At 34.6% G+C, this 115,343-nt stretch carries 100 protein-coding genes and 1 tRNA gene (1 of these 101 running past the window's edge); 71 read left to right on the top strand and 30 right to left on the bottom strand.

Features of this window, described 5'->3' with window-relative positions:
* The 7 genes from VFM92_RS07125 to VFM92_RS07095 form a co-directional block, all read left to right on the top strand.
* Positions 1 to 50, top strand: the end of a protein-coding gene (locus VFM92_RS07125; RefSeq protein ID WP_325121507.1) for a DNA topoisomerase IV subunit B. The gene continues 1,810 nt to the left of window position 1, outside the view; only the last 50 of its 1,860 coding nucleotides appear in the window; its start codon lies off the left edge, out of view; its stop codon occupies positions 48 to 50.
* Between the two features lie 106 nt (positions 51 to 156).
* A complete protein-coding gene (locus tag VFM92_RS07120) occupies positions 157 to 2,760 on the top strand; it encodes a DNA gyrase/topoisomerase IV subunit A (RefSeq protein ID WP_325121506.1) in 2,604 nt (867 codons plus the stop codon).
* Positions 2,761 to 2,763: 3 nt separating this feature from the next.
* Positions 2,764 to 3,456: an RNA methyltransferase gene (locus tag VFM92_RS07115; protein ID WP_325121505.1), complete on the top strand. Its 693-nt coding sequence runs from the start codon at positions 2,764 to 2,766 to the stop codon at positions 3,454 to 3,456.
* Positions 3,456 to 4,082, top strand: coding sequence for a SanA/YdcF family protein (locus tag VFM92_RS07110; RefSeq protein WP_325121504.1), 627 nt, complete (start codon positions 3,456 to 3,458; stop codon positions 4,080 to 4,082). The genes VFM92_RS07115 and VFM92_RS07110 overlap by 1 nt, the downstream gene beginning before the upstream one ends.
* A 78-nt stretch (positions 4,083 to 4,160) precedes the next feature.
* On the top strand, positions 4,161 to 5,327 hold the full coding sequence (locus VFM92_RS07105) for a pyridoxal phosphate-dependent aminotransferase (RefSeq protein WP_325121503.1): 1,167 nt from the start codon (positions 4,161 to 4,163) through the stop codon (positions 5,325 to 5,327).
* On the top strand, positions 5,309 to 6,202 hold the full coding sequence (locus VFM92_RS07100) for a prephenate dehydrogenase (RefSeq protein WP_325121502.1): 894 nt from the start codon (positions 5,309 to 5,311) through the stop codon (positions 6,200 to 6,202). Before VFM92_RS07105 ends, VFM92_RS07100 begins: the two co-directional genes overlap by 19 nt.
* An 84-nt stretch (positions 6,203 to 6,286) precedes the next feature.
* Positions 6,287 to 7,009, top strand: coding sequence for a class I SAM-dependent methyltransferase (locus VFM92_RS07095; RefSeq protein WP_325121501.1), 723 nt, complete (start codon positions 6,287 to 6,289; stop codon positions 7,007 to 7,009).
* A 101-nt stretch (positions 7,010 to 7,110) separates the two neighbouring features.
* Here VFM92_RS07095 and VFM92_RS07090 read toward each other — a convergent pair whose 3' ends face one another.
* Positions 7,111 to 9,567: a zinc-dependent metalloprotease gene (locus tag VFM92_RS07090; RefSeq protein ID WP_325121500.1), complete on the bottom strand. Its 2,457-nt coding sequence runs from the start codon at positions 9,565 to 9,567 to the stop codon at positions 7,111 to 7,113.
* Between the two features lie 177 nt (positions 9,568 to 9,744).
* Between VFM92_RS07090 and VFM92_RS07085 the strand changes: the two genes are divergently transcribed.
* The 3 genes from VFM92_RS07085 (at position 9,745) to VFM92_RS07075 (ending at position 12,305) form a co-directional block, all read left to right on the top strand.
* Complete coding sequence (locus VFM92_RS07085) at positions 9,745 to 11,058, top strand: HAMP domain-containing sensor histidine kinase (RefSeq protein ID WP_325121499.1); 1,314 nt, start codon at positions 9,745 to 9,747, stop codon at positions 11,056 to 11,058.
* A gap of 327 nt (positions 11,059 to 11,385) precedes the next feature.
* Positions 11,386 to 11,853 carry a hypothetical protein gene (locus VFM92_RS07080; protein ID WP_325121498.1) on the top strand — a complete coding sequence of 156 codons (468 nt, stop codon included), beginning with the start codon at positions 11,386 to 11,388 and terminating at the stop codon, positions 11,851 to 11,853.
* The gene (locus VFM92_RS07075; protein ID WP_325121497.1) at positions 11,826 to 12,305 is read left to right on the top strand and encodes a hypothetical protein; all 480 of its coding nucleotides are present in this window, start codon (positions 11,826 to 11,828) and stop codon (positions 12,303 to 12,305) included. The genes VFM92_RS07080 and VFM92_RS07075 overlap by 28 nt, the downstream gene beginning before the upstream one ends.
* Before the next feature lie 85 nt (positions 12,306 to 12,390).
* Here VFM92_RS07075 and VFM92_RS07070 read toward each other — a convergent pair whose 3' ends face one another.
* From VFM92_RS07070 to VFM92_RS07060, 3 genes are all read right to left on the bottom strand, one after another.
* A complete protein-coding gene (locus VFM92_RS07070; RefSeq protein ID WP_325121496.1) occupies positions 12,391 to 13,068 on the bottom strand; it encodes a hypothetical protein in 678 nt (225 codons plus the stop codon).
* A 246-nt stretch (positions 13,069 to 13,314) separates the two neighbouring features.
* Positions 13,315 to 16,440 carry a DNA polymerase III subunit alpha gene (locus VFM92_RS07065; protein ID WP_325121495.1) on the bottom strand — a complete coding sequence of 1,042 codons (3,126 nt, stop codon included), beginning with the start codon at positions 16,438 to 16,440 and terminating at the stop codon, positions 13,315 to 13,317.
* 118 nt (positions 16,441 to 16,558) lie between these two features.
* Positions 16,559 to 17,698, bottom strand: coding sequence for a DNA polymerase IV (locus tag VFM92_RS07060; protein ID WP_325121494.1), 1,140 nt, complete (start codon positions 17,696 to 17,698; stop codon positions 16,559 to 16,561).
* A 237-nt stretch (positions 17,699 to 17,935) separates the two neighbouring features.
* Between VFM92_RS07060 and VFM92_RS07055 the strand changes: the two genes are divergently transcribed.
* Positions 17,936 to 18,406 (top strand): hypothetical protein, encoded by a 471-nt coding sequence (locus VFM92_RS07055; protein ID WP_325121493.1) that lies wholly within the window; start codon positions 17,936 to 17,938, stop codon positions 18,404 to 18,406.
* 236 nt (positions 18,407 to 18,642) lie between these two features.
* Here VFM92_RS07055 and VFM92_RS07050 read toward each other — a convergent pair.
* A tRNA-Asp gene (locus tag VFM92_RS07050) sits at positions 18,643 to 18,716 on the bottom strand.
* A 335-nt stretch (positions 18,717 to 19,051) separates the two neighbouring features.
* Complete coding sequence (locus tag VFM92_RS07045; RefSeq protein WP_325121492.1) at positions 19,052 to 19,852, bottom strand: dienelactone hydrolase family protein; 801 nt, start codon at positions 19,850 to 19,852, stop codon at positions 19,052 to 19,054.
* 103 nt (positions 19,853 to 19,955) lie between these two features.
* Here VFM92_RS07045 and VFM92_RS07040 point away from each other — a divergent pair, with 103 nt between their 5' ends.
* The 11 genes from VFM92_RS07040 to msrA all read left to right on the top strand — a co-directional run bounded on the left by VFM92_RS07040 (position 19,956) and on the right by msrA (position 36,112).
* Positions 19,956 to 23,378 carry a PAS domain S-box protein gene (locus VFM92_RS07040; protein WP_325121491.1) on the top strand — a complete coding sequence of 1,141 codons (3,423 nt, stop codon included), beginning with the start codon at positions 19,956 to 19,958 and terminating at the stop codon, positions 23,376 to 23,378.
* A complete protein-coding gene (locus VFM92_RS07035) occupies positions 23,365 to 23,757 on the top strand; it encodes a response regulator (RefSeq protein ID WP_325121490.1) in 393 nt (130 codons plus the stop codon). Before VFM92_RS07040 ends, VFM92_RS07035 begins: the two co-directional genes overlap by 14 nt.
* A 157-nt stretch (positions 23,758 to 23,914) precedes the next feature.
* Complete coding sequence (locus VFM92_RS07030) at positions 23,915 to 24,859, top strand: acetyl-CoA carboxylase carboxyltransferase subunit alpha (protein WP_325121489.1); 945 nt, start codon at positions 23,915 to 23,917, stop codon at positions 24,857 to 24,859.
* Positions 24,860 to 24,958: 99 nt separating this feature from the next.
* Entirely contained in the window at positions 24,959 to 25,807 is an 849-nt protein-coding gene (locus tag VFM92_RS07025; protein WP_325121488.1) for an MBL fold metallo-hydrolase, read from the top strand.
* A gap of 70 nt (positions 25,808 to 25,877) precedes the next feature.
* Entirely contained in the window at positions 25,878 to 26,660 is a 783-nt protein-coding gene (locus VFM92_RS07020; RefSeq protein ID WP_325121487.1) for a patatin-like phospholipase family protein, read from the top strand.
* 188 nt (positions 26,661 to 26,848) lie between these two features.
* Positions 26,849 to 29,704, top strand: a complete 2,856-nt coding sequence (locus tag VFM92_RS07015; RefSeq protein ID WP_325121486.1) for a pitrilysin family protein — start codon at positions 26,849 to 26,851, stop codon at positions 29,702 to 29,704.
* Positions 29,705 to 29,923: 219 nt separating this feature from the next.
* Positions 29,924 to 30,520, top strand: coding sequence for a hypothetical protein (locus VFM92_RS07010; protein WP_325121485.1), 597 nt, complete (start codon positions 29,924 to 29,926; stop codon positions 30,518 to 30,520).
* Positions 30,521 to 30,579: 59 nt separating this feature from the next.
* Positions 30,580 to 31,650: a hypothetical protein gene (locus VFM92_RS07005; protein WP_325121484.1), complete on the top strand. Its 1,071-nt coding sequence runs from the start codon at positions 30,580 to 30,582 to the stop codon at positions 31,648 to 31,650.
* A 75-nt stretch (positions 31,651 to 31,725) separates the two neighbouring features.
* Positions 31,726 to 34,269: a DNA gyrase subunit A gene (gene gyrA / locus VFM92_RS07000; protein WP_325121483.1), complete on the top strand. Its 2,544-nt coding sequence runs from the start codon at positions 31,726 to 31,728 to the stop codon at positions 34,267 to 34,269.
* A 56-nt stretch (positions 34,270 to 34,325) separates the two neighbouring features.
* Positions 34,326 to 35,462: a tetratricopeptide repeat protein gene (locus VFM92_RS06995; RefSeq protein WP_325121482.1), complete on the top strand. Its 1,137-nt coding sequence runs from the start codon at positions 34,326 to 34,328 to the stop codon at positions 35,460 to 35,462.
* A 98-nt stretch (positions 35,463 to 35,560) separates the two neighbouring features.
* Positions 35,561 to 36,112 (top strand): peptide-methionine (S)-S-oxide reductase MsrA, encoded by a 552-nt coding sequence (msrA, locus tag VFM92_RS06990; RefSeq protein WP_325121481.1) that lies wholly within the window; start codon positions 35,561 to 35,563, stop codon positions 36,110 to 36,112.
* Between the two features lie 6 nt (positions 36,113 to 36,118).
* On the opposite strand, the gene dinB is transcribed toward msrA, so the two are convergent.
* Positions 36,119 to 37,198: a DNA polymerase IV gene (dinB, locus tag VFM92_RS06985; RefSeq protein ID WP_325121480.1), complete on the bottom strand. Its 1,080-nt coding sequence runs from the start codon at positions 37,196 to 37,198 to the stop codon at positions 36,119 to 36,121.
* Positions 37,199 to 37,313: 115 nt separating this feature from the next.
* Between dinB and VFM92_RS06980 the strand changes: the two genes are divergently transcribed.
* The 22 genes from VFM92_RS06980 to VFM92_RS06875 all read left to right on the top strand — a co-directional run bounded on the left by VFM92_RS06980 (position 37,314) and on the right by VFM92_RS06875 (position 63,643).
* Complete coding sequence (locus VFM92_RS06980) at positions 37,314 to 38,954, top strand: TldD/PmbA family protein (protein ID WP_325121479.1); 1,641 nt, start codon at positions 37,314 to 37,316, stop codon at positions 38,952 to 38,954.
* 23 nt (positions 38,955 to 38,977) lie between these two features.
* Positions 38,978 to 40,294 (top strand): TldD/PmbA family protein, encoded by a 1,317-nt coding sequence (locus tag VFM92_RS06975; RefSeq protein ID WP_325121478.1) that lies wholly within the window; start codon positions 38,978 to 38,980, stop codon positions 40,292 to 40,294.
* A 150-nt stretch (positions 40,295 to 40,444) separates the two neighbouring features.
* Entirely contained in the window at positions 40,445 to 42,271 is a 1,827-nt protein-coding gene (locus VFM92_RS06970) for a PAS domain S-box protein (RefSeq protein ID WP_325121477.1), read from the top strand.
* Positions 42,272 to 42,362: 91 nt separating this feature from the next.
* Positions 42,363 to 43,580 carry a DEAD/DEAH box helicase gene (locus tag VFM92_RS06965; RefSeq protein WP_325121476.1) on the top strand — a complete coding sequence of 406 codons (1,218 nt, stop codon included), beginning with the start codon at positions 42,363 to 42,365 and terminating at the stop codon, positions 43,578 to 43,580.
* A 17-nt stretch (positions 43,581 to 43,597) separates the two neighbouring features.
* On the top strand, positions 43,598 to 44,713 hold the full coding sequence (locus VFM92_RS06960) for a DEAD/DEAH box helicase (RefSeq protein WP_325121475.1): 1,116 nt from the start codon (positions 43,598 to 43,600) through the stop codon (positions 44,711 to 44,713).
* Positions 44,714 to 44,817: 104 nt separating this feature from the next.
* A complete protein-coding gene (locus tag VFM92_RS06955) occupies positions 44,818 to 45,837 on the top strand; it encodes a tetratricopeptide repeat protein (protein ID WP_325121474.1) in 1,020 nt (339 codons plus the stop codon).
* 73 nt (positions 45,838 to 45,910) lie between these two features.
* Positions 45,911 to 47,242, top strand: coding sequence for a signal recognition particle protein (ffh, locus tag VFM92_RS06950; RefSeq protein WP_325121473.1), 1,332 nt, complete (start codon positions 45,911 to 45,913; stop codon positions 47,240 to 47,242).
* A 333-nt stretch (positions 47,243 to 47,575) separates the two neighbouring features.
* Positions 47,576 to 48,877: a sensor histidine kinase gene (locus tag VFM92_RS06945; RefSeq protein WP_325121472.1), complete on the top strand. Its 1,302-nt coding sequence runs from the start codon at positions 47,576 to 47,578 to the stop codon at positions 48,875 to 48,877.
* 140 nt (positions 48,878 to 49,017) lie between these two features.
* Positions 49,018 to 50,040 carry a DNA polymerase III subunit delta gene (gene holA / locus VFM92_RS06940; RefSeq protein WP_325121471.1) on the top strand — a complete coding sequence of 341 codons (1,023 nt, stop codon included), beginning with the start codon at positions 49,018 to 49,020 and terminating at the stop codon, positions 50,038 to 50,040.
* A gap of 110 nt (positions 50,041 to 50,150) precedes the next feature.
* The gene (locus tag VFM92_RS06935) at positions 50,151 to 53,216 is read left to right on the top strand and encodes a tetratricopeptide repeat protein (RefSeq protein ID WP_325121470.1); all 3,066 of its coding nucleotides are present in this window, start codon (positions 50,151 to 50,153) and stop codon (positions 53,214 to 53,216) included.
* 1 nt (position 53,217) lies between these two features.
* Entirely contained in the window at positions 53,218 to 54,906 is a 1,689-nt protein-coding gene (locus tag VFM92_RS06930) for a hypothetical protein (RefSeq protein ID WP_325121469.1), read from the top strand.
* Positions 54,907 to 55,061: 155 nt separating this feature from the next.
* Positions 55,062 to 55,814, top strand: coding sequence for an SPOR domain-containing protein (locus VFM92_RS06925; protein WP_325121468.1), 753 nt, complete (start codon positions 55,062 to 55,064; stop codon positions 55,812 to 55,814).
* Between the two features lie 11 nt (positions 55,815 to 55,825).
* Entirely contained in the window at positions 55,826 to 56,503 is a 678-nt protein-coding gene (locus tag VFM92_RS06920) for a MotA/TolQ/ExbB proton channel family protein (RefSeq protein ID WP_325121467.1), read from the top strand.
* A gap of 6 nt (positions 56,504 to 56,509) precedes the next feature.
* Positions 56,510 to 56,905, top strand: coding sequence for a biopolymer transporter ExbD (locus VFM92_RS06915; protein WP_325121466.1), 396 nt, complete (start codon positions 56,510 to 56,512; stop codon positions 56,903 to 56,905).
* Positions 56,898 to 57,746 carry a hypothetical protein gene (locus VFM92_RS06910; protein ID WP_325121465.1) on the top strand — a complete coding sequence of 283 codons (849 nt, stop codon included), beginning with the start codon at positions 56,898 to 56,900 and terminating at the stop codon, positions 57,744 to 57,746. Before VFM92_RS06915 ends, VFM92_RS06910 begins: the two co-directional genes overlap by 8 nt.
* Before the next feature lie 74 nt (positions 57,747 to 57,820).
* The gene (locus VFM92_RS06905) at positions 57,821 to 59,125 is read left to right on the top strand and encodes a folylpolyglutamate synthase/dihydrofolate synthase family protein (protein ID WP_325121464.1); all 1,305 of its coding nucleotides are present in this window, start codon (positions 57,821 to 57,823) and stop codon (positions 59,123 to 59,125) included.
* 2 nt (positions 59,126 to 59,127) lie between these two features.
* Entirely contained in the window at positions 59,128 to 59,793 is a 666-nt protein-coding gene (gene trmB, locus VFM92_RS06900; protein WP_325121463.1) for a tRNA (guanosine(46)-N7)-methyltransferase TrmB, read from the top strand.
* The gene (locus VFM92_RS06895; RefSeq protein WP_325121462.1) at positions 59,781 to 60,443 is read left to right on the top strand and encodes a phosphatase PAP2 family protein; all 663 of its coding nucleotides are present in this window, start codon (positions 59,781 to 59,783) and stop codon (positions 60,441 to 60,443) included. The genes trmB and VFM92_RS06895 overlap by 13 nt, the downstream gene beginning before the upstream one ends.
* Complete coding sequence (locus VFM92_RS06890; protein ID WP_325121461.1) at positions 60,440 to 61,375, top strand: succinylglutamate desuccinylase/aspartoacylase family protein; 936 nt, start codon at positions 60,440 to 60,442, stop codon at positions 61,373 to 61,375. Before VFM92_RS06895 ends, VFM92_RS06890 begins: the two co-directional genes overlap by 4 nt.
* Before the next feature lies 1 nt (position 61,376).
* On the top strand, positions 61,377 to 61,985 hold the full coding sequence (locus VFM92_RS06885) for a sugar transferase (RefSeq protein ID WP_325121460.1): 609 nt from the start codon (positions 61,377 to 61,379) through the stop codon (positions 61,983 to 61,985).
* A 164-nt stretch (positions 61,986 to 62,149) separates the two neighbouring features.
* Complete coding sequence (locus tag VFM92_RS06880; RefSeq protein WP_325121459.1) at positions 62,150 to 62,854, top strand: response regulator transcription factor; 705 nt, start codon at positions 62,150 to 62,152, stop codon at positions 62,852 to 62,854.
* 69 nt (positions 62,855 to 62,923) lie between these two features.
* The gene (locus VFM92_RS06875) at positions 62,924 to 63,643 is read left to right on the top strand and encodes an SDR family oxidoreductase (protein ID WP_325121458.1); all 720 of its coding nucleotides are present in this window, start codon (positions 62,924 to 62,926) and stop codon (positions 63,641 to 63,643) included.
* Positions 63,644 to 63,716: 73 nt separating this feature from the next.
* Here the strand turns inward: VFM92_RS06875 and VFM92_RS06870 are convergent, their stop codons facing one another.
* Positions 63,717 to 64,571: a M57 family metalloprotease gene (locus VFM92_RS06870; protein ID WP_325121457.1), complete on the bottom strand. Its 855-nt coding sequence runs from the start codon at positions 64,569 to 64,571 to the stop codon at positions 63,717 to 63,719.
* 187 nt (positions 64,572 to 64,758) lie between these two features.
* Here VFM92_RS06870 and VFM92_RS06865 point away from each other — a divergent pair, with 187 nt between their 5' ends.
* The 10 genes from VFM92_RS06865 to VFM92_RS06820 all read left to right on the top strand — a co-directional run bounded on the left by VFM92_RS06865 (position 64,759) and on the right by VFM92_RS06820 (position 77,647).
* Positions 64,759 to 67,611, top strand: a complete 2,853-nt coding sequence (locus VFM92_RS06865; protein ID WP_325121456.1) for a S8 family peptidase — start codon at positions 64,759 to 64,761, stop codon at positions 67,609 to 67,611.
* A gap of 120 nt (positions 67,612 to 67,731) precedes the next feature.
* Positions 67,732 to 68,349 carry a DUF4159 domain-containing protein gene (locus tag VFM92_RS06860; protein WP_325121455.1) on the top strand — a complete coding sequence of 206 codons (618 nt, stop codon included), beginning with the start codon at positions 67,732 to 67,734 and terminating at the stop codon, positions 68,347 to 68,349.
* Positions 68,350 to 68,709: 360 nt separating this feature from the next.
* The gene (locus VFM92_RS06855) at positions 68,710 to 69,672 is read left to right on the top strand and encodes a MoxR family ATPase (protein WP_325121454.1); all 963 of its coding nucleotides are present in this window, start codon (positions 68,710 to 68,712) and stop codon (positions 69,670 to 69,672) included.
* Positions 69,673 to 69,678: 6 nt separating this feature from the next.
* The gene (locus tag VFM92_RS06850) at positions 69,679 to 70,542 is read left to right on the top strand and encodes a DUF58 domain-containing protein (protein ID WP_325121453.1); all 864 of its coding nucleotides are present in this window, start codon (positions 69,679 to 69,681) and stop codon (positions 70,540 to 70,542) included.
* Positions 70,539 to 71,552, top strand: a complete 1,014-nt coding sequence (locus tag VFM92_RS06845) for a BatA domain-containing protein (protein ID WP_325121452.1) — start codon at positions 70,539 to 70,541, stop codon at positions 71,550 to 71,552. The genes VFM92_RS06850 and VFM92_RS06845 overlap by 4 nt, the downstream gene beginning before the upstream one ends.
* On the top strand, positions 71,545 to 73,698 hold the full coding sequence (locus tag VFM92_RS06840) for a hypothetical protein (protein WP_325121451.1): 2,154 nt from the start codon (positions 71,545 to 71,547) through the stop codon (positions 73,696 to 73,698). The genes VFM92_RS06845 and VFM92_RS06840 overlap by 8 nt, the downstream gene beginning before the upstream one ends.
* Positions 73,691 to 75,400 carry a hypothetical protein gene (locus tag VFM92_RS06835; RefSeq protein WP_325121450.1) on the top strand — a complete coding sequence of 570 codons (1,710 nt, stop codon included), beginning with the start codon at positions 73,691 to 73,693 and terminating at the stop codon, positions 75,398 to 75,400. The genes VFM92_RS06840 and VFM92_RS06835 overlap by 8 nt, the downstream gene beginning before the upstream one ends.
* A gap of 2 nt (positions 75,401 to 75,402) precedes the next feature.
* On the top strand, positions 75,403 to 76,881 hold the full coding sequence (locus tag VFM92_RS06830) for a M20 family metallopeptidase (protein ID WP_325121449.1): 1,479 nt from the start codon (positions 75,403 to 75,405) through the stop codon (positions 76,879 to 76,881).
* On the top strand, positions 76,881 to 77,063 hold the full coding sequence (locus tag VFM92_RS06825) for a hypothetical protein (protein ID WP_325121448.1): 183 nt from the start codon (positions 76,881 to 76,883) through the stop codon (positions 77,061 to 77,063). Before VFM92_RS06830 ends, VFM92_RS06825 begins: the two co-directional genes overlap by 1 nt.
* A 116-nt stretch (positions 77,064 to 77,179) precedes the next feature.
* Positions 77,180 to 77,647 (top strand): DUF2452 domain-containing protein, encoded by a 468-nt coding sequence (locus VFM92_RS06820; RefSeq protein WP_325121447.1) that lies wholly within the window; start codon positions 77,180 to 77,182, stop codon positions 77,645 to 77,647.
* A 261-nt stretch (positions 77,648 to 77,908) separates the two neighbouring features.
* Here the strand turns inward: VFM92_RS06820 and VFM92_RS06815 are convergent, their stop codons facing one another.
* The 4 genes from VFM92_RS06815 to VFM92_RS06800 all read right to left on the bottom strand — a co-directional run bounded on the left by VFM92_RS06815 (position 77,909) and on the right by VFM92_RS06800 (position 80,510).
* The gene (locus VFM92_RS06815; RefSeq protein ID WP_325121446.1) at positions 77,909 to 78,526 is read right to left on the bottom strand and encodes a response regulator transcription factor; all 618 of its coding nucleotides are present in this window, start codon (positions 78,524 to 78,526) and stop codon (positions 77,909 to 77,911) included.
* Entirely contained in the window at positions 78,519 to 79,319 is an 801-nt protein-coding gene (locus tag VFM92_RS06810) for a sensor histidine kinase (protein ID WP_325121445.1), read from the bottom strand. Before VFM92_RS06810 ends, VFM92_RS06815 begins: the two co-directional genes overlap by 8 nt.
* Complete coding sequence (locus VFM92_RS06805) at positions 79,298 to 79,651, bottom strand: hypothetical protein (RefSeq protein ID WP_325121444.1); 354 nt, start codon at positions 79,649 to 79,651, stop codon at positions 79,298 to 79,300. The genes VFM92_RS06810 and VFM92_RS06805 overlap by 22 nt, the downstream gene beginning before the upstream one ends.
* A gap of 274 nt (positions 79,652 to 79,925) precedes the next feature.
* Positions 79,926 to 80,510 carry a hypothetical protein gene (locus tag VFM92_RS06800; protein ID WP_325121443.1) on the bottom strand — a complete coding sequence of 195 codons (585 nt, stop codon included), beginning with the start codon at positions 80,508 to 80,510 and terminating at the stop codon, positions 79,926 to 79,928.
* A 1,038-nt stretch (positions 80,511 to 81,548) separates the two neighbouring features.
* Here VFM92_RS06800 and VFM92_RS06795 point away from each other — a divergent pair.
* The 3 genes from VFM92_RS06795 (at position 81,549) to VFM92_RS06785 (ending at position 83,375) form a co-directional block, all read left to right on the top strand.
* Positions 81,549 to 82,046 (top strand): hypothetical protein, encoded by a 498-nt coding sequence (locus VFM92_RS06795; RefSeq protein ID WP_325121442.1) that lies wholly within the window; start codon positions 81,549 to 81,551, stop codon positions 82,044 to 82,046.
* Complete coding sequence (locus tag VFM92_RS06790; RefSeq protein ID WP_325121441.1) at positions 82,043 to 82,612, top strand: pyridoxamine 5'-phosphate oxidase family protein; 570 nt, start codon at positions 82,043 to 82,045, stop codon at positions 82,610 to 82,612. The genes VFM92_RS06795 and VFM92_RS06790 overlap by 4 nt, the downstream gene beginning before the upstream one ends.
* Before the next feature lie 274 nt (positions 82,613 to 82,886).
* Complete coding sequence (locus VFM92_RS06785) at positions 82,887 to 83,375, top strand: DUF427 domain-containing protein (protein ID WP_325121440.1); 489 nt, start codon at positions 82,887 to 82,889, stop codon at positions 83,373 to 83,375.
* 327 nt (positions 83,376 to 83,702) lie between these two features.
* On the opposite strand, the gene arfB is transcribed toward VFM92_RS06785, so the two are convergent.
* Positions 83,703 to 84,119: an alternative ribosome rescue aminoacyl-tRNA hydrolase ArfB gene (arfB, locus tag VFM92_RS06780; RefSeq protein WP_325121439.1), complete on the bottom strand. Its 417-nt coding sequence runs from the start codon at positions 84,117 to 84,119 to the stop codon at positions 83,703 to 83,705.
* A 236-nt stretch (positions 84,120 to 84,355) separates the two neighbouring features.
* Here arfB and VFM92_RS06775 point away from each other — a divergent pair, with 236 nt between their 5' ends.
* Positions 84,356 to 85,684 carry a HAMP domain-containing sensor histidine kinase gene (locus VFM92_RS06775; protein WP_325121438.1) on the top strand — a complete coding sequence of 443 codons (1,329 nt, stop codon included), beginning with the start codon at positions 84,356 to 84,358 and terminating at the stop codon, positions 85,682 to 85,684.
* Positions 85,685 to 85,698: 14 nt separating this feature from the next.
* Here the strand turns inward: VFM92_RS06775 and VFM92_RS06770 are convergent, their stop codons facing one another.
* Both VFM92_RS06770 and VFM92_RS06765 read right to left on the bottom strand, forming a co-directional pair.
* A complete protein-coding gene (locus tag VFM92_RS06770) occupies positions 85,699 to 86,199 on the bottom strand; it encodes a GreA/GreB family elongation factor (RefSeq protein WP_325121437.1) in 501 nt (166 codons plus the stop codon).
* Positions 86,200 to 86,292: 93 nt separating this feature from the next.
* A complete protein-coding gene (locus VFM92_RS06765) occupies positions 86,293 to 86,772 on the bottom strand; it encodes a peptide-methionine (S)-S-oxide reductase (RefSeq protein ID WP_325121436.1) in 480 nt (159 codons plus the stop codon).
* Positions 86,773 to 86,916: 144 nt separating this feature from the next.
* Between VFM92_RS06765 and VFM92_RS06760 the strand changes: the two genes are divergently transcribed.
* From VFM92_RS06760 to VFM92_RS06735, 6 genes are all read left to right on the top strand, one after another.
* On the top strand, positions 86,917 to 87,723 hold the full coding sequence (locus tag VFM92_RS06760) for a YaiO family outer membrane beta-barrel protein (RefSeq protein WP_325121435.1): 807 nt from the start codon (positions 86,917 to 86,919) through the stop codon (positions 87,721 to 87,723).
* On the top strand, positions 87,713 to 88,096 hold the full coding sequence (locus tag VFM92_RS06755; RefSeq protein ID WP_325121434.1) for a response regulator transcription factor: 384 nt from the start codon (positions 87,713 to 87,715) through the stop codon (positions 88,094 to 88,096). Before VFM92_RS06760 ends, VFM92_RS06755 begins: the two co-directional genes overlap by 11 nt.
* A gap of 152 nt (positions 88,097 to 88,248) precedes the next feature.
* On the top strand, positions 88,249 to 88,791 hold the full coding sequence (locus VFM92_RS06750) for a HEAT repeat domain-containing protein (protein WP_325121433.1): 543 nt from the start codon (positions 88,249 to 88,251) through the stop codon (positions 88,789 to 88,791).
* A gap of 3 nt (positions 88,792 to 88,794) precedes the next feature.
* A complete protein-coding gene (locus VFM92_RS06745; protein WP_325121432.1) occupies positions 88,795 to 90,207 on the top strand; it encodes a glycosyltransferase family 2 protein in 1,413 nt (470 codons plus the stop codon).
* A 23-nt stretch (positions 90,208 to 90,230) separates the two neighbouring features.
* Positions 90,231 to 90,698, top strand: coding sequence for a nucleoside triphosphate pyrophosphohydrolase family protein (locus tag VFM92_RS06740; protein WP_325121431.1), 468 nt, complete (start codon positions 90,231 to 90,233; stop codon positions 90,696 to 90,698).
* A gap of 100 nt (positions 90,699 to 90,798) precedes the next feature.
* Positions 90,799 to 91,053 (top strand): hypothetical protein, encoded by a 255-nt coding sequence (locus tag VFM92_RS06735; RefSeq protein ID WP_325121430.1) that lies wholly within the window; start codon positions 90,799 to 90,801, stop codon positions 91,051 to 91,053.
* Between the two features lie 284 nt (positions 91,054 to 91,337).
* Here VFM92_RS06735 and VFM92_RS06730 read toward each other — a convergent pair whose 3' ends face one another.
* Positions 91,338 to 93,368 carry a glutamine--tRNA ligase/YqeY domain fusion protein gene (locus tag VFM92_RS06730; RefSeq protein ID WP_325121429.1) on the bottom strand — a complete coding sequence of 677 codons (2,031 nt, stop codon included), beginning with the start codon at positions 93,366 to 93,368 and terminating at the stop codon, positions 91,338 to 91,340.
* A gap of 142 nt (positions 93,369 to 93,510) precedes the next feature.
* Positions 93,511 to 94,656, bottom strand: a complete 1,146-nt coding sequence (locus tag VFM92_RS06725; protein WP_325121428.1) for a lycopene cyclase family protein — start codon at positions 94,654 to 94,656, stop codon at positions 93,511 to 93,513.
* A 203-nt stretch (positions 94,657 to 94,859) separates the two neighbouring features.
* On the opposite strand from VFM92_RS06725, the gene VFM92_RS06720 reads away from it, so the two are divergent.
* The 3 genes from VFM92_RS06720 to VFM92_RS06710 all read left to right on the top strand — a co-directional run bounded on the left by VFM92_RS06720 (position 94,860) and on the right by VFM92_RS06710 (position 101,044).
* A complete protein-coding gene (locus tag VFM92_RS06720) occupies positions 94,860 to 96,179 on the top strand; it encodes a serine hydrolase domain-containing protein (RefSeq protein WP_325121427.1) in 1,320 nt (439 codons plus the stop codon).
* Between the two features lie 71 nt (positions 96,180 to 96,250).
* Positions 96,251 to 98,287 (top strand): carboxy terminal-processing peptidase, encoded by a 2,037-nt coding sequence (locus VFM92_RS06715; protein WP_325121426.1) that lies wholly within the window; start codon positions 96,251 to 96,253, stop codon positions 98,285 to 98,287.
* 165 nt (positions 98,288 to 98,452) lie between these two features.
* Positions 98,453 to 101,044, top strand: coding sequence for a M1 family aminopeptidase (locus VFM92_RS06710; RefSeq protein WP_325121425.1), 2,592 nt, complete (start codon positions 98,453 to 98,455; stop codon positions 101,042 to 101,044).
* Between the two features lie 58 nt (positions 101,045 to 101,102).
* Here the strand turns inward: VFM92_RS06710 and VFM92_RS06705 are convergent, their stop codons facing one another.
* The gene (locus VFM92_RS06705) at positions 101,103 to 101,444 is read right to left on the bottom strand and encodes a phage holin family protein (RefSeq protein WP_325121424.1); all 342 of its coding nucleotides are present in this window, start codon (positions 101,442 to 101,444) and stop codon (positions 101,103 to 101,105) included.
* Positions 101,445 to 101,669: 225 nt separating this feature from the next.
* Here VFM92_RS06705 and VFM92_RS06700 point away from each other — a divergent pair, with 225 nt between their 5' ends.
* Together VFM92_RS06700 and VFM92_RS06695 are read left to right on the top strand one after the other, a co-directional pair.
* Entirely contained in the window at positions 101,670 to 102,140 is a 471-nt protein-coding gene (locus VFM92_RS06700; protein WP_325121423.1) for a hypothetical protein, read from the top strand.
* A 767-nt stretch (positions 102,141 to 102,907) separates the two neighbouring features.
* Positions 102,908 to 103,468: a fasciclin domain-containing protein gene (locus VFM92_RS06695; protein ID WP_414675568.1), complete on the top strand. Its 561-nt coding sequence runs from the start codon at positions 102,908 to 102,910 to the stop codon at positions 103,466 to 103,468.
* 81 nt (positions 103,469 to 103,549) lie between these two features.
* On the opposite strand, the gene VFM92_RS06690 is transcribed toward VFM92_RS06695, so the two are convergent.
* Both VFM92_RS06690 and VFM92_RS06685 read right to left on the bottom strand, forming a co-directional pair.
* Entirely contained in the window at positions 103,550 to 104,029 is a 480-nt protein-coding gene (locus VFM92_RS06690) for a ribonuclease HI (RefSeq protein ID WP_325121422.1), read from the bottom strand.
* A 184-nt stretch (positions 104,030 to 104,213) separates the two neighbouring features.
* Positions 104,214 to 105,770: an SDR family oxidoreductase gene (locus tag VFM92_RS06685; RefSeq protein ID WP_325121421.1), complete on the bottom strand. Its 1,557-nt coding sequence runs from the start codon at positions 105,768 to 105,770 to the stop codon at positions 104,214 to 104,216.
* Positions 105,771 to 106,006: 236 nt separating this feature from the next.
* On the opposite strand from VFM92_RS06685, the gene VFM92_RS06680 reads away from it, so the two are divergent.
* Complete coding sequence (locus tag VFM92_RS06680; RefSeq protein ID WP_325121420.1) at positions 106,007 to 106,369, top strand: response regulator; 363 nt, start codon at positions 106,007 to 106,009, stop codon at positions 106,367 to 106,369.
* Positions 106,370 to 106,415: 46 nt separating this feature from the next.
* Here the strand turns inward: VFM92_RS06680 and VFM92_RS06675 are convergent, their stop codons facing one another.
* The 8 genes from VFM92_RS06675 to mnmA form a co-directional block, all read right to left on the bottom strand.
* Complete coding sequence (locus VFM92_RS06675) at positions 106,416 to 107,645, bottom strand: geranylgeranyl reductase family protein (protein ID WP_325121419.1); 1,230 nt, start codon at positions 107,643 to 107,645, stop codon at positions 106,416 to 106,418.
* Position 107,646: 1 nt separating this feature from the next.
* Positions 107,647 to 107,898 (bottom strand): hypothetical protein, encoded by a 252-nt coding sequence (locus VFM92_RS06670; RefSeq protein ID WP_325121418.1) that lies wholly within the window; start codon positions 107,896 to 107,898, stop codon positions 107,647 to 107,649.
* A 186-nt stretch (positions 107,899 to 108,084) separates the two neighbouring features.
* Positions 108,085 to 108,567 carry a YkgJ family cysteine cluster protein gene (locus VFM92_RS06665; RefSeq protein WP_325121417.1) on the bottom strand — a complete coding sequence of 161 codons (483 nt, stop codon included), beginning with the start codon at positions 108,565 to 108,567 and terminating at the stop codon, positions 108,085 to 108,087.
* A 27-nt stretch (positions 108,568 to 108,594) separates the two neighbouring features.
* Entirely contained in the window at positions 108,595 to 109,164 is a 570-nt protein-coding gene (locus VFM92_RS06660; RefSeq protein WP_325121416.1) for a hypothetical protein, read from the bottom strand.
* A gap of 44 nt (positions 109,165 to 109,208) precedes the next feature.
* Positions 109,209 to 110,024 (bottom strand): CvfB family protein, encoded by an 816-nt coding sequence (locus VFM92_RS06655; protein ID WP_325121415.1) that lies wholly within the window; start codon positions 110,022 to 110,024, stop codon positions 109,209 to 109,211.
* 119 nt (positions 110,025 to 110,143) lie between these two features.
* Positions 110,144 to 110,923 carry a LuxR C-terminal-related transcriptional regulator gene (locus VFM92_RS06650; RefSeq protein WP_325121414.1) on the bottom strand — a complete coding sequence of 260 codons (780 nt, stop codon included), beginning with the start codon at positions 110,921 to 110,923 and terminating at the stop codon, positions 110,144 to 110,146.
* 142 nt (positions 110,924 to 111,065) lie between these two features.
* On the bottom strand, positions 111,066 to 111,740 hold the full coding sequence (locus VFM92_RS06645; protein ID WP_325121413.1) for a hypothetical protein: 675 nt from the start codon (positions 111,738 to 111,740) through the stop codon (positions 111,066 to 111,068).
* The gene (mnmA, locus tag VFM92_RS06640; RefSeq protein WP_325121412.1) at positions 111,715 to 112,851 is read right to left on the bottom strand and encodes a tRNA 2-thiouridine(34) synthase MnmA; all 1,137 of its coding nucleotides are present in this window, start codon (positions 112,849 to 112,851) and stop codon (positions 111,715 to 111,717) included. Before mnmA ends, VFM92_RS06645 begins: the two co-directional genes overlap by 26 nt.
* A 304-nt stretch (positions 112,852 to 113,155) precedes the next feature.
* Between mnmA and VFM92_RS06635 the strand changes: the two genes are divergently transcribed.
* Positions 113,156 to 114,133 carry a hypothetical protein gene (locus tag VFM92_RS06635; protein WP_325121411.1) on the top strand — a complete coding sequence of 326 codons (978 nt, stop codon included), beginning with the start codon at positions 113,156 to 113,158 and terminating at the stop codon, positions 114,131 to 114,133.
* A gap of 164 nt (positions 114,134 to 114,297) precedes the next feature.
* On the opposite strand, the gene VFM92_RS06630 is transcribed toward VFM92_RS06635, so the two are convergent.
* Complete coding sequence (locus VFM92_RS06630; protein ID WP_325121410.1) at positions 114,298 to 114,864, bottom strand: DUF4136 domain-containing protein; 567 nt, start codon at positions 114,862 to 114,864, stop codon at positions 114,298 to 114,300.
* 175 nt (positions 114,865 to 115,039) lie between these two features.
* Complete coding sequence (locus VFM92_RS06625; RefSeq protein WP_325121409.1) at positions 115,040 to 115,171, bottom strand: hypothetical protein; 132 nt, start codon at positions 115,169 to 115,171, stop codon at positions 115,040 to 115,042.
* Positions 115,172 to 115,343: the final 172 nt, after the last annotated feature.

Below are 115,343 nucleotides of genomic sequence, written 5' to 3'. Positions count from 1 at the left end.
ATAAATTGAGAGTTGAGAAGGACTTAGAAGAAGAGTTGGCTGAAGCTTGATTTATTGTAAAAACATTGCAAAATCGGATTGATTATAAAATGAATGCAAAAGTTGATTTTGCATTCTAAAGAAATAATATCAGAATATCGTCTTTGATTAATTCAAATGGAAGAAAATAACGAAAATAACGAACCACAAAACAACCAAAACGGAGAGGGTAAGGATAAATTACATAATGTGATTGCCGTATCGGGCATGTACGAAAACTGGTTTCTAGATTATGCTTCTTATGTAATCTTGGAACGGGCAGTACCTGCCAATGAAGATGGTTTTAAGCCTGTTCAAAGACGAATCATGCATGCCATGAAGGAAATGGATGATGGGCGTTTCAATAAGGTAGCCAACATCATTGGGCAAACGATGCAATATCACCCGCATGGTGATGCTTCCATAGGAGATGCCATGGTGAACATGGGGCAAAAGGATATTCTGATTGAAACTCAAGGAAACTGGGGAGATATCAGAACTGGGGATAGCTCTGCTGCTCCTCGTTATATTGAAGCCCGACTTTCCAAATTTGCTTTAGATGTAGTTTTCAATCCGCAAACCACCGAATGGCAATTGTCTTATGATGGTCGTAAAAAAGAGCCTGTTACTTTACCCGTAAAATTTCCATTATTATTGGCGCAAGGAGTTGAGGGGATTGCAGTAGGTCTGTCTACCAAAATTCTTCCGCATAATTTCTGTGAGTTAATCAAGGCTTGTATTGATGTATTAAAGAATAAAAAGATTGAAATCTATCCTGATTTCCCAACAGGAGGAATGGCTGATTTCTCAGAATATAATCAAGGCTTAAGAGGCGGGAAAATCCGAGTAAGAGCCAAAATTGAAGAAGGTGAGAAGAGAACTCTGTTAATTAAGAATATTCCTTTTGGTACAACTACAACAGGCTTGATTGAATCCATTATTAGAGCAAATGATAAAGGTAAAATCAAAGTGAAAAAAGTGGTAGACAATACAGCCAAAGATGTTGAAATTGAGGTGCAATTGGCATCCGGTCAATCACCTGATATCACCATTGATGCTTTATATGCCTTTACAGATTGTGAAGTTTCCATATCACCAAATGCTTGTGTAATTATAGATGATAAACCAATATTCTTACCTGTAAATGAAATTTTAAATAAGAATGTTGAGGATACGCTTGAACTATTAGAGCGTGAATTGGAAATCCGAAAAGGGGAGTTGATGGAGAAAATTCTTTTCTCTTCTTTGGAAAAAATATTTATAGAAAATAGAATTTACCGAAATATTGAGGAATGTGAAACTTGGGAAGCGGTTTTAGAAACAATAGATAAAGGTTTAGATCCTTTTAAACCTCAATTCTACAGAGATATTACGCAAGATGACATCATCCGCTTAACGGAAATCAAAATTAAGAGGATTTCTAAATTTGATAAGTTCAAAGCGGACGAATTGATGCGGAAGTTGGAGGAAGAGTTGGCAGAAGTTGAGCATCATTTGAAAAATTTGACCGAATATGCAATTGATTATTATAAGCGTTTATTAGAGAAATACGGTAAGGGAAGGGAACGTAAAACAGAAATCAAGAGCTTTGATAATATTCAAGCACACACCGTAGCCGCCAATAACCAAAAACTATATGTTAATAGAGCAGAAGGCTTTATTGGATATGGAATGAAGAAGGATGAGTTTATAACTGATTGTTCTGATTTGGATGATGTAATTGCGTTCAAGCGTGATGGGACTTACAAGGTCGTGAAAATTGATGAGAAGGTTTTCGTAGGCAAAGACATTATTCATGTAGATATTTTCCGTAAAAATGATGATCGCAGGGTTTATAATGCAGCTTATTTGGATGGAAAAACGGGCCGAAGCATGGTGAAAAGATTCCAGGTCTTGTCCGTAACTCGTGATAGGGATTATGACTTGTCTAAAGGTGCAAAGGGTTCTAAAGTATTGTATTTGGAAGCTCGACCTAATGGAGAATCTGAAGTAATCAATGTGAAATTATCCAATTCTTGTCGAGCGAGAGTGAAAGTTTTTGATTTTGATTTTGCTGAATTGGAAATCAAAGGCAGGGGAGCTGGTGGAAATATTTTGACCAAATATCCGGTAAAGAAGATCGAGTTCAAATTGCTTGGTGAAAGTAGTTTCGGTGGATTGAAAATCTACTATGACCAATCGGTAGGTAAGCTAAATACAGATGAAAGAGGGCAATTAATTGGCTCTTTCCATGGTGATGATAATATTTTGGTGATTTATAAAGATGGTTCATATGAACTGAGCAATTATGAACTCACCAATCGATTTGATGGAGAGAAGGTAGAACGAATTGAGAAATTTGACCCTAATAAAATAATCTCATGTGTTTACTTTGATGGGGCCTCTAAAAATTATTTTGTAAAGCGTTTCCAGATTGAGACTCGAACACTTAATAAGCCATTTGTATTTATTTCCGAACATAAAAAATCTGCCTTAACAGTTGTGAGCACTGATAAAGACCCGCAATTGGAAATCGAATTCCGTAAAGGTAAAGACAGAGAAAAGGAGTCAGCTACTTATGATTTCGATATGTTGATTGACGTAAAAGGTTGGAAAGCGATCGGAAATAAACTTTCACAATATGATGTTACTAAAGTGAAATTATTGGAAAGTAAGAAAGAGGAAACAGCCAAAGAATTCAAAACTGGTGATTCAGTTGATTTGGATGTAGATGATGATAAGGAGCAGTTGGGTTTATTTTAATAAATGGAAGCTGAATTAAATCATTTTCTTACCCAAAAATTCGGGACATTTCTATCTGATGAAAGAAAAGAATTCATAGAATCAGTTTTAGAAAATAGAACGGATTTTATTAGGGTAGTTTTAGAAGATATACGCGATCCTCATAATGCTAATGCGATTATCCGATCTGGAGAATGTTTGGGAATTCAGCATTACCACATTATAGAAAATGAAAATGCATTTAAATTAGGTAGAGGAGTGAGTCGTGGTGCTGTAAAATGGGTTGATGTTCATCAATATCCTGAAAGTGAAACTCCTACGGCTGATGCACTTCATGATTTGAAATCAAAAGGATTTAAAATAGTGGTCACCAGTCCGAATAAAGAAGCTTGTGCCCCTGAAGAATTGTCATTAAACCAACCCCTAGCCATTGTAATGGGAAATGAGCGAGATGGTATAAGCGAGGAAGCAAAAGCCCTGGCTGATGAATTTGTCCGGTTACCAATGCATGGCTTTACAGAAAGTTATAATGTATCCGTTGCATCGGGCATTACGTTCTATAGTTTAGTCAGTAAAATGAGGTCATTCGTAGAAAATTGGCAATTTGATGAGTCAACAAAAGATAATTACCGTTTGCAATGGTATAAAAAATGTATGGCAAGACCTGACGATTATGAAAAGTTCTACGTTAAGGCATTTGAAGCACAAAAATCGTAATGTTTAAATTCTCAATTCGGCTTAGTTTACTCTTGGTAATATCAGCAATCGTTTTTGCTATATTTTCAAATGTATTTATTATTTCCAAAACGAGTAAATACATCTTTGAAGATATAGATGAAATTCCTTCCAAAGAAATTGCTTTAGTTTTAGGCACTAGTAAAAGAAATGTAAACGGAGAAGCCAATAGTTTTTTTGACCATAGGATTGATGCAGCGGCTGAGCTTTATCATAAAGGAAAAGTTAAAGGATTATTATTAAGCGGAGATAACAGGACTCGCTATTATAATGAGCCAAGAGATATGCGAAAAGCACTCATTAAAAAAGGCGTTCCCGAAAATGTAATTTCAATTGATACTGCAGGTTTACGCACTATAGAAAGTGTAGCAAGATGTAAAGAGGTCTTTAATCATCAGGATGTAACTATCATTACACAAGAGTTTCATGCCTTCAGAGCACTATATATCAGCCAATACTATAAAATGGATGCTATCGCATTCTCGGCAGAAGAAGTTCCTGTTTATTCTTCTGCCAGAGTAACTATTAGAGAGTTTTTCGCCCGTCCAAAAGCATTATTAGATTTATACGTGCTCAATTCCTTTATAAACGAAGAACAAACTGACTAAATAAGGGGAAAGCTTGAAATAAGTTTTGTTCTTCCTTCTGTCCTATTTAATAATTACATTTAAATTTAACTATTAAAAATGGTGAAGTCAGCAAACAGAATTCAGAACGTAAAAGAATACTATTTCAGTAAAAAACTGCAAGAAGTAAAGGCATTAGACACCATAGAAAAGCCTATTATAAATTTGGGGATTGGAAGTCCAGATTTACAACCGCACCCTGCCGTAATCGCAAAATTGAATGAAGTCTCTAAGTTAGGCAAATCGCATGCTTATCAGCCCTATAAAGGAACATTAGAATTACGAGAAGCAGTTACCGATTTTTATAAGAGAATTTTTAATGTTCAACTTGATTCAGCATCAGAAATAGTCCCTTTAATGGGCTCTAAAGAAGGTATAATGCATATCATGATGGCTTTTGTAAATGAGGGAGATGAAGTTTTATTACCCAATCCTGGCTATCCAACCTATGCGGCTACAGCTGAATTTGTAGGTGCAAAAATCAGTCATTATGATCTGAAAGAAGAGCATAATTGGCAAATTGATTTAGTGGATTTGAAAAATAAAATAAATCCAAAGGTCAAATTGATGTTTATCAACACGCCACATATGCCTACTGGAAGTAAACTGAATGATTCCGTTTTGCAAGAATTGGTAAAGATTGCCAAGGAGAAGCACTTTTTGTTGGTGAATGACAATCCTTACAGCATAATTTTGAATCAAGAGTATCGAAGCCTCTTAAACGTAAAAGGAGCGAAGGAGATTTGCCTGGAACTAAATTCTATGAGCAAATCTCATAATATGGCAGGATGGAGAATTGGATGGTGCATGGGTTCGTCTGAGCATATTGATGCTATAATGAAAGTTAAAAGTAATATGGATAGTGGGATGTTTTTAGCGCTCCAAAAAGCTGCAATAGAAGCGCTAAATTTAGATGATTCATGGTTTAAGAACTTAAACGAGATTTATCAAAAAAGACAGAAATACGCTATGAAGATAGCGGAATTATTAGACTGCAGTTTCGATTCAAACCAATCAGGATTGTTCTTATGGGCTAAAGTTCCTGAAACAATAAAATCTGTTGAGCAATTGATTGATGATATTTTGCATGCATGCAAGGTGTTTATTTGCCCAGGATTTATATTTGGAAGTAATGGCAATCGGTATATTCGGATAGCTTTATGCGCAGATGAAAAGAATTTAGAGGTTGCTTGTCAAAGAATTAAGGAATGGATAGAGACAAAATGAAGAATATTCAATCAGTCGGTATAATAGGATTAGGTTTAATAGGAGGGAGCGTTGCAAAAGATTTAAAAGAAAAAAAGCCAGATCTTAAATTGTATGGAACAGATCTTTCCTCAGGAAATGCTAAGGTTGCGTTGAACCTAAAGCTTGTTGATGAAGTTTTAAATTTCGAAAAACTTTTCAAACTTAAGTTAGATGTCATCATTATCTGTGTTCCGGTAAATGCTATTATTGAAATTTTAGGTGAAGTATTAACTCATACGCCTAAGGACACGATCATAATTGATACGGGTTCTACGAAATCAGCAATTTGTAAAAGTGTTGAACATCATGCTGAAAGACAACGCTTTGTAGCAGCCCATCCTATAGCGGGAACTGAAAATGCAGGTCCAGAGGCTGCTATTTTAAATTTATTTAACTCAAAGGTTAATATTATTTGCGAACCGGAAAAAAGTAGTTTGCAGGCATTAACAATTGCCCGAACTATTTTCAATTTGCTGGGAATGAAAGAGGTGGAAATGAATGCAGAAATGCATGATAAACATTTGGCTTATGTTTCCCATCTCTCGCACATAAGTTCTTTCATGTTAGCTTCAACTGTTTTAAATGTAGAAAAGGAAGAGCAAGACATTTTTAAATTAGCGGGTAGTGGATTTGCGAGTACAACACGCCTGGCCAAAAGCTCACCTGAAATGTGGTCTCCCATTTTTTCACAAAATAAAGAATATCTGACTGCCGCATTGGATGATTACATTCAACAGCTTCAACTATTTCAACAGCATTTGAAATCTAATAATGCAGAGGCTTTGACGGAATTGATGAAAAAATCAAATCAGATTCGGAAAGTATTGGAAAGTCTTTCCTCCCAAATTCATTGACCAAAATAATACCTACATCAGTTTTTACTAACAAAGGATGATATTTTGAGTTATTTAGATTTATAGCTAATGACTTTTAAATTTATGAGATATTCGCAGTACCTAATTATCATCCTGTTTTTGAACTTTATATCCTATCAAAGCAGCGCTCAGGAATCTGCTTCTAATACAGAATATTATTATAAATCAGGTGACCGTCAGGGTACTGGAAAATGGTATATGGGCAGAGAAATTGCTTATGTGATGGGATATCAAGGAATTAATTGGTTAGAGCGACCAGAAAGAGAGGAAGAAGAAAATACTTCCAAATTATTAAAGAACATGAATATTCAGTCTGAGGATGTGATAGCAGATATTGGGGCTGGTTCTGGATATCATGTTTTTAAAATGGCTCCTATTGCAAAAGATGGATTGGTGTATGCAGTTGATATTCAAGAAGAAATGTTACAAGCAATTCGAGAAAAGAATGAAAAGGAAGGAATTGAAAATATCAAAACAATTAAGGGTACTGAGAAAAGTGTAAATCTTCCTACAAATTCAGTCGATAAAGTCCTGATGGTAGATGTATACCACGAGTTTAGCTTTCCAATTGAAATGATTGCTTCCATTAAAGAAGCATTAAAACCTGATGGCGAAATCTATTTGATTGAATATAGAGCAGAAGATAAAAATGTGCCCATCAAGAAGCTTCACAAGATGAGTGAAGAACAAGCCATTAAGGAAATGAAAGCCAGTGATTTTAGGTTGAAAGAAAATATAGACAATCTGCCATGGCAGCATTGTATGGTTTTCGTAAAAGAGAATTAATATTTCGAATTGAAATCCTTTGCTAATAAAAAATGCCTTCCTCTCAACAGTACACTGTAAACTGTTAAAAGAAAGGCATTAAAATATTTAATCAAATTGATTTATTCAGCCGACAGCCCTTTGTCTATTCTAGCTAATAAATCATTCCAGTGAATTCTGCTCATTTTATCAGACGTTCTGTATCTTCTACTCGTAATATCAGTATTTAGCTGTTGTAATTCAGAACGCATTAAGGGTAGAATATCTGAAATGATAATATCATTATCACCATTATCTTTTTCTAATTCAGCTAATTGAGAAGTAGCCAAATCAATATAAGCTCTTTGGATATTTCTTCTATACACATCTACAGATTGTCCTTTATAGAGTTCAGAAAAAATACCAGCTCTGAGGTCTTCCATCATTGATAAAACTGAATAGGCATCACTTCCATTCAGACTTTCATTTTCTACCATCCTTAATAATCTATCCTCATCCAGTAGGCTGTTCAGAACACTTACTTGTAAGCCTTTTACACGGTCAATGGCTCCATCATCTTCTATTCTTAGAAGAATTTGTTTATTTAATAACCATTCATGATTAGTGAATGCATGGTCATTTAAAAATTTCACAGCTTCTCTTTGAATGTTTTGTGGTACATGCTCGTACACGAGACCTTCCTGGTCAGCCGTTTTTAAGGTCTCATATATTCCACCAACATTTGCTGTTACATGTCTAATATATCCACTCCATATATAGCCTAATTCTCTATACACTTCAGCTAATTCACTGTAGTTTTCTCCTTTTTCGGATGTCCATTCTACTAATTCAGGAACTACCTTTTTCAAATTAGCTAATCCATATTCACTGGCCTTCACGTGATCAGCACCTAAACTTTCTCTGTTTGCCCTTGGGTCAGCCGCACCGTATCCGCTACCAAATTCATACCAAGGGTTTCCAGCTTTATCTAGTATCCAACTATCTAAAATTGGTTTTTCCTCTTCTTTGGAATCTGCATCTGGAATGAATCTATACCCCCAATTGATCGCATATTTATCATAAGGACCCATCATTCTGATAAATCGAACGCCTTCATCCTCTGGTTGAGCAACATAATTAACTCTTGCATAATCCATAATAGAAGGTGTTAGTCCATATTTTTGTGTGAAGGTTGCTGACCTCAAAGAATCTGTAGGGTAAGCAGAACTTGCTTTCATATTATGTGGAAGGCCTAAAGCATGCCCAACTTCATGCGCAATAACCATTCTCATCATTTCACCAATTTCTTCTTCTGGTGTTTCTAATGTTCTTGCTGATGGATTTTGAGCACCTGCTTCAATCATATATCTATTTCGGTATGATCTCAAATGATTATGATACCAAATAATATCACTTTCAATGATTTCGCCAGTTCGAGGGTCAGTCACAGAGGGACCAACAGCATTTCTGGTAGTTGAAGCTACATATCTTACTACTGAATACCGTACATCTTCGGGGCTAAATTCTGGGTCTTCTTCTAACGTGGGAGGGTCTTTTGCAATAATTGCATTTTTAAAGCCAGCCTCCTCAAAAGCCATATTCCAATCTTCGATGCCTTGTTTGAAGTAAGGTCTCCATTTTACAGGTGTTGCAGGATCTAGATAGTAAACGATTGGCTTAATTGGCTCTACCAATTCACCTCTTTCATAAGCTTCAATGTCTTTAGGAACTAGCCGCCACCTTCTAATTAACTCATAATCATCAGATTTTAAAGCATCCGAATTATAATCATATTTTCGTAATGTAAACCATCCAACCCTATCATCTGCTAACCTTGGTTGCATTTTTTCTTCAGGTAGCAATATCATGGATTGATTTAAAAGCATGCTTATGGTTCCTGCCTGGTCTCTTCCTGGAGGATCTCCTGCATCATAAGTCATAAGGTGTTGAACTTCTACATTTTCTGGAAAGGATTTTACTGAGGCAATATAAGAACGGTTACCATCTAATCTTTTAACTTGATATGCCTTTCTTAGTCTATCAGGCATTCCATTAATTGCACTTACTTCTTTTGAGAATAATTCGGTGACTTCCATCAAATAGGCAGTTGAATCTGGATTGATAGCCTCTATTTTACTGCTAAATAGAATAGGAAAGAAATTGTTAGCTTCTACTGATTTATAGATTGGAGATTCTTCATCACTCACGTTCTGAAAGGATATCACTTTTAAATCAATATTTTTGTCTCTCTTATACCATCGAACTACTTGCTCATTAAGTTTAGAGCCTGCATTGATGTATCCACCCCCAAAATTATCGGGTAATTTTGCAATCCGGCTTACCAAAAGCATATCCTTTTCTAGGAGGTCAAAAGGAATTTCATAGTATAATTTATCATCTATTCTGTGAGTGGTAAATAATCCCTCATCAGAATCAACTTTACCTTTAATTATTTCAGAATACTTCTTAAAGTCTGATTTTGGTTTAGTCGATTCTTTTTTTTCTTCTTTTTTATCTTTCTTTCCAAACAATTGTGCCTTTAATTCTGTCTGACCAGAAAAAAATAGAAGTGTGAGAATAAGTAATAGTTGTTTAGCCATAATTTTTATTTTAGTTGCAGTGAAATTATTAAATTCAATCTAATTTGAAAACTGCTTTTATTTAATTGGCAATTCTACTACATAAATATGAAAAGCAAGAATACATTTTGTATTATTAAATCATTCTTTTATTATATTTTTATATAGTGATGCGTGTGAATTTAAAATTATCCCTCGGTGAATAGATTTTTTAACCTTAATGCTTGGTCTAAAATTGAAAAAAGCTTAGAGCAAAAGCCTAATATTTTGGTTAGTCAATTTGCTATAATTGCAATAATAGCTGCTTTTTTTCAAGTTGTTAATGATCTTATTAATACCAACTACATAGCTGTTATGCTTGATATGGTGTTGGCAGGGATTTTTATTATAACTTTTTTAGTGAATGAAAAAAGATTCCACTTATGTGCAAAATTCATTTTTGTAGTCTGTGGCACTGGCTATATTTTCGTTTATGCAGCCCTTATTCCTAAATCGATTGGCGCATATTTAGTTTTTTTTCCGATAATCGCTTTAGTTTTTTTAATTTTTAGTAATGAAGAACGACACTACAAATACTTTTCGGTTGCTTACGTATTAATTCTACTCTTTATATTAGAAATAACAAACTACCAGCCATTCGGAGAAATGAATGTCACGCAAGGGAAGTCAGAGGGGAGTTCTTTTTATGTGAATATGCTAATTTCCGTTTTTGGGATGGTATTTTCTATGTATAATATGGATATCATCAATAAAAAAATAGATGAAGTTCGGTTGGCTACTCTGAAAGAGTTAGAACAGAAAAATAATGAATTAGAGCTAGCAAATGATGAGTTAGATCATTTTGTATATAGTGCCTCACACGATCTCAAAGCTCCATTGTTATCCATTTTAGGATTAATTAATATCGCTAAATATGAAGTGAAAGAAAATTCAATTTTAGAATATTTCTTAAGAATTGAAAATAGAGTGCAGCGGCTTACTCAATTTATAAAAGAGGTAATAGAAATTTCTAAAAATACTCGTACTGAAGTTAAAGTCGAAGCAGTTGATTTGAAAGAATTATTGGACAATATCATTGAAAACAATAACTATATAGAAGGTGTAAAAAATATTCATTTTAAAAAGGATATTAATCTAAATGTCCCAATTCCAACTGATAAATCCAGATTAGAAGTGATTTTGAATAATTTGATTTCTAATGCCATTAAATATATGGACAAAAATAAGCGTCAGAAAAAAATTATAATAGTGGCTTCTGAAACAACTACTCATTTTGAAATTAGCATAAAGGATAATGGAATAGGAATACCAAAAGACCAACAGCACAGGGTATTTGATATGTTTTATCGTGGTGCCCAAAGTAGGGAAGGTTCTGGTTTAGGACTTTATATTGTGCAAAACATGGTATTTAAATTTGGTGGAAATATAAATTTTCATTCAGAGGAAGGTGAGGGGACGGTTTTCACGATTTCGCTTCCAAAGATTCTAAATCGAAAGTACTTTCCTTTTTAACCCGAAAAATCTATTGAAAGTGCTTAATTATTTTGATGAAATACCGTATTTTTGACTTTTAGAGACTCATAAAGTACTTTTTTATTTCATTAACAACCTCTGAAATAGCATTATATTTCCATTTAGCCTAGTTAATACATATTATGAATCACACACTAGAATAAATCAAAGTTTCTTTGAGAATACAGATTTACTGCTGGCCGATAATTTTGCCCGATCAGCTGAAGCATGTGGATTACAACAGATCTTATTTATTGGCGGAATCCTTCCGAAAGAAACCAATGAATATTCTAAACACTTAAGAAGCAGATTGAAACAGAAAAGACATTGGCTTCGCGATCTGTACCATTAACTACCATTCGAGCAGGCATTGTTATTGGTCCAGGTGGATCTTCTTTTCGTGTGGTAGAGCAGCTTGTTAAAAGTTTACTGGTAATGGCTTGTCCTCAATGGTGCAAATCGCCTTCAGAACCAGTTGATATAAATGATATCCTCATTTTTATTGAACGTGCTTTAGGGAATGAGAAAGTTTATGGTGAGGCCATAGAGGTAGCGGGTCCAGAAGTGACGAGTTATATGAAAATGCTCAAAATAACTTCTCATGAGCTCAAGAAAAAGAGGGTAATTTTCTCCGTTCCGTTCTTTACGCTAGGTTTTTCAAAATTATGGGTGGCGCTATTTTCAGGAACAAGTTACACCTTTGTTTCACCTTTAATTGACAGTTTGCGGATAATAGTCAGTCCTTTCATTGGAGAGGAGAAGTGGAAATGGAGGATAGCATCAGAAAGGCTTTAAGAGAAAAAGCCCCTAAAATCGAAAGGAGTTATGAAGTGGAAGAAGAGTCAAATACAGTCAGAAGCGATCAACGATTAAATAATCCATCCAATAAGCCGACAAAGTGGATTGCTGATATTTATCCAAAATGGCTTGATTCGTATTTTAGATTTGTCTTGACAGCTGAAAAAGAAGGGAACATCGTCCGCTTCCAACTCTTCACTATCGTACTTTTAGAGCTTACCCACATGCCCAATCGTAGCGATGAAAATAGAAGGCTCTTTTTTATTACAGGAGGTGTACTGTGCAAGAGAAGTGATATGGGTTGGTTAGAATTTCGATCAGTAATGGAAAATCAACATATCATTTCTGCTATCCATAGGTTCGTTCCTGCATTGCCCTGGTTTATTTACAAATACACACAAGCTGTGGGACACCTTTTTATTATGAATCAATTTAATCGCATTTTTTAAAAAAAAACAATCATGAAATTTACTCTATTGAGCCTAAAACACACCTTTTGGAGTAGAACTAGCAACTGGCGAGGTTCAAATATTTTTATTTCATCCAAAGCGTATATCCAATTTTAAATCCCAGGGTTAAATGAGTAACTATGGATTCTCCTTCATATAAATCAGGTTGAGGAATCCACTCTACAAATATTTCGGATCCCTCTACTGGATTAACAACATCAGTATATGAAATTGTTCTTTTTGCTAAGCCAATCCCTCCATATAAATCAAGGTGAAGACGTTTTAAAGCGATAAAATTGAGACCTCCTTTAAGGTGAGCGCCCGTTTTACGTTTGCTGAAATTTGCACTTTCGTAAGATATTCCAACATAAGGATCTTCTTGTTGATATTCACCTGATTTCAAAACATCTTTCACATTAATATGGAAAAATTCCAATGCAGCATATAAGAAATACTCTTCACTTTTTATAAAAAGATATTTTATTTCAGGTCTTATTTCATAATACGAATAATCCTTTTCCCACTTTAAACCACTTAGTCTTCGTTTATTCAGCGAATTATTACCCATACCGAAATCAACGCTATATCCCAATCTATTATGTGAGATATATTCTAATCCGATTCTGTGTCTGGGATTATACGCTAAAAGTGAAAGGGGCATTACTTTAAAATTTAAAGTATTATCAATATTGGATCTTTCTTGAGAAAAACTATTATGGACAAAAAGCAATGCTAAGATGATGATTAAAAATGACTGTTTCATTAAAGCTTGACCAGGACTAATACAAATGTAAACTAATTAAATTAATAGTATTTCCGTTGTTTGTAATTATAGACACTCATAACTGTTAAAAAGGCTATCAAGCCACTAAATATTTTCTACTGATATAGCATATTTTCTAAAACGTTTGAATAATCCCACCATTTCAGTATAATCTACTTCTGCTTTTGGGCATTATGATAAGTCTTTTTCAGCTCTAGTGGTTGCTATGATATTTTAACTTTAAATCTATTTCCTCCCACCAAGAGACATATGATTCTGATTTCCTTTCTTAATTTCATATTTACCGGATAAGGGTTTTCTACCATATAATTCATCCAATTCCTCCTGATTAGGGTAGGGTGATCTGGAAGTGTAGCTATGTGCCACTCGCATATTATCCCAAATTTTAGTATCAGTACGCTGCTCATCACTATAGCGAGGATCGGGTATCATCGGTAGTTTTTCCATCTTCTGAATCTCTACACTCGGGAAATCATGGTCTACCACAATCTTTCCTAATAACAAATAGCAACCCATACCTGTAAAAGGATGCTGTTTAAGCGATGCAGGAAAATGAACCGTATCAAAATAGCCACCATAGACATCAATCCAGGTGCCGAAATTCATTTTTGTTTTGCCATCTTTGCTGATAATGGGTACATCTTTTATGGAAATCAAGTAACCCACCATGCGCACTGTTTTGTCTTTATTCTGCAAAAGTTCTGAAGCAAAAACAGCTCCTCGGTAATTGGTTTTCAGCAGATTAAAAGGAGAGACAGAAACCGGATATCCTAGACCTTCCATTTCATCAAAAGCATCTTCGAACATATCTCCTTCATCCAGTTCATAGCTGAATTCTTTTGGTTTCATATTGAAAAGCTGCAGTTCTTTGGTTTTGACAGGTTCATGAGAGAAGAAACGTTTGGCCTCAATAATGAGCTGCCCTTTACTTCTGGAAATACTTCTCAGCGCCCCGGCATATATTGCATAGCTAATATCGTCAAAATTCAGCTTGGTTCTTTCCAGCACATCTGTGAGACCTGAAAACATACCGCCTTTCTCACGAGCTTTACAAATCCCTTCAATTCCTTTTTTTGAAAGATGCATAATCTGGTCCAATCCTAAATGAATGGTTTCTCCTTTTAAGCTGGCATTAGCAAAACTAAAATTGATGTCGGGCGCTTCAATGTGAGCGCCTAGCATGCGCGCTTCATTGATATAAACTTCAGGTCGGTAAAATCCACCATTATTATTAATGACAGCCGTAATGAACTCCAAAGGATAATAAGCTTTCAGATACAAGCTTTGATAACTTTCCACCGCGTAAGAGGCACTATGACTTTTACAAAAGCTATAACCGGCAAATGAAGCTATTTGTCGGTACACTTCTTCCACCATTTCTTTTGGATATCCCATGGCTGCACAATTACTGAAAAACTGTCCTTTTACCTTATCCATTTCCTGCTGAGAGCGTGATTTACCAGACATACCACGCCTTAATACATCCGCATCATTCAAATCCAGCTTGGCAAAGTGATGCGCTATTTTGATCACATCTTCCTGATATACCATCACCCCATAGGTATCTTTTAACTGCTCTTCAAACACAGGGTGGAAATACTTAATACGAGAAGTGTCGCGGTGCCTTTCCACATACTCTCTCATCATTCCACTTTGTGCGACTCCAGGCCGTATGATGCTGCTAGCCGCCACCAGCGTTTCATAACTATCACATCTTAATCGCCTTAATAAACCACGCATGGCCGGACTTTCAATATAAAAACAGCCAAGCGTTTTTCCTGTCCTTAGCAGTTCATTGCACTTCTCGTCTTTTTTAAAGCTTTTGGTGTCGGATATATTAATTTTTACGCCCTTATTTTCTTCCGCAATGCTGACTGCTTCTTTTATATGTCCAAGTCCTCTTTGAGAAAGAATATCTATTTTCTCCAGATGAAAGCTTTCAGCCATATACATATCTATCTCACAGGTCGGTACTCCCTTTGGATAGATGTTCATGGCGGTATAATTAGCGATAGGATCCTCGGTAATGTAAATACCACATGAATGCATGGAGAGCTGATTCGGATAACCCGTCAGCATTTTACCATAATGCTGAATGCTCTTGACTAGTTTATCTTGTGGCTCATGTTCGAATGACATGCGGGAAAGCTGATCGAGTTCTTCTTTCGGCAAACCAAAGACTTTTCCTAGTTCACGCACAGTAGAGCGATGCTTAAAATCAGTTACCGTTCCGCAAAAGCCGGTATGATCCCTGCCAAATCTTTTGAAAATATAATCTATGATGTCATCCCGGTCTGTCCAACTCCAATCAATATCAAAATCGGGCGGACTAGATCTTTTATTATTCAGAAAGCGGGCGAAGTAAAGGTTTAGCTCAATAGGATCTACCTCCGTTATTTTCAGGCAATACGCCACAATGGAATTGGCTCCGCTACCTCTTCCTACATGGAAATAACCTTTGCTTAAGCTGTGGCGGATAATATCCCAGGTGGTGAGAAAATAACAGCCAAATTGCATTTTATGGATAATTTCCAGCTCATCATATAAGCGTTGTTTGGCTAGCTGATTATTGGCTGAATATCTATCCTTAAAACCTTCTAAGGCTAAAGTTTCCAAGAGAATCTTATCCTCATAATAACTTGAAGTATAGCACTTTTTATTCTTGGGCGATTTAAAATCAAAAGGAAAGCTACACTGGTCAAAGAGCAGTTCCGTATTTCGGATGATTTCAGGATAATCTTGATACAAGGCTTTCAACTCCCGGGTTGGAATCATGCATTCGCCAGTACCGGCATGTTGCTTTTGAGTCAGATGGCTCAGTAGAATATTGTTATCAATGCAACGCAGCAATTTATGCAGGTTAAACTCTTGTTTGCTTGAAAAAGTAACAGGGTAGAGGCATACCAATTTTTCTGCTTGCTTTGCGAAAGAGGGCTTATACCTTTTCAACTCAGCAGGTCTTATTCCGATAAATTCATGCTTTTGGAGAATATTGGGTGTATTATCGGTCGGATAAATGACAAATACATTATTGAAATAAGGCGATTGCAAGGGGAGAGGCATTTCCGATAAATTGGTTTTGGTCAATAGCTCGTTAATTTCTCTAAAGCCCTCCAGGTTTTTTGCTATGCATAAATAAAGTAGCTGATCATGCTTCCTTATTTCCACTCCTGCAAGCGGCTTGATACCAGCTTCTATGCAGTGGTTGGCAAAATCAATTACTCCTGTGGTACTGTTTATATCGGTAAGCGCTAAACTTTCTACTCCATTCAGCACAGCCTGATTGACCAGTGCTTCCACTGAAAGAGTGCCGTAACGCAAAGAATAGAAAGAGTGACAATTTAAATACATAAACGAATGAAATTTTAATTTTATAATAATGTCGTTTAGTTAAGCTTTTTTTAGGCCTCATCCTCTGTCCTTCTCCAAAGGGAGAAGGAAGAAGGACTTAACCAAACGGAATTTAATTTTATAGACTAAATGCTCTATGGACAATAGCCGGATTATCATAGCGATTCTTTAGCTTATCCATAGCCTGATAAAGCTCAATGGATTTCACATTATCTGTAAAAAGATTTATCTGATGACTTCCATGCACTAAATGAGAAAGTTTAATTCCTACTAACCTAATGAGCATTCTTCTTTTGTACAGTTTCTTAAACAACTCAAAAGCTATTTCCATGAGCATCTCATCATTGGCACAAAAAGGAATTTTCTTTTGCATAGTTTCCGTATCATGATTGGAATATCTAATCCGCACGGAAACACAGGCACACATCTGATTGAGTTTGCGCAGTTTAAAACCCAGAAATTCAATCAATCTCAGTAAAGTGGCTTTCAAAACCTTCATATCTTGCGTATCCTGATCAAAAGTGAAATCCTTGCCGATTGACTTTTCGGCTGAGTAAGGCACAACTGGAGCAGGATCAATGCCATTAGCTTTTTTCCAAATACCACTTCCCGTTTTGCCCAACAACTCATTCATGGCTTCGGGAGGTAGAGACCTGATATGCTTGATAAATTTGATTCTGATTCTCCTGAGCAACTTAAAAGTGGTAGTCCCCACAGCCGGAAGCTTCCTGATAGAATGCGGATCTAAAAAAGGCTGTACTTGATTGTCTAAGACTTCATAACCGCCAATAGGCTTAGCATGAGAAGTACAGATTTTTGCTACTGTTTTATTCACGCTTAAGCCATAAAGTAAAGAAAGCCCTGTTTCTGATTTTACTTTATTGACCAGCTCTTTTGTGAATTTAGAGGTATTATGAAATCGGTCCATACCCGTCATGTCCAAATAGAACTCATCAATAGCAGCTCTTTCATGCAAAGGAGCTCTTTCTGTCATGATTTCATTGACAATGTCAGAATATTTAGTAAAGAGGTCAAAATCTCCTTTGAGTAAAACGGCATCGGGACATCTTTGCAAAGCCACGCGAGTAGGCATACTTTTATGTACGCCATACTTTTTGGCCTCTTGAGAAGCAGATGCTACGATTCCACGGTTGTTCAAACCACCAATGATGAGTGGCTTTCCTTTTAAATCCGGGAATTTCAGTAGCGTGCAATTAATAAAAAAAGCATCTAAATCGATATGGGCTATCTGTCGCATAAGACTAATTTATTTAGCAAAGTTAATTATAAATACTAAAAATATTAGTCTAAAGTTTTAAAAAATAAAATATTTTAATTGGGAGAAAATAGACTTTCTTTGATCGCTATAAATGGATGGGCATTAGTTCTAAATCAGCAAGTTCTATTTTTTTCAAAGTACAAGCAGGCAGGTTTATAATCAAAAAAAATCACGGTAAGAAGATATTTTGTTGAGAATTGTCTAATTTGACAAAGTATGAAGAAATTAACAATCCTATTGATAAGCTTATTCTTTGTGAATACTTTATGTGCTCAGGAACAAAAAGCGATTAGAATTACTAAACAGGATACTCAAAGAGAAGTCGTTATTAAAGAAAATAAGAGAATAATCATTAAGACAGTTGACGATAAAAAGCTTTCTGGCCGCTATAGAATAGACGGTAATTCGATCGTAGTTGATAATGAAAAAATCGAAATAAACGAGATCAGATATTTGAAACGTAATCCTCTTTTGACCACCATGCTTACAACGGGTATCTTGGTATATGGCGGTTTTGTCACGGCTACCATGGGGGTAATGTTGGGTATATTGGTGGATCCGAATGCCTTTTATTTAGCTATACCTGCAGCAGGATTGATTTATGCCGGATTACAATCACCAAATTTTCATAAAAAATACAAGCCAGCAAAGAACTGGAGTTTGGAAATAGTAACAATTTCTGAGTAGGTAAAAATTATTCTATACGCTAATATGAAGTATTTAGAAAATTCTAGTACATAGTTTACAATTGACTTTATAACTCGAATAGATTTCTTTAAGGATACCCAACCAAACTAACTTATCAACTGGTATAGTGGATAATAGTGATTCTCAGAAATATAGCTTTTAAAATAGTTAGGTATCTGTTCTATAAAATGAGTTTGTAGAAACAAAAAAAGCATCCCTTTTGAGGATGCTTTTAGCGGTCCGGACGAGACTCGAACTCGCGACCTCCTGCGTGACAGGCAGGCATTCTAACCAACTGAACTACCGGACCAATATTTCTTAATTTTCAACATTTCTCCGTCCGAAATGGGAGTGCAAATAACTGAATTTTATTTCTAATATTCAAAACTTATTTACTATTATTTTTTGAAAAAATTTTGCTTTAAATCATTTATTTAAGGCTTTTTATCAATCCTTTCGTTTAAGGAGATGCAAATGTAGGTTGTAATTCTTTAATTGCAAACATTGTATCAAAAAAAACGACCACTTTGATGAACTTTTTTTTCTATTCAAAGTGGTTGTATATATAACATGTTCAAAGTCAATTATGTAGCATAAGTGAAGCTTTGAATTATTTTTAAGGAAATGATAAAAAGTTTTGTTAAACTACTTCAGAATCTTCAAAATTCTCTTCCAAGATTCATTTCTAGCGTCAATATTTTCCTTTGAACCGTCTTCTGAATCTCCAGCACGCATATAAGCATGACCTGCGCCTTCATAGATTTCATAATCATAAAAATTATCGTGTTGTTCCATCGCAGCTTTTGAAGCTTCGATGGTAGAATTTACTCTTTGGTCATTTCCTCCATAAAATCCATAAACAGGAGTCTCAATTTTTTCATATTCTGAAGCATCTTTTGGACCAGTTCCGTAAAATACTAGTGCTTCACTCAATTCTGGATTGTTTGTAGCATATCGAAAGGATTGTGAACCTCCCCAACAGAACCCTACAACTGCAACTTCTCCATTTCCGGCAGGGAGCTTTTTAAGATATTCAAATGACTCATTCAAATAATTAGTCACTAAACTATTTTCTAATTTATAAATCGCATTTCTTGCCTCATCCGAACTCGGGAATTCTGAAGTTTGAGAATATTCTTCACTAAAGTCTGAAAGCATATCTGGGGCTAATGCGATATACCCTTGCTCTGCAAGTTGGTCAGCGAAACTTCTTACCCAATCTGTCAATCCTCTGTTTTCGTGAATAACAATAACTGCTTTAGCCTTTTCCGATACTTGGGGATAAACCACGAAAGCTTTTAATGTTTTGTCTCCAGCTTTTATTTCAATCCATTCATGGTGTCTAGGCGAATTCTCCAATCTGTTTGTTTGAGGATCTTGCGCAATCAATGTTGTTGCCATTAATGTAAAAGCAATTAGCAAGGTGATGGAATTGATAACTTTCATGTCTGAATTTTATAGGTTTCTTTATTTAGTATAAAGTAAATTAAAATAAAAATGTTTAGTTTAAGTAATAATTAATATATTAATAAAAAATTATAAAATTTTAATGTTGACTCTAGAGCAAGCGTTTTACAGCTGTATTTCTCAAAATAGTTCTTTATTAAAAGTTATTCACAAATATGCGGTCGAAGGGTATTTTATATGGGATAGAAGAGATTCTGAAACGATTTTATTGGATGCCAGATTAGCTGCAAATTTTGATATACATAGTACTCTTCAGGTACAAATAAATCAACTAAATAGCAACCATAAAAACTTTGTTAAAACCATAATCACAAAGATTGAGCAAACAATTTCGCTTACAAAATTGAATTCAAGCAATTTAGAATGTACGATTGATGACCCTATCGAGAATGCTCAAATTCGATTTATTGTCTTTTGTCATCAGGAAACTAAAGTGGAATATATATTAGCTATTATTCAAAATGGAAATCCTTCTTTTGAAATTACAGATTATAAAACCAATAAAATAGATTTCGAGACGCTTGCTTTAGTACCTTTAAATACGCTTTATAGTGTTATTATTACGGATGAAAAAGGAAGAATCAATTTTGTTAATAACTCTTTTGAGCGACTGTCTGGTTTTAGCTATGATGAAATAATTGGTAAAAAACCAGGTCATTTTTTGCAAGGACCTCAAACAGACAGAAAGGATATTGTTGATTTTTCAAAGAATTTAGCTTCAGGTAAATCTTTTACTCAGGAAATTGTAAATCATACAAAATCTGGAAAAGCTTACAGAGTTTCATGCTTTATTGACCCAATTTATAATGAACAGGGACAACTCATAAAATTCATTTCGATTCAGACAGACGTAACTGAAAAAAAACGAAATCAAGAATATTTAGCTACTTTCAAAAATACGCTCGACCAAACAGAGGATTGCGTTTTCATATTTGATAAGGATGATTTTAAATTTAATTATGTAAATCAAGGCGCCATTAATATGATGGGCTATTCTGAACAAGAATTATTGGAATTACATCCATATGATATTAAACCAGAATATCCGAAGGAAAAGTTTAAACCCTTAGTTAAGCCTTTGATTGAGGGAAAAAAAGCAAGTATCCGATTCAAAACGTTTCACCGAACCAAAGAAGGTTTAGATATCCATGTTGAAGTCTTTCTGCAATTTATCAAAAATGAAAATGTAAGTCCAAATTTTGTTGCCATTGTTAAAGACATATCGGAACAAATTAAAATTGAAAATGAGCTTAAACGACTTTCTTTAGTAGCAGAAAAAACAAATAATCTGGTAGTCATTACGAATGAAAAGGGAAAAATTGAGTATGTTAATCCTGCTTTTGAATCTAAAACGGGTTATAATTTGGATGAAGTAATAGGAGAGAAGCTAGGTAAATTTTTACATGGAAAGGAAACAAACCCAATGCATATTAAAGCGAATAGAGCAGGACTTAAAACCCTAAAACCATTTACGCAAGAAATTTTAAATTATTCCAAATCAGGGCAGAAATATCGGGTTGCAATAACCTTCAATCCTGTTTTCGATGAAGATGGTCGTCTTACTAACTTTATAGCAATTGAAAAAGATATTACAGAAAGAATAGAGAGGGAAAACTTACTTAAAGAAAGTGAGGAGCGACTTCAATTTGTTTTAAAAGGTAGTGAACTAGGTTATTGGGATTGGGAAGCTGATTCAGGCAGAATGACGGTGAATAATCGCTGGTTTGAGATGCTAGGCTATGAACCGAACGAGTTTTATCCTTCTATTGAGAATTGGCATGCATTGGTTCATCCTGAGGATATGACCAAGCTCAATGAAATTATGAAATCAGTTTTTCCAGATCCGACCAAAGGCGATTTTTATGTTGAATTAAGAGCGAAGCACAAAAAAGGGCACTATATATGGATATTGGATAGGGGTTCAGTGGTAAAACGTAATGCTCAGGGCGAACCATTAAGGATTTCAGGTATGCATATGGAAATATCAAAAAGAAAGCTACTGGAGGAAGAATTGTCTTTCGAACGGCAATTTTTGAAAAATATAATGGATACTAATGCGCTTTCGATTTTGGTAATCAATAAAGAGGGTAAGGTAATATTTGCCAATCATGGAGCGGAAAATTTATTAGGTTTGAAAAAGTCTACAATTGAAGACATGCGTTACGATGATCCATACTGGAATATCATCTCATTAGACGGAGATCCGTTTCCCTCTGAGAAATTACCATTCATGCAAGTTCTTACTACCAATAAAGCTACTAAAAACATTGAATTTGGCTTGAAATGGCACGATCAAACGGAGAAATATTTATCTGTTATTGGAGCACCATTAAAAATTGAAAATGGACAAACAACAGAAGTTGTTATTTCAATAATCGATATTACCAAAAGAATAGGTACACAAAAACAATTGGATGCAGTAAATCAGGAAATTAATAATATTGTCAAGGATTTAACAGATGTAGTATGGTCGGTAGAAATCCCCTCTTATAAACTCACTTATATTACCCCTTCTATTCAAAAGTTAACTGGATATTATCCAAAATTTTACATTGGAAAAACAGTTCAGGAAACATGGGAAACCCAAATATTGAAGAGTGATTTACCTCTTTTAAAAGAAGGCTATAAGTCACTTGAGGCAAATGAGGCTTTTGAGTTAGAATATAGAATATTGACCAAAGAGAAAAAGGTAAAATGGATATTGAATAAAGGAAAACTTATTACTGAAAATGGCAAACCGATAAGGATGGATGGGTATATAGCAGATATCAGCCATCGAAAAGAGCAAGAAAATGAGCTTAGGAAGTATTTGAAAATAGTGGAAGATCAAAACGAAAGATTAAGAAACTTCACCTATATCGTTTCTCATAATTTGCGATCGCATTCTGCTAATATTCAGGGATTAATGTATCTGATTAATAAAAAGCATCCAAAAGTTGCTGAGATAGATTATGTCAAATTGTTAGATAAAGCCTCTAATAAATTAGACGATACCTTACATCATCTTAATAATGTGGTATCAGTTGTTTCTTCGGCAGATGAAATAAAAAAGGTTAACTTGAATGATGCAGTGGTATCTTTTACCGAATCATTTGAAAATTTAATCAAAGAATCAGGTGTTCGTTTTATTAATAAAGTGCCTAAAAATCAAATGGTAGAGGCAGTACCTGCATTTTTAGAAAGTATTATTACTAATTTATTGACAAACTCCATTAAATACTGTGATCAGCGAAAAGGCGATTGTTATGTTAAAATTAATAGTCGTAAATTGATTGGAATTGTGGTTATTGAAATTACGGATAATGGATTGGGAATAGATTTGGATAAGTATGGCGACAAACTTTTTGGGATGTATAAAACTTTTCATACCCATAAAGACTCAAGAGGATTAGGATTATTTTTGACAAAAAATCAAATAGAATCGATGGGTGGAAAAATTGAAGTACAAAGTAAGATAAATGAAGGTTCGACTTTTAAAGTATTCTTGAAAGATGGCAGCATTTGAAAAAATTTTCATAGTGGATGATGATGAACTATTTCTAATAGTAACCAAATCAATTATGGAAGATGAAGACTTTGCCAATAAAATATATAATTTCGAAGATGGTAATAAAGCCTTAAGGCAATTGCAATCAATTGAAAAAAAGGATTTGCCAGAGGTATTGTTTTTGGATATAAATATGCCTATGATGGACGGATGGGAGTTTATGAGCGCCTTGGAAGAATTAGAAATCGATAATAATTTCAATATCTATATTACCTCTTCCTCTATCAATCCATTAGATTTAAAGGCTGCAGAAACTAATCCATTTATTAAAGGTTTTATCAGCAAACCGATTGATCCTGGGAAATTAGAAAAAATCATAAAAGCATGTAAAATTTAGCTTGAAAACTGCTAAATTATAACTAAAGATAAGCCCATTGCATATTTTAAGAATTAATTTAAACGGATAATACTTTTAGAATAGCTTTCATTTCTGCATTTTTGTGTTTGCCTTTAGATATTAATATTAATTTTACAATTGTAAAAATATAAAAACAATGCTTTTGGAATTTGAACAACCTATAGTTGATTTAGAAAATAAATTGGTCGGAATGAAATCATTGGCTGCTGAGAGCGATGTTGACATTTCGGATGCTATCAAAAAACTTGAAGATAAAATTGTGTCCTTAAAAAAAGAGACTTTTCAAAATCTAACAAGATGGCAAAGAGTGCAACTTTCTCGTCATCCAGATAGACCTTACACCTTGGATTATATTTATGAAATCACAGATGATTTTGTAGAGTTGCACGGAGATCGTACAATAAATGATGATAAAGCTATGGTTGGAGGATTTGGTACCGTAGAAAATCAAACCTTCATGTTTATTGGTCAGCAGAAAGGAAGAAATACTAAACAGCGCCAAATGCGTAATTTTGGTATGGCAAATCCTGAAGGTTACCGCAAAGCCTTAAGACTTATGAAAATGGCTGAGAAATTTAATAAGCCAATTGTTACCTTTATTGATACTCCGGGGGCATTTCCAGGTTTAGAAGCAGAGGAAAGAGGACAAGGAGAAGCCATTGCACGTAATTTGAAAGAAATGTTCATGTTGAAAGTACCTGTGATTTGTATCATTATAGGAGAAGGTGCTTCTGGTGGTGCATTGGGTATTGCGATTGGTGATAAAGTATTGATGTTAGAAAACACATGGTATAGCGTAATTTCCCCTGAGTCTTGTTCTTCTATTTTATGGAGAAGCTGGGATTATAAGGAGCAAGCTGCTGAAGCTTTGAAATTAACTGCTCCAGATATGTTAAAAAACAAATTGATTGACGGCATTATTCCTGAGCCTTTAGGCGGAGCGCATACTAATTTGAAGATGGTTGCAGATGAAGTTAAAAAAACCATACTCAAGAATTTTAAAGCGTTAGATAAAAAGTCAGTGGACAAAAGAATAGAAGAAAGAATTGATAAATTTAGTGCAATGGGTGTTGTGAAGTAATCTTCAAATATCTTTTGTAAAATGGCTTTTAAGAATGTTTCAAAACACATTTTTAGGAGCCATTTTTTTTATATATTCAATTTTTAAAAAAATAGTATTATGAATTTACATATAATAGAAACAGGATTTTTTAAGTTAGATGGTGGAGCAATGTTTGGAGTAGTCCCAAAATCACTTTGGTCAAGAACCAACACTCCTGATGAAAATAATATGTGTACTTGGGCTATGCGGTGTATGGCCATAGAAGATGGAAATCAGCTTATTTTAATTGATAATGGAATAGGGGATAAGCAAAATGAAAAATTTTTTAGCCACTTCTACTTACATGGAGATGCTACATTGGATGGTTCACTGCATAAAGCTGGTTTCTCGAAAGATGAGGTAACCGATATGTTTTTAACGCATCTTCATTTCGACCATTGTGGTGGTGGAGTAAAATGGCAAGATGAGGAGCATACTAAACTGGATATTGAATTCAAAAATGCGAAATACTGGTCTAATCATGATCATTGGAAATGGGCTACCGACCCAAATGCAAGAGAAAAGGCTAGTTTTTTAAAAGAAAACATTATACCCATGCAAGAAAGTGGTCATTTAAATTTTGCTGACAAAGGAGAGCCTTCACCCTTTTCTCAATTTGACATTCTTTATGCAGATGGTCATACTGACAAACAAATGATACCAAAAATCAAATATAAAGGTAAGACCATTGTTTTTGCTGCAGATTTATTGCCTTCCATTGGTCATATTCCTTTGCCGTACGTAATGGGTTATGATACTAGGCCACTCTTAACGTTGAACGAAAAAGAAAAATTCTTACAGGAAGCTGCAGATAATGAATACATTATATTTTTAGAACATGATGCACAAAATGAATGTTGTACTGTTAAGAATACGGAAAAGGGCGTACGCTTAGATCAAACATTCAGGCTGTCGGAAGTTTTGTAAACTTGCTTCTTATCTAAAAAGTGTGAATGAATTATACTAAAGTTTATTAAACAGATGATGAAATCATAGCATGAAAATAGGATTAGCACTTTCAGGTGGTGGGGCAAGAGGGTTTGCTCACTTGGGCATTGCTCAGTATATGTATGAGCAAAACATTAAGCCCGATATGATTTCTGGAACTAGCGCTGGGGCTATAGCAGGGGCATTTTTAGCTGCTGGTTATTTGCCAAAGCGTACTATGGAAATTATTTCCGATATAAATTTCCTGAAATTTTTCAGACCCGCTATGTCATGGTCTGGTTTGGTAAATCTTGAAAAAATATCAGATCTTTTGTTAGAATATTTTCCTGAAGATTCTTTCAGCTCTTTTAAAATTCCTTTAATTATATCAACCACAAATTATACCAAGGGAGTGAATGTCAATTTTGAAAAAGGAGAACTGATAAGACCACTTTTGGCATCTGCTAGCATTCCAGTTATATTTAAACCTATTATGATGGGAGAGGATTCTTATGTAGATGGCGGAATCACCAATAATCTCCCGATAAATGTTCTCAAATCGCACGTTGATTTCACGATAGGAGTAAATTGCAATCCTGTTGGCTTGTCAAGTCAGAACAGTAGCATGAAAGATGTCCTAGAAAGAACCATGCTGATGGTTATTAATTATCAGACCAAAGAGCAAGCCAAATTGTGCGACATTTTTATTGAGCCTGAAGCATTGTCTAGCTACAAGGTTTTTTCAATATCCAAAGCCAAAGAAATTTTCGATATTGGCTATGAAAGTGCAAAGAAAATATTTTCTAATTTAGCAGAAGATCATCCCTTACATCAAAAATCTAAATCAATTTAACCTCTCAAATCTGCTTTTATTCAAAACAATAAAGCAAATTAGAATATTGTAAGATTTTGAGTAACATAAATTTATTGCTCAAATCAGCTACCACCTAACCGTTTTCTTATCCGTTGATATACATTCGTATAGCTATTTATTTATAAAATATTGTTCTTATCTTTCGAAGTTAAAACTTAAACCATATTATGAGAAAATTATCAGTATGGTCATGCTTACTTTTTATTGGTATCATGGCGGCTTGTCAACCAAGCGAAAAATCGGACGATAAAGCAGAATTGTCCATCGATTATGAAAAATATGTACTTCCTAACGGATTGGAAGTTGTCCTTCACGAGGATAAATCAGACCCCATTGCGGCAGTAGCAATACAAATGCATGTGGGATCTAGTAGAGAAAAACCAGGTAGAACGGGATTTGCGCACTTTTTTGAGCATATGTTGTTTCAAAAATCAGAAAATGTAGAAGAAGGAGCTTTCTTCAAAAACATTAATGATTTAGGAGGAACATTTAATGGTGGAACATGGACAGATGGAACTGTTTACTACGAAGTTGTGCCTAAAGATGCTTTGGAAAGAATTTTATGGATGGAAGCCGATAGAATGGGTTTTTTCATTAATGCAGTTACAAAGAAAGATTTAGAAGATGAAAAGCCTGTTGTTCAAAATGAGAAAAGACAACGAGTAGATAATCAACCATACGGACATAGAAGTTATGTAATTAAAAAAGCATTATATCCTGAAGGTCACCCTTACAGCTGGGAAGTAATTGGCGAGTTAGAAGATTTACAAGCAGCTACTTTAGGTGACGTAAAAGAATTTTATAATAACTGGTATGGTCCTAACAATGCTACTTTAGTAGTAGCAGGTGATTATGACAAAGAACAAGTTAAAGCATGGATTAAAAAATATTTTGGTGAAATTGAGTCAAGAGGAAATGATGAAGTAATGGCACCAAATCCTGTTGTTTTACAGGAAAATAAAAAACTTTACCATGAAGATGATTATGCTAAAGTACCAGATTTCAGAATGGTCTTTCCTACAGTAGAACAATATCATCCAGATTCATGGGCACTATCCGCTTTAGGTGAAATCTTGAGCCAAGGTAAAAGAGCAGTTTTATACAAAAAACTAGTGGAAGAAACTGAATATGCGCCAAGCGTATTTTCTTACAATAGCTCAAGTGAATTAGCTGGCGAATTTACCATCGGTATTCGTGCGAAAGATGGAGTTGATTTAGATTCTGTTTACGCAGCTGTACAAGAAGCTTTGGTTGAATTTGAAAAGGAAGGATTCTCTGATAAAGATTTGCAAAGAATTAAAGCAAGACAAGAAACTAGCTTTTACAATGGTATTTCAAGTATCTTAGGAAAAGCATTTCAGTTAAGTAGCTACAATGAATTTAAAGGAGATCCAGGTTATATCACTGAGGATATTAATAATATTTTAGCTGTTGAAAAAGAGGATGTGATGCGTGTTTATGAAAAGTACATTAAAGATAAACCAGCAGTAATCACCAGCTTTGTTCCTCAAGGTCAATTAGATTTAATTGTTGAAGGTTCTGAGAAAGCAACCGTTAAGATTGAAGAAGTGAAGCCTATGGAAGAAGCTACAATGACTGATCTTGACATAGACGCTGATTATACAAAAACACCAAGTGAAATTGATAGGAGTCAAGTGCCACCTTTAGGTGAAATGCCTTTAATTACACCTCCTACAATCTATGAAACTACGTTAGCAAACGGTATTGAAGTTTTAGGAATTCAAAATAATGAATTACCGTTAGTTAATTTTAGTATTCGAATAAAAGGTGGTGGATTATTGGATGACCCAAATAAGCCAGGTATTGCAAATATGATTACTTCAGTAATGCAAGAAGGAACTAAAAACAAAACTCCTGAAGAACTAGAAGATGCAATTGGTCAAATTGGTGCAAGTGTAGGAATGTACACTGGAAATGAAGAAATCGTTATTTACGGTAATTGCTTGGCTCGTTATTTTGACGAAACAATGGCTATTGTAGAAGAAATGATTCTCGAACCTCGTTGGGATGCTGGTGAATTTGATAGAATTCAAAAAGCGCAAATCAATAGTATCAAGCAAAGAAATGCTAACCCTAATTCAATTGCTAGTACTGTTGCAAACAAATTAACATATGGTGAAGATCATATTTTTGCTAAACCTTTAGGTGGAACTGAAGAGTCTGTACAAGCCATAACAATGGATGATTTGAAAAGCTTTTATGAGAAAAATTTCTCTCCAAGCATTACAAGCATGCAAATTGCTGGCAGTGTAACGCAATCTCAAGTTGAGAAAGCATTAACTGGTCTTAACGAAAAATGGCCAGCTAAAGAAGTTACATTCCCTGAGTATGAAATGAAAGGTGTGGATGAAGAAGGGAAAATTTACTTTGCTAATTTCCCTAATGCAAAGCAATCAGTTATCAGAATGCAACGTCTTGCAGTAGCTAGAGATCATCCAGATTATTATCCATTGACTGTAGCTAATTATGGTTTAGGTGGTAATTCTGGTGGTAAATTATTCCAGGTTCTTAGAGAAGAAAAAGGATATACTTATGGAGCATACTCAGGAATAGGCTCAAGTACACAAAAAGCTCCTTTTGCAGCTTATTCTAGTGTTAAAACGAATACTACTCCAGAGTCTGTTGCTGCTTTCAAAGAAGTTATTGAAGAGTATAAGCAAAATTATGATTCAGCTGAATTGGAGAAAGCAAGAACTGCTTTAATCAGAAAAGAAGCCAGAGAATACGAGACTTTAGGGCAAAAACTTAGTCTTTTACAACAGATAGCATCTTATGGTTTGGCGAAAGACTTTATTCAGAAAAACCAAGAAGAATTGAAAGCTTATACTGTAGAGGATATGAAGAAAATCATGGGTCAGTATATGAATGTTGATCAAATGAATTACTTTATAGTAGGCGATGCTGAAACGCAGCTTGAAGGTGTTAAAGCTTTAGGTATCAAAGAAGTAGTAAAAGTTGATGAGGATGGAAATCCAGTCGATAATAAAATTGAAACAATGTAATTGATTGAATTTTTAAAGGTTAAAGCCGCAGCAAATGTGATTTTTTCATTTTTGTTGCGGCTTTTTTATGACTATCAAAATCAGATATTATTTTAGCATAAAGTAAATTTGTAAACTAATTTGGTGTTTTCCATCTAAATAATTGGATGGTCCATCTATTTATATTGTATTATGATTTTATTTAATGTAATTTTCCTATTGTTAAAATTGTAAATCCTTATGTTCACGGAAGCAGAAATAGCAGTTATCATTGAGAATCAAGAAATTGAAAAAATTATTGATCAATTCAGAAAAGAATTTCTGGAGAAAACTGCACCTTATTTTGAAATTAGTAATCATGATTTCCTTTCTCTGATTTTATTGAGCCCTGTGATAGGAAAATCTATGGCAAACAATAGCATCAGTTTCAAAGAAGAGATGACCTTACAGAAAAAAGCACGAAAACTTTCGAAAGGTGGTTTTTTTCTTTCAAAAGATCCTGTTGCAGATTGTATGAAATTTTTAATTAAGAAATTTGATGTTTGGGAGGATGAATTTTATGCTATCATCCATAAAATTTTTAATATTTTATTTGATAAATATACGTTAGACAAAGCAAACGATGCAACAGTCTCATACAAACTTAGAGTATTGGGTTCTCCCTATCTTTTAATACGATTCATTTCTTCATTATTCTTAGAAAGTGAAGAGGATATTCTAAATCCTGGAAAAATAAGAAAAACGGAATGGGAGAAATTAAAGCTTATAGGAAATAAAACCGGTCTATCAGAAGTAACACTATTTAACGAATTTTTAGAAGCATTTGAGGTTAAATAAATGTTTCAACATCCATTAGCATAATTTTTGTACTTTTGTGCTATTAAAACTATCATTCGTTGAGGAAAAACCATTTCTATATAAAATCCTTCATTCTCATCACGCTAATGGTAGGCGGTTTTGCAATATCGCCTGCTTTAGGACAGGTGTTTAATCCATGGGGACCACCTCCTAATGATACCAATATTGATGCTAACTTTTTCCGAAAAATTGCCAGTCATTTTTCAGCTGAAGTTGCGATTGGTTATGGTTCAACTCGCTACAGACAGAATTTAGATGATTATGAAATTTATAGTAATAATTCCCAATTATACTTATTGGCAGAAGATACACTAGGAAATCCAGTTGGAATTAGCAATTGGCTTAACCGGCCTTATGTATCAGATACATTGGACTTATCTACCTCCATTCTGTATAGAGCTAATTTAAACGAACCTGATCAAAACAGAAGTTATGTCATAGATAGTTTGAAAAGAAGACTAGTAGGCGGTGGAAATGTAATTCCCATTCATTTAAAAATCCACTTTAATTATCAGCGATTTAGAGTAGGGGCAGGAGCTACTTTTGAATTGAATTCCAAAGCGAATTTAGAGTTGAAAGGTTTCCCTGATTATATTGCAAATTATGAATCTGATTTTTCCAGATTTTTTACACGCAAATATTATTTAACCGCTGGAGTTCATTATTACGATTTTTGGGATTTTTCTTATTTTGCTGATGTAGAATATGGGAATTTTAGATTATCAGATAGTGCCTTCCCATCCGAGAATATTTCTACTAGTAGCTATTGGAATCTTAGTTTTCCCGTAGAGAAAAACTTTTCAGAATACTTCCGATTAGTTATGCGTCCATCTGTAGATTTGAAATCTATTAATACTTTTCTGCCTACAGGTCAATCAGTTAAAACGAATATGTGGAATTTGCAATTTCAAGTTGGTCTTAGAGTTAGTTTCCCACTATTTAAGAAATGTCCGATAAGTAATTGCGAGGCTCAAAAAGAACATCATCATATTGATAAAAAATTTAGAGGTCAACCCATTTACAAATGGCAAAACCCAAAAGTAGGCAGAAATCATCCGTATAATTTAAATGAAAAAAGAGAAGCTTTTCCCTTTTTAAAACGTAAATGAAATGATTATTTTTGTCAGCACTTAATAAAAATCCCTAAATTGCACTTTATTTATTTTTAGACAGTAAACAAATCTATGGCTGAAGGAGAAAATGAGAAAATCATCCCTATTAATATAGAAGATGAAATGAGAGGCGCCTACATTGATTATTCAATGTCGGTTATAGTTTCTAGGGCTTTGCCTGACGTTAGGGATGGCTTGAAACCCGTACACAGAAGAATACTTTTTGGTATGCAAGAATTAGGTCTTGCACACAATAGACCTTATAAAAAATCAGCTAGAATCGTTGGTGAAGTTTTAGGTAAGTATCATCCTCATGGTGATACTGCTGTTTATGACACTATGGTACGTATGGCTCAACCTTGGTCACTTCGCTATCAGATGGTGGATGGTCAGGGTAACTTTGGATCGATAGATGGCGATTCCCCCGCAGCTATGCGATACACGGAAGCTCGTCTGAAAAGAATAGCGGAAGAAATGTTAACGGATATCAACAAGAATACAGTTGATTTTCAATTTAACTTTGATGATTCCTTGAAAGAACCTACTGTTTTACCAGCGAAGGTTCCAAATTTATTATTGAATGGAGCTTCTGGTATTGCGGTAGGGATGGCCACTAACATGGCACCACACAATTTAACAGAGGTTGTTAATGGTATCAATGCCTATATTGATAATAATGATATCACTATACCAGAATTAATGGAACATATTTCTGCTCCAGATTTCCCAACTGGTGCAGCTATCTATGGTTATCAAGGTGTGAAAGCTGCGTTTGAAACGGGTCGTGGTAGAATTGTGATGCGTGCAAAAGCAGAAATAGAAGTGCTTGCATCTGGCAGAGAACGTATAATCGTAACTGAAATACCATATTTGGTGAATAAAGCCAATATGATTGAAAAGACTGCGGCTTTAGTAAATGAAAAGAAAATAGAAGGAATTTCTGATATCAGAGATGAATCAGATAGAAATGGATTGAGAATAGTTTATGAAATCCGTAAGGATGCTATTCCTAATGTTGTTTTAAATAATTTATATAAATATACACAGCTTCAAACTTCATTCAGTGTAAATAATGTTGCCCTTGTTAAAGGTAGACCAGAAACACTTAATTTGAAGGATATGATTAAACATTATGTCAACCACCGACATGATGTAATCGTCCGAAGAACAAAATATGAATTAGAAGAGGCTCAAAAAAGAGCACACATCTTAGAAGGGTATTTAATAGCTTTAGATAACCTAGATGCAGTAATTAAATTAATTCGTGAATCGAGAGATCCTGAAATTGCTCGTAATGGGTTAATGGAGAAATTCAAATTATCCGAAATTCAAGCAAAAGCAATTTTGGATATGAGACTTCAGAGGCTAACAGGTCTTGAAAGAGAGAAAATAGTCCAAGAGTTTGAAGAGATCAAAAAACTCATTGAATATTTAGAATCAATTCTTGCTGATGAGGAATTAAGAATGAAGATCATCAAAGATGAGATGCAGGAAATCAAGGATAGATATGGTGATGAAAGAAGGACCGAAATTATCCATAGTGCTGAAGAATTCACAGATGAAGATATGATTCCAAATGAGGATGTAGTGATTACATTATCTCACCAAGGATATATTAAAAGAACTTTATTAAACGAATATAAAACCCAAGGAAGGGGTGGGGTTGGTTCTAAAGGAGCTGGAAGTAAAGATGATGATTTTACTGAGCTACTTTTCGTTGCCAAGACGCATAATTACCTTTTAATCTTTACTGAATTAGGTAAAGTATATTGGATTAAGGTTTACAGACTGCCTGAAGGTTCTAAAATTTCCAAAGGTAGAGCTATTCAGAACTTGATAAATATTGAATCAGAAGATTCAGTTAGAGCAGTTATAAACGTTGAAAATCTGGATAATGAAGATTACATCAACAATAACTTCTTAGTAATGTGTACCGAAAAAGGTACCATTAAGAAAACTACCTTAGAGGCTTATTCAAGACCACGTGCAAATGGTATTAATGCTATTTCCATTAATGAAGGAGATAGGTTGTTGAATGTTAAAATGACTAATGGCGATAATAATATCATAATTGCTGCACGTTCAGGAAGAGCTATACGTTTTCATGAGAGTAATGTGAGGCCCATGGGAAGGACTGCCGCTGGTGTTAGAGGCATTACATTAAAAGATGGCAAAGATATTGTAGTAGAGATGGTAGCCATCACTAGAGAGAACGCTAATTTATTGGTAGTATCTGAAAAAGGTTATGGGAAACGTTCTGATATTGAGGACTATAGAATAACCAAAAGAGGTGGAAAAGGAGTGAAAACGCTTAACGTAACTGAAAAAACTGGTGAGCTCGTTGCTATAAAAGAGGTAATTGATTCTGATGATTTGATGATTATTAATAAATCAGGCATTACAATTCGAATGGCAGTAGAAACACTCAGAGTTATGGGAAGAGCTACACAAGGGGTAAGATTGATTAAAGTAAATGAAAATGATAGTATTTCATCGGTTGAAAAAGTAGAAAAAATTGATGATATAGAAGAAGTAGAAGGAGAGGAAAATATTGATAATCAAGAATCTGCTGATTCTAGTGATAATAATAATTCTGAAGAGTCTAATGAATCTTAAAAATTAAAATCAAGTATATATAAATGAACAATAATTTAAAAATAAATAAAATAGAGATGAGAAAAATCGCAGTATTTTTGGCCTTTTTTTTAGTTGTGGGACAGGCTTTTGCGCAAAATAAAAACGTTCGTAAAGCAGAGAGAGCCTTAGAAAAAGGAGAATTAACAGAAGCAAAAGAATTGATCAACCCAGCAACTGAGGATGAAGAAACGAAAAATGATCCTAAAACTTGGTTTACAAGAGGTAGTATTTATCAGGCTATATTGGACAGGGATGGATTTTCAGAAGAAATTGTAAAAGAAATTTCTGAAAGTTATAATAAAGTATTTGAGTTAGTTGAAGAGGATGATAAATACTATACTTTAACTGATTTGAAAGTACAAGAATTATGGGGCGGTTTCATTAATCAAGGTTCTGACGCTTATTCGGCTAAAGATTTTGAAACAGCACTTACTGCTTTTGAAAAAGCTTTGTTAGTGTTACCAGAAGATACTACAGCGACTTTATATGCAGGTATAGTTTCACAACAGATGCAAAATAACGAAAAAGCATTAAAATACTTTTATCGTTTAATTGACCTAGACTATCAATCAAAAGAAATTTACGAAAGTATAATTTCTATTGAGAGATACGGAAATAAAGATACCGAAAAGGCTTTAGAGGTCGCTAAAATGGCCACTGAACAATTCCCTGAAGAAAATAACTTCGAGAAGTTAGAAATAAGCTTCATGATTGAACTAGGACAGGTTGAGAAAGCTAAAGATAGACTTAATGAGGCTATTAAAAAAGAGCCAAATAATGCGCTTTTATATTCAAATTTGGGTATCCTATATGATGAATTAGAACAGTATGACAAAGCATCTGAAGCGTATTTGAAAGCTATAGAAATTGAGCCAAATAATTTTGAGGCATTATATAATTATGCTGTCAATAATTATAATAAAGCTGCAGAAATACAGAAAGAAGCTAATAATATGGATTTAGCCACTTATAGAAAAGAAGGTAAAGCGAAAGAAGCGGAAGCTGCCAAATATTGGAAAATAGCTGAGGAATATTTCGTGAGAACTTCTGAATTACGTCCTGAGGATGTTTCAATTTTAGAAACGCTACAAACCATTTACTCTATTTTAGGAGAAAATGAAAAGGCTGCTGAAATGAAAAAGAAAGCTGATAAATTGAAGAGTGGTGAATAATTAGATTTATAAAACTTCACAACATTAATTATTTTAAAAGGTTACCTTCAAAAGGTGACCTTTTTTTATTGAAGTTTATTCCTAAAAAAGAGTAGAAAATGATGACAGATAGAAAAGATAATTTTGAACTTGCAACTTTCGGTGCAGGATGTTTTTGGTGTATTGATGCTGTTTTAAGAAAATTAAAAGGTGTTGAAAAGGTTGAATCTGGATTTTCTGGCGGACATATTAAAAATCCACCATACAGAGAAGTAGTGCAGGGCAGAACTGGTCATGCAGAAGTAGCCCATATAACATTCAATCCTGACGTTATTTCATATAAAGAACTTCTTGAGATTTTTTTTCAAGTTCATGATCCAACTACATTAAACAGACAAGGAGCTGATATTGGAACGCATTATAGATCTATAATTTTAACGCATAATTCTGCTCAGGAAAATATTGCTCAAGAAATGAAGCAAAAAATAGATTCATCTGGAATTTTCAATGATCCAATAGTCACTGAAATTAAAGCCTTTGAAGCTTTTTATCCTGCAGAAGAAGTGCACCAGGATTTTTATACTCGAAATCAAGGTATGCCTTATTGCACCTTTGTGATTAAGCCCAAGGTAGATAAATTGAAAAGATTGTTTGCAGAAAAATTGAAATAAATTCTATTAGAACCCTAAGGTGAGCTGGCCATTATCTCCGACTTTTTCATCGATTTCAAAATTGGAGAGTGAGCAGCCAACCAAACGTACGGCTTGATTTAAATCAAAGGAATCCATTAAACTTTCTAATCCTTTATCAAAGGTATTTGCTGATTCTATTGCTTCATTAAATGATTTGCTTCTAGTAATTTGCTTAAAATCATCAAATTTCACCTTTAAAGTAATAGTATGTGCATTAGCATCGCTTTGCTTGTATCGCTTCCAGCATTTCTCTGCTATTGGTTGTAAAGCTTCCCAAATTTCAGACTTGGTTTTTAAACTTTCATTAAAAGTATTTTCAGCCCCAACAGATTTGCGAATTCTATTTGGATTTACCCTTCTGTAATCTTCACCACGGCTCACAGAGTAGAAATAGCGACCCTGTTTACCAAAGTATTTAACTAATTCTTTTAAAGTTTTAGATTGTAGATCAGCACCTGTAGTGATATTTAATTTATGCATTTTTTCAGCCGTTTTTTTACCTACACCGAAGAATTTTTCTATCGGTAATTCTTCAATGAACGGCAGTACTTGATGGGGTTTTATAATAAAAACCCCATCTGGTTTGCGATAATCAGAGGCAATTTTGGCAAGAAATTTATTGATGGATACTCCAGCTGAAGCAGTGAGTCCAATTTCCTCTTTAATGGATTTTTTGATTTCCAATGCAATATCGGTGGCTGTTGAAATGCCCATCTTATTTTCGGTAACATCCAAATAGGCTTCATCTAAAGATAAGGGTTCCACTAAATCCGTATAGCGAAAGAAAATCTCTCTAATTTGCTGACTTAATGCTCTGTATCTTTCAAAACGTGGCTTTACAAAAATCAAATCCTTACACTTTGATGCAGCTATTTTGGAAGGCATTGCAGAGTGAATGCCATATTTTCTGGCTTCATAACTAGCAGCAGCAACCACTCCTCTTTGTCTATTTCCTCCAACAGCAACTGGCTTTCCTTTCAATTCAGGGTAGTCCATTTGCTCAACAGAAGCATAAAATGCATCCATATCCACATGTATTATTTTGCGTTCTGTGTCTTTTTCCAAAGCTTATCCGCTTAAATTTTTCTGTTGCCGTTTATCCTTTTGTATTAGCTATATAATGAAATTAAACGGATATTATTTTCACAAAATAAATCAATTCATTTTTAATATTAACCAAATGAGGAGAAGAGAGTTTTTACAACTAGCAGGAATGGGAATAGGAGGTGCATTATTGACCGTACCATTATTAGGTAATGCGGTGGATATGGACAGGCTTCTTGAAAGTCCATTAGATGTTCTTGAGAAAAAAAGACTTGCCAATATTGGCCTAAATGCAGCCAAATCAAACGGAGCTACTTATGCTGATGTTCGTATTGGTCGATATTTAAATCAATATATTTTCACTAGAGAAGATAAATTGCAAAATGCAGTCAACACTGAATCTTTTGGTGTGGGTGTAAGAGTTATAGCCAATGGAACCTGGGGTTTTGCTTCCACTAGAGATGTAAGCGAAGCAGGTATTCAAAAAGCAGCTGAAACTGCTACTGCTATTGCAAAAGCGAATGGTAAAATACAAACTGATCCAGTACAATTGGCACCAGTTCAAGCTTATGGAGACGTAAGTTGGAAAACGCCATTGGAGAAAAATGCAGTAGCTGTTCCGTTAAAAGAAAAAGTTGATTTGCTTTTATCTGCAAATGCTGAAGCGATAAATAATGGTGCAAATTATGTGAATAGTGCATTATTTATGATTAATGAGCAAAAGTATTTTGCCAGTACTGATGGTTCCTATATAGATCAAGATGTTCATAGAATTTGGCCAAACTTCAATGTAACTTCTATAGATTCTGATAGTGGAAAATACAAATCTAGGCAGGCTTTAAGTTCACCTATGGGAATGGGGTTTGAGTATATGTACCCGCTTCCTGGAAGCAAAAAGGAAGGGCCAGGAGGTACTATGCACTATTATGACAGATATGACATGATAGAAGATGCAGGCTTAGCTGGTATGCAAACTAGAGAAATGCTTAAGGCGGATTCAATCAAAGCAGGTAAATATGATTTAGTATTAGATCCGAATCATCTTGGTCTTACAATTCATGAAAGTGTTGGGCATGCTACTGAACTTGACCGTGTGTTAGGATATGAAGCAAATTATGCTGGAACGAGCTTTGCAACATTAGATAAATGGAAAAGTAAAGATTTTCAATATGGCAGTGACATTGTAAATATTTTTGCTGATAAAACTCAACAAGGTACTTTGGGTGCTGTTGGTTACGATGATGAAGGGGTTAAAACAAAACGATGGGACCTCATTAAAGATGGCATTTTGGTAAATTATCAAGCAATAAGAGATCAGGCGCATATTATTAATGAAGATGCATCACATGGATGTTGCTATTCTCAAAGCTGGAATGATGTTCAATTTCAAAGAATGCCGAACGTATCATTAGCTCCAGGTAAAGAAAAATACAGCCCAGATGATATGATTAAGGATGTTGAAAAAGGAATTTATATAGTTGGTCGCGGTTCATATTCAATCGATCAACAACGCTATAATTTCCAGTTTGGAGGTACTTTATTCTTCGAGATTGAAAATGGAAAAATAAAGGGTCCTGTCAATGACGTGGCATATCAATCCAACACACAAGAATTTTGGAATTCATGCTCTAAAATTTGTGATGAAAATGATTACAAAACCTTCGGTTCATTCTTTGATGGAAAAGGTCAGCCTTCACAAATTAGTGCGGTTTCACATGGTAGTGCTACTACTCGTTTTGATGGTGTGAATGTTATTAATACTGCACGAAACATCTAATTCTAAATTTTAAATCTTTAAAAATGGCAATATTATCAAAAGAACAGGCAAGGCAAATATTAGAGAAAGTGATAAGCTTTTCGACTGCTGACAGCCTGGAGGCAAGCCTTTCTGGAAGTGGAAGAGGAAATATTCGTTATGCAAGAAATACAGTTAGCACTAGTGGTTTTAATGACGATGTCAGTTTGGGTGTCACTGCTAATTTCGGCAAAAAATCAGCTTCTTCCACTATTAATGAGTTTGACGATGAATCCTTAAAGAAGGTGGTGAAGAGAGCAGAAGAATTAGCTATGCTAGCTCCAGAGAATCCTGAGTTTATGGAACCATTAGGTCCTCAGAAATATAAGGAATCTAAAACATACTTTAAAAGTACTGCAGATATCACTCCAGAATACAGAGCCGAAGTAGCAAAAAACAGTATTGGTCCTGCTAAAGCAAAAGATGTAACTGCCGCAGGTTATTTAGAAGATTCATCTGGTTTTTCAAGCATTATGAATTCTAAAGGATTATTTGCATATTCTCAAGATTCTGAACTGGAGTTTACAGTGACAATGCGAACTAATGATGGAACTGGTTCTGGTTGGGTTTCAAGAGATTATAATGATGTAAATCAATTTAATGCTGTAGATGCTTCTGCAATTGCTTTGGAAAAAGCCTTGATGAGTCGGGAAGCGAAGGCAATTGAACCAGGTAAATATACCGTTATTTTAGAACCTGCTGCTGGAGCTCAACTGCTCGGCAACATGCTTTATAATATGGGAGCTAGGCAGGCAGACGAAGGTCGAAGCTTTCTATCCAAGCAGGGAGGCGGCACCAAACTAGGAGAGAAGTTAGTAGATGAAAGAGTAAATATTTATTCTGATCCTTTCAATGATAAAGTTCCAGCCAATTCATGGTCGGGAGATGGTTTAGCAAGAGAGCGCACAAGTTGGATAGAAAATGGGGTAGTAAAGAATATGTCTTACGATCGGTATTGGGCTCAAAAACAAGGAGTAGAACCAGTTCCTGGACCTGCCAACGGCATTATGGTGGGAGGAGATGCTACTACAGAGGAGTTAATTAAAAGTACCAAAAGAGGTATTTTGGTTACGCGCTTATGGTATATCAGAGCAGTTGATCCGCAAACTTTACTTTATACAGGATTGACTCGTGACGGTACTTTTTACATAGAAAATGGTAAAATAAAGCATCCGATAAAGAATATGCGTTTTAATGAAAGTCCGATAATTATGTTAAACAATTTGGAAGAATTAGGACAGCAACAACGAATTAATGGGAATTTAATTCCTGTCATGAAAATACGTGATTTTACATTCACTAGTCTTTCAGATGCAGTCTGAAATTTAACAATTTTATAAAAGCCTTGGACACTATTCAAGGCTTTTATTATTTACCCATTCCTAAATGATATAGCTTCATATTTATTTTGAGCTTCGTGTATATAATGAAAATAAAATAGTTTAACTTACATAAGTAACTAAGTAAAATGGATGAATAACCAACCAATTAGAGGCCCAAAAAATAAGGCATTCATATTTTCCACTGCTGTAGGCGTATTTATCGCGATTATTTTTTCTGTTACCATAATCATCAGTTACCAATATTATCAGAAGCAAAAATTTCAACAATTGCAATCTGAGCTCAATTTGGTAACTGAAAACATCAGGAAGATAATGACAAACAGCAATCTCGCTGCTTTTTCTGTTGGATTAACTATTGATCCGGTTAAGGATACTATTACAAATTTCAATTATGTGGCAAGGGAAATCATTCAAAGACATCCATATTTGTTTGGAGTGCAAATATTAAGAAAAGGAGAGATTCAATATGTTTATCCTTATGAGGAGCATAAATCGGTCATTGGTTATGATATTCTTAAAGATTCCAATTCTAATATTGAAGCTCAAAGAGCTATTGATAAGCGAGAAATATATTACGCTGGCCCTTTAGGATTCCAACAAGGTGGAGAAGGTATAATCGGCAGATTACCCATTTATCATAAACAAGATTTTTGGGGATTTTCAGCAGTCTTAATAAGAATGGAAGACTTTTTAAAAGCTTCTGGTATCTCAGATTCAAAAATTAAGAATGTAAGTTTTCAATTATCAAAAATTAATCCTAATTCTGGTCAGGAAGAGTATTTCACATCCAATAAAAGCTTAAGTTCATTATTTTTAGAGTACACTTTTGATGAGGCAGGTTGGAAAATTACGGCCTATTATCAGCAAGATCCGATAATTTATGTCATTATATTTTTATTTGTTTCTCTGGCATTGGCCTCTTCTATTGGCAGTAGTTTGTATACTTATCAATTATTGAAAAAACCTGAAAAACTAGAGTCACTTTTGTCAGAAAAAACAAAACAGATCGCTGAAAATAATGAATATCTGACTTCTATGGTACATGCTATTCCCGATTTGATTTTTATATATGATAAAGAAGGTCGCTACCTTGATTTTCATGCCTATCAACAATCATTATTATTTTATAAGCCAAATGAGTTTATTGGAAAATCTACTTTTGAATTGTTTGAAAAAGAATTTGCTGAAGAAATAGTTGATGCCATTAAAAGAGCAATTGAAAGCAAGAGAATAACAGAAAACTCGTATTATCTGGATTTTAAAGATGGTAGAAAATATTTCGAATCAAGGTACATGGCGATCAATTCATACAAAGTATTGGCAGTGGTAAGAGAAGTAACAGAAAGTAAACTATCCGCTCAAAAGCTTCAGAAAAGCGAGCAAAAATATAGGAATTTAGTCTCTCAGGCTTCTGACGCAATTTTTCTTGCTGACGAAAAAGGTAATTTACTAGAATTGAACGAAATCGGGCACGAATTAACTTGTATCCCTCTTAATATTGACATTCACTTTAATTTGAATGATATTATTCAATTATCTGAAAAAGATGGACAAAAGTTAACGGAAGTTATTCATCAAAATGGAATCATTTTAGAAGAAGCAATTTTGATTTCTTTAGATAATAAAAGAATTCCAGTTGAGATAAGCGGTAAAATAACAGCAGAAAGACAGATTCAAGGCATTATCCGAGATATTTCTGTCAGGAAAAATTTTATTAAATCAATTCAGGTACAGAATGAAAAACTGAGAAAAATAGCATGGATTCAAAGTCATGAAGTGAGAGCTCCACTAGCCAGACTTTTAGGGTTGTTAGATTATTTGGACAGGTATGAACAGACTACTCAGAAGGATAATGCTAAAATTATTGAATCACTCCGAGCCAGTGCAATGGAATTAGATGTTATTATTCGCGATGTCGTAACGCGAACAGAATTAGCAGAAAATTCTACTTCCTAATGGAATCTGCCTAATTTTTAGCTAATTATCCCTTCTATTTCATTACCTTTGATACAAACTGCAAAGTTTCAAATCATTAAAATTAAAGAAATTGGAATTTAAAAATTTAAATTTTCATCCCACGCTAAGCGAAGGTTTGGAGATGATGGGCTTTAAAAAAGCTACCCCCATACAAACAGAAGCTATTCCCAAAATATTAGAAGGCAAAGATTTAATCGCCTGTGCACAAACAGGAACAGGTAAAACAGCAGCTTTTGTTTTACCCATTTTACATAAAATTGCGACTGGTGCGGAATCAAAAGGCGTAAATACACTTATAATTGCCCCAACAAGAGAACTTGTTCAGCAAATTGACCAACAAATAGAAGGTTTTTCTTATTTTACCAATGCGAGTAGTATCGCAATTTATGGTGGTGGCGATGGTGCTGCATGGGAACAACAGAAAAAAGCCATTAGAGCAGGAGTAGATATTTTGGTTGCAACTCCTGGAAGATTGATTGCATTATTAAACTCTAATGAAACGCAATTAAACAATGTGCAGCATTTAATTTTAGATGAAGCCGATAGAATGCTTGATATGGGTTTTCATGATGATATCATGAGAATTGTAAAACAATTGCCTGTAAAAAGACAAACACTTTTGTTTTCGGCTACAATGCCACCTAAAATTAAAAAACTTGCTGGAACAATATTGAATAATCCAGAAGAAATAAGTTTATCCATCTCAAAACCAGCAGCAGGAATTTCTCAAAAAGCATTTTTAACTTATGATGATCATAAAACACCTCTGCTTAAATTTATTTTAGGTTCAGGATTGTATGAAACTGCTATTGTGTTCGCAGGTAAAAAAGACAAAGTAAAAACTTTAGAGCGCGAATTAAAGAACTTAGGGATGACCGTAAAAGCTTTTTCCAGCGACTTGGACCAATCGGAAAGAGAAATCATCATGCGTGATTTTAGATCTAAAAAAGTTCAGGTGTTAATCGGTACTGATATTATTTCCAGAGGGATTGATGTTGAAAATATAAGCCTTGTAGTCAATTATGATGTTCCAGGAGATCCGGAAGATTACGTTCATAGAATTGGTAGAACTGCACGTGCCTCTACTAAAGGAGAAGCCATAACGTTCATAAACGAAATGGACATGGAGAAATTCAATCGTATTGAAGCATTGATTGAAAAATCAGTAATGAAAACGAACAGTTTACCAAGCCAAATAGGTGAGGGACCTGTTTATGAAGAAAATGCCCGAAAAAGAAAACCATCAGGTTTTAAAAAGAAGAAATCTTTCAGAAGGAAGAGTAATTAATTTCAGTAATACAAATCATGACATTTAAAGAATTAGGAATATCAGATAAGCTTATCAAAGGCTTATCTGAACTGAATATAAAGAATCCTACCCGGATTCAAGAGTTAGTGATTAGCCATTTGATGCAAAATACTGGTGATTTAGTAGCACAAGCTCAAACAGGAACTGGTAAAACTGCAGCTTTTGGTTTGCCAATTTTAGAACGAATTAATACGAAAGACGATAAGATTCAGGCTGTAATTTTATCACCTACAAGAGAATTAGCGCAACAGATAAAGCATCAGCTTTTTAAATTCACTAAATTCTCTGATCAGGTATTTATGGAAGTGGTTTTTGGCGGAGAAAAGATAGATAAGCAAATTCAGAATCTTAAAAGACCTACTCAAATCTTAGTAGCCACCCCTGGTAGGCTGTCAGATTTAATTAGAAGAAAAGCTGTTGATATTCGGGAAGCTAAATTGATGGTGTTAGATGAGGCTGATGAAATGTTGAGTATGGGTTTCAAACAGGATTTGGAATTCATCTTAAACACTATGAAGCATCAAAAAGACATTTGGTTGTTTTCTGCTACCATTCCTACGGACATTAAATACATTATTAAGCAATATTTAGATCCTAACGCTAAACAAATTCAAGCTTCAGGAAATGAATTGGTGAATGAAAAAATAATACATCAATACGTTCCATGTGACACTGATGAGAAAATGATGGTGTTAGATTATTTCCTGAAGACGCAAAAGAATGAGCGTGGCATTATCTTTTGTAATACTAAAAACTCAGCCCGAGCACTTCATGAGCAGTTAAATGCCAGGAAAATTCCTACTGGAATTTTGGAAGGTGATATGCATCAAAAAGACAGGGATAAGGAAATGAGAGCTTTCAAGAGTAAAAAAATTGATATGCTTATCGCTACTGATGTTGCTGCCAGAGGAATTGATGTTGCTAATTTAGCGTTTGTGGTTCATTATGAAATCCCTAAGCAAATAGATTATTATATCCATAGAAGCGGCAGAACTGCCAGAGCAGGAAAAACGGGAGTAAGTATGGCACTTTGCACTAAAAATGAAGTCACTCAAATCAAGAAAATTCAGCAGGAGTTAGGTATCAAAATTAAACCAGTGCCATTTGGTTGAGAGACTCTTTTCGGTCTAACCAAGATTCTGAGAATTCTTCATTTAGCGATTATAAGGATTACACCAATAAACCGCAGATTGAAATTTATATTTAGTGAAGAAAAATGAAAAATTATATTCTATTTATTTTTTTATTGGTTTTTGTTGCTTGTTCTACAAAGGAACAGCGACAAGAAAGCTTGATTGAGAAAGGATATCAATCTTTGGATAAAGGTCAAACCAAGCAAGCTTTCAATTATTTTGAGAGTGCTATTGACATCAATAGTGAAAATGCTTCTGCCTGGAATGGTTTGGGCGTAACACATTATCAAGATGGATATCCTTATGAAGCTGTTCAGGCTTTTGGAAAAGCTTTGCAATATAAGCCTGATTATACACGTGCTTATTATAACAGAAGTAATGCTTTTTATCAAACCGGGGAGTATTACAGAGCACTTGATGATCTGGAACCCGTTTTGAAAGCATATCAAGATTCAGCTTTTGCTCATTTAGCGAAAGGATTGGCACTGGTAGGCTTAGAGAATTATAAAGAAGCAGAAAAATCGTTTTTAATAGGATTGGAACTTGATGCCTCAAATTCTGAAATTCAAACTAATTTAGCGGCCGTTGCCTATTATCAGAAAGAATATGAAACTGCGATTAAATATCTTGATGAAGCATTAGAACTAAATCCAAAAGAAGCGAATGCCTGGAACTTACTTGCTCTGGTTCAGTCTGAGCGGAAAAATTTTGAAAAGGCACTTAAATCAGTGAATGAAGCAATTGCAATCCAGGCTGGTCAACCTTATTTTTTAAATAATAGAGGGTATATTTATACTTTTTTAGGTCAATATGACCAAGCGTATGCAGATTTAAGAAAAAGTATAGTGACGGATGAGAAGAATCCATTTGTTTACAGAAATTTAGGTATTTTGGCACTCAAAAAGGAAGATTATACGGAAGCTGTTCGACAATTAGAAAATGCCTTAAGCAAGAGAAATGATTTGCCTTCTACTCATTTTTATTTAGGAGAAGCATTACGTTTAAATAATCAAATGAAGGAAGCCTGTGTTGCTTATCAGAAATCTGCTCAATTTAAAGATTTAGAAGGCATGGAGGCATATAAGAAATACTGCAATGATTAGCATTCAAAACCGTTAATTCTTCGGAATAAAACAATAAATTAATTACTTTTGCCCAAAATTTATCCATTAAGATATGTTCGATAACCTCAGTTATAAATTAGATCGCGCTTTTAAAACCCTGAAAGGTCAGGGACAAATTACTGAAGTAAACGTTGCTACTACGGTAAAGGAAATCAGAAGAGCATTGGTTGATGCCGATGTGAATTTCAAAGTAGCTAAAGAAGTTACCGATAGAATTAAGGAAGAAGCTTTAGGACGAGATGTTTTAATATCCGTTTCCCCAGGTCAGCTTTTGGTGAAAATTACTCAGGAAGAGTTAGCCAAAATGATGGGAGAGAAGCAAGAGGATATTAAAATTGAGGGTTCTCCGGCCACAATATTAATTTCTGGTCTGCAAGGTTCTGGTAAAACTACTTTTTCGGGGAAATTAGCCAATAGGTTAAAGAAGCAAGGAAAGCAAGTCCTACTAGCTGCCTGTGATATTTATAGACCTGCCGCTATCGACCAATTAAAGGTTTTAGGGGAGCAAATAGGAGTTGAGGTCTATGCAGAACCGGATAATAAAGATGCTGTTAAAATTGCTAATAATGCGATTAAATACGCCAAAGCAAATGGCAAAAGTGTTGTTATTGTAGATACAGCTGGTCGTTTGGCAGTAGATGAAACCATGATGAAGGAAATTGCAAGCTTGAAAAAAGAGCTTAATCCTTCTGAGACCTTATTTGTAGTGGATTCCATGACTGGTCAGGATGCGGTTAACACGGCAAAGACCTTTAATGAACAACTTAATTTTGATGGAGTTGTCTTAACTAAATTAGACGGTGATACGCGTGGTGGTGCTGCTTTATCTATTCGAAATGTTGTAGAAAAACCTATCAAGTTTGTCAGCAGTGGCGAGAAAATGGATGCCATAGACCTATTCTATCCAGACAGGATGGCACAAAGGATTCTAGGCATGGGTGATGTGGTTTCCTTGGTGGAGAAAGCTCAGGAAACTTTTGACCAGGAAGAAACAAACCGACTCTCTAAAAAAATCCGAAAAAACCAGTTTGACTTTGAAGATTTCCTTTCTCAATTGCAGCAGATTAAGAAGATGGGAAATGTAAAAGACCTATTGGGAATGTTACCAGGTATGGGTAAGCAAATTAAGGATTTGGATATTGATGATGATGCCTTCAAGCCGGTAGAAGCTATTATTCGCTCGATGACCAAAGACGAAAGAACTAACCCAGAATTGATGAATGCAAGCCGAAAGCAAAGAATAGCTACAGGTAGTGGAACATCAGTACAAGAAATTAACAATCTTCTCAAGCAATTTAAAGATATGCGGAAGATGATGAAAACCATGAATAAGATGAGTGGAAGCAAAAGAGGTTTAGCTGGTTTTAATCCATTTGGAAAATAATTCTTCAAAAAAATTAATTTTATTACATTATTATAAAGTTTATTTTCACGGAGTCTGATAATATTTAAATAATATTGTCAGGCTTTTTTTTTGGTCTAGAATTCTAAGAGGCTAATTTTCAAGTAAATAGACTATTTCTTTTAAGAATTAATATAATTAAAAGTAAATACATTGAATTTATATATAATCTTTTCTTGTTTTTAAATTAATTATTTTATTAAATTGACACTTGAATTAAATAAGTGTAAAACACTGATAACTAAAGTGTTTTGAGAAAAATAGAAATCTATTAAACTTTTTATCATTAATAGTATTATACTAAGACGGGTGTTTGTGAAAAACTATTTCAACTATTCTATTATTTTTATTGTCATTAGCTTTTTGCTATTGATAGCAGTGCAGCCTATTGAGGCTTCTTCTGCTGGAAATAGTCATTCAGCTATTATAAAGATCTCATTACTGAATTATATTTTCGACACTGATTCTCAAAACCTTACAAATACCCTTCAAGCAATATCATTCGGATTATTAGGTTTTGGAATACTGGGAATTGCCTTTAGTTTTATCAATTTAGGCTCTAAAAGGATTAGAAGACACAATGACTATTTAGAATCTTTAGTAAAAGACAGAACTCGTAATTTAGAAGAAAAGCACAATCAATTAAAAGCGCAAAACGATGCGTACAAAGAAGCGCTATCTCTTATTCAAGAGCAAAAAGAGGAAATAGAAACTGCTCAACAGGATCTGCTTCAAAAAAATAGAGATGTTACAGAAGCATTTGAAGAAATTCAATCGCAAAATGAATTATTAGATCATGAGCGTAATAAATTAGAGCAAGCCAAAAGAATTATTCAGGAGCAAAATAAGAAATTAATGAATATTGCTCGAAATCTTGATCAGCAAGTACAGGAAAGGACAATGGAGCTTTCCAAGAGTAATAGTTTGCTTGTGGATAAAAATAAGGAATTAGATGAATTCATCTATAAGTCTGCTCATGATTTAAGAGGACCTATTGCTCGCTTTAAAGGACTGAGTCAACTTATAAGGATGGAATATGAGCAAGATAATGATATTTCAGTTCATTTGAACCATTTAAACCAATCTGCTAATCACATGGACAATATGCTTAAGAGATTAAGCAACGTTTATGAAATTAGTGCAAGACCCATAAGCTCACAAAATATTGCACTTGATATCATTTTAGACTCTGTTTTTGACAGATTAAAAGAAGAAGAAAACCTTGAAAACGTTTCTGTGGAAATTGAGAATAAAATTGACCATCCAATTCAAATCGACCCAAGCTTACTTCATTTAATTTTAAAGAATTTAATTGGTAATGCAGTCCGTTTCTATGATCCATTAAAATTAAAGAAATGGGTAAAAGTAACCATTGAGATGTTAGATAAACAGCTTGTGATCAGTGTAAAAGATAATGGACTCGGAATTAAGAAAGAGCAAAGAGAAAATATATTTAATCTATTCTATGTGGGGTCTGAATTACCAAAAGGACCTGGACTTGGATTATACATTTGTAAAATTATCACCAAAAAATTAAACGGGGATATTACCTTAAATTATTCAGAGGTAGGAAAAGAAACAGAATTCAAAACCACCATTCCTATTTCCGTTGGATAGGTAGTAATTTTTTTGAAGCTCAGCATTACCTTATTTCCGTGCATAAACACCTATAATTTTTTAGGACTATTCTTAAAAACCCTTTTTAATTTCGATTCAACAAGCGGATAGATTATATTCGCACCATATCATCAATTTATATGGCAAAATCAGCAGAGCAAATATTGGCAGATCTAAAGAAAGGCAATTATGCCCCTGTCTATTTTCTTCATGGAGAAGAGCCTTATTTCATAGATTTGATTAGTAATTACATTGAAAAAAATGGATTAGATGAAAGTGAGAAAGGTTTTAATCAGCAAATTTTATACGGTAAAGATGTAAGGCTAGACCAAGTGGTTTCTGCATCACGTTCCTTTCCCATGATGGGGCAGAGGCAAATAATTATTGTTAAGGAGGCTCAAAATCTGGGAGAATTTACGGATAGTGACTTTGACTTTACAATGTTTGAGAATTATTTGAAAAGCCCTCAACCTTCAACAGTATTAGTTTTCTGTTACAAACACAAAAAGCTTGATAAACGAAAGAAGATACTTAAAACCCTCGATCAATATACCGTTTTACTGGAATCCAATAAGATTTATGAAAATAAGGTGCCTGATTGGATTCAAAATTATGTGAGTTCAAAAGGACATAAAATTAATAGGCAAGCTTTATTACTCCTGACTGAATATATCGGTAACAATCTAGAAAGACTTTCAAATGAGATAGATAAGGTCTTGGTAAATTTTTCGCCTCCCACAGAAATTAATGAAACTTTAATTCAGGAATATGTCGGAATCAATAAAGATTTCAATATTTTCGAACTTCAGAATGCTATAGTTAAGGGAGATGCTTTACGAGCAAATCGAATTATCAATTATTTTGCGTCAGATCCTAAAAACCACCCTGCAGTGGTCAATATTGCATTTTTGCACGCTTTTTTCACTAAAGTACTGCTCATCCATCATTCTTCAGATAAAAGTGAAAGAGGAGTGGCTTCTGCTGCTGGGGTGAGTCCATTCTTTGCTAAGGATTATTTATCTGCAAGCAGGCGGTATAATTTAAATAAGACCATTCAAAATCTAGCCTACATATTTCAAGCAGATTTAATGTTTAAAGGGGTCAATGCCAATATTAATGAAGCGCAATTAATGAAAGAATTGGTATACAAATTGATGCACTGAAGAAATAATTGAATAAATATTCAGTTATTTAACTTTAAGCGCGTTAAATAAAAAATTAAACCTATCAGGTTTAAATCATAAATTATTGAACAAGATATATCGTCATCAGAATGAATAAAAAAATTCTAATTATAGGAATCATTTTTCTATCTCCATTTTCCTTATTGAGTCAATATGCATTTGTGAATACTCAAGCCAGCGAAATCTATCAGGAAGGAATAGATTTATTCGAGCAAAAACAGTATGCTGCAGCACAAAATAAATTTGAAGATTATCAAAACCATGCTGATCAAGAGATGCTTAAAGCACGAAATGCTGAATATTACAGTGCTATCATAGCTATCTATCTTTATCAGAATAATGGTGAAGACCGCATCAAATCATTTGTTGAGTCTAATCCTACACATCCTAAAGCTTTGGAAGCTTACTACGAATTAGGCAATTTCTATTTCAGAGAGAAGAATTTTGCCAAAGCTATTCAGTATTATGAGAAAACAAAAGCGGAAAATTTGAGAGGAAATGATAAGTTACATTATCAATTTAAAATTGCTTATTCATATTTCAGTAGAAGAGCTTTTAATGAAGCATTACCTTATTTCAATAGATTAAAGAGAAATGATAATCAATATCAATCGGCAGCGAATTACTACTCAGGATACATTTTATTCGAGCAAAAAGAATATGATGAAGCGCTAATTGATTTAAAAAAGGCTGCTGAAAATGATACTTATAAAGTTTCAACAGCTAATATGCTGGCCAATATTTATTACCAAAGAGATCAATATCAAATGTTAATTGATTATGCTGAAGATTTACTTCCACGCTTAAACAGGCTGGAAGCTCTCAATATCAAATTATTGATTGCAGATGCATACTTCAAACAAAATAAGTATAAAGAAGCAAATAAGTACTTCGAAGAATATAGAAGCGAAAATAAAAGCAAAATGGATAGAGAATTACTCTATCGAATGGGATATGTTGCTTATCAATTAAAGGATTATGAAGAAGCCATAAAACTTTTTGAGGAAGTTGGTATAGCAAAAGATACGCTTTCACAATATAATGCTTATTATTTAGGAGGTTTATATCTCAAGAAGGAGAATTATAGATTTGCTGCAAATGCCTATGAACAAGCAAAACTCTTAAACTTTAATAAAGAGATAGCAGAAGAAAGTCACTTTCAATTAGCAAAATTGAATTTAAGACAAGGAAATACGGCTAGTGCAGTTGCAGAACTATCATCCTTTATTGAAAATTATCCTAATAGCAGCTATTTGACTCAAGCTAATGAGTTATTGAGCGAGGCATATTTAAACTCTAATGCATACGATCAAGCCATTCAATTTTTAGAATCCATTGATAATAAATCTTTAAAATTGAAAGTAGCTTATCAAAAAGTGACGTTCTATCAGGGAGCCGAATTTTTCAATCAGGCCAATTATTATCGGGCCATGCAGTTATTCCAGAAATCTGTGAAATTTCCCCAAAATAAGGCACTTTTAGGAGAGACGTATTTTTGGATGGGAGAGTCTTTCTCTACCGGAAAGAAATACAAAGAAGCAATATCTTCCTATGAAAAATCACTAAGAAATAGCACCAGCTCTAATGAATGGTATGCAAACCTGAATTACGGACTTGCACATGCTTATTATAACGACAAGCAATTTGAAAAATCATTACAGTATTTTAAAGAGTATTTGAAAAACGGAAAATCAGCCACCTATTATCAGGATGCTGTGATTCGTTTGGCGGATTGTTATTATGTAACCAAAAATTATCAATTAGCAATTAACTATTACCAAAAAGCTATAGATGAAAGAAACGCCAATATTGATTATGCTTATTTTCAAAAAGGAGTCGTTAACAGTATAAATGATGAAAATAAACTAGCCAATCAGAGTTTTGATAAAGTAATTAACGATTATCCTAACTCAAAGTACTATGACAATGCCATTTTTCAAAAAGCCCAATTAGCATTTGAATCTGGTCAATATGAACAGGCAATAAGCGGTTTTTCTAATTTATTGAAAAACCTACCCCAGAGTCCGTTACGTCCTTATGCATATTCTAAAAGAGCCTTGGCGAATTTCAATTTGCAGCAATACGAAAAAACGGAAGAAGATTATAAAATGATACTACAAAATTACCTAACACATTCTACTGCCAATGGTGCTTTAGCTGGATTGCAGGAGTTGTATTCCATCATGAATAAAGAAGGTGATTTAGACCAGTATTTAACAGCTTATAAGAATGCAAATCCAAATGATGGAGAAGTTACTAAAATCGAATTTGATGCAGCACAGTCTTTATATTTCAATCAGAAGTATGATAGAGCCATTGCTGCTTTTCAAGCGTATATTGAAAATTACCCTGAGCAGTCCGTCACAGCTGAGGCTAAATATTATTTAGCAGATTCCTATTACAGGAATAATCAATTTGATGAAGCGCTATCTCTATTTTATGAGGTTGTAGAAAATAATAATACATCTTTTAGTAAGCGTTCCATTCAAAAGATTGCAGAAATTGAATTGGAGAATCAAGAGTTTGATAAGGCACGTTTGTATTTTACTAAACTATTAGATCAGGCAGAAAATAAGAAAGATACCTACAATGCCTACACGGGCTTGCTTGAAATAGCCAAAGCAAAATCAGATTATAGTAAGATGATTATGTATGCCGATTTGATCTTAGAAAAAGCAGCAATAAATGCGAATGTCATCAATGAAGCATATTTAAATAAAGGTATGGCCAATTACAATCAAGGCAAATATGCTGACGCTAAGGTAAGCTTCCAAAAAGCAGTAGAAGCCGCAAAAGATGAATATGCTGCTGAATCTCAATACATGATTGCTTTAATGCAAAATAACTCAAAGGAATACCAAGAGTCTATTAACACCCTATTTGAACTCAATAAAATTTTTGGTTCTTATCCACAGTGGTTAGGAAAATCCTTCTTACTGATTGCCGATAATTATTATAGCATGGGTGAGATTTTTCAAGCTAAAGCGACTTTAAATTCTATAATAGAAAATGCTGAATCTAAAGTACTGAAGGATGAAGCCCAATTAAAGCTAGATAAAATTGAAAAAGAAGAAGGTTCTGAATTACAACAGGATAGTACCCAAAATACGGTTAAAATGGAAGAAGTAATTGAAAACGATTCAACTAAAAATTAATATGCTGAAATATATTTTTATCATCATTTTTTTACTTCCGATTGCCGTTTTCGGTCAGGATAATTGGAATCAGGAAGGAGATTTAGAGGATTCTCAGATAATAATTGAGAAAAACCGAAAGATTGATTTACCCAGAATCAATCGAGATTTTAGAAAAGTGCCTGAAATCAAAACAAATCAGTCACCAATTGATGTGGAGTTCAATTCAAGGCAATTTGTTCCTAACTTAACTAATTTATCTCCACGAATTCGTGTATTGACCATTCAAGATGAAAAATTGGAAAAGCTTTACGCTAATCAAGTAAAAATTGGGGGTGGAAATTATGGAGCTTCCTATTTAGAAGGAAACTTTGCAAGTAAAAGAAGTAAAAATAAAAGTTATGGACTTAATGTATATCATCAAAGCTATGCTAACGGGCCGATAGATGGTCGAAATTCTGGATCGGGCTATCAAAAAGTAAATCCTTATGGCAAATTGATTTTTCGCAAGGCGGTGCTCAATGCAGAAGCTTTTTATGAAAGACATAATAATTATTTATATGGATATGATACAGCTTTATACGCAGAAGTTGATAGAGATTCTTTGCAACGTACTTTTCACACAGTAGGAGCAAAAATTTCACTCGAAGACATCAATAATATGAGCAATTATCATTACAAGTTAGATTTAGATGCCTATCAGTTATTTACCAATTTTGGTAATACTGAATTTTCATTTGATTACGATTTTCAAAATAGATTTCAAATTAATGATGAATGGACCTTTTATCTAAATTCTGATGGTTATATCAGTAATCTGAAGTTTGATGAGCTCGATTCAGCTCAAAATAGAAATCTTCTACGATTTAAGCCAGGAGTGAATTTTGAAAGGGAGAAAATCAAGATAAGATTAGGATTTAATGCTGTTCACGAAAATGACACCTTAAAAGGCATGAATCAATTGCATATTTATCCTGATATGATGGTCTCTTATATGCCATTTAATAAAATGAAAGTTTTTGGTGGAATAAAGGGAGATGTTAGGGCAAATCGATACAGAGATTTCTTGATGGAAAATCCATATTTAGATAATACAATAAATGTATACAACACACTTATGCCATTTCAGTTTTATGGTGGCGTGACTGGCTCCTTAAAAAGCCTATTAGGTTATGAGCTAGGGTTTAGTGTTTCATCAGTTCGTCATAATTTTGGTTATCAGGCAGTTTATAGCGAAAGTCAAGGCGAAATACGGTACAGTCCACAATATTTTAATCAAAATAATACTGAATCAAACATTTATGCTTCTCTTTCTTCCACTATTAATAGTTTAAAAATCGATTTGAGAGGGGATTATTTTTATTATAATGTAGGGGATGTGGAGCTAATGCCATTTCGACCTAATTTCCGACTGAAATTTAATTCTGATTATTGGGTGGCAAATAAATTAAAGATTGGAATAAATGCTCATTTACAAGGGAGTATGAATAATTCAAACACTTTTATTCGGGAAAATGCGAATTATTCATTCAATGTAGATGAAGCCATACCACCAATCTATGATTTAGGAATAAAATTAGGCTACCAATTAAGCAATCGAAGTCAGGTTTTCTTACATGCTAATAACCTGATAGCCAATAAATACGAGTATTATTTAGGGTATCCTAACCGAGGATTTCAAATTTTAGGGGGGCTCACATATTCATTTTAATGTTTTTAATATCAATATTTGACATTATATTTGATACTTGTAGTTAATACTATTTAGTATTGAATATTGATTTTATTGAAAAATAATAGTTTATTGATAAAGTATTATGATTTTTTAATACTTTTAAGCTAGAGAAAACCTTAAATTACCAGAATATGGCCAAAAAGGACAAAAAAGACGAAGAGTATAAAGACGAGAACTTACATAACAAGCCTGAGCAGGATGATGAAGATTTCGGACTTCCAGATTTAGATGATGAAAATGAATCAAAGTCTTCTGATGATTTTGATTCAGATGAAGTTGCAGAAGACGAAACTTCTTTTGATACCTCTGAAACATCACAAGCTTCGTATACTTCAAGTACTGAAGAAGAAGTAGAATATGATTCCAATCCTTTCGGAGATGAAGAAGAAACAGCTGAAGAAAGACCTGTTTCTACCTATACACCACCAAAGAAACAATCAGCTGCACCTATTATCATCACTTTTTCGATAATAATAATTATCGCGGTTGGTTTAGTTTACTATTTTTTCCTTCGAGAACCTAAAAAGGAAGTAGTGCAAGAACCAGAAAAAGATACATCAGCTTATGTTGTTGAAAAACCTGTTGAGCCAGAACCAGAAGTTATGGAACCAGAAGAACCAATAATTGGAGAAGTGAATACACTAAATTCAAGAACTGGTCGTTCGTATGTTGTCGTGGGAAGTTTTTTCGATGACGATTTAGCTAGAGACTATGCTGATAAGCTTATTAAAAGCGGAACTAATGTTTATATTATTCCCCCTTTTGGTAAAAGCAAATTCAATAGAGTAGCAATTGAAGAGACAGATAGTTTTGCGAAGGCAAGTACTAGAGCAACAGAATTGGCAGGACAATATAAAGAACAACCTTGGCCATTGAAATATTGATTTTTTAAAATATGACACTATTACAAGTTACCACCGTTGCAGATTCTGCTATGGTAAACGCTTCGGACAGTAGCGTTAATTTGTTCGACTTACTTTTAAAAGGGGGATATGTTATGATTCCCCTTTTGTTATTATCGGCAGCCGCAATTGCAATTTTTGTGGAGCGCGTTTTAACAATTAAGAAAGCATCTAAAACTCCTTCTGGCTTATTAAGTCAGGTTAAATCATTAGTATCTAATGGTAAAATTGATGAAGCCAAGATAATGTGCTCTCAAAATGAGACGCCTATCGCAAAAATGTTGGAAAAAGGAATTTCAAGAATAGGAAGCCCGCTTAAAAACATTGAGGTTTCAATCGAAAATGTAGGGAAGATTGAAATCTACAAGCTGGAGAAGAATTTATCTTTATTGGCTACTATTTCTGGTGCAGCTCCCATGATTGGTTTCCTAGGAACCGTAACTGGAATGATCCAGGCTTTTATAGCAATTGCACAGGAGGAAGGTTCGGTCAGCCCGAAATTGCTTTCAGAAGGTATTTACGAAGCTATGATTACCACTGCATTTGGTTTAACTGTGGGTATTATTGCGTATTTAGGTTATAATTATTTAGTGACGCAAGTGCAGAAGGTTATTCACAAAATGGAATTTACCTCCGTTGAATTTATTGATTTACTTCAAGAACCTAAATAAGGGATTATGTCATTGAAATCTAGAAATCAGGTTGACCCAGCATTTAGTATGTCTTCTATGACAGATATTATATTTCTGTTGTTAATCTTCTTTATGCTGACTTCATCCTTCATAACCCCCTCAGGCTTACCGGTTAATTTGCCTTCAAGCAAATCGACTAGCATTGTAATGCAAAAAGTTAGTGTTACCATCACTAAAGACATGCTTTATTTCGTTAATGATAAAAGAGTAGCAGTTTCGGATTTGGAAACAGCCATTAAAAGAGAGCTAAGAAATGCAGATGAAGGAGTGGTCGTTTTACATATTGATAAGAGTGTTCCAACGGAACATCTAGTCAAAGTTGCCGGAATAGCTGCATCATTAAAAGCTAAAGTGTCTATTGCAGCACAACCAAATGAATGATATTGCACATAGCGAAAAGAAAAATCGGATAATAGGAATATCTGTTTCCGTAGGGCTACATATTGTATTGCTCCTTTTATTCCTATGGGTTACTGCGTGGAAAGAACCCTATCCACCTATGCCAGAATACGGAATTGAGTTAAATATAGGAATGGACAATAGCGGTTCAGGAATTGAACCTGTTGCTGGTGAGGAAGCAGAAGAAGTAGAAGAAACTCCCGTAGAAGAAGTTGAGGAAGTGATAGAGGAAGAAATTCAAGAGACCAATGAAGCTCAAACAGAACAAATAATCGAAGAGGTAACAGAAGCGGCTGAAGACGCAGTCGATGAAGCAGTTACGGATGTGGAGTCTCCAGTAAATGTGAAAGAAATTCCTAAAAAAGCGACAAAAGAAACACCTGCGAAAGAAGAAATTCAAAAGGTAAAAGAAAAACCCCAAGCTGACCCAAATGCTCTTTTTCCTGGAAAAAGCAGTTCTCAAGGTGAAACTAATGACGACACGGGCGACCAAGGCAATCCTGAAGGTAAAGTAGAGGCAGACGCGATGATGGGACCTTTGGGAGGTGGAAACGGTAGTAAATTGGATATGTCGGGCTGGAAATGGGATTCTCCACCAAGACCAAATGACCCTACCCAGCAAAGCGGGAAAATTGTGTTCGAAATTAGAGTGGATGATAATGGTGAAGTTATTTCTGTTAGAGTTATTGAAACTACTGTTTCCGCTGATTTGGTGAAAATTTACCAAGATGAAGTAGCAAAATTATCTTTTAGCCGTACTTCTGGAGGTAAAACAGCTCCTTTATCTAAAGGAACCATTACCTTTTTGATTCGCTCGAATTAAAGAAAATCTTAGCAATTCACGAGTTATTAATGAGTTGCTGGTCAAAATCAAATTAAATTTTAGAATGCTAATAAATGATGACATATCAAGAAGCAGAAGCTTTTTTATTTGAACAGTTACCTATGTTTCAGAGAGTTGGAGGCGCTGCTTATAAAAAAGATTTGCACAATACAGTCTCCTTATTACAATCCTTAGGTAACCCACATTTGAATAAAAAATTTATACATGTAGCCGGAACCAATGGAAAAGGGAGTACTTCTTCTTTTTTAGCTTCTATTCTGAAGGAATCAGGATATAAAACTGGACTTTATACTTCTCCTCATCTTAAAAGCTTTACGGAGCGAATGAGGATAAATGGAATTCCAATTTCAAATGATGAGGTTATTCAATATGTGGAAAAATTTAAGCCTATCATTGAAGAATTAAAACCTTCTTTTTTTGAATTGACAACAGCCATGGCTTTTGATTACTTTGCTAAGGAAGAAGTTGATATTGCTGTAATAGAAGTTGGCATGGGAGGTAGGTTGGATTGTACTAATATAATTCAGCCAGAGGTATCTATTATCACGCAAATAGGGCTGGACCATCAACAATTTTTAGGTAATACCCTTGAGGAAGTTTCAAGGGAAAAAGCAGGTATTATAAAAGAAAAAACCTCAATAGTCTGTTCAGTATTAGAAAGTGAACTCAAGTTAATCATTAAAGAGGTAGCTGAAAGTAAAAATGCACCATTTTTTGATAGTAGTGAAAAGTATAAAATCGAAGTAATTGAGGAGTCTGTTCCTAACTGGAAATTTTCTGCCAAAAGCTTGACGAATTACAAACTTATGGAGTTTGAATCTGGCTTATCTGCATCTTACCAAATACAAAATCTTACTAGTGTTTTCACTGCACTAGATATTTTAAAGGCAAAGGGATATTCTATATCTGAGGAAAATGTAAAAAACGGTTTAAAAAATGTAATTGATAATTCCGGTATAAAAGGGAGATGGCAACATATTGTGAATGATAAATCTCAGGCAAGAATTATTGCAGATACAGGTCACAATATTACCGCTTTCGAACATCTGATTAAGATGTTGGAAAAGGAGGATTTTGAGCAATTACATGTTGTATTTGCCACCGTTAATGATAAAAAATTAGAAGGCGTTTTGGAATTACTGCCCAAAAGTGCTCTTTACTATTTTACGCAGGCCAATATTCCGCGTGCCTTAGATGCCGCTGAATTGAAAGCAATATCCAGTCAATATGGTTTAGAAGGTGATTCTTATCCGTCAGTAGTAAAAGCTTTCGAAACTGCTCAAAAAAATGCAACAGATAAGGACTTAATATTTGTAGGAGGTTCTACCTTTGCAGTGGCGGAAATTCCCAATTTGTAAGAATGAGTAGACAAAAATTAAAGAGATTCGATGATTTACAAAATCGGCATAATGTTATAGAATATGACGATGAAAGAATCTCAACTATAAAATCCAATTGGGGTAAGACTATTTTTGGTAATTCAAACCCTATTAATTTAGAATTAGCTTGCGGAAGAGGAGAATATTCAATCGGTTTAGCAAAACAGTTTCCCAACGAAAATTTTGTAGGTATTGATATTAAGGGTGAGCGATTATGGCAAGGAAGTACGAAAGCACTGGAGGAAGGTCTTGAAAATGTAGCCTTTGCTAGAAACTTCATTTTGGATCTAGAACTAATGTTTGCTGAGGGCGAAATCAATGACATCTGGATTATCCATCCCGATCCCAGGCCCAGGGACAGAGATGAAAAAAGGCGGCTTACTTTTCATCGTTTTTTAGAAATTTATAAAAAAATTCAAGGTGGGAATGGACGCATTCATTTCAAAACTGATAACACCCAATTATTTGAATGGACTTTGAATGAAGTTTTACCAGCACGCGAAGATATAAAAGATTTGCATTTCACGAATGATTTACATAATTCTGTATATTTGAAAGAGCATTATGGAATTACAACTCGCTACGAAAGAAAATTTGCGAAAGTAGGAGAAACCATAAAATATTTAAGATTTGAATGGAAAGTTTAAAAGATAAATTACAAAGCCCTGCACTTTTAATGTATGTGCTGTATTTTTTAACTGCCTTGGCATTAGTGCTGTTTTTAGATAAGGGTACTTTTTTATTTTGGCTAAATCAAAGACATAATCCTTTTGGAGATGTTTTTTTCAAATCCATAACACTTTTAGGTGAATGGCATATATTTGTAATAGTAGGTATCATCCTTTTACTTTACAGAGTGTACTACGCTATTTTACTTGCCTTTACTGGTCTTTTTCATTTTCTGATTGTACAATTCTTAAAGGTAATTGTATTTAATGCTCATAGACCTTCCTTGCAATTTGAAGAAACGTTATCTTCCTTTAATTTGGTGGAAGGAGTTGACCTCCATTCGCTTTACAGCATGCCAAGCGGACATTCGGCATCAGCCTTTGCATTAGCAACAATCTTAATTTTATTAACTAAAAATAAATTATTACAAGTGATTTATATGCTATTAGCCATTTTAGTAGCGATTTCAAGAGTTTATTTATTTCAACATTTCATGGTAGATACCCTAGTCGGTTCTGTTATTGGGCTTCTGGTCTCTGGCGTAATCTGGTGGTATTTCTCATTTAAAAAGCCTTCACTTTTATACAATATGAATCCTTTACACAGAGGTTTAATTTTCAATAAATGATAATAAACGGTATCGAAATAGAGCCTGGAGAAGAAAAAGTGGTAGATGTCAATATTGCCCGTCTCCCGTCTCATACAACAATAGATGTATCTATTACTATTGCCAGGTCGACTGAACCCGGACCTGTTTTACTCTTAATGGGTGGTTTACATGGTGATGAAATAAATGGATCAGAAATCGTTAGGAGAATGATTGAGAAAAATGATCATATCCCTAAAATTGGAACGGTGATCTGTATTCCTATTATTAATGTTTACGGGTTTATTTATTTCTCTCGCTATGTTCCGGATGGAAAAGATGTTAATAGGTCATTTCCAGGAAATAAAAATGGTTCTTTGGCTTCCAGAATGGCTTATTTCCTGACGAAAGAGATTTTACCTATAATCGATTATGGCATTGATTTTCATACGGGTGGTGCCGATCGAACGAACTATCCACAAGTGAGGTGTATGATGAAAGATGAGAAGAATGTCGAATTAGCGAATGCATTTCATGCTCCATTCACATTAGATTCAAAATTCAGGCCTAATTCATTAAGACAGACTGCCAATAAATTTGGTAAAAATATATTAGTATATGAAGGTGGTGAATCATCACGATTTGATGAATTCGCCATCAGAGAAGGGATAAAGGGAGCTAGAAGAATGATGCAACACCTAGGAATGCGGTCTGAAGCTGAAAAAGCAGATTATGAAAATCTGATCATAAAAAACTCATCTTGGGTGAGAGCAAAAAAATCAGGAGTATTTCTTTCTGCCGTAAAAAGTGGCGAGAAAATCAAGAAAAATCAATTGCTAGGACATATTAATGACCCATTTGGAGGATTTAAAAATAAAGTCACTTCTTCTGTAAATGGCTACATCATTGGGCTTAATCACAACCCGATAATTCACGAGGGGGATGCATTGATGCATTTAGGAGTTATTAAATAATATGTATCGGAAAATAATAAAACCTTTTTTTGATAAACTGACTGCCTTAATTGCATTGGTTATTGCAAGTCCAATTTTTATAATTGTTTCTATTATGTTAGCACTTTTTCAAAATGGAAGAGTATTTTTTACCCAAAAAAGACCAGGTTTAAATGAGGAAATATTTTTACTTATAAAGTTTAAAACCATGCGTGACGATAGAGATGAAAATGGTGAACTTTTGCCAGATCAGCTTCGCTTAACTTGGATCGGTAAAATAGTGAGAAAAACCAGCATGGATGAAATCCCACAACTTTTGAATATCCTAAAAGGAAGTATGTCTTTTATTGGGCCAAGGCCATTATTAGTTGAATATTTACCATTATATAGTAAAGAGCAAAGCAAAAGACATTTGGTGACTCCAGGCATCACGGGATGGGCTCAAATTAATGGTAGAAATACCATAAGTTGGCAAAAGAAATTTGAATATGACGTTTGGTATGTTCAAAACCAATCGTTTTTATTAGATTTGAAAATTGTCTTTATGACGATCTTTAAAGTTTTTAAAGCCGAAGGAATAAGCGCAGAAGGCATGGCCACCATGGAAAAATTCAAAGGCAATAATCGTTAAATTATAGCCACTTTACCCCAATATTAATTATTTACAGAATTTTCATCTCCAATATTAAGTTTACTTTACGCTCAAGTTATTTTCATTTTAATATCAATTTAAGGGCGCTGAATCAATTTAAAATAGTGCTTTCTTAGAGAAGTGATTTAATTGATGTCAAAGAAATGCAACAGAGTCGAACAGCTGTAATAGCCGATGATGATAAAGAAACATTAAGGGATTTAGTAAAAATATTGGAATCGGAGAATTTCAATGTTGCTTTGGCATTAGATACTCAACATGCTATTCAGTTGATCAATAAACATCATCCTCTACTAATTATATCGGAAATAGCCAATCAAAATTATGATGGTATAAGTCTTTTTAATTATTTAAGGAACGAACCTAATACCAAAGAAATTGACCCTAAAATAATTGCTTTAACTTCGAATCAAGAAGAGCAAAATGAAGTGTTAAGCTACGAATCGGGAATTGATTATTTTCTTCAAAAACCATTACGTAAAAACGCTTTTAAAAAACGATTATCGAAATTTTTTGGAGAGGAAGAAAGTATTTTTCACTTGAAGCCTTTAGATGAATATGAGATAAAAGACTTATTCTTTGATATCAAGAAGAACTTACTTTATAAGTTACCTTCAAAGGATTTAATTCAAATTCAATCGAAGTCTTTTGAAATATTACTTTTTTTAGCACGATTCCCAAATAAGGTATTTTCTCGTGACCAAATCATGCAAACTATATGGGGGCTAGGTTCAAAAGTCACTTTACGTTCAGTCGATATCCATATTCTAAAAATCAGACAGCTTTTAGGGGACAATTATATCAAAACCATTAAAGGCGTTGGCTACCTTTTTTCAGATAAAAAATAAGTTTTGGGTGCCCTATATGTAACCAATCATATTTGAATCAGTTGATTTAATGTAATCAAACATTAAATTATGCAAAATATAGAAAATAAAACAGCACTTATAACTGGTGGAAGTAAAGGAATTGGATATGGAATAGCTGAAGCACTTTTAGCAAAAGGCGTAAATGTAGCTATCACCAGCAGAAGTCAAGAGTCCGCTGATAAGGCAGCTAAATCTTTAGCAAAAAATGCAAAAGGTGAAGTTTTAGGATTGCAGGCTGATGTCCGATCTTATGAAAACCAAGAAACGTGTGTAAATGCCGTTTTAGATAAATGGGGGAAATTAGATATTGTGATTGCCAATGCAGGCGTAGGTCATTTTGCACCTATAGATGAAATGGAAATTGATAAGTGGAATGAAGTTATTGATACTAATTTAACAGGAGTTTTCTATTCAATTAAATCAAGTGTTAAGGCATTGAAGAAAAATGGTGGATACTTCTTCACTATCTCAAGTTTGGCAGGTACTAATTTCTTTCCTGCAGGTTCTGCCTACAATGCGAGTAAATTTGGTTTAACTGGTTTTACGCAGTCTGTAATGCTAGATTTAAGGCAGCATGGAATCAATGTATCTGCCATCATGCCAGGTTCTGTAGCTACTCATTTCAATGATCATGAGCCAAATGAAAATGACCATTGGAAAATTCAGAAAGAAGATTTAGGGAAGATGGTAGTAGATTTATTAGAAATGAATCCTAGAACCTTACCAAGCAAAATAGAGGTAAGACCAAGCAGACCACCACAGAAATAATATTGAAAACATAAACAATAAAAGGTCAGCAAAAATGCTGACCTTTTTTTTAGTGAGTGTATTGGTATGAATTTTAGTATAGATATTCTAAAGCTACTCTATCATAAAAACCAAATTCGCCATCTTCATTAGCACTGAAACATGCCAACATTAAGGAATTAGGGTCAATGTTAGATGGAGTACCAGGAATTTGGATTGCACCAACTCCAGCAGTACCTTCGCTTCCGCCAGTACCACAAGAATAAGAACGATTAAACCAGTCTGTGTGACGTAATCCAACTGAATGTCCCATTTCATGCGCGATCACATGCTCTACAACATTAGTGTCAAAATTACTAGTTCCAGACTGAATCTGAATGAACTTGTTCGGAGCACCACCACTTGGGAAACCAGCGCTTCCACCGCCTCCGCCACTTACTCTATAAACAACCATGTCGTAAGGATCAAAGTTGCTTCCAAAAGTAAGCGTGAACGTTAATCCAGTGTTAAGTGCATTGTAATTGTCAACTGCCCACTGTAGACCTGTTCTCATTTTAGAATCCAAGCCATTTGCATTGTTAGCAGTATATCCAATCACGTTAATCGTTCTATTCTGACTAACAAGATTAGAAGTACGATATTGCTCAGCAAATTTTCCAGTGTGGAAAAGCTCACTATTCGCCATTTCGTTTAACTGCTTCTCATCAATCAAAATATCACCTTCTACTACGTAATTGTATCCACTTTTCCCTGTTAATGGATTTGAAAATGATTCACGATAAACATCGCTTGGGTCAAAGCCCAGATTTTTTAATTGTTCTATGACTTCCTCAGATACTACTGTGTTGTCAATTTGGTTCGCCATTTCATCTTCTTGGCAAGAACTCATGAATACTGTTGCGACCGTCAATGCAAGTGCATAAACGATACCTTTTCTTAAATTTGTCATAACTTTATAATAATTTTAGTTAGGTTTGCAACATATTGTTTTTAATTTTAAATGGAAAAATATTACATTAATTTAATGTTAAAATATTTGATTATTTATATAAAATGTTTGTTTTATATAAATTATATAGCGAGATAGTAAGTATTTTCACTCGTTAATTAGTAGTTTTTACAAAGTGAATTTGAAAATGAAAAGTTTCCTAAACTTGTTTTTATTATATTTTACTGTTTGTCTATCAAATAGTGCCTCATCACAATCAATTGAAAGTGCTGCTATTAAAAGCATAGTTACCTCGAATGCTAAATCCTTAGATAGTATAAAATATGATAGCTATTACTTGCTAAAAATTGACTCTTTATTTCAAAACAAAAATGTAATTTTAAACAGTGGTATTATTACCAAAAAATTAGTTAACGATTCATATATCGTGTTTTTAGATTCGGTAGCTATTGATAATATCAATCAATACGAAAAGAATATAAGCTTGTATGCGATTAATTACCAATGGAAGAAATCTTTAAATATAACAAATAATGATAATGAATATTTAAACGGGGAGTACTGGATTAAAATTACTGATAATTTAAAATGGAATAACTTTCTCTCTAAAACGTCTAAAATAAATACAATTAGTAAGATTGGCAATTATCTTAAAATTATAGTTACTGATGTGAGACTTGATGATATTTTAAACAAAAATTTCATTACTTACATAGAAAAAGTGGCTGAATCAGTAAAAAATGAAGCAAGAGTGCTGGATCTTAATTTACATCCAAATAGGATAAATACAATTCATGCTTATTGGCCAGATGTGAATGGATCTAATGAAGTTGTAAGTGTAAAAGAGCCTTTTTATAATATCAGCGATATTGATTTATCAGGTCGATATTTACAAACCAACCGAGAAAGTGAATTTTCGGATAGGCATTCATTAGAGATGGCTACGATCATTGCTGGAAATGGCAATTCTTTTTTAACTGGCTTAGGAGTAGCTACCAATGCTGGGCATACATCAAGTTCTAATCAGGAAGTTATCCCAGACCCTGCTGAATATTTTAGTTCAAATGCGATTGAAGTTCAAAATCACTCTTATGGCACTTCAATAGAATCATTTTATGGTGTGGCAGCATCTCTTTATGACCAACAAGTATATGATAATCCCGAAATTCTGCACGTTTTTTCAATAGGTAATGCTGGATTAGAATCATCTGCTCATGGTCGGTATGAGGGAATAAATGGTTTTTCGACTATCACTGGCAATTTTAAACAAGCTAAAAACGTACTCACAATTGGTGCTGTAGATACTAGTATGAATGTAATCGAATTGAACAGTAATGGGCCAGCGTTCGATGGCAGAATAAAACCAGAATTAGTGGCATACAGTATGACTGGAACTTCAAACTCAGCAGCTTTAGTGAGTGGAGTTTCAATTTTGCTGCAACAAGCCTTTAGAAAAACAAATAGTACTGAATTATCTGCTTCCTTAAAAAAAGCATTTCTAATAAATAGTGCAGATAAAATTGGTGACCCCGGACCAAGCCATAAAACAGGATATGGGAGTTTAAATGCTTATCAAGCTCTAAAATCATTAAATAGCAATCAGTTTTTGGAGGAGCAGTTGAAAGAAGGTGAAAAGAAATTCACAATAAATATCCCTGATAATGCCTTCAATTTTAAAGCTACCTTGGTTTGGACTGATCCTCCAGCAGCTCCAAATGATGAGATAGCCTTGGTTCATGATTTAAATCTTCATGCAGAAGATGGTTTGGGTTATATCTATCTGCCTTGGGTTTTGGAAACAGTACCAAACATTGATGCATTAAATGCACCAGCTACTAAAGGTATTGACCATTTGAATAATATAGAACAGCTTTCAATTGAAATGTTAGATTCTGATTCTTTAGAAATTATTGTAAGTGTAGAAAATTCATTAGCTGTCCCTCAGAATTTTTCGATTGTTTACAGCTGGGAAATCCAAAATGAATTCGAGTGGACCAGTCCAACCTTCAAAGATAATATTCCATACAATGGAGAAACGGCATCTCATTTAAGGTGGGAAAATAGCTATTCTTCAGAAATGACAGGAAATCTTTACTATAAATTATTGAGAGAGGATAACTGGCAATTAATAGAAGAAAACATACTACTTGAAAACGAAAATTTCAGATGGGATCCTGAAATTGTAAATGACTTTGCTCAATTAAAAATGGAAATAGGTAATCACCAGTATGTAAGCGATACTTTTTCCATTTCAGAGCCATTGCGCTTAAATGTAGGCTTCAATTGTACTGATTCGCTTTCTTTCTACTGGGAATCTAGGGCTAATGCAGATGAGTATAGATTATATCATTTAGAAAACCATCAAATGAAGATTTTATCAACTACTCAAGACACAAGCGTTACAGTTGATAAGTCCACACTAGAAAGTTCATTTTTAAAGGTACAAGCTTTCCAAAATGGTAAACCATTAATTACAGGTGTTGCCATAGATTATAACCTTCAAGGTTCCAATTGTTTCTTAGAATCGTATTTTGTAGAATCAATTCAAGGGGAAGGCATTTATCATGATCTTCAATTATCTTCTTTATCCGGTGTGGAAAGTGTTTCATTTGAAAAGAGAAATGAGACCACTAATCAATGGGAGAAATTGTCTGAATTGGAAGCCGATTCTTTTGATTTCAGATATTTGGAAGGCCGACCGATAAATGGGTTTAATTTTTCGAGGGTAGTTATTGATTTTGTCAATGGAGAAAGTATAATCAGTGATGTTCAATCAACCTATTATGTTGCGTCATCTGATTACATTTTGTATCCTAATCCTATTAAAAAAGAAGAAGAGTTGAAGATATTTGCGAAGAAATTTATCCCAGATTCAGAAATAATATTTTATAATTCTCAAGGACTCGAATTATTTTCCACTGACTTAGAAAGTGACCGCAATTTTCTTGATTTTGATTTTGTAAAAGCTGGAATATACTTTTATAGAATCTACACTAGTGAAAAGACTTTGGCTAGCGGTAAAATTTTAGTGCAAGATTAAAGACGCTATAGAAAGTTATGATATTTACTTTTAAGTTTCTAAAAAGCCAGTTTGCCAACCATTTATATAATTCCTAAAAATTTCATTGTTAGCAATAGCTTTTTAACGTAAACTCGTGCAATGAATAAATTTTTCTTCACACGCTTGCAATATGAATCAGGAGATTGGAATGTGGACCAAAGGATGCCAAGCAATCTATTGAATTCGCTTATCGAATATACCAATATGCCTGTAGATACGCAGGAAAGGGTAGTAGCCTTAAGCAGTGATGAAATATTTGAATGCCCTTTTTGCTATTTGAGCGGACATAAATTGCTACAATTCACTAAAGCAGAAAAAGAGAATTTTATTAAATATATAGATAATGGCGGTTTCATCTTTGTAGATGATTGTAATCATGACATAGACGGGCTTTTTGCTAAATCATTTGAAAGCCAGATGACTGAAATTTATGGGGAAAAGGGTTTACAAAAAATAGCCAACGACCATCCAATCTATTTTAGTTTTTTTGAATTTGAAGATGGCCCACCTACTACTTCACAAGAATTGAACGGCTGGGGAGATGATATTGTGCATGATTATTTAAAAGCAATAGAAAAAGACGGAAAAATAAGAGTCTTGTACAGCAATAAAGACTATGGTTGCGAATGGGATTACGATTTTCGAAACAAACGATGGCTAGCAGAGGATAATACTAAGTTTGGGGTGAATATTGTGATGTATGCACTTTTTAATTAGGTTGACAAGTTGGCGAGTTAGCCTGTGTACAAGTTAGCTGGATAGTTATTTTGGAGGTGTTGAACTACTGAAGATAAAGTTGGATGAAGAATGATTAGGTCAGACCTGCGAGGTCAAATATTGAAATATGATTGAGATAAATAGATGGAAGTCAGAACATGGAAGTGCGAAAAAAGGATGATGGAAGTTCAGCTATCATTATACCTTGTTCTTTGTACTTTACACTAAATAGTCAGAAAAGTTGGATGTTAGAAGCTCAAAGTGGGAAGTAATCATCTAAATACTAGATACTTGCTATTCGATACTAAATTAGAAATGGTGAAATGGAGTCTTTAATCTTGATTCTTGAATCTTATAAAAATGGATATAAAAAATACAGTAGCAAAATTTAAAGAAGCCCGGAAGGAGCTTTCAAAAGCAATCATTGGCCAAGAGAATGTGGTTAGCGAGGTTTTTATGGCTTTACTGGCGGATGGTCATATTTTGTTGGAAGGTGTACCTGGATTGGGTAAGACGCTTTTGGTTCGTTCTCTAGCTAAAGTCCTGCAATTAGATTTTCATCGGGTTCAGTTTACACCCGATTTAATGCCATCTGATATCATCGGGATGGAGGTTTTAGAAGAGGATAGGAGTACTGGAAAACGATTCTTTCAATTCAATAAAGGCCCTGTTTTTACCAATATTTTATTGGCAGATGAAATTAACAGAACTCCACCCAAAACGCAATCTGCATTGTTAGAAGCCATGCAAGAGCGAGAAGTGACTTATGCAGGAAAAACATATGAACTTCCTGAACCATTCTTTCTCTTAGCGACTCAAAACCCTTTGGAGCAGTCGGGTACTTATCCCTTACCAGAAGCTCAGCTAGACCGATTTTTATTTTATACTGTAGTGCAATATCCTGCTGAGCAAGAGGAAGTTGATATTCTTGAGCTCACCACGGGAAATCAAAAAAATCAATTGAATCCAACTTTAACTGCTGATGAAATCTTGAAAGCTAGAAGTTGGGTGAGGGATATTCATATCGATAAGGAATTATTGGTAAAAGTCAGTCAGTTGGTGCGCTCTACTCGACCGCAGACTTCTGAAATTAAATTGGTTAAACAATATGTCGATTGGGGAGCAGGCCCCAGAGCAGGGCAATCTATTGTATTGGCAGCTAAAGCGCATGCATTCTTAGATGGGCGACTTTCCGTTATTCCAGAGGATATTAAAGCAGTAGCCTTAGCTGTGCTTCGTCACAGAGTGGTGCTGAACTTTGTAGCCAAAACCGAAAAATTCACGGTTGAAGACTTGATTCCAGAATTATCGAAGTCTATATAAGTCTAAATGAAATCCATCAATCAAATATTTCAAATGCCTGACTTTGAGGCGCTAAAAGCGCTTCAGTTGTATATTAAACATCATATCGAGGGTGTAATGATTGGTATGCATCAAAGTCCGAAAACGGGATTTGGAATTGAATTTAAGGAATATAGGAATTATGTCCCAGGAGATTCGCTCAAGCAGCTCGACTGGAAATATTATGCCCGCACCGACCACTACATGATTAAGGAAGCGGAAATGGAAAAGCAGTATGATTTCATTTTTGTTCTGGATAAAAGCTTGTCCATGAGCTTTGAAATGAAGGGGGCAAGCAAATTCAATTGGTCACGTACTTTGATAGCAGCTTTGGCTTTTTTAGCTAATAATCAGCACGATAAATATTTTATTTTTAATCAAGACAATCCACCTACAGATTTCGAGACTTTTCTTTACCGATTAATCCAACTCAAAACTGATGATGAAATTACTATCAGTGATTTAAACACCAGTCAAAAAATTAAGAATAAGAGTAACGTATTTATTTTCACCGATGGATATTCCGATGAAGCAGAATTTCAAACTCTATTGAAAAACTGGGCAGTGGCATCAGAGGAAGTCATGCTGATTCATCTACTTTTTGAGAATGAAGAACAGCTTGATTTCAAAGGACAATATTTCACATTTAAAGATTTGGAAGGGCAGGGCAGTGTTCAGGTGAATACGCAAGAGGGCTTACAGGAATATCGGAATACAATTCAGAATTGGAAAAGTGGGATTCAAAAAACTTGTGCAAAAAATGGAATAGCCTATTGGCAACTCAATGGTAAAGACAATATGCAAAAATCCATTTTTGAGCTCTTAAATCACTTTAACCAATCATGGGCTTGAGTTGGCTTAATCCCATAGCGCTCTGGGGTTTAACTGCTTTGGCAGTTCCCATTCTTATTCATTTGTGGAGTAAGAACAAAACCAAGGAAATTGCATTCGGAAGCATTCGATTTTTAAGGGAAAGCAGCACTTTGCAGTCCAAGAAAGTCCAGCTTTCGGAGATTCCGCTTTTATTGGTTCGTTTATTGATTTTGATATTGGTGGTTTTGCTTATGGCTAAATGGGTGAATTATCAAGAGGTAAAAAAGCAAAAAGCTTTATTGCTGGGAGAGGATATTAAAGTGCCTGATGCTTATGCAAATGATGAAATCCCTGTTTATAAAACTTCAGAATTTAGGAATATTGATAATCATTGGAATCTATTAAAAGAGTTTTCCATTGAGCATCCTGAAATAGATTCATTAATTTATATTAATAATTTCAAGGATACAGATTTTGTAGGTGCAATTCCCAAATTGAATCTTCATTTAGAGTTGATTCCTTCCACTCAAACTCAGATTTCGCAAGAAAAAATGAGTTTGGACACGCTACTTATCCATTTTGAGAATCTTCCAAATATTGTTCAGGAAAAGTTATATAAAGTATTGAAAGCTAACCATTTGTACACCAAAGAAAAGGTGAATTTTATACCATCAAATAAAGAAGAGGCACAGTTGATTTTTGCCACATCTCCACAGAAGCTGCAAAGGAATCAAATTGTGCTGAGTGACACTATCTCAAGTGATTATCTGGTTTACAAGAAGCATAATAGCAGTATATTGTACTTAAATGAAAATTGGCTTCAAAACCCATTGAATGAGGATTTGTTTTTATCGGTTGTTACTGAATTCATAGCTCAAATCGTAGAACCAAATTATCAATACTCTAATTTTGAGGCGATTTACAATAGAGAATCAGAAGAGCAGGAGGAAGTACAGCAAGCGAAAACCTTTGATGAACAGCTATTATGGCTACTTGTGTTGTTTTTGATGTTGGAAAGATACTTTAGCTACCGAAAGAAGCATGCATAAGGATTTTCAAAAATATTGGGCTAAGTTAAAAAAGCGATTTTTTCTATTGCTTTTGCTATCAATAGCGTTTCCATTGCTAGCTGGTATTCTTTTGCTTTTGGCGATTGCCAATAGTGCGCATCTGTTTATTCCCTTGGCTTTTTGGGTGGTTTATATAGGCTCAATTGTGGGCTTGCTTGTACTGTGGAATTCAAAGTTCCTTTGGGACAATCCAAAATTCATTCATTTCCTGCATAAAAAGTATCCGGAATTGGAATATAGCCTGTCAGTTTTCTTTAAATCAGAACTAAATGAATTGGAAAAACTGCAGCAATCCAAGGTTTTTCAGCAGCTTCCTGCAATTCAAAAAATAGTATTCCCTATCCCTCTAAAAGAATGGGTTATCGTATTGATTATAAGTGGATTATTCTATGCTTCTTCATTTGTTTATCAAATGGATAAATCCACGGAAATGCAAATCACTTCCATTGAAATTGCAGTGGATGACCCTCAAGATAGCACCATCCAAAAGCCAGTTCAGCATTTCGATTATCAACTTTGGGTTGATCCTCCGCATTATACCAGACTTCAAAATTTCCAATGGCAACCTGACGAAAAGATTGCAGAGGGGAGTCAATTGGTTTTTACAAATCAAGGAACTATCGATTTCGATTTGATATGGCAAAATCAATATGATTTCAATTTGAGCGAAGAGGAAACAAAAGCATTTGTGCTAAATCAGTCCTCGATCTTCCAAATCGAATATGTCAAAAATGACAGCACCGTTTCTTTAAAACCTGAGGTTTTGGAGATGCTGAGAGATGAAGAGCCTATTCTTTCTACCAATCTGAAGGAAAACCGTCACGAAATTCAATGGGAAGATTTATCGAATGATTTTAAGCTGGATTTGAATATTCAGGATGACTACGGAATCGTTTCTACTGATATCATCATGACCTTGAGTAGAGGTGAGGGCGAATCTGTGAGGTTCCGTGAGATGAAGCAAGCCATTTCAGGCATTTCTAAGAAACTTAAGCAACAACAAATTGCTATCAGCCTACCAATGGATACTTTTTCGCTAGAACCCGGTGATGAGCTTTATTTTTACTTTTCTGCCATAGACAATAAAGAACCTAAAGGAAACAGGGGTAGAACGGATGTTTACTTCCTTTCTATTGCTGATACAGTGGAATCCGAGCCTGTGGAATATGAAGGTTTTGCTTTGACCAATGAAGCGGAATATTTCAAAAGTCAACGGCAAATCATAATTGATACAGAGAAGTTATTAGAAGAACAAAGTCAAATCAGCCTGGAAGAATTTGAACAAAGAAGTAATATCATTGGTGCCGACCAGAAATTGTTAAGATTACGCTATGGAGTATTTCTGGGTGAAGAATATGAAACAACCGGTGGTTTGGGTGAGGTGGACCATTCAGGGCATAATCATGGCGAATTAGGGGGAGAACATGAGGAGCATGAGGAACAGGAATCTGAAGGCAATTTTTCTAATCCCATTTTCAATGAAACGCCAGAATTAGAAGCTTACGTTCATTCTCATGATGAATCAGAATTATCCACTTTCTTAGATGCAAATGTGAAAGCCAAACTAAAAGAAGCTTTGACCAATATGTGGGAAGCGGAACTCTTTTTAAGAACTTACAGACCTAAAGAGGCGCTTCCTTTTGAATATAAAGCCCTCAAACTGATAAAAGAGGTAAAGCGAGCATCCAGAATTTATGTGGAAAGAATGGGCTTTGAGCCACCGCCAATTGATGAAGAGAAGAAGCGGCTGACAGGCGAACTGGATAAAATAGATGCACAGACCACAGAAGAGGAGCTCAAGGAAAAATCATTTGAAGAGAAGTTGGCTGAAACCTATTCGCAACTGAAATCCGCCTTTCAGCAAGAGGACATGAAAAAAGTGGAACTTATTTTGGATGATTTTGCAGATGCGTTGGTAGCCAAAATCACCTCAGAACCTGTGCGCTTTGGAAGTCTGCTGGCTGCAGTTAAGCAATTTCAAAACACCCAGTCACAAAATGAATTAAGAGATATTTTAATCATCATGGAAGATATGCTGGAGATAGCTGATTTAGATAAAGCCAATCAAGGAAAGAGCATTCGAAGTGAATTGCATAATACTTATTACGATTCATTGAATGAGTGATTTATTCAAACATATCGGCTGGGAAAACACAATGGAGGTCTGGCATTTAGCTGTGCTGGCCATCCTTTTGATTTTGGGTTTTGTTTGGGAAATCAAAAAGCAAAAGCCAAGGAAAGTATGGAGAATAATTGCTTTACTGTTAGCTTTTATCTCTTTGTATATCATTTATTTATCTCCTTATACCTTAAGCCAAAAACCACTTCAATCGATATTGCTTGTTAATCAAAATATATCTGAAAATGAGCTTGATTCAATACGCAGAGAATATGATTTACCGCTTTTGCAACGGCAAGCAAATTCGAAATTCAAGGAAATGGGAAAGGCTGAAGTTGAATCCTTAAACCAGCTCGATTTTCAAATTGATACAGCTTTTGTTTATGGTTATTTCCCGCAACTGAATCCAAATGATTATCAGATTCGAAAGGATATTGAACTGCAAAAAGGAATTCAAATTGACTATCCTAAATCGATTGCATTGGGAGATAGCTTAAAAATCAGTATTCAAAATTTAGAATCCAAAGCATCTAAGATTTTAGCTGCAATCGGGAATGATAGTATTTCCAAAACTATCGAGGCTAATCGCCAAATTAGTTTAGCTACACTACCCAAAGCAACCGGATATATTTTAGCTGAAATCAAGGTGGAAGAAGAAACTTATCATTTTGCCATAATGGTTATAGAAAAAGAAAAATACGTAATACAAATACTGGCTGCTACTCCAGATTTTGAGTGGAAATTCTTCGCAGATTATTTAAAATTTCAGGAACATTCGGTTTATCTAAAAACTCAAATCTCTATAGGGAAATTCAAATCTTCTTTTTTCAATTGGCATGATTCCTTGCAATTCACTAGGGGAGTCGCTAATGATTTGAAAGTGCTATTTACTGATGCCAAAGCTTGGCAAGATTTAGCTCTCACTGAGCAAAATCAATATCTAAAAAAGTTGAAGGAAAACAGAGGCAGCTTAATCTTCCGAAACAACCCAAATAGCAAAATTCGGTTAGATTTAGACAAGTCTAAATCTACTAATATATTTAGCACAAGCGATAATTTACTTGAGCAAAATAATTATAACTACTTACAATTCAATAATCTATATCAATTAGATGAAGTAGCTCAAAACAGCATTTTTAGGAAAGTCACACCAGATGTGATTTATGGTGTGATAAATTTTCAGAATAGTTTTCAGCTTAAATTATCCGGAAAAAACCAAGAATATGAAGGGATTTGGACTCCTGTTTTTAGTGATTTGATAAGAAGTTCAACTGAACTTTTTTATGATAAATCCGAATGGGCAGTGCAACATCAGCCCTTCTTTTTTAGGCTCTGGTCTGGTGAGGCATTAGATGAAATCTCTATTTTCAATCTTCAAAATGATACCATTAAATTAAAATCCAACGGAGATTTTCTTTATCCTGAAAGGAAGCATTTTATGTTTTATCCAAAGCAAGGAGGCTGGCATTTTATCCAACTTAAAACTCAATCTGACGCCATTCCATTTTTTGTTCATGCGGAGTCAATCGCCAATCATTCAGAATTCTTATCGAATTACAATCTTGATTACTTAAATTATCGTAATTTTACAGATTCTAATGCTCAGCAGAGAGAATTAAAGTATACTAGAGAATCTGTAACATTGTGGTTCTTTTTGATGTTTCTGTTGTGTGTAGGACATTTATGGATTGAAGATAAAATTGCCTGATTATGATGCTAAGATTTTTCGTGCTATTTTTATTACTTTTTACCACTTCTGCTGTAGCTCAAAATAAAAGCGAATCCTTACAATTACCAGCCTCCACTTCACTCAATAATTCTATTGATTTGCTCTCAGCTTATATTCAAAGAGAGAGCGTTTCTGGAAACGAGAAAGAAGCCGCCATCTTTATTGAAGACTATATTCTCACCACCGATTTAAATTTAAAGGTATTTTCTGATTTTTCTGATAATTATAATCTTGCAGCTTCGCTTTATCCATTGAGCAGTGGCAAGCCCAATATTATCCTGCAAAGTCATATTGATGTAGTACCAGTTGAAGACTTTAATGATTGGAAGTACGATCCATACAGTGGATATTTCGATGGCGAGTATGTATACGGAAGAGGTGCTCTGGATGCCAAAGGATTAGGTGTGATGCAACTAAAAGCTTTAGAGGCATTTCAACAGGATTATGATACTACAGATTTACCTTTCAACGTGACGGTATTGTTTCTTTCAGCTGAAGAGACTGGAGGCGACAAAGGTGCTGCTTATGTCATGGAAAACTTTGAAGAAGAATTAAATGCGGTAGTTGTCTTAGGAGAAGGTGGTGCAGGCTATCAAAATGTATTAAAAAATAAACCTAATAAAGTCGTTTTTGGGGTTTCTATAGCTGAAAAGCAAAGTTTATGGTTGCAATTAAAAATCAATACTAATTCGGCTGGACATGGGGCTGCACCTTCCAAAGATTATGCAAATATGCAACTCATCAACAGCTTGAATAATTTAACCAATCGAAAGGTATTATTGCTTTTTAATAGAAGTACTAGAAGAATGTTTAGAAGATTAGGAAAAGCAGAAGGTGGCCTAAGAGGCTTCTTTATTCGAAATATCAACTGGTCTATTTTGGCGCCTTTTGTGAGAAAACAAATTGAAAGAGAACCGTTTCTTTCTTCCTTATTGACTAATACGGTGACCGTAACCAATATTTACAATCCGCCAGGGCCGCCCAATCAAATCAGTAATTCCGCCACAGCAGTTTTGGATTGTAGATTGGTACCGGGCACATCCGCCAAAAGCTTTATTCGCTATATTGAAAGGAAGCTAGATAATGATAATGTGAAAGTTACGGTTATTTCCAAGAGTCCTGAGGCGGAACCTTCACGCTTGAATAAATATTATAGAGCCTTGGAAGATGCCATAGCCACCAGCTATCCTGATGCAGAAACTATTCCGTTCTTATTTCCGGCTACGAGTGATAACAGTATTTTTCGTTCCTATGATATTCCATCTTATGGATTGATTCCTGCAGTGATAACGGAGCGAGATATCAATAGCATTCATGGTAATAATGAAAGAATTAGCACCGATATTTTAAAATCTGGAATTGTGATTTATTATAACTTTCTAAAAAAAATCCAGTTAAAAGAGCCATTTTCCTTGTTTGGAATGAATGATGATGAAGATGAATCAGATGAATCAAAATAATGAAAAAGTCTAAAGTTTTTCTGCTAATCGCAATCGTATTTATGCTGATTGTATTTTATGTGGTTTACGATATGTCCACCAAGACTAAATTCAGGAAATTTGGTGATAAAGCGGAAGAAAACAAATCCGTTGAAGATAGTGTTAAGCGTGAAGATCCAATGGAAATTGAAATCCGCAGATAAGTAAAAGCTTTTCCAAAGTTTTAATTACAAAAAATATCAATCATTTTGCTTTTACTACTAGTCAAGTAAAATCCAGCTTTGGAAAAGATATGTTGATACAAAATTCATAATTTGAAATGAGCGAATCAGGCAGGAAAATAGATATTGAGAAAATCGATTTAGAGAAAATGAAGGAGAGCACTACCGACAAGCCGGGAACCATCGCTTTCCCGCATCATTCCGGCAGTGCTATCATTAAACCTACCGACAGAGGCAAAATAAAAGGTCGCGCAGTTTCGGCTATGCATGAGCAAACCGACAGGCAAATGAGCCAGCTTTATGAGCAAATGCAATTATTAGCCAAACAAGCCAATGACCTCAAAAGCAGAGTAGAAATTTCTGAACGAATCTATTTGGCCAAAATCAACTTCGAACCGCTAATAAGCCATACTTATTATATGTATGAAACAGCCGATGGCAATGATATGCTTTCCTTAATTGCGCCAGGCGAATGGGGCAGAAGCCAAAACAGCATGAAGTATCTGGCTACCGTGAAGTTGTTGGCTGACCATACCTGGGAGATTACGGAGAAGGTGGAAGAATAGGACACCCCCCCTCAAGGGGGGAGAGTCTCTCGGAACTAATTTAGGTTTTTTAATTTGATAAGGATTATCCCCGATAAATCTTTACTAATAAGCACTTTAAATGAGACTAAAGCTCACTTTTTCTGCTTGAATAAATCTGTGAGTTCTATCCCCTCGAGGGGATTATAGGGGTGTTATTTGAAATAATAGAAAGAAATTAGAATTTGCTTCTTATTCTAATCCGTGCACCTCTTCCCCCTTCGGGGAAATTAAAGGGGTCTTTCAAATAATATTATTATCATGCGCATACTGAATTAGCTGCGTGGTGTTGTTTACGCCAGTTTTATTAAGAATATTCTTGCGATGAGTGCTTACGGTATGTTTGGAAATAAAAAGCGCCTCTGCGATTTCATTCGTACCTAAACCTTTCGCTAATAGCTTGATGACTTCAATTTCTCTTGCGCCCAATTTGTAGGCAGCAATTTCATCTTTCTCGCTTACAAAGTCCTTGATTTTATCATAATAGAATTTCCCACTGTGGACTCGCAAAATCGCCTGATACAGCTCTTTACCTGAATTGTTTTTCAACAGACAACCGTCTATCCCGATTTTGATGATTTCATCTATGAAGGATTTTTGCGCATACATGGTAAGCACAATAATTTTAATATGAGGGAATTCTCTTTTCAGAATTTTAGCACAGCTGATGCCGTCCAGCTCGGGCATATTAATATCCATCACGGCTACATCTACCGCATTTTCACGCACAAAATCAAGCAATTCCTTTCCATTGGGGAAGGTACCCATCATTTCGAGCTCTTCATGGTTTTTCAAAACTTCCGTTAAGCCATCTAAAATAATTTGATGGTCATCTGCTAAGGTGATTTTTATCTTATTCATTTAAAGGAATTTCAATTATAACTGCTAAACCTTGATTGGGAGCCGTATCCAGTGTGAGTTTCCCATTCAGCTGGCTGACTCTTTTTTCAATATTTTGGATGCCGATGCCTTTCTTTGAATCCGTATTCTGCATGTCAAACCCAAGCCCGTCATCTTCATAGATAATATTAACATATTTGTCTTTTAGTTCAAAAACTTCCAGTCGGATATTCTTTGCTTGCGCATGCTTTAGGGTATTATTCACCAATTCCTGCACCATTCGGAAGATATGCGTATTCACTTCATTGGAAGTGGTACCGCTTAACTGAATTTCAAAGACAGATTGGAGCTTGGTATTATCATTAAGCGTCTGTTCTAAATCTTTTAGGGAAACCTCCAGACCAAAATGCTTCAACAGACCTGAATCTAGGCTGTGGGAAAGTTTGCGCGTTTCATCAGCCGCTTTTTGAATCAGTTCGTCCAGCATTTTGAGCTTTTTGAGTTGAGCAGGCGCCAAATCTTCCTTGGGAAAGGAATCAAGCGATAGATTGGCGGTGACGAGCAAGCTTCCCAGATTATCATGCAACTCCTTAGAAACCCTTTGGCGCTCCAGTTCTTGCCCCTCCAAAAGGGCATAAGCATTTTTCAATTCTTGCTGATTAAGTAAATCTTCAATAAGCTGAAATGCCACTTTTCGCTTTAAGAGCTTCCGTTGATAGAAAAATATAAAGAGGACAATGCCCACCGCCAGGGTAAGCATGCCAGAAGCCCCAAGAGCCAATGTAAAAATGATTACCTCTTTTGAACCATCCATAAGCCGACTGCAAAAAATATATTTTTCATAATGTTCCCTATATTATGAACATACCATAAAGAGTAATCAAAAATTCCTGACATCATTTCTGTAGCTAAGAAAAACGGAAAAAAGGCTAAGGAGGCATAAACTAAAATGCCTACATTATACCAAAACTGAGATGCTTCAGATTTAAAAATATCAGCTTCTCTGGTATAAACCTGATAAAAATAAACTAAAGATAGAATGATAAAAAATAAGCATCTTATGGTTAAAGAAAAAGTGAATAAATTTAACAAAGGATTTTTAAAATATGATTCTAACAATACTGTCAAAAGAAAAATAATTGACATGTTAACGATTAGAATGTTTTTTTTCTGTAAAAGCTTCGAAAAAAAATAGAAATAAACTCCAACTTCTATTAACATATAGATGAAAAAATATATGTAGTTTCTACCTTCCACAAAAAATCTTGTTGAAATGTCAGCGAAAAATGAAATACATACTATTAAAATCAGAGTTTTATCAATTGTCAAAATTTTACTCCGCCTAATAAATAAAGTCACGAAAAAAATTAATGGCGAAAAAATTGATAAAGTAGTGATTATTTTATTCAGTAGCACCATATTATTTGCACTGGTCTGGACATGGTGCTGAAAAATTAAGTATTGGCTCTTCACCTTCGAAATCTTTCTTTAAATCAGGATTTTTTAAGTCAGGGAAATCTTTATTTTCTTTGGTTACGGCTATCATAAATACATCGAAATATTTTTTACCTCTCACTTTGGAGATAGTTCTGTAAACTCTAACTCCAGTTAAATCCACAGTATCTTGTGCCATATTTATTTTGTCAATTCTACTAATTAATTCTCTCATTTTCTGAAGTCCAAAAATGTAACCGTATGAGTTATGTATTTGTGAATTGCCTGGATTTTTGCCTCGGTAATCTCTTATACTATCTAATTTTGCCTTTGCAGTATCAAAGTTGATAAAGTTTCCTAAAGTGGAGTCTACTCCGTTTGCAAGTTGGTCAGCGAAATAGCTTGACAATTCTTTATCTAAGTGCGAGCTGCCATTTTCATCTGCTTTTACTTCAACTAAGTCTTCATTTGCTGGGGTATTAGCATTTTCATTTTTAATTGTTGAAAAATGATAAATAGCGAAAGCCACTAAAGCTAGAAACAATACGAAAGTGCTGATTTTGTAATTCATCTTGATTTAAATTTTTGCTTGAAGTTAAATATTTATTGCAAATTATCGGCAAATCGGTCCGTTTCCAATACCCTAATTAGGGTATAATAGCCCCTTAACCCCCGGAGAGGGGATATTACCTAGAACTAGGTGGGTCTTTTAATTTGATAGGGATTATTCCCGATAAATCTTTATTAATAAGCACTTTAAATGAGACTACAGCTCACTTTTTCTGCTTGAATAAAACTGTGAGATCTATCCCCTCGAGGGGATTATAGGGGTGTTGTATATATAAATTGAAGAAGTCTATAATTCTGCATAAACTACATAAAGTTCCTAAAGACACCCCCCTTAGCCCCCCTCAAGGGGGGAATTGCACGGAATTGCTTGGGCATTTTAATTTGATAGGGTTTCACCTTGCTACAGCTTTAACTACACACTAAAAAATGAGGTTGATGCTCAATTTTTCTGCTAAGATAAATCTGTGAGAACTATCCTTCCCGTAGGGATGCCATAGGCGCATGAGGAGATAAAACCCTTCTAGCACCCAATGTCGTTATGTTAAGCCATATATAAAATTTATTTAGTCCTGAAAGGACGTCATATTATAACACAGGGTCGAAGCCCTGTGTTATGAACCAAGTGACTCAAAAGCCCTGAAAGGGCGTAATATTGCGCCCTTTCAGGGCTTTTTATATCGATATATTAATGTAGGGCTTCACCCTACTTTATGATATATCAGCCCTTCGGGCCTAAAATTAAACGGCAACTTGCTACATTTAACTGGAAGATATATTTAGCTTTTTCTGGATTTAATCCTCAATTTTTTGTCTGTTGTTGTGTCTCCACAACAACAATAAGGAACAGATACAGCAGCACCTTGCTCAATTTTCTTCCAGGCATTTGTAAAGACACAAATGCGGGCGATAAGGTGAACCCCTATCAAATTAAAATACCCACCCAGTTCCGGGCGCGTATTCCCCCTTTGGGGGCTAGGGGGCAGTAGTTCGGGAACCAGAACAAAACCACCAATCCATAGTTACCTACTAAAATCTACACATGGAAACACAACAGGCTTTGCAGCTTAAACCTGAGAAATTTAAAACGTATATTTTTAAGAAGGAATACGAATCGCCTTATCAAGAGTCTCAAATCTGGGACTGGCTAAATGACCCCAGCACTTTTATTGATAATCAAACCTGGCCATTTAGGGTAGAGTTTTTACTGAACGAAAACCAGCATCATGCATTTGAAAAGGGCGTTTTGAATACGCATCATGGACCATTGCTTTCTTTGGCAGGTGAAATAGGAGAGTTAACGCCTCATTATCGTGATTTGCTTTATTATTACGGCAGCTATATGTTTTCATTTCGCTTGGTTCGTCCCTTCCGACTAGAATTTTGGACCGAGGATAAAGGCGATAAACGCATCGTAAGAATGCAACTGAGTACTTACGTGAGACCGTCTTTTTACGGTATCTGGAATTGGGGTCAGAATATATTTTGGAGTCACTTCGGCAAATGGATGAATAAAAGCATCAAAAAGAGAATTGCATGAGTTTGATTGAATCAAAAGACAGTTTAGCAGATATCAAAAGTACGCTACTCAATACCCTCAACAGAGCTGGAAATGATAAGCGTTCTGCTTTTCGGTTTATCATATTGAATACCATTTCCGATGGATTTCCTAATTCTCGTTATGTGGTGCTGAGAAAATTCAAAACAGATACGCAAGCGCTTTTTATTTATACGGATTCGCGTTCAAACAAAATCAAAGAGATAGAGGAAGATCCTCTGGCTTCGGTTTTGGCTTATGACAAGCAAAAGAAATGTCAGATTAAATTGAAAGGCAAAATAAGCATTCATCATAAAGATAAGATAGCGGAGCAGCACTGGACAGCATTGCAAGGAGGTCAGGAATCATACAATACTGAAAAGCAACCGGGCAAGAAAGTGGATTCCTTGAAAGATTCTCATCAAATGAAAAGTGAATTTGATGATGAATATTTTGCGGTGTTAGTTTTGAAAGTTTCCCAAGCTGAAATCCTGCAATTGAATGGTGATGGTCACATCAGGGCGTTATTTGATTTTGAGAAAACAGAGGCGAGTTATTTGGTGCCTTAGATTGCTTCGTTGCACTCGCAATGACGGTAATTACTTTCATTGTTAGTTAATTAGGCACTTTATTGGCTAGTATCGTCATTGCGAATGAGTCACGACTGAAGCAATCTGGAGTTAGCTAAAGCCACCATTAGATTGCCTCGTTCCTCGTAATAGCTTGTCCCGTATTTATCGGGAACGGTAGCTACTCACGATTGATTTTATGAATAATGAGGAACAATCCATCCGTTTAGCTTCCGGATTACGTACATGATATGAGTTCATTTAAAATTAATGCATGAAGAAAATAAAACCGGAAGCAGGGCAGGAGTCAGTTTGGGATTATCCGCGCCCGCCAGCAGTGGAAGCAGTAACCGAACATTTACGAATCGTTTTTAATGGGGAGGTCATTGCAGATACCAATAAATCCTTCAGAGTATTAGAAACCAGTCATCCACCCACTTATTATTTACCTATTTCTTGCTTTAAAAAAGGAACACTCATAGAGGGGACGCACAGCACTATATGCGAATTTAAAGGCGTTTCATTTTATTATGATATCAAACATAGCGAAAAAGTAGCCTTAAATGCCGCTTGGGGTTATCCCACTCCAAAAGGAAAGTTTAGCGTGATTAAAGATCATGTAGCCGTTTACGCCCATCGAATGGATGCTTGCTATGTGGGTGATGAAAAAGTAAGCCCACAGGAAGGTGATTTCTATGGTGGCTGGATTACTTCAAAAGTCGTTGGTCCTTTCAAAGGAATTGAGGGAAGCTGGGGTTGGTGATCGAGTCGGTGAATTCATGAGATTTTCGCTTTAGCGAACACCTATTGTTTTCTTCTGTTCTTTTATGGTAGAAGTGATATATGGGGGGATTCGCCCGGAATCACTCTTAATAGTTTGATTTGAATGAACGTTTTCCAGTGGAAATTTTTCTGCTAGACTATTGACAAAAAATTAGCATTTTCGACTAATTTAAATCGGTGCGACTGTCCCCTTGAGGGGACTTTTAGGGGTGTTAAGGTAGCAACTAAAAGATATCCGCACGGAAATAGGAATCTTATTATTTAGCCCATAGTTCTGTACTGGATTTAGTAATCCTATGGGAAGTAACTATTTCAATGGATTCTTCCTCATTTTCTTTTTATCCCCATGCATTTTCTTCTTTTCGAGTCTCTTTTTCTGAGAAGCTTTAGTGGGTTTGGTCTTCTTGCGGATTTTGGGTTTTTCGAATGCCTTTGAAAGCCTGCGCTCCATTTTCTTGAAAGCTAATTCCTTATTTTTGATTTGAGAGGAATGGTTCTCGGCCGTTATAATCAAATCTCCCGATTTTGTGAGCTTGGTTTCTAAAGCTTTTTGAAGGGTCTCTTTTTCAAAATCAGATAATAATTGTGATTCTCCAACATTAAATCTCAATACTACCTTTGTTTCCACTTTGTTAACATGTTGTCCGCCTGCTCCACCGCTTCTGGCTGTGGATACTTCTATTTCTTTCTTGATTTTCCTGAATTTGAAATTTTGATTGCCCATGCGTATGAAATCGAGATTAAAAGCTTTTTGTTTTATGAATTGAAAGATACCTATATTTAATCTACAAAAAAGACCAATTCCAGATCAGAAATATAGGTAAAGAAAAGCTCCACAAGATAAAATTATGGATTAATCGACCAAATTAGATGTTTGGTCATATAATTTCAAAGTGGTTCGAAAATTAACGTAGTTTTAACATTTGTAAATGCTTTAATTTAAGGACATAATTAGAAAGAATGAATTTCGATGGGCTAATTAATTTCTTTATTACGCCAGAGAGAAGCAGTGTTGACTCAAGAAAGGCCAAATTACTTATTAGAGCATCACTTCTATCCAGCTTATTTTCTGGAGTATACGTAGTCGTAGGCTTAGCTTTTGATTTTTATATAGGCGCTCAATTGATGGCTGTTAATATCTTCTGTAACTTATTTTTACCATTTTTATTGAGAACCAAGCTTTCTATCGTTACGCTTGGTAATTTTTATGTGATGATAGGAGGGGTTGCTATTATACTGTTAGCTATCTTATCTGGAGGAATTCAATCCGCCATTTACCCATGGATCATTTCAATCCCAATCATGGCCCTTTTAATTGTTAACCGAAAGTCAGCTATAATTTGGGGCCTCTTAAGTTTTTTAACTATGGTATTGATGGGCTTAGCTACCGTTATGGGATTTCAATTTCCAAATGAGCTGAACACTTCCAATGAAGCTTTATGGATACTATTTGTTTTGCCGGGCTTATTGCTTATTACTTTCTTAATAACCTATATTTTTCAATCCACCCTTACCAATGCATTGGATAAGCTTGCTAAGCAAAACGATATTTTAGTAAATCAGAAAAATACGATAGCTGCCCAAAAAGAGGAACTGACGAGTTTAATTGACGATAAAAATTATATCATTCGCATTATGGCGCATGACATAAGGAGTCCCCTCAAAAACATACAAGGATTAATAGAATTATTGTCAGAAGAAAAAGATGGCGCTCGAAAAGAAAAAATTACCAAGCTTTTATTACGTTCATCTGTTAGTGCTGAAAATCTGGTAAATCGTGTACTTGAAATGGATAAATCGGAAGATGAAAATGTAAAAGCTGCTGTAGTGAAAATTGACATTATCAAGCTTCTAAAAGATTTGGTTGAAAATGTACAAGAGCACGCAAACCAAAAACTGATCAATATTGAGTTAAAAGACGAAGCGACAAAGCATAAAATAAATGCTGACAGTTCTTATATCCATTTAATCTTTGAGAATCTGCTTTCCAATGCCATCAAATTTTCCGAGGAAGGTAAAAATATAGAAGTTAAAATCACAAACTCTAATACCCACATACAAATTGCGGTTATTGACGAAGGGCCAGGTATTAATATTGAAGAGGAAGAATTACTTTTTAAGAAATTCTCAAAATTAAGTGCCCGCCCAACAGCTGGGGAGAGCTCTACTGGGCTGGGTTTATCGTTGGTAAAGCGATATGTAGAATTAAGCAATGGTAAAGTGTGGCACGAACAAAATCTGGCCAATAAAGGTGCCACTTTTATTGTTGAATTTCCTTTAGCGAGTTAAGATAATAATCAGGTTTACCTATAGTCTATTTCCAAAACCTCTATACTTCTTTTTTCTTTTCCTAACTGAAAATCATTGGTTTCACCTATTTTCATTCCTATCAATGCTTTCGCTATGGGAGAGGTAAAGGCTATTTTTTCTTTTTTCACATCAGCTTCATCCACCCCCACAATTTGAAAGCTTTGTGCTCTACCGTTCATTTTGAATTTTACTATTGCTCCAAAACGTACTGTATCTTTAGGTTGATCCTGCGGGTCCAGTATTCTAGCTGAATTGATTCTTTGCTCCAGCAATTTCAGTTTCCCATTGATAGTCGCCATATTTCTCCTCCTGTCTTGCTCTTTCTCGACCGATTTCACTTCAGATTTATCTTTTTCTAAAGCTGCTTTTTCATCAAGCAAGGCTTGCTTACCGGCAGGGGTAACATAATTGGTTTCACCTTCGGGTAGTGGGGATCTGGCTGGTATAAATGGAGCTTCCTCCTGATCGTCTTCTTTTACAAATGCTCTGCTCATGATTTTAATTTTTATTATAAATGAACTAATAAGCACGATTCTAATCGGTAGAAGTTCTATTTCAATTGAATTTAAACCTGATTTCACCTTTCACTAATGAATTCTATTTTCAAGCTTTTTTAATTTCGGTAGAATATAAGTTTGACAAAAAGGCTTTTCAGGATTTTTGTAGTAATAATTAAGATATTCTTCCTGATTCAATTTAAAATCATGGAAAGGAATAATTTTGGTAATCAAGCTTTCATTTAAATGCTGCTGCAATTGGCTCATTATTTTTAGGCAAGCGATGTTTTGTTTTTCATCAAAAGTATAAATAGCAGAACGATATTTAGAACGCATGCTATGATTTGAATTAGAGCTGTGAGTACTAATATGAATCTTTATTAATTCAGCTAAACTGATAACTTCCTGATTAAAATGCACGATAACTCCTTCTGAATAATTATCGAAAGGCGGTGTGGATTTTATCCAACCTTGTTCTACTTTATTTACTTCTTGAATTGATTGAAAAACAGCTTCCGTACACCAATGACATCCCCCGCCAAAACCTATTTTTGTTGCTGTTTTTCTCATAAGTATATAATATTATTTAGTTTATAATTTTCAGTTGCACAAGACCTAACGTTTTTTTAAAGGCAATAGGTCAATAAAATTAAAAAGCTTTTTCTAACCGTTAATTTTTATTAATTTTATTTCGTTTAATGATATTATAGCAATTTGAAAAAATCAATACTTCTATTAGTCCTATCAGTTTTTATTTTATATTCGAACACAAGCTGGGCACAAAAAGAACCCAGAGAGGTCAGCATTACAGGGGCTTACCAACGCGATATATTCGATAGAGATTTTAATGACTGGAATCAATTTTCATTGTCAGTTAAATCAGATGGCCCAAAATATGTTTGGATTCCTCAAATCCAATTGGTGAATAGATTTACCCAGTCGGATTTAGCAGGACAGCTTTCTGTTTACCGAAAATTCAAAAATAAGGATTATGCTTTATTTGAAATGGGTGTCTCTCAAGGTAGAATTATGGCTAGAAGCCAAATGCGTTTCATCTATTATTATACTTCAGGGCTCTGGGAAGTAAATACAGGTTTCCAATATCTTAATTTTCCTCAAAATAGATTTTTTTACGGACCGCAGGTTGGTCTTTCGAGGTATATCGGAAATTTCTTAGGTAATTTTACGCTTCAGTATTTTTGGGATATCCGAAATCAGTGGCCTAATAATTATTCTTTACAGCATAGTTGGCGTTATTATTTGCAAGGCAAATCGCATTTGGCAGTATCTGCTTCTTATGGGTATGATAATTCACTGGTTATTATTTCTGATCAATTGAACACCCCAGCCAATAATCCTTATTTATGGAGCGTTGGAGCTTATTTTCAGAGTAAATTTTATGATCGCTCAGCTTTTAGATTGTCGTACACCTTCTCACGCTATCAACTCGAATTTTTTCAGCGGAACCAACATAGTATTCAATTATCTGTAGAATTTAAGCGTAATAAAAATGGAAAATAATACTTTTCATATAGTGCTGGCTGAACATAATGAGCTGCTCCGTAAAGTCCTGAAAGATAGACTTAATATTGAAGAAAATTTTAAAATATCTACTGTAGTCGATGGCCTTGAGTTGCAAGCTTATCTGCTGGAAAACTCTTATGATTTGATAATTGCAGAGGAATTATTGCCTTTCAAAAGTGCATTTGAACTGTTGAAATTAGCCAATGAGAAAAATATTCCGATGATTATTATCAGTGATGCTGATTTGGAAGAGAAAATATTAGAAGCTTTTTCCTTAGGCGCTGCCGACTTTATTGATAAGCCTTTTAGTCCTAATGAAATGGTGGCAAGGGCAAAAAATATATTCAGAAAACGACTTCAATCTACATGAGTTCTGGAGATCAAATTTTAATTTACTGTATTTACGCTATTTTGATCCTGCTCATATTGGTCATAATTGGAATAGTTATTAGTAGGTCGCATTTCATTTTATATAATAAAAATTATCATAGACGAGAAAAGACACTCCAATCTATTTTGTCGATGATTTTAAATCATCCCGACAAGAAAAAAACAGGATATTCTAAATTAAAGAAATTTCTGAAATCGGATAAAGATTATAGGGTATTAGTGGATTTGCTTACTTCTTTAAGCTATAATTTTTCTGGCGAATATTTTAAAAGGTCAAAAGCAATTTATGATGATTTTCAATTGGAACATTATTCCATTAAAAATTTAGGCAGTACCAGCTGGGACAGGGTAGTGGAAGCCATTATTGAATTGTCTGTATTGGGAACTGAAAAACACACTAAAAATATCCTGCCTTTATTAGATCATCATAATTTCCATGTCAGACGTCAGGCAAAAATTGCAATTGTAGAAATTGGGAAAGGTAAAGGGCTCATGCAAATGGAACATAAAATTGGCGTGATGTCATCCTGGACTTATATTTCATTATTAGCTATTTTGCATAGAACCCCATTCAAACTCGGAGCCAATGACTTGGATAAATTACAAAATTCAAAAAATCCTTCGATGAGAAAACTATCAGCCCATTTGAGAAGATTTTCAGTTGTTTACGAATAAGGTATGTATCAGGAAATAAGTCAGTTCTTTAATTATAGTATCTTCTTTTATGCCACCAGCATTATGTTATTTTATTTGGTGCTGGCGGTCATATCGCTTTTTGCGATGAGAGATTATATCAAACAAACGACCCATGTTTATTTTGATGATATTTTGCGTTCTCCTTTAGCTCCAAAAATTAGTATTATAGCCCCTGCTTATAATGAAGAATTATCTATAGTGGACAATATTCGATCTTTACTCAATTTGCAATATAATAATTATGATATCATAATCGTAAATGACGGCAGTAAGGATGATAGTTTAAAAAAAATGATAGAGGCTTACGATTTGGAAGTGCTCCATGGACTACAATGTGTGGATTTGCCTCATCAGGAAGTAAGGAATGTTTATAGATCTGTAAACCCTGCTTTTAAAAAGCTGACCGTAATTGATAAGAAAAATGGAGGGAAATCAGATGCGCTAAATGCTGGGATTTCTTATTCTGATGCCGAATTAGTGGCTTGTATTGATGTAGATTGTGTAATTGAAGATGATGCCCTTTTAAAATTGGTAAAGCCTTATTTAGAAGAAACCCAAAAGCGTGTGATTGCAGTGGGCGGAGTAGTGAGGATTGCTAATGATTGTAAAATTGAAGACGGTCGACTAATTAAAGTAAAGCTTGCTAAAAATCAATTGGCCCGCTTTCAAACATTAGAATATATCAGAGCTTTTTTATTGGGCAGAATGGCCTGGGGGCATTTAAATGGCTTACTCATTATTTCAGGTGCTTTTGGTATGTTTGATCGTAAGCTTCTAATTGAAGTCGGTGGCTATGATACTTCTACAGTAGGAGAAGACATGGAATTAGTGGTTCGGATGCGCAGAAGAATGGCCGAACAAAACATAGCTTACAAAGTAGCCTATGTCCCGGATCCGCTTTGCTGGACGGAAGTGCCGGAATCTACGAGCTCGTTCATGAAACAACGCAACAGATGGACCCGAGGAACCATTGAAACTCTCAGAAGTCATAAGAAAATTCTTTTCCGCAAGAAATATGGCTTAATGGGGATGTTGAGTTATCCTTTTTGGTTTTTGTATGAGTGGTTAGCACCTATTATTGAGTTTTTAGGAACAATATATTTTTTAGTGATGGTTTCTCTAGGCTGGATAAACTGGTCACATTTTTATATCTTAGTTGCTTTAATTTATTCCTATGCCATATTGATTTCATTTTTAGCTTTGTGGATTGAGGAAATCAGTTATCGGGAGTATAGCAGTGGAAAAGCGCTCTTATCTTTAATGTTTACCGCCATTTTAGAACCTATTTTCTATCACCCTTTAACCGTTTGGGCTGCTATAAAAGGGAATTATGACCAATTTGTTCTGAAGAAGAAAAGTTGGGGAGACCAACAAAGAAAGGGTTTTAAGAAATAAAGAAAGATAAATTATCAAATAAAATGAAAGAAGCAGAAGCACTTAACTCAGTCTCCAAATTTCATGAGACCTTTAACCATCCTATTTTATCAAAACCACAAATTCCACCTCAGAATCGTGCACAATTGAGATTAAACCTTTTAAAGGAAGAACTCAAAGAATTGGAGGAAGCAGTTGAAAATAAGGATGTAGTTGAAGCAGCTGATGCGCTTTGTGATTTGCAATATGTTTTGGCAGGTGCGATATTAGAATTTGGAATGGGAGAGAAGTTTGCAGATTTATTTGCGGAAGTTCAACGCTCCAATATGAGTAAAGTCTGCCGCTCTGAAGCAGAAGCTCAAGCCACAATCAATCATTACAAAACACAGAACCAGGATGCCTTTTTTGAAAAGAAAGATGATTTCTATCTCGTTTATCGTAAATCAGATAACAAAACGCTAAAATCCATTAACTACTCAGAAGTGGATTTGAAGAGGATATTGGAGGGGTAGGATGTTGGGTGTAGGCCGTTTGATAGTCAGCCTGCTTCAATAATTAGCGGTTACAAAACAAGCCAGGCCTTTTTTGAGTTAACTATCAAAACTAAGAGCCATGACAAAAGATGAAGCGAAAAAAGCAATAAAAGACATTCCTATTGGTGCAAAAATTCAACTAATACAAAAATCTGGAAATATAATGGATGTTAGACTTTCCAGCCATAATGTTGATGAAACAGCAGAAAAGCAGTACGATACCCTAACGGTCCCGAAATTACCTCCTGCATTGCTTGTAAATGGTCATATCAGACAAGGAAATTACAGGGTGGAGTTGGAGGATATTGTCCGAATTGCCTGGGTGGAAGATTGAAAAGGTCAGAACAAGAGGTCAGTCCGGGAATGGGAAAGAATGAAGAGTTGGAAGAAGAATGAGGGATGTTGGGTGGAGGATGATGCATGGGACAAATAACCATACATGGTGATCGATTCCTGATTACGGCCTTTGTTTTCTTTTAGTTCTGTTCCCGATTTAGGTTAGGACAAGTTGTGGTTGAATCTCCATGTCTATTTAGGTCTGACTATCGTCTGACCTAAATAAAAAAGCGACTTGAATAAATTTCAAGCCGCTTCTTCAATATTTTTTAATTATTCGTTCTACTTTGAAATCGCCTTAGCTTCTTCTACTAACAGCTCATTATCGTCTTCAATTCCTGCTTTAATAAAAGCATCTATATCAGCATTTCTAGCTAATCCTTTTTCCAATAATACTCCTAAAGCAATGGTTACACCTATTCTGGTTCCAACTTTCTTTTTAGCAGTTCCGAATAAAGGTTCTAAATCTTCATAAGTAACTTCTTCCGCTAATTTAGCAATATCTGCTTTTGCGTTTTCCAGCTTACTTCCTGATAGATTAGTATACTTTTTACTAATTTTCTGGATTTCATTTATAGGACTTCTCCCTTGTCCTTGAGGCTGTTGTTGCTGCTGAGCTTGTGGTTGTTCTTTTGTTTGTACTTTTGCCCAAGAATCCTTCAAACCAACTGTTTTATTGAAAATTAAATGCTCAGAAGTAGCATCCTTATCTAATGTAAAATATCCAACACGCTGAAATTGAAATTTATCATCCAGTGTAGCATTTTGCAAAAATGGCTCTAAATAGGCTTCTTTGGTGATTTTTAAAGATTCTGGATTTAAGAATTCCATAAAACTCTTTTCTCCGTGCGCATCAGGTGCTTCATCTAAAAACAGTCTATCGTATTCTCTTATTTCTGCTTTAATAGCATGCTCAATAGAGACCCAATGCAAAGTTCCTTTTACTTTTCGCATACTGGCTTCTGTTCCGCTTCCAGAGCGAGAGTCTAAATCAGCAGTACAGTGAATTTCTGCTATATTGCCATTTGCATCCTTCACAACCGACTCAGCCTTAATGATATATGCACTTTTTAAACGAACTTCATTCCCAATGCTTAACCTGAAATATTTGCTTCCTGCTTCTTCTTTAAAATCCTCTTTTTCAATATATAGTTCTCTTGTAAAAGGCACTTCATGAGAGCCCGTATTTTGCATTTCAGGATTATTTTCGGCCTCCAGCATCTCTATTTTTCCTTCTGGATAATTGGTGATCACCAATTTAACTGGATCAATTACCGCCATAGCCCTAGTGGATCTTTTATTTAGATCCTCCCGAATAGCGTATTCCAATAATGAAACATCTGTAACGCTATCTCTTTTTGAAATCCCTGAAATTTCACTGAATTTACGGATAGATTCGGGTGTATAACCTCTTCTTCTTAAACCAGATATGGTAGGCATTCTAGGGTCATCCCAACCTGCAACGGTCTTGCTTTGGACTAACTCCAGTAATTTCCGCTTACTCATCACCGTATAGCTCAAATTACGTCTGGCAAATTCTCTTTGCTTGGGTCTTAATTTATTTTCATCATAAATTTGATCTAAAAACCAGTCGTAAAGCTCTCTATGAGATTTAAATTCCAGCGTACAAAGTGAGTGTGAAATTTGCTCAATATAATCTGATTGACCGTGTGCCCAGTCATACATGGGATAAATGCACCAATCAGTACCCGTTCTATGATGCGCTTTATTGATAATACGGTACATTAAAGGGTCACGCATCAGCATATTGGGTGAAGCCATATCAATTTTAGCTCTAAGCACATATGAACCAGCAGGATATTCCCCATCTTTCATTTTCTGAAAAATCTCCAGGTTTTCTTCTATAGGTCTGTCTCTGTACGGACTTGGTTTTCCTGGTGAAGTAGGGGTTCCTTTTTGTTCTGCGATAAGCTCAGGAGACTGCCCATCAATATAAGCTTTTCCCATTTTAATAAAGTCGACCGCCCAATCATAAAGCTGTTGAAAGTAATCAGAAGTATAACATTCTTGAGCCCATTTAAACCCTAACCATTCGATATCATTCTTAATAGAATCAACAAATTCTTGCTCTTCTTTACTTGGGTTGGTATCGTCAAAACGCAGATTTACAGGTGATTGATAGTCTTCACCTAATCCAAAATTAAGGCAAATGGAAGCAGCATGACCAATATGTAAATAACCATTCGGTTCAGGTGGAAATCTAAAACGCAGACTATCTTTCGATAATCCTGATTTTAAATCTTCCGCTATGATATGCTCTAAAAAATTGAGTGATTCTGATCCTTCCTTCATGAGTATTTATTTGAGTTGCAAAATTAGCTGAAATGCATTCAATTGCAATTGTTTTAACCAATGAGTGGAATAATTAGTAATTTATATTTGCGTAATTAATAATTCAATCTTTTGATGGAGATAAGTATTAGCTTGAAATCAATTAAAATAATTCTTCCATCACCGCTTTAATAAAAGCCATTTTAGGTACCGTATTCATAATTTTGAGGTCCTCAAAAAGAGTAGTGTCCTCATTCAAGAATTTCAAAAGGAGTGGTAATTTATTTTTCTTGTATAGTTGACCAAATACTTCATGTCCGCTGCTTTTTTCGGTATGCAGTACGTTGATTAAAACTTCATCATAAAACTGAAATCGTTTAGAATTTCTTATTTGAAAATTATCATCATTCGATTTTAAAGACCTGATAATCTGCTGTATATGCTTATAATTCCGAACAAAAGAGTAACCAGTACTTGGCTTTATAGTACCTGCTAACGTCCCAATCGGAATAATACTTTTATTTCTGTTCCCAAAACGTGAATTGGTCATTGGAATTTTATTGTATTCCGTTTCAATAATATTGAATTCATCAATTCCTAAGTTAGTTCTAATATAATTTTCTAAGGCTAATTTATATTCTTCTTTCTTCCATAAATCTGCTGAAAATAGGGTGTATTCCACCAAAGCTTCATTTTCTGACTCAGGTAAAATATATACAAAACTCAAACCGCCTTTCACCTCAGGTACTTGCAAATCCATATAGGTTATTTCGCTAGGATTGAAGATATCCTTCTTCGTTTTAATTTTCCAGCCATAAAAATGTTGCCAGATAAAATGTTTGTTAGGATTACTTAAAGCTTTTATTTCATCCGGAAAAAAATAGGATTTGAAAAAATAGGATTTGTACTGATAAGTAGCGTTTTGAGTTTTCACAGATTTGGTTTCTGCCTCTTCAGAAACGATAACATCTTGAATAAAAGTAATTTGCGGATGATTACTTAATTTTTCAAAAACAAACTTATAAAAGTCAATGCCTTCAATTTTATAGTAACGGTAGGGGGCTAATTTTTGGGATAATTCAAAATCATTACCTTTTACGAGACCGGTGTCCCAAGATTTTTTTATGGGCAGGTCTGTAAGCCAAAGTTCTGGGGTATTCCAAAAGCACCATGTACGGTCATTTGAATCCTTTTTATCTGCCTCAATCAATAACAACTTCCTGTTATCTAACAAGTTATGTTCAATCATTTGCCAGGCTAAGGTTAAGCCAGCAAGTCCAGATCCCCCAATAATGTAATCGAATTTCATTTATAGTTATAATAAATCAATAGAGTGAAATATAAAATTAGCTTTATTGTTATAAGAAATCTTTCAAACAATGAATTATTTTATAGAGTTACTGTTTCCAATCTATGTAATCATGTAAAATAATTCTTATTATTTGTCGTATATTTGAATTATAAACTACTATTACTTTATTTTTTATAAATCAAACCAATTTTACCAGCGAATTGAAAAAAAGTACATTAATAATTACAATTTTATTGGGGGTAACTGCAATTAGTTTTGCTTTTTATACCACATCTGAAGTAGTTTTTACGCGTTATGTTGACGAGGACAGCAAGAGCCAGTTGAGTTATCTGAATTTTAATTTGGTAAGTCCTGCGCCTGAGATGGATTCTTCCAATTATAATGATGAGTTTGATGCTACTATTCAGAAGTTTTTAAAACGATGGGATATTAAAGGTGCATCTGTTGCAGTGATGAAGGATAATCGATTGATTTATTCAAAAGGTTATGGAGTTACTAATTTAGAAACACAAGAACCCACCGAAACTCACCACCTTTTCCGAATTGCAAGTGCATCAAAATTAATTACTGCCATCACCATTATGAAAATGGTAGATGATGGCATCCTTAATTTAGAGGAAAATGTATTTGGGGAAGATGGGATTCTTTCTAGTTACTCTGAAATGAAAGATCCTAAGCATAAAAAGGTAAAGGTGAAGCATCTTTTAAATCATAAAGGTGGATGGAGTTGGAGAGATGGTGATTTTATGTTTCAGGCTGCCAAAATTAAACGGATCATGAAATTGGAAGGTCCTCCAAATGATGATGATATAATTGAATTCGTTTTAAAACACAGACGACTACGCTACAAACCTGGCACACAATATGCATATTCTAATTTCGGATATATGCTTTTAGGTAAAATCATTGAAAAAAAGACTAATGAATCATACGAACAATATGTTATTGATAATATTTTAGAACCTAATGGTATTTATGGGATGCGCATCTCGGGTAACTACAAATGGGAGCGAAGACCATTTGAAGTACATTATTTTAATCATCCGGGTGCATACCAATTTCAATCCTTTGACGGAAACTATGAATCAGTTGAAAAGCCTTACGGAGGCAGTGATATTAACACATTAGGGGCAGCTGGTGCATGGATTGCAAATGCATCACAGCTTGTTAAACTTGTATCATTAATTGACCCCAATAATAGCTATCAATTGCTTTCCGAAGAAAGCAGAGCATTAATGGTTAGTGGAAAAAACTATAAAGATGCTTTTGGATGGAAGGGTGCAAGAGGAGAAAATTATTGGCGAACAGGAACATTAGCTGGCACAGCTTGTTTTATTTATAGAAAAGAAAATGGATTTACTTATGCTGTTATTCTTAACTCAAGTGTTTGGATGGGGCATAGATTTAATAAGTATATTAAATGGATGATGGACAAAGCTATTTTAAATTTAGAAAACCATCAACAAAATTTATTCTACCAGAATCAAAACTTAAAAAATATACTTCCATTAGAGATTTGACCGTTTATCAAATTCATAAATATTAATATTTAATATCTCGTTCATTGAATTTGAACTTCAAAATTAACATCATGAAAAATATACTTTTAATCATATTCATTGCGTTCATCAGCCTGTCTGGCGTAGCACAAAATGAGAAAATTGCCAAACTAAGTCCAACTCAAGACCAATCTATGGAGGCTAGACTAGTAGCCGGGTTATTAACTCAATATCATTATGAGAAAACACCTATCAATGATGCACTTTCAGAAATAGTTTTTGAAGAATATATGTCTTCATTAGATGTTAATAAGCATTATTTTTTGAAAAAAGATATTCAAAGTTTTCAAAAATATAAAGATCGTCTAGATGACCATATCAAATTAGGTTATCTCATTCCTCCTTATGAAATATTCAATGTTTTTCGAGAAAGATTTTTTGAAAGAATGAATTATGTAGAAAATGAACTTTCTTTTGATTTTGATTATACTCAGGAAGAATTTCTAATCATAAATCCTGATTCTGTAGATTATGCATCTTCTACTAAAGAATTAAATGATGTTTGGAGAAAATTGATTAAGAGTCAAGCTTTAGATTACAAGCTAGATGATAAAGCAGATTCTACAATTGAGCGATTAATAAAGGAGAGATATCAGCGAATGAAGGAAACCATCGCAGATTATGAAAGTAGAGACATCTTTCAGTTATATATGAATACTTTTGCTGAAAGTTTTGATCCACACAGTAGCTATTTTTCACCAATTACTTCTGAAAATTTCAAGATTAGAATGAGCCAATCACTTGAAGGAATTGGTGCGACTTTAACAAGTGATGGAAGTTATACGCGAGTAGCTTCTGTAGTACCTGGTGGTCCTGCATTTGAAAGTAAAATGATTAATACGGATGATAAAATTTTGGCAGTAGCACAAGGCTATGACGGAGAATTTGTAGACATCATAGGCTGGAGATTGGATGATGTTGTACAGAAAATTAGAGGCCCTAAGGGTACAACCGTTCGATTAAAAATTATCAAGGCAGGAACTCCAATTTCAACAGGGGTTCCGCAGGAAATCACCATCGTAAGAGATAAAATTAAATTAGACAACCAAGTACCTTTTGCGGAGATAAAAGAAGTTTATAGAGCTGGTAATAAATATAAGGTAGGTATTATTACCATACCTTCTTTTTATCTCAATTTTGAAGCTATGAGAGCTGGAGAAGAGGATTACGGAAGCACAACGAGAGATGTTAAAGCCATTTTAGATAGCATTAAAAGTAAAGTGGATGGAATTGTAATTGATTTACGTTCAAATGGTGGTGGCTCCTTACAGGAAGCAATTGAATTAAGTGGTTTATTTATTGAAGATGGTCCCATCGTTCAGATTCGTAATTCAGACGGAAGCATTGAAATCGGAGAAGATGAAGATAAGGCAGTGTATTATGATGGTCCTTTAACTGTATTAACCAATCGATTTAGTGCTTCTGCTTCTGAGATATTTACAGGAGCCATGCAGGATTATAACAGAGGAGTAATAGTAGGGGAGAATACCTTTGGTAAAGGAACGGTGCAAAACTTAATTTCACTCAATCAATTTGTTCCTAAAGTGGAAGATACATTAGGTCAAGTAAAATTGACTTTGGCGAAATATTACCGAGTGACTGGAAGCAGTACACAGCACAAAGGAGTGAATCCAGATATCAAATTACCATCGCCTTATACCGCTAAATCTTTTGGAGAAAGTTCATACGAAAGAGCATTAGAGTGGGATCAAATAGAAAGTACAAGTTTTGACCCTACAAATCATATAGACGAACGCATAATTATTTCTTTAAATAATAAGCACGAAAAGCGATTAAAGGAAGAACAATATTTGAGAAATCTTAAAAATGAGGTACAAGAAGCCATTAGTCAGCAAAGTCTTTACCAAATTAGCCTTAACATAGAAAAGCGAAAAGCTGAAAATGAAAAGGCAATGGAAAGAAGAAATGCAGCTAATGAATTGAACGAAAAAATATCAGCTGATCCAGAGCTCATTAATAAAATTAATACGGATGGTGAAATTAAAGATCCATATCTAAGGGAAGGAATTGTGGTTTTGGCTGATTTGATAGCCTTGGGAATTGGATAAACATTGCTTCAAGTAGTAAGCCATAAGATTACAAAAATGTCCTGTCAATTAACTTCTGGCAGGACATTTTAATTTTTACATACAAATAATTTCCTACATTATCCCAAACTTGGTTTTTATTTCAATTTCCTATCTTTACCTTTTTACGGAAATTCTATATAAAATATGAGCAGTCAAAATCCTGAATTCTTTTTCAAACTTCTTCTGATCAGTTTTCTTTCTTTTTTTTCATCATGTGAGAAAGCTAACCGGGAAAATGAAAGAGAAATAATTGAAAGTGGAGTTTCTAAAGAATTAGCCGACTACCGTAAAGAGGTTATCAGTGATTTGCACTATAAATTGAAATTTTCAATTCCCGATTCGCTGGATCAGCCTATTGAAGCATCGGAAAGGATAATTTTTGAGCTGAAAAAAAACGAACTACCTCTTCAATTAGATTTCAAGGGAAAACCTAACCAATTGAAAAAATTAACTGTAAATGGAAAAGAGGTCAGTTTAAATTATATAAATGAGCATTTGATAATTCAACCTGCTGAATTAAAAAAAGGTCAAAATGAAATTATTATTGAATTTTTAGCAGGAGATATGTCCTTAAATAGAAATGAGGATTATTTGTATACGCTTTTAGTGCCTGACAGGACCAGAACTATTTTTCCTTCCTTTGACCAACCCAATCTCAAAGCCACATTCGACCTTACTTTAAGCGTTCCCAATGGATGGCAGGCATTAGCGAATGGAGCTGTTGAAGATTCTATTCAAATCAGAAATAAAACGGTGTATCAGTTTGCGACTTCAGATAAGTTTAGCACCTATTTGTTTTCATTTGCTGCGGGTAAATTCAAAAAAGTAAGCAGAACATTGAATGGAGTGGAAATGAATTTTTATCATCGGGAAACAGACCAAAAGAAAATTCAGAGCAGTATGGATCCTATCTTTCAGATCCATGCTGATGCTTTAAAATTTTTAGAAGACTACACCCAAATTCCATATCCATTTCAGAAGTTTGATTTTATCGCGATTCCAGGTTTTCAATATGGTGGAATGGAACATGTTGGCGCCATTGATTACAAAGCCTCCACTTTATTTTTAGATGAAGGCGCAACAAAAAGTGAGGAAATATCCAGAATGAATCTTATAGCACACGAAACGGCTCATATGTGGTTTGGCGATTTGGTGACTATGGATTGGTTCGATGATGTGTGGATGAAAGAAGTATTTGCAAATTTTATGGCTGATAAAGCCAATGCAAACATTATAGGAGATTCTAATTTTGAACTGAAATTTCTATTAAGTCACTTTCCCTCCGCTTATAGTGTTGACAGAACAAGAGGTGCTAATCCTATAAGGCAAGAGCTTGATAATTTACAAGATGCAGGATCTTTATATGGTAATATTATTTATCATAAAGCACCCATTATGATGAAGCAGTTAGAACGATTGATTGGAGAGGAACCGTTTAAGAAAGGCATTAGAACTTATCTGGAAACCTATGCCTTCGAAAATGCGACTTGGCCTCAATTGATAGAAATTTTGGATGAAGAGACAGATTCAGACCTGAAAAGCTGGAATCAGGTTTGGGTAAATGAGGCAGGAAGAACACAATTTGACTATAAAACAACGCAGGATGGTGGATATATTAATGCAATTACGATTTCGCAAAGAGACCCTTCGGGGCAAAATAGATTCTGGCCGCAGGTCTTTGAAATTCTAATGGTGTACCCTGATTCAGTACAAGAATTAACAATTCAGATGGATGCGCCAGAGGTAGCGCTTCAACTTAAAGACAAAATTACCCCTCCAGAATATATCCTATTCAATTCTTCTGGGCAAGGTTACGGTATTTTTCCCATAGACAGTAATTGGTTAGAAAATCCCTCTAAATTGTATGAGCTGGAAAACCCTGTGCAGCGAGCTTCAGCTTATATCAATAGTTACGAAAATATGCTGGCAGGTAATTATTTATCGCCTGTTGAATTTCTAGAATTGCTGAAAGAAGGTTTAACAAAAGAAAAAGAAGAGTTGAATTTAAACAGGTTAACTAATTATTTATCAGAGGTTTATTGGAAATTTATTCCAGCTGACCAGAGAAATCCTGAACGTTTGGAAAAAGAATTATGGAGGGCTATTCAAGAAAATTCTGAGCCAAATGCTAAAAAAATGTTGTTTCAAACCTATCAAAATATAGCGCAAAGTGAAAATGCTTTAAAGAATCTTTATCAAATTTGGTCACAACAAGTGGCACCAGAAGGAGTGAGGTTGTCAGAAGAAGATTATACAGCATTAGCATTGGCCTTAGCTGTGCGAGATTATAAAGATGATATTTTAGACACTCAGCTAGAAAGAATTGAAAACCCAGACCGAAAGGAACGATTAGCATTTATTAAACCAGCTTTATCAGAAGATGAAGCAATAAGAGATGCATTTTTCTATAAATTAAAAGATCCTAAGAATAGAGAAAAAGAGGCTTGGGTCGCATCAGCTCTTCAATATTTGCATCATCCGCTGAGAACAGAAAGCTCGGTAAAGTATCTTCAAGAAAGTTTGGAACTTTTGGAAGAGATCCAGTTAACAGGAGATATTTTCTTTCCAGCTAGATGGTTGCAAGCAACATTTAGTGCTTATCATAGCGATGCAGCAGTCGCCATTGTCAATAATTTCCTCGAGGAGCATGAAGACTATAATCCTAAATTGCGCGATAAAATACTACAAGCCGCAGATGATTTGTATCGCGCAAATGAACTATTGAGAAATAAGTAGTCCGTGTTCAGTAATAAGTTGTAGGAACTTAAAACCTGTAGCTTATTACTGAGTAATGCTAAAAAAGCGACTGTAAAATAGCGTTTAAAACAGATAGAATTATACTGAAGAAAAAAGCCCACCAAAAGCTCTTTACTTTGAAGCCTTTCATAATTTTATCAACCAGCATGATCATCAGCGCATTAATTACTAAAAGAAACAATCCTAAAGTTATAATGGTGATAGGAATGGTCAGGAAAACCAGAATTGGTTTAACAATAGCATTAATAACCCCTAAAACAATAGCTACTATCACAGACTGTCTAAAGCTGTCCACTTTAACTCCTGATAATATTCTAGCACTTATAAATACAGCTATCGCAGAAAGCAATAAACGTATAATAAATTCAGTTAAATCCATAGTTCATTATTTATTTGATTAGCTAATATTAGCTAAATCTGAAATAATTACCAAGTTAAGCGAAGTAGTGCAAGAGCAATAATGCCATTCAAAAGGGTAGAGGACAGTCATAAATAATTGATTATGTGTAAGATACATTTCAACTCAAAATAGTACATTTAATGTGAAATGGCGTTTCATTGTATTGCTATTCTAGGGAATTGTTGATACTTAAATAAAATTATTATGAAAAAATTAAAATTAAGTGGTTTGATAGTACTACATGTACTAACACTAGTTGCTTGCAATGATGATAGTGTTTCACCTATGCAAAAAGTCGAGGTAGAAGTTGGTGAAGCATTTATGATTAATGGCCATTCCCAGCTTAATTTCACAAATTTTGATGAGTCAGATTTGAAAATTGAAGTAAAAGGTTTTTCAGATCATATTGTAAATGGATTAGTTACGCAACGGATTTATGTAGACGTAGATATCATCGATAATAACAAAACTAATCACCAGGTAGAGGCCGGATATGAAGATATCTGTCTTGGCCAGAGCACTGGAGGAAACTGTAATGAATTAAGATTTGAGATGAAGGATCAAGTCTTCTTTTTAAGATTTGAAGAAGTATATTGGAGTGAAGTAAAGCAAAATAAGGATGGAGTAGAATATATAGAAGTGGATAGTTCTCAACTTATTGTGGAAAGGCAGTAGTCAATTTATCTTGCTAACATAAATATTATGTTAAGTTGATGAAATTACTTATTTCAGACGATAGTGTAACTGCGTATCCACAAATGTCAGAAGATAGTCAAACCAGCTTATCAAAAAAAGATCAGACGATAGTCAGACCGAGCTAAGAATAAATTAAACCTCTTTCAGCTTTTCTTAAATGCCAGTATCAAATATCAGGCGATAGTCCAATCCTTCATAAATTTTTACCCAGTCATCAGTCCATTTGAAATCAATTCTTGTATCCAAACCATAAGAATTTAAATTCCTATAAAAATCTAAAACCAAATACAGGCGTTATTTAAGAAGCGAAAGGATAATGCTTTCCATATTTAAATCTCAGGAGATATTCAGAATATTTTTTTATGATCAATAGCTAAGAAAATCTTAAGCACTCATTATTTATCTAACAAGAATGAATACTAGCAGTGTAGGAGAACTCAAAACATCTTGCCAAGAATAAAGAAGTATATAGCTCTTTCATATTTGATTAGCAGATTGAAATCTTAATGGAATGGGATAGGTGTTGATTTAGTAACTTAACATAATATAAATTATATAACAAAATTACAATAAATTCAAGACCATATTTATCTTAGTAGAAAATCAAATGCTAATACTACTAGGGTCAAGTGGCTTCTCTAAAAGTATCTTAACTGAAACAGTCAGAAATAAAAGTAACTATATAAGTATAAGGGCAAACAATATATCTACATCGTAGTTTAACTCCAATATAAAAACAACTAACCATGAAAAAATTAAATCATTTATTCGCATTTGGATTGATATTCGCAATTTTCTCCTGCGGTGGTGGAGAATCAAAAACTGTAGATGAGTCTGAAGAAATGTCATCTGCGGAAGAAATCGTTGAGGAAACGCCTGCTGCAAAAGAGGCACCACAGGATATTGTAGCATTAGCAATGGGAACGGAATCTCTTTCAACATTAGTACAGGCTGTAAAAGCAGCTGGACTAGTAGAAACCTTACAAGGTGAAGGTCCTTTTACTGTATTTGCTCCCACAAATGAAGCGTTTGCAGCTTTGCCTAAAGGAACACTAGAAGATCTATTAAAACCCGAAAACAAAGAAAAATTAGCTTCGATTTTAACCTATCATGTAGTAGCCGGTAATGTAAAATCTACTGACCTCTCTGATGGCATGAAAGCTAAAACCGTGAACGGTAAAGAAGTAACGATTACTACTGCTGATGGCGCTAAAGTAAATGGTGCAAACGTTGTATCCGCTGATATTGAAGCTTCTAATGGCATTGTACATGTAATTGATGCAGTTATTCTACCTCCATCAAAATAATTTTTGAAAAATTTCAACAAAAATGAAAGCTCCTTTTTTGGGAGCTTTTTTTATGCTTAAAATCATTATAAGAATCTTAAATTAGCTTACCGTGTTTCTCAAGCCTCTTCTAGCTGCACGGTCTACTAGGGTAAATAATTGGTCGTTGTAGTTTTTATTTTTATCTGGCTGATGACCTTCTATCTTTACAAAATCACAGTTTCGCTGATCCATCATCGTAAAAAACTCACGGTAAAGCTCATGATGGTTTAATAACTTTTGATTTGAAGAATGATAATCGTTTTGTTCCAATCTAGTGCGTCTACTTTTGAGCCAAACAATATTTTGTGAATCAGTATAAACCATTTGTTTACTTCCGGTTTCAATCATTTCACTCAAAGCCCAGAGTAATATCTGTAATTCTAATTTGGTGGATGAGGTGTTGGCAAACAACTTGGTTTTAATTCTGAGCTTTAGTTGATCATTGAATTCTTCATTTTCATTCACCACTAAATAAGCACCGCAACCTAATTTAAGTTGATTGTTTACGCTTCCGTCAATAAATAGCTCCCTAACCCCCAAAGAGCCCCCTAACCCCCAAAGGGGGGGATTTTTTCAAGGATTTAATATTAGAATGAAACAACTAGATATGTCTTTTTTTGTTAAATTAAAGAGTTAAACTTTACTTTTAAAAATCAAAAGATTTCAAATTAAAATGCAAAAGAATTTCTGTGCGCTTTTCCCCCTTTGGGGGTCAGGGGGCTGGCTACCAATCAATTGGCCTATAATCCTTTAAAAATTTTCCACACCAGTGTTTACCAGTATTAATGCCATCAAACAACGGATCCATCACACGAGCAGCACCATCCACTATATCTAAAGGCGGTTGAAAATCATGCTCTTTTTCTTTCTTTTTCGCTAATTCAGCTGGATCTTCATCCGTTACCCAACCTGTATCTACTGCATTCATGTAAATTCCATACTTGGCAAAATCTGATGCAGCAGTATGTGTCATCATATTCAGGGCCGCTTTAGCCATATTCGTATGTGGGTGTCGGTCTTCCTTATGATAGCGATGGAATTTTCCTTCCATAGCGGAAACATTAATGATATGTTTCTGTCCGGTATCATCCTTCTTCATCAGGCTCGCTAAACGATTGCATAGCACAAAAGGGGCAACAGCATTTACCAATTGCACCTCTACCATTTCAATGGTATTAATCTCTCCTAATTTTAATCTCCAGCTATTGGTTTTTCTTAAATCCACTTGCTGTAAATCAGCATCTAATTTTCCTTCTGGGAATACTTCTTCCTCACTTAGTGAATTATCGATGCTATATGGGATTTGCGATAGCTTAGCGGAATTACTAAGCCCCACTCCTAGTCTTTTTCCATGCCAGCTTACAGGTAGATTTTTTTGCCCTTCTGCAACTCCCTCGCTTAATTCTTGCAGTTCTTTTACGCATGCAAGGTGATCTGAAAGTAATTCCTGCGCATAGGAAGGCAATTCAGAGATTGGTTTTTCTTCATTAGGCATCAAGTGTTGATAAAAACCAGCTGGCCGCCTTACCGTTTGTGCTGCATTATTTATCAATACATCGAGACGGTCATATTGTTGCTCAATGAAATTACAGAAAATCTCAAAGCTAGGAATATGTCTTAAGTCCAAGCCATGGATTTTCAGTCGGTGTTTCCATTTGCGATAATCGTCTTCTTTAGCGAAACGGAGCGCTGAATCTATTGGAAAACGGGTAGTTGCAATAACAGTGGCACCTGCCCTCAGCATCATTAAGGTAATATGATAACCAATCTTCAAACGAGAACCTGTAATCAATGCCACTTGACCGGTTAGGTCTGCTGTTTGGTAGCGTTTCGCATAATTGAAATCACCGCAGCTTGGGCACATGGTATCATAGAAATGATGCAGCGTGTCATATTGCTCTTTACAAACATAGCACTCACGCGACTTTTCCAATTTCACATCCGATTTGGGGATATTGCCTGTTAAGGAAATCATTTTGGGGGCTTCAAAAACTAAAGCCTCCCTTGCACTTCTTATCCCGGTTCCATTTCTTGCGGCTTTATCCTTGGCTTTGATTTGTCTCTTTTCAGATTTCTTGGCTTCTTTCTTTCTCCTTCGGAATTCCTCTCTACTCGGTCTGGAGAATAAGCCTGCAGCCATAAGCAAGGCTGTTCTTTTCTCCTTAGGGATGTTAAAAATTTGGTTTGTATCCGAATTCAATGTCTCTAAGATGGAGATGCATTGTTCAATTTGTTCATCACTGAAAGCTTTGGGCTGGCTTTCTTCCTGATTATTGGTCATATATTAATTTTAAAGTTGTAAAAATAGTTATGAATGCTCAGTAATCTTCATTTTTCGCTAAATTTATAGTTGAATTTTAATTGAAAAATCACCTTAGTTATTCAATGATTAGATAGTAATCCTATAATATTTAAACCCATATTCTCTCCTTTTAATCGTCCTTTCATCATATTTAGATAAGACTTAATTAGTATTTTTTTGTACATTTGAATGCTTACAATCATTCAAACTACATTATGAATAAAATAAAATACCTAATCATAGATGATGACAATATCTTCAGTAAATGGCTCAAAGCTAATATTGATGAGTTATTCTCAGACTTTGAGCACATCAGTTCTCGTCACGATACGCTTGGAGGTTTAATTGATGTTCATAGAAATCATCCAGATTTGGTATTTCTTGACCAATATATTGATGGTCTAAGTGGTTTTGATGTGCTTGATTTAATGAAGCATCAACCTAAAGTAATCATGATGTCTTCTGAAAGCATTGACAAAACGCATTTAGAAAATTATCCCAATGTAATTGGGTTTATAGAAAAGCCTGTAAATTTTGATAAATTGAAAGATATACTGCAAAAAAATGAACTGATTTAATATTCAAAAAGCTCCATCGCCATTTTAGACGTTTTCTAAAAACAATTCAACCCCCAAACAATAGCTTCATGTAGAAGCCTGGTTTCACTAATTCTTTTTTTAAGTCCACATTATCGAGCATAGAGGTTAAAAGGGTTCTGACGGAGGAGTTATGATTGGCTTTATTAACCACAAAATTGAATAGCTTAGGGTAGCGAAGTAGTTTTTGAATTTTCCTACTGATACTTAATTCATTCCACATTTTGTGATAAATTACCTTGTCATATTGCTTATTGAAGTTCGCTGTAAACGTTTGATTTTCAAATGCTTTAATGATATGTTCTGAAGCAATTCTTCCGCTTCTTAAAGCATTTCCAATTCCTTCCCCAGTGAAAGGGTCTATTAAGCTAGCTGCATCACCTATTAATAAAAAACGATCTCCCGAAATTGGTCTTTTTTTAGACCCTATAGGCAATCCAAATCCCTGCGGTTTCTCTAAAGCTGTTGCATTTTTAAAACGTTCATTCAATTCTGGTTTTGATCGAATAATGTCATGCAGCGCTTTTTTTAAATCTAATTTTCTCTTGCTCACTTCACTCGATAGCATTCCTAGTCCCACATTAGCTTGTCCATTAGGCAAAGGGAAAATCCAGAAATAACCGGGTAATAATTCTTTATAAAAATGGAGTTCAATAGATTGATTTGCCTGAAAACCTGAGACATTTTCAAAATATTTCCTTATCCCAGCGCAGTAATGATCTTTTTCAACCTTAATGCTCCCAAGTTTTTTATTCACTACCGAATGAGCACCATCTGCGCCAATAATCATTTGTGCAGTATATTGGCTTTTAGCTGTTTTTAACTCAATTCTATCTGTAATATTTTGAATATCCAGCACTTTTTCACCTTCAAAAACTTGAATATTAGGTTGGTTTACAATTTCCTGGAAAAGAAAGTTATCAAAATCTATTCTCTTACTAATATAGCCCGCTGCATTTCCGTGATTGGGATTTTGATAATTGATAACTAAACCATCATGATTAGGAGCTATAAATTTGACGCCATGAGAATCTATTTTTTGAGCAAAGCTTTCAAATTTTTGGCCCAATGATTCTTCCATTCTGTAAAGCTGATTGACTACATCAGCACTCAAAGCATCTCCGCAAATTTTATCACGTGGAAAAGTAGACTGATCAATTATGGCAATCTTTAAACCCTGATTTTTAAGCTGATAGGCACAAGCAAAACCAGCTGGCCCTGCTCCCACTATTATCAAGTCAAAAGCTTTCGTTTCCATCTTAGGCTACCCTGCTTTCTGAATACAAATCATATGCAGCCACTAAAGATTCGCGCCCTGTAGAGCTTTCATAGCGTTCATACTTCTTGATACTATCTCGCTCTTCTACATAAATGGCCTGATAATCATCATCATAATTATCCCAAATAATGAGCATGTATTTATAGCCAATTTTACTGGCTCTTCCGGTTTCTAACCAATCTTCAAAAACGTTTTCTTCTAAGGATTTAGGAAATGAGGCTCCTTCAAACATATAATTCTATCATCATTCTTTCTCCTAAAATTAATAGCTTATGATGAGTTTTAACTAAAGATTTGAAATTTCTTTAGCAAAAATTATATCTGGATCAGTATAACTTTATTACGTTTCCATTTAAATGAAAACGTAAGCCGATATTTACACTCAGATAACCTCCCTCATGGATTACTTTTGCTTGATTTACTTGCTTTTTATCTCTTCTAAAATATGAAAGACTGCAGGGCAAACTTCTGCATTCTTAAACGTCTTCTTCAAAATTTGATGCATCCTCTTCCTGTTGGTATGCGGGTATTCCCTACAGGCAGTAGGGCGACTTTTATAGACGATACACTTATTGTCATATCCTAAAAATGGACAAGGTGCTGAATTCAATACGTAATCCTTGTCTTCATCTATATATAAATAGGTTTCAATAAATTCAGGAACCTTCATTTTCAAAGCTTTGGAAACTCTTTCAATGTCGGATTGCTGGAAAATTGGGCTGGTAGTTTTACAGCAATTCGCGCAGTCCAGACAATCCATTTTCTCAAAAACCTTGGCATCTAAATCATGAAAATCATCATCCAGCTTTTTCTTTTTTCGTAATTGGTCGTAAAAAGTCTTATTCTGAGCAACGTAATCTTTGCTGTTTTCTTTCCAGTTTTGATATAATTCGGTGCTCATTTTTTCATTAGATCTATAATACCGAGATTATTCGCCTCTTAATTTACTGTAAAAGTCCATTTTATTTAGTTGAAGCTTATAATCGACTTCTCTATTCATAAAACCAGCATTTGACTCCTCTTTAGTATTTAATTTGTAAGTAGATTGTAGTTTTTTTAGCACTTTACCATTAGAATTAAAGTAAAATCTTTTTTCCACTGTTAGCGGTTCATCAGCTTGAAAGGTATTCATTTTCCAATAGATAAAATATAGTTTATCATTCGAGTCAAAATAGTATTCAATTTTAATAGACCAATCTCCTGATATTGTATTAAAATTAGCAAGAACGAAGGTTCCAAGGTTAGATTTCTCTAATATTTTAACTTTTTGATATAGAAACTTATCTTCATCATCACATTCGGTATCGTACCATTTTTCATTTTGGTAGTTATCACCCCAAACATAATGAAAGAGTTCCGTTGCTCCTTTTAACTCTCTATCAATTATTGGTTGCCACTTTTTGAAATCCTCACGTATTTTATTAATAGATTTATCTTCTTGCGCTAAGCCAGCTGTAACACTCAATAAGAAAAGAAAGATGGCTACTGATTTCTTCATTTTAAAATTTTTACATCTCTTAACTCATTCTTTATAAAGTTTAATCACACCAGATAAATTCCATCTTCCTTAATCTGGATTTTCTTTACTTTGTATAAGTGCCCGATTTGTCTTTTGAATTCCTTTTTACTTAACCCAAACACATCATAAATTTCATCTGGTTTAGATTTATCATGATACGGCATAAAACCATTATGGTCTCTTAGTAGCTCCAGTATTTCCTTTTGTTTTACTTCCTTTTCAATTTTCCATTGTACATCCATTTTGCCATCGGCTCTGATGGATTTGATTTTTCCTTTCCCTTCCATTCCAATATCCAATGGATCGAACACGGTGTTTTCATACACCAATCCTTTATATTTTTGATTGATGACTACCTCATAACCTAAATCTGTAATTCTATAGATCAATAAATTAACCTCTTGACCTTCTTTCAAATCTCCAGAACCTGTTTCTAAAAAGGATTCAATATGCATGGAAGCTACAATCCTCTCGGTTTTTGGATCTAAAGTGACATAAGCCACAATTAAATCACCAACTTCCAACTCGTCTGTTTGCTCTGAAAATGGAATTAAAAGCTCTTTTTCTAATCCCCAATCGACAAAAGCACCAACATTAGTGATTTGTCTTACTTCAAACAGTCTGGCTTGGTGGAGTTCGGCTAAAGGCTTTAACGTAGTAGCAATCGGACGTTGGGCAGAATCTTTATAGATAAAAACGTCAATTTCGTCTTCTATTTTTTTATTCTGTGGGACATATTTATTGGGTAATAGCACATCCTCTTCCCCATCGCTGAGGTATAAGCCTTGAGGTGATTCTCTTACTATTTTTAAAGTATTCCATTTTCCTAATGCTAACATACTTGCAAGTTAAGACGGATTTGGGGAAAAATGAATAGTTGGAAGTCAGAAGTAAGGAGTTTGTTATGATAAATTGGATAGAAGCAATTTAAATCAACAATAATTAAATTCAGAGTATGTCAAATCAAGCCTTTTCTTATGCAGTAGCTAATCAATTTGTAAGTGTTTTTAAAGCCCATTTTTGACATAGCATTTTTCTTATGACTGTTGATGGTCTCATTGGCTACAAATAACCTATCAGCTATTTCTTTACTTGTTAAACCTTCTGCCGTTAATTTTATGATTTCAATTTCTCTTTTGGTCAAGATTGATTTCTCAGCAGTCATTTCCCATGGATTGGGTGCCATCACATCAAGTTCTAAGAAAGAAGGTTCACCGTTCAAGCCTATTAATGAAAGTTTATAATTATTGACCTTCGTGATATGTGATATATCAGTATGGACGCCTAAAACCTTTAGCAAAGCACCTTCTTCAGTGCATTGAAGCGTTAAGGTTTGCAGCAACATCGTTTTATATTCACCTGAATTAGTTCTCTCTCGTAAGCAATAACTAATTTTATAATCAGGGATTTGAGAAGACCTTATTCTATTTTGCAAAAAATCGGCCACCAAATGTTCTGCTTTTATAAAGAAATCCATGTCATCAGGATGAAGTCTTTCAATTAAATTCTCCATAGTCAATTCATTTGCAGGCACTCCTAGGATATCTTCAACGGTTGGACTTACAAATTCAAAACTAAGGGTTGGAGAATCTATCACATAATAGTAGAATTGACCAGGACAAAATATATTAGCGGATAGCCTATCTAATTTAACTTGGTCAATAGCCACTGAATTTTTAGCTAAATAATTTTTAAAAGGCTTGTAAATACTAAATAATTCGTCTTTCTCAGCTTTCATCTAAAGAGATTTTTTCTATAAAGAAACTGCTAAAAAATAGATAATTGTATCTTTTTCGATTAAATGAGGAGATAATTATATGAAAACGATTTTTTCACCATCATCAGTCGTCAATATATTCTATGAAGTGAAAAGATTATGCTTAGTTGAATTCCCGTCTCATCCTGATAGTTCTGCCAAATTCTATCTTTTGAAGTCCGAGGCATTCAGTATCTCGGCAAAATTCTAATTGAGAAGAAACCTTATAAATTAAACCAATAGTAGCAGCATATACTTCAATTCTTTGGTCAAAATTAGAAATGGAATCTTGATTGTCTTCTTGGATGACTTGTACTGCGTTTAGAATAGTGGAATCTCCTAATTCATAAGGTTGAAAGGCCTTGAAAATGGTAAATTCATCTTCCTCAAATTCCTGAGGCTGACCGTCCCAGCTTTTGCTTTCTGCTATTGGAAAACTTAATTTTATTTCTTCAAAATTGCCTAATTTGAGTTTGGCCAATTTTGAAGTGCGGGTTTTAACCACGGTGCTAAGGATTTGCTTTTGACCATTTTGACTTATTCTATAGCGATAACCCTCTAATTTCACTCCTCCTTCGATAGCCATGGAATCATTCCATTCATCCTGAACGAAATATCTATTGGTGTCGATGGTACCATCATTATTGTAATTTATTTCTTCTACGGAGTAACTATCAACACTTTGGGAGTCAATAGGAAAAAACTGTAGCCCCAAATTAACTTCATTAGGAGCTACAGTTGAATTTTCACAGGAGGTGAAAATGATTAAAAGGCTAGATAGAAGTAGATAAAGCCTCATTTTTTAATTTTTGCTGATTGAATGATGAATGTATCCATCCACCGCCAACTACATCATTGCCTTCGTAAAATACTGCAGCTTGCCCTGGCGCAATTGCTGGAATACCATTTCCAAAAAATACTTTCATGGTATCTCCTACTTGTTCAATTACTGCAGGGGCTCCTTCATCATTATATCGAACTTTGGTTACGGTATCCAAGCGGTCTTCCAAAGAAGTATATTTACTCATAACTAGATTTTTGACGTACATACCATCTCTAGAAAGTTCATCAAAAGTTCCCAACACTACTCTATTTTTATCTTTCTGAATTTCAGTTACATATACAGGATAGCCCAAAGCAATTCCCAAGCCTTTTCTTTGTCCGACCGTATAGAATGGATATCCTTCATGAGTTCCGACAACAGTGCCATCTTCCAATACAAATTCTCCTCCTTTCACTTTCTCTTCTAAACCGTCAACTCTTCTTTTCAAGAATCCTCGGTAATCGTTATCAGGCACAAAACAGATTTCATAAGACTCCGATTTGTTCACCAATTCATAAAAGCCTTTATCCTCAGCCATTTTACGAATTTCAGGTTTTGTTAAATCACCCAAGGGTAAAATAGTACGGCTCAAACTTTCTTGAGAAACTCCCCAAAGTGCGTATGATTGGTCTTTGTTCAAATCCTTTCCTCTAGAGATGATATACCTACCGTTTTCTTCACGCACTTTTGCGTAGTGACCGGTAGCAATATAATCACACCCTAATTTATCAGCCCTTCGCAATAAGGAATCCCATTTAATGTGCGTATTACATAGCACACATGGATTAGGAGTTCTTCCAGCCAAATATTCATCCGTAAAATGATCAATTACATAATCACCGAATTCCTGTCTGATGTCCAATATGTAATGTGGAAAGCCCAGATTCACTGCTAAATTTCGGGCATCATTGATAGAATCGAGGCTGCAACAGCCTGTTTCCTTTTTGGAACTGCCTGAAGAGGCATAATCCCATGTTTTCATTGTCATTCCGATGACTTCGTAGCCTTGTTCATGTAGTAGAACGGCTGCCAACGAGCTGTCGATTCCACCGCTCATGGCTACTAATACTCTTCCTTTTTTGCTCATAATTCACGTTTTCACAGGGTTCACAGTCCTGCTTTGGTGATACATTTATTTCGGATTACCAACAACTTTTGTTAGTTTAAAGTGCAAAGTTATTAAGAAATATTTGAATAATTGAAGTACCCCAAAATAATGAGACATTTCAACTATTTAAATGGGAAAAAGTAAATACTTTTTAGTCGTATTTTAATATTATATACATATATTTTCTTTGTTTAATATTAAATATTTGATTATAAATAATTTTTCAATGTTATATTTGCATAATTAGATTACATCTTATATTTGCCAAATTTTATATTTTAATATGAAAACCAATCTCTTTCCAATTGCTTTGTTCGCTCTGCTCGTGGCAGTGTGCAACGAAGAACCTGAGCAAGTTGCTCCAATTACGGACAGTACTGATTTAGCCTGTCAGGTTCAGATTATTTCCAACACTTTTGAATATGAAGACGAATTCAATAGAGGTGAAGGTACCTCTTCCATATGGTTTTCATATAATGCAGACAAAAGCATTAGTAAAATTAATGGCAGCTTCACAGAATTATATTGCTACACAGATGCTGGAGTCGAGCAGTGTGAAAATTTCCAAAGTGCTAGCGAATATTCATTCACCTACACTAATGGTATAATTAGTGATGTAACAATTGAAGAAGATGGACAAAACAGTACAGATATCATTGAATTCACCTATTTAGACAATAGACTTACTAAAGTAAAATTCTCAGAAGACGGTTACGATGAATTCGATGAATTTCGTTTCATTTACGGTGATGGCGGAAAATTAGAAAAACTCGAAAACTGGGATAATTATTCTGGACCAAATACCAGTTTAGTTCTTTATGGATATGATGAATTCATCTGGACTGCCAATAATGTTACCACTGTCAACAGCTACAGTCAGAATTTTAAATCTGATGAACCTGCATCGCGACTATCGAAATTAAAGGGAAGTAAAAATCCTTTCGAAATCAGGGAAATGAAGAGAACCTCAAATCAGATGAGGCTAACTGCAACAGCACCTGAGCTTTCTTACAGATTAAATCTGGTGTACGATTCAAACTCAAATCCTTTATTTGGCAATCTACCTTATTTAATTTGGGATGGTGAATTCTATTCATATTTGTCACAAAATAACCCATCAAGAATAACTGAGATAGAGTATTATGATGGCACTCAGGAAGAATATATAAATGATTTTACTTATTCTTACAATGAAAAAGGCTTCCCTACTACAATAACTAACGATGGAGAGACCTTAGAATTAACCTACAACTGTGATTAATTTAAAAGAAAATTTTTAAATAAATAATTTTTTAAAGAAAAGAAAAGTACAAAAGAGAAAGCTGCAGGTGCAGCCTTCTCTTTTGTATGATAATTTCATGTATTAAATTAATAAAAAAGGCTTGCAAAAAATGCAAGCCTTTAAATCAATTTAACTTAAACAATTTAATAATTTTCAAATCTTAAATTATTCATAATTTCCGTTACGGATGTAATCAGTTTATTCTCTTCTAATGATGACACACCTTCTAATGCTCCATCATTGTAACCAGACCAAACCGTTGCACCACTTTCCCTATCAATAATAGAAATCAGTAAAGTACCTTTACTTACATCATATTTTTCAATAGATGAATAATCATCATTATTAAAATCACCACTGATTTTACCATCTTTACTGTAAATAGAAAAGATTACAACCATATCAGCACCTGATTTTTCATGTTTATATCCAGCTGCAATCAACTCGTGTGTAATTGCATCCTCAACTTCATTAATAACACCTAAAGAAGGGAAAATGGGATCAGTATAAGTTATTATTTCGGCCATGTAATCATCTGCGATTATCATAGCTTCTCTAGTATCTGGCGCCAATTCCATTTCACTATTCAAAATACTAAAGGATTCATAATCTTTGTCTATAATACCATCTCTCAGTTCAGTTTGAACGTCTTGAGCATTAAGATTAGATATAATAAAAAACGCTGTAATAAATACTATTAAATTTTTCATAATTTTTAACATTTTGTTTAAATATTATATCTATTTATACTAACTGTGATGCTTAGGGTTACATTGGGATGAGATGGATAAAAATAAAAAGGCTCTAAAACAGGCTTAAATTTGGTTTAAAGCAATAAAAAAAGCCCATTAAAAAATGAGCCTTTTCTTGAGTTCTTAGTTAAGATTAATAATTATCTTCTGTTCTTAATCTATCCAAAATATTTGCAACAGCTTTTATAATTTGATTATCATCCATTGGCGAGTCACTGGCAATAGCACCATCGCTAAAACCCGACCATACGTGGCTGTTGCACAACTCAAATGTAGTGTAATTTAGACTTAGTATATATATATATATATATACTATATAAACATCTGACTATCAGTTGTATAAGTCTATTTTATTTGCTATATTTTGCCATGCAAGGAAGAAAGAATTATCAAGAGAAACTGTTCACATCGTTTCAATTATCTGACCGGGTTCCAGA

Source organism: Marivirga sp., assembly GCF_035704835.1.
Classification (GTDB): Bacteria; Bacteroidota; Bacteroidia; order Cytophagales; family Cyclobacteriaceae; genus Marivirga.
The sequence above is the reverse complement of the archived record's forward strand: the minus strand, read 5'-3'. Positions and strand labels throughout refer to the sequence as shown.

Coding starts and splice junctions, on each gene's coding strand:
- VFM92_RS06885 (WP_325121460.1), top strand. CDS start 61,377: ATGTATCGGAAAATAATAAAACCTTTTTTTGATAAACTGACTGCCTTA.
- VFM92_RS06730 (WP_325121429.1), bottom strand. CDS start 93,368: ATGAAGGAAGGATCAGAATCACTCAATTTTTTAGAGCATATCATAGCG.
- VFM92_RS06815 (WP_325121446.1), bottom strand. CDS start 78,526: ATGAATAAGATAAAAATCACCTTAGCAGATGACCATCAAATTATTTTA.
- VFM92_RS06810 (WP_325121445.1), bottom strand. CDS start 79,319: ATGGATGGTTCAAAAGAGGTAATCATTTTTACATTGGCTCTTGGGGCT.
- VFM92_RS06725 (WP_325121428.1), bottom strand. CDS start 94,656: ATGAAATTCGATTACATTATTGGGGGATCTGGACTTGCTGGCTTAACC.
- VFM92_RS06905 (WP_325121464.1), top strand. CDS start 57,821: ATGATGACATATCAAGAAGCAGAAGCTTTTTTATTTGAACAGTTACCT.
- VFM92_RS06955 (WP_325121474.1), top strand. CDS start 44,818: ATGAAAAATTATATTCTATTTATTTTTTTATTGGTTTTTGTTGCTTGT.
- VFM92_RS06880 (WP_325121459.1), top strand. CDS start 62,150: ATGCAACAGAGTCGAACAGCTGTAATAGCCGATGATGATAAAGAAACA.
- VFM92_RS06685 (WP_325121421.1), bottom strand. CDS start 105,770: ATGACCAATAATCAGGAAGAAAGCCAGCCCAAAGCTTTCAGTGATGAA.
- VFM92_RS06875 (WP_325121458.1), top strand. CDS start 62,924: ATGCAAAATATAGAAAATAAAACAGCACTTATAACTGGTGGAAGTAAA.
- VFM92_RS06935 (WP_325121470.1), top strand. CDS start 50,151: ATGAATAAAAAAATTCTAATTATAGGAATCATTTTTCTATCTCCATTT.
- VFM92_RS06870 (WP_325121457.1), bottom strand. CDS start 64,571: ATGACAAATTTAAGAAAAGGTATCGTTTATGCACTTGCATTGACGGTC.
- VFM92_RS06930 (WP_325121469.1), top strand. CDS start 53,218: ATGCTGAAATATATTTTTATCATCATTTTTTTACTTCCGATTGCCGTT.
- VFM92_RS06635 (WP_325121411.1), top strand. CDS start 113,156: ATGAAAACCAATCTCTTTCCAATTGCTTTGTTCGCTCTGCTCGTGGCA.
- VFM92_RS06765 (WP_325121436.1), bottom strand. CDS start 86,772: ATGAGAAAAACAGCAACAAAAATAGGTTTTGGCGGGGGATGTCATTGG.
- VFM92_RS06645 (WP_325121413.1), bottom strand. CDS start 111,740: ATGAGGCTTTATCTACTTCTATCTAGCCTTTTAATCATTTTCACCTCC.
- VFM92_RS06795 (WP_325121442.1), top strand. CDS start 81,549: ATGGAAACACAACAGGCTTTGCAGCTTAAACCTGAGAAATTTAAAACG.
- VFM92_RS06740 (WP_325121431.1), top strand. CDS start 90,231: ATGAAAGAAGCAGAAGCACTTAACTCAGTCTCCAAATTTCATGAGACC.
- VFM92_RS07070 (WP_325121496.1), bottom strand. CDS start 13,068: ATGAAACAGTCATTTTTAATCATCATCTTAGCATTGCTTTTTGTCCAT.
- VFM92_RS07015 (WP_325121486.1), top strand. CDS start 26,849: ATGAGAAAATTATCAGTATGGTCATGCTTACTTTTTATTGGTATCATG.
- VFM92_RS06855 (WP_325121454.1), top strand. CDS start 68,710: ATGGATATAAAAAATACAGTAGCAAAATTTAAAGAAGCCCGGAAGGAG.
- VFM92_RS06890 (WP_325121461.1), top strand. CDS start 60,440: ATGATAATAAACGGTATCGAAATAGAGCCTGGAGAAGAAAAAGTGGTA.
- VFM92_RS07010 (WP_325121485.1), top strand. CDS start 29,924: ATGTTCACGGAAGCAGAAATAGCAGTTATCATTGAGAATCAAGAAATT.
- VFM92_RS07105 (WP_325121503.1), top strand. CDS start 4,161: ATGGTGAAGTCAGCAAACAGAATTCAGAACGTAAAAGAATACTATTTC.
- VFM92_RS06770 (WP_325121437.1), bottom strand. CDS start 86,199: ATGAGCAGAGCATTTGTAAAAGAAGACGATCAGGAGGAAGCTCCATTT.
- VFM92_RS06775 (WP_325121438.1), top strand. CDS start 84,356: ATGAATTTCGATGGGCTAATTAATTTCTTTATTACGCCAGAGAGAAGC.
- VFM92_RS06920 (WP_325121467.1), top strand. CDS start 55,826: ATGACACTATTACAAGTTACCACCGTTGCAGATTCTGCTATGGTAAAC.
- VFM92_RS06800 (WP_325121443.1), bottom strand. CDS start 80,510: ATGAATTACAAAATCAGCACTTTCGTATTGTTTCTAGCTTTAGTGGCT.
- VFM92_RS06980 (WP_325121479.1), top strand. CDS start 37,314: ATGAGGAGAAGAGAGTTTTTACAACTAGCAGGAATGGGAATAGGAGGT.
- arfB (WP_325121439.1), bottom strand. CDS start 84,119: ATGGGCAATCAAAATTTCAAATTCAGGAAAATCAAGAAAGAAATAGAA.
- VFM92_RS06785 (WP_325121440.1), top strand. CDS start 82,887: ATGAAGAAAATAAAACCGGAAGCAGGGCAGGAGTCAGTTTGGGATTAT.
- mnmA (WP_325121412.1), bottom strand. CDS start 112,851: ATGAGCAAAAAAGGAAGAGTATTAGTAGCCATGAGCGGTGGAATCGAC.
- VFM92_RS06840 (WP_325121451.1), top strand. CDS start 71,545: ATGCATAAGGATTTTCAAAAATATTGGGCTAAGTTAAAAAAGCGATTT.
- VFM92_RS06805 (WP_325121444.1), bottom strand. CDS start 79,651: ATGTCAATTATTTTTCTTTTGACAGTATTGTTAGAATCATATTTTAAA.
- msrA (WP_325121481.1), top strand. CDS start 35,561: ATGATGACAGATAGAAAAGATAATTTTGAACTTGCAACTTTCGGTGCA.
- VFM92_RS06675 (WP_325121419.1), bottom strand. CDS start 107,645: ATGGAAACGAAAGCTTTTGACTTGATAATAGTGGGAGCAGGGCCAGCT.
- VFM92_RS06755 (WP_325121434.1), top strand. CDS start 87,713: ATGGAAAATAATACTTTTCATATAGTGCTGGCTGAACATAATGAGCTG.
- VFM92_RS07110 (WP_325121504.1), top strand. CDS start 3,456: ATGTTTAAATTCTCAATTCGGCTTAGTTTACTCTTGGTAATATCAGCA.
- VFM92_RS06735 (WP_325121430.1), top strand. CDS start 90,799: ATGACAAAAGATGAAGCGAAAAAAGCAATAAAAGACATTCCTATTGGT.
- VFM92_RS06975 (WP_325121478.1), top strand. CDS start 38,978: ATGGCAATATTATCAAAAGAACAGGCAAGGCAAATATTAGAGAAAGTG.
- VFM92_RS06820 (WP_325121447.1), top strand. CDS start 77,180: ATGAGCGAATCAGGCAGGAAAATAGATATTGAGAAAATCGATTTAGAG.
- VFM92_RS06850 (WP_325121453.1), top strand. CDS start 69,679: ATGAAATCCATCAATCAAATATTTCAAATGCCTGACTTTGAGGCGCTA.
- VFM92_RS07045 (WP_325121492.1), bottom strand. CDS start 19,852: ATGAAAGTTATCAATTCCATCACCTTGCTAATTGCTTTTACATTAATG.
- VFM92_RS07115 (WP_325121505.1), top strand. CDS start 2,764: ATGGAAGCTGAATTAAATCATTTTCTTACCCAAAAATTCGGGACATTT.
- VFM92_RS06910 (WP_325121465.1), top strand. CDS start 56,898: ATGAATGATATTGCACATAGCGAAAAGAAAAATCGGATAATAGGAATA.
- VFM92_RS06925 (WP_325121468.1), top strand. CDS start 55,062: ATGGCCAAAAAGGACAAAAAAGACGAAGAGTATAAAGACGAGAACTTA.
- VFM92_RS06750 (WP_325121433.1), top strand. CDS start 88,249: ATGATTTTAAATCATCCCGACAAGAAAAAAACAGGATATTCTAAATTA.
- VFM92_RS07020 (WP_325121487.1), top strand. CDS start 25,878: ATGAAAATAGGATTAGCACTTTCAGGTGGTGGGGCAAGAGGGTTTGCT.
- VFM92_RS06680 (WP_325121420.1), top strand. CDS start 106,007: ATGAATAAAATAAAATACCTAATCATAGATGATGACAATATCTTCAGT.
- holA (WP_325121471.1), top strand. CDS start 49,018: ATGGCAAAATCAGCAGAGCAAATATTGGCAGATCTAAAGAAAGGCAAT.
- VFM92_RS07025 (WP_325121488.1), top strand. CDS start 24,959: ATGAATTTACATATAATAGAAACAGGATTTTTTAAGTTAGATGGTGGA.
- ffh (WP_325121473.1), top strand. CDS start 45,911: ATGTTCGATAACCTCAGTTATAAATTAGATCGCGCTTTTAAAACCCTG.
- trmB (WP_325121463.1), top strand. CDS start 59,128: ATGAGTAGACAAAAATTAAAGAGATTCGATGATTTACAAAATCGGCAT.
- VFM92_RS06790 (WP_325121441.1), top strand. CDS start 82,043: ATGAGTTTGATTGAATCAAAAGACAGTTTAGCAGATATCAAAAGTACG.
- VFM92_RS07030 (WP_325121489.1), top strand. CDS start 23,915: ATGCTTTTGGAATTTGAACAACCTATAGTTGATTTAGAAAATAAATTG.
- VFM92_RS06970 (WP_325121477.1), top strand. CDS start 40,445: ATGAATAACCAACCAATTAGAGGCCCAAAAAATAAGGCATTCATATTT.
- gyrA (WP_325121483.1), top strand. CDS start 31,726: ATGGCTGAAGGAGAAAATGAGAAAATCATCCCTATTAATATAGAAGAT.
- VFM92_RS07035 (WP_325121490.1), top strand. CDS start 23,365: ATGGCAGCATTTGAAAAAATTTTCATAGTGGATGATGATGAACTATTT.
- VFM92_RS07075 (WP_325121497.1), top strand. CDS start 11,826: ATGGAGGATAGCATCAGAAAGGCTTTAAGAGAAAAAGCCCCTAAAATC.
- VFM92_RS06895 (WP_325121462.1), top strand. CDS start 59,781: ATGGAAAGTTTAAAAGATAAATTACAAAGCCCTGCACTTTTAATGTAT.
- VFM92_RS07060 (WP_325121494.1), bottom strand. CDS start 17,698: ATGCGACAGATAGCCCATATCGATTTAGATGCTTTTTTTATTAATTGC.
- VFM92_RS06665 (WP_325121417.1), bottom strand. CDS start 108,567: ATGAGCACCGAATTATATCAAAACTGGAAAGAAAACAGCAAAGATTAC.
- VFM92_RS06995 (WP_325121482.1), top strand. CDS start 34,326: ATGAGAAAAATCGCAGTATTTTTGGCCTTTTTTTTAGTTGTGGGACAG.
- VFM92_RS06715 (WP_325121426.1), top strand. CDS start 96,251: ATGAAAAATATACTTTTAATCATATTCATTGCGTTCATCAGCCTGTCT.
- VFM92_RS07095 (WP_325121501.1), top strand. CDS start 6,287: ATGAGATATTCGCAGTACCTAATTATCATCCTGTTTTTGAACTTTATA.
- VFM92_RS06960 (WP_325121475.1), top strand. CDS start 43,598: ATGACATTTAAAGAATTAGGAATATCAGATAAGCTTATCAAAGGCTTA.
- VFM92_RS07055 (WP_325121493.1), top strand. CDS start 17,936: ATGAAGAAATTAACAATCCTATTGATAAGCTTATTCTTTGTGAATACT.
- VFM92_RS07065 (WP_325121495.1), bottom strand. CDS start 16,440: ATGTATTTAAATTGTCACTCTTTCTATTCTTTGCGTTACGGCACTCTT.
- VFM92_RS06710 (WP_325121425.1), top strand. CDS start 98,453: ATGAGCAGTCAAAATCCTGAATTCTTTTTCAAACTTCTTCTGATCAGT.
- VFM92_RS06695 (WP_414675568.1), top strand. CDS start 102,908: ATGAAAAAATTAAATCATTTATTCGCATTTGGATTGATATTCGCAATT.
- VFM92_RS06700 (WP_325121423.1), top strand. CDS start 101,670: ATGAAAAAATTAAAATTAAGTGGTTTGATAGTACTACATGTACTAACA.
- VFM92_RS06865 (WP_325121456.1), top strand. CDS start 64,759: ATGAAAAGTTTCCTAAACTTGTTTTTATTATATTTTACTGTTTGTCTA.
- VFM92_RS07120 (WP_325121506.1), top strand. CDS start 157: ATGGAAGAAAATAACGAAAATAACGAACCACAAAACAACCAAAACGGA.
- VFM92_RS06835 (WP_325121450.1), top strand. CDS start 73,691: ATGAGTGATTTATTCAAACATATCGGCTGGGAAAACACAATGGAGGTC.
- VFM92_RS06650 (WP_325121414.1), bottom strand. CDS start 110,923: ATGAAAGCTGAGAAAGACGAATTATTTAGTATTTACAAGCCTTTTAAA.
- VFM92_RS07090 (WP_325121500.1), bottom strand. CDS start 9,567: ATGGCTAAACAACTATTACTTATTCTCACACTTCTATTTTTTTCTGGT.
- VFM92_RS06705 (WP_325121424.1), bottom strand. CDS start 101,444: ATGGATTTAACTGAATTTATTATACGTTTATTGCTTTCTGCGATAGCT.
- VFM92_RS06860 (WP_325121455.1), top strand. CDS start 67,732: ATGAATAAATTTTTCTTCACACGCTTGCAATATGAATCAGGAGATTGG.
- VFM92_RS06630 (WP_325121410.1), bottom strand. CDS start 114,864: ATGAAAAATTTAATAGTATTTATTACAGCGTTTTTTATTATATCTAAT.
- VFM92_RS06830 (WP_325121449.1), top strand. CDS start 75,403: ATGATGCTAAGATTTTTCGTGCTATTTTTATTACTTTTTACCACTTCT.
- VFM92_RS06915 (WP_325121466.1), top strand. CDS start 56,510: ATGTCATTGAAATCTAGAAATCAGGTTGACCCAGCATTTAGTATGTCT.
- VFM92_RS06745 (WP_325121432.1), top strand. CDS start 88,795: ATGTATCAGGAAATAAGTCAGTTCTTTAATTATAGTATCTTCTTTTAT.
- VFM92_RS06670 (WP_325121418.1), bottom strand. CDS start 107,898: ATGTTTGAAGGAGCCTCATTTCCTAAATCCTTAGAAGAAAACGTTTTT.
- VFM92_RS07100 (WP_325121502.1), top strand. CDS start 5,309: ATGGATAGAGACAAAATGAAGAATATTCAATCAGTCGGTATAATAGGA.
- VFM92_RS06655 (WP_325121415.1), bottom strand. CDS start 110,024: ATGTTAGCATTAGGAAAATGGAATACTTTAAAAATAGTAAGAGAATCA.
- VFM92_RS07040 (WP_325121491.1), top strand. CDS start 19,956: ATGTTGACTCTAGAGCAAGCGTTTTACAGCTGTATTTCTCAAAATAGT.
- VFM92_RS06660 (WP_325121416.1), bottom strand. CDS start 109,164: ATGAAGAAATCAGTAGCCATCTTTCTTTTCTTATTGAGTGTTACAGCT.
- VFM92_RS06825 (WP_325121448.1), top strand. CDS start 76,881: ATGAAAAAGTCTAAAGTTTTTCTGCTAATCGCAATCGTATTTATGCTG.